The following is a 114020-nucleotide window of genomic DNA, read 5'->3' as shown; positions in this document are numbered from 1 at the left end:
CCCTTCCGTTACGCGCGATCCGCGACACGTTCGCCCAGCAGGCCCGACGGACGGAACACGAGAACGACGATCAGCACGATGAATGCGAACACGTCCTGGTAGTTACTGCCGAATACGCCGCCCGTGAGGTTGCCGATGTAGCCCGCGCCGAGCTGCTCGATCAGGCCGAGCACCACGCCGCCGACCATCGCGCCGCCGAGGTTGCCGATCCCGCCGAGCACCGCCGCCGTGAACGCCTTCATGCCGGGGATGAAGCCCATGTAGAAGTGCACGTTGCCGTATTCGGACGCGATCATCACGCCGGCCAGCGCGGCGAGCGCGGAGCCGATCATGAACGTCGCGGAGATCACGAAGTTCGGGTTCACGCCCATCAGGCTTGCAGTGTTCGGGCTTTCGGCAATCGCACGCATCGCGCGACCGAGCTTGGTCTTGTGCACGAGCAGCAAGAGGCCTGCCATCACGATGAACGCCACCGCGATGATCACGATCTCGGTCAGGGAGATCACGGCGCCCGGCGTCGTGTCGGTCGGCTTGATCACGTTGATCGGATCGGTCGGCAGCAATTGCGGGAACGGCAGCGGGTTGCGCGACCAGATGATCATCGCAGCCGTCTGCAGCAGGATCGACACGCCGATCGCGGTGATCAGCGGCGCGAGACGCGGTGCGCGGCGCAGCGGCCGGTACGCGACCCGCTCGATCGTGTAGCCCACGCAGGCGCAGACGACCGCAGCAATGCCAAGGCCAATCGTCAGCGTCGCGACGTTGCCGAGTCCGGGGAAGTGGTTCTGCAGCACGGTGATCGCCGAGAGGGCGACCATCGCGCCGATCATCAGCACGTCGCCGTGCGCGAAGTTGATGATGCCGAGAATGCCGTACACCATCGTGTAGCCCAACGCGATGATGGCGTACACACTGCCGAGCACCAGCCCGTTGAGGATCTGCTGGATGAAAATATCCATTTAAAGCTCCTTGGCCCATGCTGCCGGAGGACGTTGCGCCCCGCGGGTAAGCGAGGAATCGCGCCTTCTCGGCGACACTGCGGGTACTAGTCGATACCGGTAAGGGTGGATCGTCCCGGCGCGCGCTGCCCGGCCTGTACGGCCGGACTTGCCGCCGGAGCGGATACAGAAACGGCACCGCACTGTTCCGGTGCCATCACGAGTCCTGTCGCTAAATCGTCACGACGTCGAGGACGGTGTGCTTGGCCTCCTTGAAGTCGTAGGGCAGCGTGCCGAAACGGCCGGCATCCGGTTTCCCGAAGTCCGTGCCTTTTTCCGTCCGGGCCGGGGCGAACCCCGCATCCGGACAGATCAGGTTCCGCACCGCGTCACCCGCGGGCTCGACCACCTTGACGGCGCACATGCCGTTGTCGCCAAGGGTTTGCGCTCCGATGCCGGACGCCGGCGCCTGCTTCGCAAGCGGGCCGTCCGCCGCCGCACGCGCGGCGCCGGAACCGGCATCGCGAAAGCGGCACCCGACTTTCGTCAGGACTGCGTCGGAATTCGTCGAACGAAGCAGACGGCCCGCCGCGACGCGACGGGTCGCGGCGACACGCTGTTTCGTCAAATCGAAATGAAAGGGGATCAGTGACATCTGCACGTTGCCTGCGTTGCCCCGAAACCCGGGCGCCCGTTGCTCGACGCGCCCCGCTGCTGCCGCCTCGCGGTCGGCGACTCGTTGTCGGGCCACCCGCGCGCCCGTCGCCAGACGGGCCGCAGCGCCGCCGGTGATCGATACCCGCCGTGCCGAATGCACGCCGCTCGTCGGGTCCTGCGCGTTGATTTCCTCGATCGCCAAACGTGCCCCGTTGTCCTTGTCTCTGTCCGATTGCGCAATGCGGCACGTAGACGGCGCCGCACGACCGGTTGTGGCAGCGCGCACGTCGCTGGCCGCCGGTACTGCGAATGCCGCAGCCTCCCTGCCCGCCCTGTCGTCGCTCTTTTTGCTGCAACCGGAAAGCATTGCAACCGGTGCGGCGACAGACATGGCGTAAGCCAACTTCACATGCATCGAGTAGGTCTCCCGCGCCTTGCCAAAACCCGATTTCAAAGCCATTCCGGCTTGAAAACGGGCGCATTGTAACTCCATTTATAGGACGCCAATAATCCTGATTCGATGGGGTTTTCCTGCATTGCAACCAATTTTGAGAGGCGCTTAAGCACGGGCGTAGCAACCCGGTTGCACCATTAATGTGAATAATGGTTGCGATTTCATTTTCGCAGCGCAAAAAAAAGCGCGCCGGGAGGCGCGCTTCGCGGGTACCGCGGATGCGATTCGACGGTCAGGCAGCGGGCGGCAGGTTCAGCCCGCGCGGCAGCGGAAACGACACGTTTTCCTCGATGCCGTCCAGCGCGCGGACATTGCGCACGCCGAGTTCACGCAGCCGCGCGATCACGGCCTGGGCGAGCACCTCGGGCGCCGATGCGCCGGCCGTCACGCCGATGCGGCGCTTGCCGGCAACCCATGCCGGATCGATCTGGTCGGGCGCGTCGACCATGTACGCGTCCACGCCGCGCTTCTCGGCCACTTCGCGCAGACGGCTCGAATTCGAGCTGTTCGGGCTGCCGACGACGATCACGACGTCGCACTGCGGCGCCATGAACTTCACCGCGTCCTGACGGTTCTGCGTTGCGTAGCAGATGTCCTGCTTCTTCGGCTCGCGGATCTTCGGGTACTTCGCCTTCAGCGCGCCGATGATCTCGGCCGCGTCGTCGACGGACAGGGTCGTCTGCGTGACGAGCGCGATGCGCTCCGGGTCAGCCAGCTGGAGCTTCTGCACGTCCTCGACGCTTTCGACGAGGTGCATCCCGCGCTCGACCTGCCCCATCGTGCCTTCGACTTCCGGGTGACCCTTGTGGCCGATCATCACGATGTCGACGCCGTCCTGGCGCATCTTCGCGACTTCGACGTGCACCTTCGTGACGAGCGGACAGGTTGCGTCGTAAATGCGCAGCCCGCGCACGTCGGCCTCGTCGCGCACGGCCTTCGACACGCCGTGCGCGCTGAAGATCACGGTGTTGCCGGCCGGCACTTCCTCGAGCTCCTCGACGAAGATCGCGCCTTTCTTCTTCAGATCCTCGACCACGTACTTGTTGTGGACGATTTCGTGGCGGACGTAGATCGGCGCACCGTGCATCGCGATCGCCCGCTCGACGATCTCGATCGCGCGGTCGACACCCGCGCAGAAGCCGCGCGGCTGAGCCAGCAGGATTTCGGCGTCGGACGCGACGGTCAGCCCGGACAGCGTATCGGTGGTGCTCATGATTACAGGATTCCGATGATTTTCACTTCGAACGTGAGCGCTTGGCCCGCGAGCGGATGATTGAAGTCGAACAGCGCCGAGGTTTCGCTGACTTCCTTCAGCACCCCCGCATAGCGGCCGCCGTCCGGCGCGTTGAACTCGATCAGTTCGCCCGGCGTGAAATCGTCGCCGACCATCCCGTTCTCGCGCAGCGTCGACAGCGTCACGCGCTGGAGCATGTCGGGATTGCGGGGACCGAACCCCTGTTCGGGCGTTAGCTGAAAAGTCGAATGGTCGCCGACCCTGAGCCCGATCAGAATCTGTTCCAGCGAGGGCGCCAGTTGCCCCGCGCCGAGCAGCAGCGTGGCGGGCTTGTCGGAAAAGGTGTTGACGATATCGGCGCCGTCGGCCAGTGCAAGCCGGTAATGCAGCGTGACATGGGAACCGGGCTTCACTTCGGAAAGATCGATGAGGCTCATGAATTACTCGTGTTCGTCGGCGCCCGCGATGGCCGAAAGGCCCGGCGCAAAACCAATATTGTAAGTCACCTTAGCGCGCAAGGCTGAAAGTGCGACGACGTCGCGCACTCGGCCGCCGCCATTGGAGTTTCGACCATGCCGCCACCCTGCCTCGCCGTCGCGCCGACCGAATGCCGCGACCCCGCCGATTCCCCTGCCGATCCGGTCCGCCGGACCGCCGCGGCCCGGCCGCGCAAGCGCCGTCCGCGCAACTGGCGGCCCGACCTGCCGCGCGAGCGGCTGCTGGAGCGCGGGCCGGCCGCGCTCACCGACGCCGAATTGATCGCGCTGCTGCTCGGCACCGGCGGCGGCGGTCGCGACGTGTTCGCCAGTGCCCGCGCGCTGCTCGCGCGGTTCGGCGACTCGCTGCGCGACATGCTCGATGCGGATCCCGACGTGTTCGCGACACACCCCGGCATCGGCGCCGCGCGCTCGGCGCTGCTGATCGCCGTGACCGAGATCACGCGGCGCGCGCTGGCCGAAAAGGCGCGCGAGCGGGTGCAGATCGATTCGCCGGGCGCGGTCGAGGACTATCTGCGGCTGAGGATCGGCATGCGTCCGTACGAGGTGTTCGTCACGCTATACCTGGATGCCCGCCACGGCCTCATCGACGTGGAGGAAAGCGCGCGCGGCTCGCTAACGCGGATGGCCGTCTATCCGCGCGAGATCGTGCGCCGCGCGCTCACGCTGAATGCCGCCGCACTGGTCATCGCGCACAACCATCCGTCCGGCGCGGTGCAGCCGAGCGCGGAAGATCGCCGCCTGACGCGCGTGCTGCACGAAGCGCTGACGCTCGTCGACGCCAAGCTGCTCGATCACGTCGTCGTCGGCACCGCCGATACATTTTCGTTCGCACGCGCCGGATGGTTGTAGACTGTGGCCCGGCGACCCGCCCCGGGAGCGCCGCAACGGTGAAGCGAAATTGGGTTTGATTTTTCTGAACTTTTTCTGCTAGAATCGCCGTCTGTCTTTTTTCCAACCAGTTCTAGCCATCGAAGGGCCTTGTCTGTAAGGGCTTCGGCGTTCTGAGTGCAGCCATGGATCACGTGGCGGTGCGATGGAACCTTCATCGGCGATCGAACCCCGAATTTAGCGTATTAGGAGTGCTCTCATGGCACGCGTATGCCAAGTAACTGGGAAAGCGCCGATGAGCGGCAACAACGTTTCCCACGCCAACAACAAGACCAAGCGTCGCTTCCTGCCGAACCTGCAAAACCGCCGGTTCTGGGTTGAGAGCGAAAACCGCTGGGTGCGCCTGCGCGTCTCGAACGCCGGCCTGCGCCTGATCGACAAGAACGGCATCGATTCCGTGCTCGCTGACCTGCGCGCACGCGGCGAAGCCTAAGCCCAAGGAGCACAATCATGGCAAAAGGCGCCCGCGACAAGATCAAGCTTGAGTCGACCGCTGGTACGGGTCACTTCTACACGACCACGAAGAACAAGCGCAACATGCCGGAAAAGATGGCGATCAAGAAGTTCGATCCCGTCGTCCGCAAGCATGTGGAATACAAAGAAACCAAGATCAAATAAATCTCCGGTTTCTGCGAGCCTGACGGCGACCGAAAAGCCCCGCACATGCGGGGCTTTTTGTTTTGCGCGCACGCACGGGCCCGACGCGGTATGCTCTCCCCTTTCCGCGGCCACGGCCGACGGAACGCACAAGATCTAAAGCGTAACGATGGAGATGCAGCATGAAATTCGACGTGGCGATCGTCGGCAGCGGCCTGGCAGGGCTGTCGGTCGCACTCAACCTGGCCAGCACGCGACGTGTTGCGCTGATCGCGAAACGTTCGATGATGGAGGGGGCGAGCGATAACGCGCAAGGCGGCATCGCGGCCGTCCTCGACTCGGCGGACAGTATCGAGAACCACGTCGACGACACGCTGGTCGCCGGCGGCGGGCTGTGCGACGAAGGCGCGACCCGCTACATCGTCGAGCACGGCCGCGAAGCGATCGAATGGCTGATCTCGCAGGGCGTGCCGTTCACGAAGGACGACGCAGCCGAACTCGGCTTCCATCTGACCCGCGAAGGCGGCCACAGTCACCGCCGGATCATCCACGCAGCCGACGCGACCGGCCATGCGGTGCTCGCGACGCTGTCCGAACGTGCGCGCCGGCATCCGAACATCACGTTCTTCGAAAACCACCACGCGATCGACCTGATCACATCGGACCGGCTCGGCCTGCCCGGCCGCCGCTGTCACGGCCTGTACGCGCTCGACGTCGACAACGACCGCACGATCACGATCGAGGCGCCACACACGGTGCTCGCGACCGGTGGCGCCGGCAAGGTCTACCTGTACACGACGAACCCCGACACCGCGACCGGCGACGGCATCGCGATGGCGTGGCGCGCGGGCTGCCGCGTGTCGAACATGGAATTCATCCAGTTCCACCCGACCTGCCTGTTCCATCCGTATGCGAAATCGTTCCTGATTTCGGAAGCCGTGCGCGGCGAAGGCGGCTTGCTGAAGCTGCCCGACGGCACGCGCTTCATGCCCGCGCACGATCCGCGCGCGGAACTCGCGCCGCGCGACATCGTTGCGCGCGCGATCGACTTCGAGATCAAGAAGCGCGGGATCGACTGCGTGTATCTCGACATCAGCCATCAGCCGGAAGCGTTCCTGCGCGAACACTTCCCGACGATCCACGCGCGCTGCCTCGAATTCGGCATCGACATCGCGAAACAGCCGATTCCGGTCGTGCCGGCCGCGCACTACACGTGCGGCGGCGTCGTCACCGACCTTGCGGGGCGCACCGATCTCACGGGCCTGTATGCGGTCGGCGAAACGTCGTACACGGGGCTGCACGGCGCGAACCGGCTCGCGAGCAACTCGCTGCTCGAATGCCTCGTGATCGGCCGCGCGGCGGCCGAGGCGATCGAGGCAGCCGGCTACGATGCGCAAACGCCGGCCAAGCTGCCCGCCTGGGACGAAAGCCGCGTGTCGGATGCGGACGAGGAAGTCGTCGTCGCGCACAACTGGGACGAGCTGCGCCGGCTGATGTGGAACTACGTCGGCATCGTGCGCACCGACAAGCGTCTCGAACGCGCGAAGCACCGGTTGTCGCTGCTGCGCGACGAGATCCACGAGTACTACGCGAACTTCCGCGTAACGCGCGACCTGCTCGAACTGCGCAATCTCGTCGACGTTGCAACGCTGATCGTGAAGAGCGCGTACTCGCGCCGTGAAAGCCGCGGGCTGCACTACAGCCGGGACTGGCCGCACACGCTGCCCAAGGCGCTGCCGAGCGTGCTCACGCCCCGCTCGCGCCGCTGACCGGCACGCACTTCCCGGCGGCTGCCGCCCATGAAAAAAGCCGCTGGCGTTTGCGTGCCAGCGGCTTTTTTTCGTCAGATGGGTAGATCGCGCGATCAGTCGACGATCCGCATCGAGTAGTCGGTCGCGCGCACGTCCTTCGTCAACGCACCGATAGAGATGCGGTCCACGCCCGTCTCCGCGAACGTGCGCACCGTATCGAAATTGACGCCGCCCGACACTTCGAGCACCGCCCGGCCGGCCGCGACGCGCACCGCTTCGCGCATCATGTCGAGCGTGAAGTTGTCGAGCAGCACCGACTGCGCGCCATGCGCGAGCGCCGTGTCGAGCTGCGCGAGCGTCTCGACCTCGACCTGCACGGGCACGCCCGAATCCAGCGCGAACGCCGCGTCGAGGGCCTCACCGACGCCGCCGGCCGCCGCGATATGGTTTTCCTTGATCAGGATGCCGTCGTACAGGGCGAGACGCTGGTTCTCGCCGCCGCCGACCCGCACCGCGTACTTCTGCGCGAGCCGCAGGCCCGGCAGCGTCTTGCGCGTATCGAGAATCCTCGCGCGCGTACCTTCGACGCGGTCGACATAACGGCGCGTCGCGCTGGCGACGCCCGACAGCAGCTGCAGGAAGTTCAGCCCGTTGCGCTCGGCCGTCAGCAACGCACGCGCCGGCCCTTCGAGTTCGCAGACGGTCGAATCCGGCGTCATCCGGTCGCCTTCGCGATAGCGCCACTGCACGACGATCGACGGATCGATCCGCGCGATGACGGCCTCGAACCACGGCACGCCGCACAGCACCGCTTCCTCGCGCACGATGATGCGAGCACGGCGACGCTCGCCGGCCGGCACGAGTCGCCCGGTCTGGTCGCCGGTGCCGACGTCTTCGGCGATCGCATCGGCAACGTTGCGCGCGATCGCATCGTCGAAGGCTGCGCCGTATTGAGCGCGGACGGCTTCGAACAGCGGGGAGACTGCAGTCGTCATGCAGCCCCCACGTTTGCAAACAGTTGCTGATCGCGCTGCAGATCGCCGCTCGCCTGCACGCGCTTCTTGTGCGCGGCCGCGAAATCGAGCATCCGGTCGATCGGCAAACGCGCCCGCTCGCCGATCGCGGGATCGACGAAGATCTCGTTGTGACCGCGCTCGAGCACGTCGGCGAGGTTCGCGAGGCCGTTCATCGCCATCCACGGGCAATGCGCGCAGCTCTTGCAGGTTGCGCTGTTGCCGGCCGTCGGCGCGGCGATGAAGGTCTTGCCGGGCGCCGCGAGCTGCATCTTGTGCAGGATGCCGAGGTCGGTCGCGACGATGAAGTGCGTCGCGTCGAACTTCACGGCCGCGTCGATGAGCTGCGTCGTCGAGCCGACGACGTCCGCCTGCGCGACGACGTTTTCCGGCGACTCGGGGTGCACGAGCACCTTCGCGTCCGGGTATTCGGCGCGCAGCAGGTCGAGCTCGATGCCCTTGAATTCGTCGTGGACGAGGCACGAACCCTGCCACAGCAGCATGTCCGCGCCGGTTTTCTTCTGGATATAGCTGCCGAGATGGCGATCCGGTGCCCAAATGATCTTCTCGCCCCGCGCATGCAGGTCGGCGACGATCTCGAGGCCGATCGACGACGTGACCATCCAGTCCGCGCGCGCCTTCACGGCGGCGCTGGTGTTCGCATAGACGACGACGGTGCGATCCGGGTGCGCATCGCAGAACGCGGAGAATTCGTCGACCGGGCAACCGAGATCGAGCGAGCAGGTCGCATCGAGATCGGGCATCAGCACGCGCTTGGCCGGACTCAGGATCTTCGCGGTTTCGCCCATGAAGCGCACGCCGGCGACGACGAGCGTCTGCGCGTCGTGATCGCGGCCGAAGCGGGCCATTTCGAGTGAATCGGCGACGCAGCCGCCGGTTTCGTCGGCCAGTTCCTGCAGCTCGGCATCCACGTAGTAGTGAGCGACGAGCACGGCCTTTTCACGTACGAGCAGCGCCTTGATGCGCGCCTTCAGTGCGGCGCGTTCTTCGGCGGAAGGTGCATCGGGCACCTTGGCCCATGCTTGCCCGACGCCACAGACGGTCCCTGCCGAGACCGGCCGGTCGTACTCGACGGGTTTGATCGTCGATTGCATCTCCATATCTCCTGTCGACCAGAGTTAGCGCTTTAGCGCTTACTCTGGTCCCATGCTTTGCGGTCGACCAGAGTCAGCGCTTTAACGCTTACTTCAGCCCTGTCCTCTACGCTCGCCCCGGGGACGCCACGCCCGCGTTGCCCCAAAGCCTCATACGAATTCCGGCCATTCCGGCGTCCGTCGAAAACCGGCCGCCCAAATGAAAAAACCCCGCCAACGCGGGGTTTGTGACGTCCTGAGATTCTAATCGATTTCGAATCAGGCGTAGCGGCGCAGGCGCGTCGCGAATTCCTGCAGCGACTTGATGCCGCTTTGTTCTGCGCGATGGCACCAATCCTGCAATTGCGCGAGAAGCTGTTCGCGCGACGCGGTCGAACGATCCCAGATCGCGGCGAGATCCTGGCGGAGCTGGAAGTACGTGTGCAGCTTCTGGCTGTTCGCGAAGATCTCCGGCAGCAGCTTCTTCTGCGGCTCGTCGAGGCCGTCGGCGTCCTTGTGGAACCACTTGCGCGCGCCGCGCATCAGCTGGTACTTCTCGCCGCCGATTTCCTTCAGGTGCGCGAGCTCCTGGCGATATGCGCGCTTCACGGCCTTGCCGTAGCGCGCCATCACTTCGTAGCGGTTCGACAGCACGGCCTGCAGCGTTTCCTGGTCGAGCACCGTCTTCGGCTTGTTCAGGCGCGGCGTCGGCGCAACCTTCTTCACCTTCGCGAGACCGAATGCCGACATGATGCGGATGTACATCCAGCCGATGTCGAACTCGTACCACTTGTTCGACAGCTTCGCCGACGTCGCGAACGTGTGGTGGTTGTTGTGCAGCTCTTCGCCGCCGATCACGATGCCCCACGGGAACAGGTTCGTGCTCGCGTCGGCCGAGTTGAAGTTGCGGTAGCCCCAGAAGTGGCCGAAGCCGTTGACGACGCCAGCCGCCCAGAACGGAATCCAGACCATCTGCACGGCCCACACGGTCAGGCCGAGCACGCCGAACAGCGCGACGTCGATCACCATCATCAGGCTGATGCCGAGAATCGGGTACTTCGAGTACACATTGCGCTCGATCCAGTCATTCGGCGTGCCGTGGCTGAACTTGCGCATCGTTTCTTCGTTCTTCGCTTCCGCGCGATACAGCTCGGCGCCTTCGAGGAACACCTTCCAGATCCCACGCGTCTGCGGGCTGTGCGGATCTTCCTCGGTTTCGCACTTCGCGTGGTGCTTGCGATGGATCGCGGCCCACTGGCCCGTCAGCATGCCGGTCGTCATCCACAGCCAGACGCGGAAGAAGTGGCTCGCGATCGGATGCAGCTCCAGCGCGCGGTGCGCCTGGCAGCGATGCAGGTAGACCGTCACGCCGATGATCGTGACGTGCGTGACGGCCAGCGCGAACAGCGCGACCTGCCACCACGAAAAGCGCAGAAGCCCGTGGGAAAGAAAATCGAGCAGGGAATTCAACAAGGCAGTTACCTGTGGTGAGAGCGACGCAGGCGCAGGCCGACGTCATAAAAATGAAAGCATACCGCGTGTAGACCGGAATTTTACTTCAACCGTTCCAAGTCGTTGTAAAAAATGAATATTTTCTTGTCATGACGCAATCCGGACAGTCCATCGACGGACCCGGCAAGCCCTTCGATCCGGTTCTGGCCGCCCGATCCACCCGAATCGCGTCAGCTCCCGGCCTACGCCGCCGACGCCTGCCCGTCCGCCGTGCCGTTGCCGGCCACCGGCACGCCATCGGCCACCACGCCGGTCGCGGCAAAACCGTCCGGCACGCCGACCACGCGCACTTCGCGCTGCGGGAACGGAATCGAGATGCCGTGCTCGCCGAACAGCCGCCAGATGTTGCGGTTCACCGCCGAACGCACGCCCGACGTGCCCTTCGCCGAATCCTCGATCCAGAAGCCGAGCTCCAGATCGATCCCGTCCGCGCCGAAGCTGACCAGGTATGGGGCCGGCGCCGGTTCCTCGAGCACGCGCGGCACGCCCTTCGCCGCAGCGGCGAGCACCGCGAGCGCCTGCTCGACGTCGCTGGTATAGGCGACCTGCACGGCAACCTTCGCGTAACCGCGCGTCAGGTATGACGACTGGTTCTGCACGACATCGGTGATCAGCTTCTCGTTCGGGATCAGCGTCTCGTTGCCGTCGAGACCGCGCACGACCGTGTAACGGGTGCGAATCTGCGTGACGACGCCCTGCAGCCCGCCGACGCTGATCGCGTCGCCGAGCCGCAGCGAGCGATCGAGCAGGATGATGAAGCCCGATACGTAGTTGCTGGCGATCTTCTGCAGCCCGAAGCCGAGGCCGACGCCGACCGCGCCACCGAACACGCCGAGCACCGTCACGTCGATGCCAACGAGCGACAGCCCGATCAGGATCGCCGCGAACACCAGCAGCGCGCGCCCGACCCGCGACAGCACGACCTTCAGGTTCGCGTCGAGCGTGGTGGCACGCGCGAGGCGCTCCTCGAGCACCGAGCCGAGCCACATCGCGACCATCAGCGTCACGCACACCCACAGTGCGCCGGAGATCACCGACAGCAGCGTGAGGTGCGCGTTCGCGACACGGAACTGCACGCTGTCGAGCCAGGCGACCACGTCGCGCTGGATCCCGAGCACGGTGAGCACCATCGCGGCCCACACGATCACCGACACGATCTTCTCGACGATCGACAGCCAGGCATGTGTGTGCCCGTCGCGCGCGAACACGCGCCGCGCGAAGAAGAACAGCACGTAGATCAGCCCGATGCCGAACAGCGGCACGAGCGCGAGCGACAGCAGCGACGTCGACATGAACGGGTCGAACGCGAGCTGCGCCGCCAGCACGAACAGCCCGCCGAACAGCGGGAACAGCGCGCGCTTCAGGCTCTGCGCGCCGGCGCCGGGCACCCGGCCGGCCGCGCGCCGGCGCGCGTCGATGCGGCCGTGCACGAAGCGCGCGGCCACCCACGCGAAACACAGCGCGCCGACCAGGATCGCCGCCTGCCAGATCATCACCGGCTCGTTGAAGTCGCGGATCACCGACGCGAGCCGGTGCGACAGCAGGCGGTTCTGCATCATCCGTGCGCCCTGCCGTTACTGCGCGCGCCGTTCCAGCACCGCGGCGAAGAAGCCGTCGGTGGCGTGGCGGTGCGGCCACAGCGACAGGTAGTCGCCGGTCTCGAGCTCGATGCGCTGGTCCGCCAGGACCTTCTGCGCGGGCACCAGCACGAACTCGGGATGGTCGACCAGGAATTGTTCGACGATGGCTTCGTTCTCCGCGTGGAGCACGCTGCAGGTCGCGTACACGAGCCGGCCGCCCTTCTTCACGAGACGCGCCGCGCTCGCGAGGATCGACGCCTGCTTCGGCGTGAGCTCCTCGATCGACGTGCGCGTCTGGCGCCATTTGAGGTCGGGATTGCGGCGCAGCGTGCCCAGGCCGCTGCACGGCGCGTCGACCAGCACGCGATCGATCTTGCCGGCGAGCCGCTTGATCTTCGCGTCGTGCTCGCTGTCGATCAGCACCGGGTTCACGTTCGACAGCCCGCTGCGCGCGAGGCGCGGCTTCAGCTTCGTGAGACGCTTTTCCGACACGTCGAACGCGTAGAGGCGCCCGGTCGAGCGCATCATCGCGCCGAGCGCGAGCGTCTTGCCGCCGGCGCCCGCGCAGAAATCGACGACCATCTCGCCGCGGCGCGGCGCGACGAGCGAGCACAGCAGCTGGCTACCCTCGTCCTGCACCTCGATCTGGCCTTCCTCGAACAGCTTCAGGCGCGTGAGCGCCGGCTTGCCGACGACCCGCACGCCTTGCGGTGCGAACGGCGTCGCGCCCGCGTCGATGCCTTCCACGCGCAGCGCGTCGATCACCTGGTCGCGCGTCGCCTTCTGCGCATTGGCGCGCAGATCGAGCGGCGCCGGGTAGTTGAGCGCGGCGGCGAGCTGCGCCAGTTCCTCGGCGTCGAAACGGGCCGACAGCGCCTGGTAGATCCAGTCGGGCAGGTTCGTGCGCACGCGCACCGGCAGGCTCGCCGGATCGATCTTCGACACGTGCTCGAGCCACGCGGCTTCGGTGGCAGAGACGAACGGCTTCAGCGCATTGCGGCCGAGCGTCTGCATCAGGCCCAGCAGCGTGAGGCGCCGCGCGGGGCTGCCGGTGCCGCTCTCGGCGAGGTGTGAAAACTCCATCTTGCGGCGCAGCACCGCGAACACTGCCTCGGCGATCACACCGCGCTCGGCGTGGCCGAGCTTCGGGTGAGCGCGGAAGAACCGGCTCGTCGTCGCGTCGGCCGGGCCGGCGAACTTCAGCACCTCCGCCAGCAAAGTCTCGGTCTGGCCGATCAGGAATCCGTGCAGCTTCATACGCCCTCACTCTTTTCGGTATGCGGTTGATCCGCGAAAATCCAGCGCGCCTCTTCCGGCGCGACCACTGCCCGGCCGTTCTCGAGGCGCAGGCGCCCCTCGACGAACCAGCGCACCGCACGCGGATACAGCACGTGCTCGACCGTCAGCACGCGCTGCGCGAGCGCGGCCGCGTCGTCGCCGGCACGCACCGGCACCGCGCCCTGCGCGACGATCGCGCCGCTGTCCAGTTCGGGAATGACGAAATGCACGCTCGCACCGTGCAGCGCGACGCCGGCATCCAGCGCCTGCTGGTGCGTGTGGATACCCTTGAAGCTCGGCAGCAGCGACGGGTGAATATTCAGCAGCCGGCCTTCGTATCGTCTGACGAATGCGGGCGTGAGGATGCGCATGAAGCCGGCGAGGACGACGAGATCGGGCGCAAAACGATCGATCTCGGCGGCGAGCGCCGCATCGAAGCTGTCGCGGCCGTCGAACGACCGGTGGTCGACCACCGCCGTCGCCACCCCGTGCGACGCGGCAAAAGCCAGCCCGGCCGCATCGGGCCGGTTGGCGATCACGGCGGCAATCTCGGCCGGCCAGCGTTCCTGCGCGCACGCGCGGACGATGGCCTCCATGTTGCTGCCGCGACCGGAAATCAGGATCACGAGTTTTTTCATCCGCGAATTTTACCATTCACCCCCGCGTTTCCCCCCTTCTCGGCCGCCGGGCCGCCCGAACGTTTATAATCTTCTGCTTTGCGGCATCCCACCGCCCATTCCCCGACGCTGCATCCGCTATCGTGAAAGTCTTCCGCGGCCTGCCCAACGCCGAGAGCCGCGCGCCGTGCGCGCTGACGATCGGCAACTTCGACGGTGTCCATCGCGGCCACCAGGCCCTGCTCGCGCGCGTGCGCGCGGCAGCGGACGCGCGCGGCCTGCCCGTGTGCGTGATGACCTTCGAGCCGCACCCGCGCGAATTCTTCAACCCGGCCGGCGCGCCGCCGCGCATCGCGATGCTGCGCGACAAGCTCGAGGCGCTGCGCGACCACGGTGTCGACCGCGTCGTCGTCGAGCACTTCAACCACACGTTCGCGAGCCAGTCGCCGCAGGCGTTCGTCGAACGCACGCTGGTCGGCGGGCTGCACACGCGCTGGATGATGGTCGGCGACGACTTCTGCTACGGCGCGAAGCGCGCGGGCACCTTCGACACGCTGAAGGCCGCCGGCGAGCAATACGGCTTCGAGGTCGAGCAAATGGGCACGGTCGCCGGCAGCGACGGCACGCGCATCTCCAGCTCGGGCGTGCGCACCGCGCTCGCGGCCGGCGATCTCGACGCGGCCGCGCAGGCGCTCGGCCACGGCTACGCGATCAGCGGCCACGTCGCGCACGGGCTGAAGCTCGGCCGCGACCTCGGTTTCCCGACGCTGAACCTGCCGATTGCGCACAAGCGGCCGGCGCTCGCGGGCATCTTCGTCGTGCAGGTGCACGGCCTGGGCCCGTCCCCGTTGCCGGGCGTCGCGAGCCTCGGGCTGCGCCCGACCGTCGACGATTCCGGCCGCGTGCTGCTCGAAGTCCACCTGCTCGACTGGCACGGCGACGCGTACGGCAAGCTCATCCGCGTCGAATTCCTGAAGAAGCTGCGTGACGAAGCGAAGTTCGACGATCTCGAGGCGCTGTCGCGCGCGATCGCGCTGGACGTCGCGAATGCGCGCGCGTACTTCGTCGAGCGCGACCGCGCGCCGGGCAGCCGCACGACCGGCTTCTCGACGTCGGCGACCGACCGAATTAGCTGATCCGGCCGGCGGCGCCCCGCGCCGCCCCCTCTCGCGCCGACACGCGCGCATCCCCGATTCACGACGCACGAGCGTCCCCCGATTTGATAGCGATCCCATCATGAGCAACAAGAAAGCCGATTCGAAACCGCAGGCCAAGTATCCGGTCAACCTGCTCGACACGCCGTTCCCGATGCGCGGCGATCTGCCCAAGCGCGAGCCGCAGTGGGTCAAGGAATGGGAAGAGCGCGGCATCTACGAGAAGATCCGCGCAGCCAGCAAGGGCCGGCCGAAGTTCATCCTGCACGACGGCCCCCCGTATGCGAACGGCGACATCCACCTCGGTCACGCGGTCAACAAGATCCTGAAGGACATCGTCGTCAAGTCGCGCAACATGGCCGGCTTCGATGCGCCGTACGTGCCGGGCTGGGATTGCCACGGGATGCCGATCGAGATCCAGATCGAGAAGCAGTTCGGCAAGTCGCTGCCGGCGGCCGAAGTGATGAGCAAGGCGCGTGCGTACGCGACCGAGCAGATCGAGAAGCAGAAGGTCGGCTTCAAGCGCCTCGGCGTGCTCGGCGACTGGGCGAATCCGTACAAGACGATGAACTTCGTCAACGAGGCGGAAGAGATCCGCGCGCTCGGCAAGATCATCGAGAAGGGCTACGTGTATCGCGGCCTGAAGCCGGTGAACTGGTGCTTCGACTGCGGCTCGGCGCTCGCCGAGGCGGAAGTCGAGTACAAGGACCGCACCGACCCGACGATCGACGTGATGTTCGCGTTCGCGGAACCGGAAAAGACCGCGCAGGCGTTCGGCCTGCCGGCGCTGCCGCGCGCCGAGGGCGGCATCGTGATCTGGACCACCACGCCGTGGACGATCCCCGCCAACCAGGCGCTGAACCTCCATCCGGAAATCATCTACGCGCTGGTCGACACCGAGCGCGGGCTGCTGATCATCGCCGAAGAACGCGTCGAAGCATGCATGGCCGAGTTCAAGCTGACCGGCCGCGTCGTCGCGACCACGCCCGGCGTGAAGCTCGCGAACCTGCGCTTCCACCACCCGCTCGCGTCGGCCCACCCCGGCTACAAGCGCACCGCGCCCGTCTACCTCGGCGACTACGTGACGACCGACACGGGTACCGGCATCGTGCACTCGTCGCCCGCCTACGGCATCGAAGACTTCTTGTCGTGCAAGGCGCACGGGATGACCGATTCGGACTTCATCAACCCCGTGATGGGCGACGGCCGCTACATCGAATCGCTGCCGCTGTTCGGCGGCCTGTCGATCTGGGACGCGAACCCGAAGGTCGTCGAGGCGCTGAACGCGGCCGGCTCGCTGCTGCGCAGCGAGAAGTACACGCACAGCTACATGCACTGCTGGCGCCACAAGACGCCGATCATCTACCGCGCGACGTCGCAGTGGTTCGCCGGCATGGACGTGACGCCGCGCGACGGCAGCAAGACGCTGCGCGAAACGGCGCTCGAAGGCGTCGACGCGACCGCGTTCTACCCGTCGTGGGGCAAGCAGCGCCTGTTCAGCATGATCGCGAACCGTCCTGACTGGACGCTGTCGCGCCAGCGCCAGTGGGGCGTGCCGATGGCGTTCTTCGTGCACAAGGAAACCGGCGAGCTGCACCCGCGCACGCTCGAGCTGCTCGAGGAAGTCGCGAAGCGCGTCGAGCAGTCGGGCATCGAGGCCTGGCAATCGCTCGACCCGCGCGAGCTGCTCGGCGACGACGCGAACCTGTACGAAAAGAACCGCGACACGCTCGACGTGTGGTTCGACTCGGGCACGACGCACTGGCACGTGCTGCGCGGCTCGCACAAGGATCAGCTGCAATTCCCGGCCGACCTGTACCTCGAAGGCTCGGACCAGCACCGCGGCTGGTTCCACTCGTCGCTGCTGACCGCGTCGATGATCGACGGCCGCGCGCCGTACAAGGGCCTGCTCACGCACGGCTTCACGGTCGACGGCGAAGGCCGCAAGATGAGCAAGTCGCTCGGCAACGGCGTCGACCCGCATGAAGTCGCGAACCGCCTCGGCGCGGAAATCATCCGCCTGTGGATCGCGTCGACCGACTACTCGGGCGAGCTCGCGATCTCCGAGGAAATCCTGAAGCGCGTGACGGAAGGCTATCGCCGCATCCGCAACACGCTGCGCTTCCTGCTCGCGAACCTGTCGGACTTCGACTTCGCGCAGCACGCGGTGCCGGTCGACGAATGGCTCGAGATCGACCGCTATGCGGTCGCGTTCTCCGCGCAGCTGCAGACGGAACTGCTCGGCCACTACGAGAAGTACGAATTCCACCCGGTCGTCGCGAAGCTGCAGACGTACTGCTCGGAGGATCTCGGCGGCTTCTACCTCGACGTGCTGAAGGACCGCCTGTACACGAGCGCGCCCGATTCGCGCGCACGCCGCTCCGCGCAGACGGCGCTGTACCACCTGACGCACGGGCTGCTGCGCGTGCTCGCGCCGTTCCTGTCGTTCACCGCGGAAGAAGCGTGGAAGGTGTTCCAGCCGGCCAGCGAGACGGTCTTCACGGAAACGTACTACGCGTATCCGGAAGTCGCCGGCTCGGCCGCGCTGATCGAGAAGTGGGCGCTGCTGCGCGACGTGCGCGGCAACGTGACGAAGGCGCTCGAGGAAGCGCGCACCGCGAACCGCATCGGTTCGTCGCTGCAGGCCGAAGTGGCCGTGCACGCGAGCGGCGCGCGCTACGACGCGCTGACGAGCCTCGGCGAAGACCTGAAGTTCGTGCTGATCACGTCGGCAGCGACGGTCGTGAAGGTCGACGACGAAGCGCAGGAAAGCGTCGACGTGGCCGCGTCGAAGTACCAGAAGTGCGAACGCTGCTGGCACTACCGCGAGGACGTCGGCGCACACGCCGACCACCCGACGCTGTGCGGCCGCTGCTTCTCGAACCTGTTTGAAAACGGCGAAATCCGGAGCGCTGCTTGAATATGGCGAAAACTGTGTCGAAACCGGCCAGCGGCGCACTCGCGCCCTGGCTCGGCATTTCGCTGATCGTGATCCTGTTCGACCAGCTGTCGAAGATTGCGATCCTGAAAACGTTCGCGTACGGCGCGCAGCATGCGTTGACGTCGTTCTTCAACCTCGTGCTGGTGTACAACCGCGGCGCCGCGTTCGGCTTCCTGTCGACCGCGGGCGGCTGGCAGCGCTGGGCGTTCACCGCGCTCGGTATCGGCGCGACGCTCGTGATCTGCTTCCTGCTGCGCCGCCACGGCCAGCAGCGGCTGTTCAGCCTGTCGCTCGCACTGATCCTCGGCGGCGCGCTCGGCAACGTGATCGACCGGCTGGTCTACGGCCACGTGATCGACTTTCTCGATTTCCACCTCGACGCGTGGCACTTCCCGGCGTTCAACCTCGCCGATTCCGCGATCACGGTCGGCGCAGTGCTGCTGATCTACGACGAGCTGCGTCGCGTGCGCGGCACGCGCTGAGCGCGCATACTCGGCGTCGACGGCCGGCTTCGCGCCGGCCGTTCCGTTTGACCCTTGGAGGCCTGAGTTGGCACACGCAGAACTCGCAGGAAAACACCTCGTTCTCGGCCTGACGGGCGGCATCGCCTGCTACAAGATCGCCGAGCTCACGCGGCTGCTCACGAAAGCCGGCGCGACCGTCCAGGTCGTGATGACGGAAGCCGCCACCCAGTTCATCACGCCGGTCACGATGCAGGCACTCTCCGGCCGGCCCGTGTATACGAGCCAGTGGGACGCGCGCATCGACAACAACATGGCGCACATCGACCTGTCGCGCGAAGCCGACGCGATCGTGATCGCCCCCGCGTCGACGGACTTCCTCGCGAAGCTCGCGCACGGGTTCGCGGACGACCTGCTGTCGACGCTGTGCGTCGCGCGCGACTGTCCGCTGCTCGTCGTGCCCGCGATGAACCGCCAGATGTGGCAGAACCCGGCCACGCAACGCAATGCCGCGCAACTGCGCGCCGACGGCGTGTCGGTGCTCGGCCCCGATTCGGGCGCGCAGGCGTGCGGCGAAGTCGGCGACGGCCGCATGCTCGAGCCCGAGGCGATCTATGAAGCGATCGTCGCGCACTTCGCACCCAAGGTGCTCGCGCACCGCCGCGTGCTGATCACGGCCGGCCCGACCTTTGAACCGCTCGATCCGGTGCGCGGCCTCACGAACCGCTCGAGCGGCAAGATGGGCTTCGCGCTCGCGCGCGCCGCGCAGCAGGCCGGCGCCGACGTGCATCTCGTCGCCGGGCCGGTGGCGCTCGACACGCCGTGGGGCGTGTACCGCCAGGACGTGCAGACCGCGCAGCAGATGTACGACGCGGTCATGCATGCGGTGGCCGACGCGGACATCTTCATCGCGGTGGCCGCCGTCGCCGACTGGCGCGTCGAGCAACCGGCCGAGCACAAGATCAAGAAGACTGCCGACCGCAAGACACCGACGCTCGCATTCGTCGAGAACCCCGACATCCTCGCGTCGGTCGCGGCGCTGCCCGATCCGCCGTTCTGCGTCGGTTTCGCGGCCGAAAGCGGCGACCTCGACGTGCACGGCGACGAGAAGCGCAAGCGCAAGAACGTGCCGCTGCTGGTCGGCAACCTCGGCCCGCAGACGTTCGGGCGCGACGATAACGAAGTCGTGCTGTTCGAGGCGGCCGGCCTCACCCGCCTGCCGCGCGCGCCGAAGGACGAACTCGCGCACGCGCTCGTCGCCGAAATCGCGAAGCGCCTGCCCGACAACCGCCTGATCTGATCCCTGGCGCGGCGGCACGCGCCGCCGCGCCCTTCCCGACCGATTCGACGATCGCATGAAACTCGACCTGAAGATTCTCGACGCGCGCATGCGCGACTACCTGCCCGCCTACGCCACGACCGGCAGCGCGGGCCTCGACCTGCGTGCGTGCCTCGATGCGCCGGTGACGCTGCAGCCGGGCGAAACGACGCTCGTGCCGACCGGCCTCGCGATCCATCTCGCGGATCCCGGCTACGCGGCGCTGATCCTGCCGCGCTCGGGCCTCGGCCACAAGCACGGGATCGTGCTCGGCAACCTCGTCGGCCTGATCGATTCCGACTACCAGGGCCAGCTGATGGTGTCGACGTGGAACCGCGGCCAGACCGAGTTCGTGCTGAACCCGTTCGAGCGCCTCGCGCAGCTCGTGATCGTGCCGGTCGTGCAGGCGCAGTTCAACATCGTCGACGACTTCGACACGAGCGAGCGCGGCGCGGGCGGCTTCGGCAGCACCGGCCGTCACTGAGCGGCGCAATGCAAAAGGGGCCTCGCGGCCCCTTTCTTTTTTCCGTTTCCCGTTACCGATCGACCGCCTCGGCGATTCGCGCGGGCACGAGTTCGCCGCGGCGCGCCTGCACGAGGCTCGCGTAGATCACCATCGCGACCAGCACGGCCAGCAGCACCGCCGACGAGCCGACCGTGCCGAGCGCGAGTCCGCCCTTGGCGACCGGTTTCGTGAGCAGGTCGCCGACCGTCGCGCCGAACGGACGCGTGAGCACGAACGCGGCCCAGAACAGCAGCACACCCGAGATGCGCGTGAAATAGTGCGCGAGCACAATCACCGCGAGCAGCCCGCCGATCAGCAGCGCGCCGCCGCCGAAGCCGAGGCCGGAACTGTCCGCGAGGAAATCGCCGAGCGCGGTGCCGAGCGTGTTCGAGAACAGGATCGCGATCCAGTACATCAGCTCGACCTTGCGCGTGCGGATCAGGTCGACCGACAGCGATTCGCCGCTGAGGCGCCACACCGCGAAGATCGCCAGCAGGATCGCGACGAGAATCGACGAGCCGGCCGCGTAGCCGAGACCCAGCGTACGGTCCATGAAATCGGACATCGTCGTGCCCGCGGTACTCGTCGCGACGATCACGGCCCAGTAGATGGCCGGGCGATAGCCGGTCGTCCGGAGCTGCGCGCCGAGCGTGACGAGAAAGAAACCGAACAGCAGGATCGAGCTCACCGCGTAGCCGACGTTCAGCGTCATCGACAGCAGGTCGCCGCCGGTTTCGCCGAGCGTGGTCGCGCAGATCTTCATGATCCAGAACGCGAGCGTGATTTCGGGAAGTTTGTTCATTCGAACCCCTTTTACAGATGGTGACGGGCTGGCGCGCGCCAGCCCGCATCGCGGACAGGTTCGAATGTTATCGCCGCAGGCTTAACGGAACCTTAGCGGCGCCGCATCGCCGCGCAGCCTGCAGCCCGCGGTGTGAAGCCGCGCGTCAACGCGCGTGCTGGTGGCGGTAATGCAGCGCGTACGCGAGCGTCAGCAGCACGACGAACACGACGCCGACCACCATCGTCATCCGGAATTCATGCGTGAACGCGGTCGTCAGCAGGACCGCGCCGACGAGCCCCGCACCGAGCAAGCTGCCGAACGGATGCGCCCACATCCGGAACGCGAGCGCCGGGCCGCGATACTGCACGCGAAAGCGCAGGTGCGTGACGAAGATCATCAGCCACGTGAACAGCGCGCCGAACATCGCGATCGCCATCATCACGGTGAAAGCCGTGTCGGGCGACAGCGCGACCAGCACGGCCGCGACCGCGACGCCGCTCGTCGAGATCCACAGCGCCGCACGCGGCACGCCGTTGGTGCCGAGCCGGCCGAACACCGCCGGCGCGAGCCGCGCGCGCGACAGGCTGAACATCATCCGCGTCGTCACATAGAGCTGGCTGTTCATCGCCGACAGCGCCGCGATCAGCAGCACGAAGTTGATCACGCCGGCCGCATACGGCACATGCGTCGCGGCCATCACCTTCACGAACGGGCTTTCGTCGGTGCCGGCCTGCGTCCAGGGCACGATCGCGAGCATCAGCGACAGCGTCAGCAGGTAGAACAGCACGAGCCGGAACACCGTCGAGCGAAACGCGCGGGTGACTGCGTGCTGCGGATCGCGCGCCTCGCCGGCCGCGATCGCGACCGCCTCGATGCTCATGTAGCTGAAGATCGCGACGATCACCGCGACCCAGGTGCCCCACGGCCCCTTCGGCATGAAGCCGTCGTGCGCGGTGTAGTTCGCGAAGCCGACGCCCGACGCGGCCGGTGCCGACCACACGAGATACGCGCCGAGCACGATGAACACAATGATCGCCGCGATCTTCAGCAGCGAGAACGCGTATTCGACCGTGCCGTACAGCGTGACGCTCGCGAGGTTCACGGCGATCAGCAGCGCGGAGAAGCCGATCACCCAGTACCAGCCGGGCACGCCCGGGAACCAGTACTTCATGAATACGGCGATCGCGCTGATTTCGGTGCCGATCGCGAACACCACCGCGAACCAGTACGCGTAGCGCACGAGGAACCCCGCGAGCGGGCCGACGTAATGTTCGGCGTACGCGCCGAACGAGCCGGCCGTCGGATGCGCGACCGTCATTTCCGCAAGCGCGCCCATCAGCAGCAGCGCGATCAGCGCGCCGATCGCATACGAAACGAGCACGCTCGGACCCGCGAGCCCGATCGCGAACCCGCTGCCGAGGAACAGCCCCGTGCCGATCGCGCCGCCGATCGCGATCATCGCCATCTGCCCCGACGTCAGCGCATGGCGCAACCCTTGTTCGCGCGCGACGATGTTGTCGAACGATCGTTGTTGTTGTGTCACTGCGTTGCCACTCCCCTGCACCACCATCGCGCCGTCGGCGCCAGATAAAACGAAACGGCGCGGAGGACTTCCCGCGCCGTTCGCATGAACAACGAATTATCGCTTACTCGACTTCGACCGTCTCTTCGTTCGGCTTGTGCGGCGGATTCGCCAGCTTGTCGAACGACAACTGCACCTTGTCGTTTTCGTCGACGTCGACCGTCACATGGCCGCCGTTGACCAGCTTGCCGAACAACAGCTCGTCGGCCAGCGCACGACGGATCGTGTCCTGGATCAGCCGCTGCATCGGCCGCGCACCCATCAGCGGGTCGAAGCCGTGCTTCGCGAGATGCTTGCGCAACGCGTCGGTAAAGAGCGCGTCGACCTTCTTCTCGTGCAGCTGCTCCTCGAGCTGGATCAGGAACTTGTCGACCACGCGCATGATGATTTCCTCATCGAGCGAGCGGAAGCTGATGATCGAATCCAGGCGGTTGCGGAACTCCGGCGTGAACAGGCGCTTGATGTCGGTCATCTCGTCGCCCGTTTCGCGGCGCGTCGTGAAACCGATCGTCGCCTTCTGCATCGACTCGGCGCCCGCGTTCGTCGTCATGATGATGATGACGTTGCGGAAATCCGCCTTGCGGCCGTTGTTGTCCGTCAGCGTGCCGTGGTCCATCACCTGCAGCAGCACGTTGAAGATGTCCGGATGCGCCTTCTCGATTTCGTCGAGCAGCAGCACGCAATGCGGCTTCTTCGTGACGGCTTCGGTCAGGAGCCCGCCCTGGTCGAACCCAACATAGCCCGGCGGCGCGCCGATCAGCCGGCTCACCGCGTGACGCTCCATGTATTCCGACATGTCGAAGCGGATCAGCTCGATGCCGAGCGTGAACGCGAGCTGGCGCGCCACTTCGGTCTTGCCGACGCCGGTCGGGCCGGAGAACAGGAACGAGCCGATCGGCTTGTCCATCTTGCCGAGGCCCGCGCGCGCCATCTTGATCGAGGCCGCGAGCGCGTCGATCGCCGGATCCTGGCCGAACACGACGCTCTTCAGGTCGCGATCGAGCGTCTGCAGCTTGCTGCGATCGTCCTGCGACACGCTCTGCGCCGGGACGCGCGCGATCTTCGAGATGATTTCCTCGATCTCGCTCTTGCCGATCGTCTTCTTCTGCTTCGACTTCGGCAGGATGCGCTGCGCGGCGCCCGCTTCGTCGATCACGTCGATCGCCTTGTCCGGCAGGTGACGGTCGGTGATGAAGCGTGCCGACAGTTCGGCCGCGGCCGACAGTGCACCCGACGAATACTTGACGCCGTGATGCTCCTCGAAGCGCGACTTCAGCCCGCGCAGGATCGCAACCGTCTGTTCGACGGTCGGCTCCGTCACGTCGACCTTCTGGAAGCGCCGCGACAGCGCCGCGTCCTTCTCGAAGATGCCGCGATATTCAGTGAACGTGGTCGCGCCGATGCACTTGAGCGTGCCCGACGACAGTGCCGGCTTCAGCAAGTTCGACGCGTCGAGCGTCCCGCCCGAGGCGGCGCCCGCGCCGATCAGCGTATGGATCTCGTCGATGAACAGGATCGCGTGCGGCCGCTCCTTCAACTCCTTCAGCACCGTCTTCAGACGCTGCTCGAAGTCGCCGCGATACTTGGTGCCCGCCAGCAGCGCGCCCATGTCGAGCGAATAGACCTGCGCGTTCGCGAGGATGTCCGGCACTTCGCCGCGCGTGATGCGATAGGCGAGCCCTTCCGCGATCGCGGTCTTGCCGACGCCGGCTTCGCCGACGAGCAGCGGATTGTTCTTGCGCCGGCGGCACAGCACCTGCACGACGCGCTCGACCTCCGGCTCGCGGCCGATCAGCGGATCGATGCGGCCGTCCTTCGCCATCTGGTTCAGGTTCTGCGTGAACTGGGCGAGCGGGGTTTCCTTCTGCGCATTCGCGTCTTCGCTTTCCGCGTTCGCATCGGTCGACTTGGCGGCTTCGCCGCCGTTCGTCTTCGCGATGCCGTGCGAAATGAAGTTCACGACGTCCAGGCGCGTGACGCCCTGCTGCTGCAGGTAATAGACGGCGTGCGAATCCTTCTCGCCGAAGATCGCGACCAGCACGTTCGCGCCGGTGACTTCCTTCTTGCCGTTCGACGTCGACTGGACGTGCATGATCGCGCGCTGGATCACGCGCTGGAACCCGAGCGTCGGCTGGGTATCGACATCGTCGGTGCCCGGGACGGTAGGTGTGTTGTCGTGGATGAAATTGCGCAGGTTCTGACGCAGATCCTCGATGTTTGCCGCGCACGCGCGCAACACCTCGGCTGCCGTCGGATTATCCAGCAGGGCCAGCAGCAGATGCTCGACCGTAATGAACTCATGGCGCGCCTGGCGTGCTTCCATGAACGCCATGTGCAGGCTGACTTCCAATTCCTGGGCAATCATGCTTCCTCCATCACGCACTGCAGCGGATGCCCGGCCTGCCGCGCATGGGTAACGACTTGCTCAACCTTGGTCGACGCGATGTCCCGCGTATAGACCCCACAAACTCCTCGCCCTTCGCGATGGACCTTCAGCATGATCTGCGTGGCCGTCTCGCGATCCTTCTTGAAATACTCCTGTACGACCATCACGACGAACTCCATCGGCGTGAAGTCGTCGTTCAGCAGCACCACCTTGTACATCGAAGGCGGCTTGAGCTTCTGCTGCTTGCGTTCCAGGACGGTACTGTCCTGCTTGTCCGGGATAATCGCCATACACCCATTCTAAACAACTCGGACAGGCCCGCAATCCTGCCATTACCCGACCGACCGGCCGGCGCCCTCCCTGATTCCCGACGACACGCGATCGTCTTCGTGCCATACGAAAGCCGGCTGCGGTGCCGGCTTTCACGCGTGGCGCGGAACACGAACCGTCAGGGGGAAACCGCACCGGACCGTCGCATCCGCATCCAGTATCCCACAAGCCGGGACGACTCGATCGCGTGTCACTCGAGCCTGGTATATGAGCCGATTATGCGACTTTTCAAGTCCGCGCGCTCGGCGGCATGCTGCAAAGCAAAGCCGGAAAAACCCTGAAAATGGGTTCTTTACAACGACCCCCTATACGTCTAAAAATTCCACTTGACACTCAAATAAAGAGCGCCAACAATCAAGCTGGCACTTTTTTCAAATTGCCGGTTGGCGAAATGAAAGAGGCCGAGGTGAGCTTGTGAGGGGGGAACGGCTGCATTTTCCGGTCGTTTAGCTTTTCGAGCGTGCTCGTGGTAAGTAGCAGCGACTGTGTGACAGGGGAAGTAGGAAATGGCAACTGGTATCGTTAAGTGGTTCAACGACGCGAAGGGCTTCGGTTTCATCACTCCCGATGAGGGCGGTGAGGATCTGTTTGCGCACTTCTCGGCTATCACCATGAATGGCTTCAAGACGCTGAAGGAAGGCCAGAAGGTGAGCTTTGACGTCGTTCAAGGACCGAAGGGCAAGCAAGCGTCGAACATCCAGGCCGCATAAGGCATCGGATATCGGACGAAGAAACCCGGCGCAATGCGCCGGGTTTCTTTTTTTGAGGCCGGCCAATCAATAATCGATTGGCCGGCCTTTCCGTTCAATCCCGATAATTCAACCTGTATTGTCTTGTTGCACGCGCAGATTGAATGCCGGTCACACGCGTGAAACATATTCGATGGTGTGTTACACGACCTTCAGCGTGCCCATCATGCCGAGATCCTCGTGTTCGAGAATGTGGCAATGAAACATGCGCTCGCCGGGCATCTCTTGCCTGACGAGGATCGTCACGGTTTCGCCGCTGCGCACGTTCACGGTATCGCGCCACGCACGGAACGGTTCGCTCGTGCGCGTGCCGTCCGATGCGCGCTCGATCACCTGGAATTGCGTGCCGTGCAAATGGAACGGGTGGTCCATGTCGGTGGCGTTGCGGAGCGCCCAGCGCTCGACGTCGCCGCGGCGGCTGGTCAGCGTCGCACGGTGCGGCGCGTAGGTCGCGCCGTTGATCGTGAAGCGCATCCCGGCCGGGCGGCCGTGCGCCGGGCCCTTCATCATCGCGTCCATGTCCATCTCTTCGCCGAACGCGACTTCCTTGTGCGCGACCGGCTCGCCGAGCGGCGCCACCGCGCGCAGCGTCGCCGGCAACGCACGCGCGGCGGCCGGCGCGAACGCGACGTCGGCCAGCGCCAGCGCCGGATCGGGCGGCAGGCTGCCGTGGCCGTCGTCGTGCGACATCGCCATCTTGCGGCGGTCGTATTCGGCCGCCTGCAGCACCGCGTGCGACGCACGGTCGCCGGCGCGCACCAGCAGCTCCGCCCGCTCACCCGGCGCGAGCAGCAGTGACGTGACGCGGCGCGGCGCATCGAACAACCCGCCGTCGGTGCCGGCGTGCTCGAACGCGCGGCCGTCGTCGAACGCGATGCGCAGGTAGCGGGCGCTGCACGCGTTCCACACGCGCCAGCGCTCGTCGCCCGCGACGTCGATCCGCGGCCGGCGCGCGCCGTTGACCAGCACGAACTGGCCCTCGCGTCCGTTCATCCAATCCATCATGTCGTTCGGCGGGATCGTGCCGTCACGCGCGAGCTTCAGGTCCGACACGAACAGGTTGCGCTCGGGCCAGCCCGCGAGCGGATCATCGGCGGCGCGCACGACGAACGGGCCCGCCAGCCCGCGGAACACCTGCTCGGCGGTCATCATGTGCGGATGCGGGTGATACCAGTAGGTCCCGGCGCTCCCCTTCGGCAACGTGAAGCGGTACACGCGCGACGCGCCCGGCGCGACGGGGTCGGACGGGTTGCCGTCCTGGTCGGGCGGCACCGGCACGCCGTGCCAGTGGATCGTCGACGGCTGCGGCAGCTGGTTCACGAAACGGATTTCGACCGTGTCGCCCTCGCGCACGTCGATCAGCGGGCCGACGACCGGCCCCTGCGTACCCGCGCCGAACTGCCAGAACGTCGTCGGACGCGTGCCGTGCAGCATCGGACGCGCAACCGGCTGCGCGACCAGCGTGGCGCGGAACGTGCCGGGCTCGCGACTCTCGTTCGCGAGCGTGCGCAACGCGGCGAGCGGCGCGCCGGCCGGCAGCGCATCGGCAGCCGCGAGCGCAGCGGGCGCCGGCTTGGCGTGCTGCGCATGGCCCGCCATGCCGGGCATGTCGTCCATCTGGTCCATGCCGGCCATGCCCGCGTGACCGGCATGCTGCGCCCACGCAGTACGCGCAAACAGCGATGCGGCCGCGACACCGATGGCGTGCGACAGGAAGGTTCTCCGTATCATCAATCGTTCCTCGTTATTCGTGCTGCGTCGCGCGGCAGCCGCGCCGACCGGCGCTCAAGCGCCCAAGCGCGACGCGCAACCTGATGCCGGCAACATCATAACCGCTGCCCCCGGCCGCCACGCGGCAGCCCCGGCCGAGCGGCGGCGATACGCCGCAGTGCGCGGCCGGGACCGATCAGGCTCCGGTCGAACGACGTCCCCGAACATCGCGCGCCGCCGCTATCCGCGTCGCCGCATTCACGCTGACAGGCGCGGCCAGCGGTCGCCGCCGCCCCGCTACGCAACGCCTCGCCGGGGCAGTCCGCGAGCCTCATTCAACCCGCGATTCCCGCCCCGCATCCGCTCGATACGCAAATCCGCCAATATTTCACGATGCGGAACAAGCCCCTGCGTTGTAAAAATTCGTGGTGCAAGGCACAAATTGGCTGTTTCGCGATGCCAAAAATCGTTCCGCAATACAAAATGATCTTAATAAGACCATGTTTTTAAACATGATTTTTTCTTTCGAGAAAGCGTTCTACGCGCACCATCGGGCGCGGTCGCGGACGTAGACTTTGTTCCATGCACTGACGCTTCGCCACGACGTTCGATACGGAACCCGGCGCAGGCAACCAGTCGGGCCGCAGCCGGACGAGCCGGCGGGTGGCACAACAGAATCGCGTGTGATCAGAAAGGGAGAACGGAAATGAAGGGATTTCGCTTTGGTTCAGCGCTCGGGTCGTTCTACATCCTGCCGGGTAACGGCGGCTGGGAAGCGACGTTCGGCAACGCACTGATCGGCGCGTTCTCGTGCCCGGAAGTGGCAGCCGACCACATCTCCCGCGGCGACTGCGAGCAACTGTCCGAACTGGACACGGCAACGCTCGAAGTGCCGCACGAAATCGCCGAATGGGAAATCGTTCACGTCTGAATGGCACGCCTGCAACGAAAAACGCCCCGGGCGACCGGGGCGTTTTCATGTTCGGCGGGACGGCGAGCCGCCAGGCCCGCCGCATCGGCTGCTGCCGTTGCCGTGGCGCGCGCGAAAGCGCTGCCGGCGTCAGGCGACTGCGTCGACGATGCCGTTCAGCGTTGCGCTCGGGCGCATCGCCTGGCTCGTCAGCTCGACGTTCGGACGGTAGTAGCCGCCGATCGCCTGCGCGCTGCCCTGCGCGGCCGACAGTTCTTCCAGAATCCGCGCTTCGCTGTCGGACAGCGACTTCGCGACGCCTTCGAACTGCGCCTTCAGCGCGGCATCTTCGGTCTGCTCGGCCAGCGCCTGCGCCCAGTACAGGCACAGGTAGAAATGGCTGCCGCGGTTGTCGAGACCGCCGACCTTGCGTGCCGGCGACTTGTTCTCGTCCAGGAACTTGCCGGTTGCCTGGTCGAGCGTCTTCGCGAGCACGAGCGCCTTCGGGTTCTGGTAAGCGCCGCCAAGGTGTTCGAGCGACGCGGCCAGCGCGAGGAATTCGCCGAGCGAATCCCAGCGCAGGAAGCCTTCCTCGACGAACTGCTGCACGTGCTTCGGTGCCGAGCCGCCCGCACCCGTTTCGAACATCCCGCCGCCGGCCATCAGCGGCACGATCGACAGCATCTTCGCGCTGGTGCCGAGTTCCATGATCGGGAACAGGTCGGTCAGGTAGTCGCGCAGCACGTTGCCCGTGACCGAGATCGTGTCCTTGCCCGCACGGATGCGCTCGAGCGAGAAACGCGTTGCGTCGACCGGCGTCATGACGCGGATGTCGAGGCCGTTCGTGTCGTAATCCTTCAGGTAGCGTTCGACCTTCGCGATGATCTGCGCGTCGTGCGCACGTGCCGGATCGAGCCAGAACACGGCCGGCACGCCGGTCGCGCGGGCGCGGTTCACCGCGAGCTTGACCCAGTCCTGCACCGGTGCGTCCTTCGTCTGGCACATGCGCCAGATGTCGCCCGACTCGACCGCGTGCTCGAGCAGCACGTTGCCGGCTTCGTCGGTGACGCGCACGACGCCGTCGGCCGGGATCAGGAACGTCTTGTCATGCGAACCGTATTCTTCAGCCGCCTGCGCCATCAGGCCGACGTTCGGCACGCTGCCCATCGTGACCGGGTCGAACGCGCCGTGCTGCTTGCAGTCCTCGATCACGGCCTGGTAGACGCCCGCGTAGCAGCGGTCCGGAATCACGGCCTTCGCGTCGTACAGTTCGCCGTCCGGGCCCCACATGCAGCCCGACTCGCGGATCATCGCCGGCATCGATGCGTCGACGATCACGTCGCTCGGCACGTGCAGGTTCGTGATGCCCTTGTCCGAATTGACCATCGCGAGGCTCGGACGCACCGCGTATTCAGCCTTGATGTCGGCTTCGATCGCTGCGCGCGTGTCGGCCGGCAGGTCCTTCAGGCGCGCGTACAGGTCGCCGATCCCGTTGTTCGGGTTGAAGCCGGCCTGCGCCAGCACGTCCGCGTGCTTCGTGAGCGCGTCGCGGTAGAACACCGACACGAAGTGACCGAACAGGATCGGATCGGAGACCTTCATCATGGTCGCCTTCAGGTGCACCGAGAACAGCACGTCCTGCGCCTTCGCGTCGGCGATCTGCGCGTCGATGAAGCTGCGCAGCGCCTTGCGGCTCATCACCGATGCGTCGATGACTTCACCGGCCTTCACGGCCGTCTTTTCCTTCAGCACCTTCTTCACGCCGTCGGCGGCCGTGAGTTCGATCTTCACGCTGCCGGCATCGGCGATCAGCGCCGACTTCTCGCTGCCGTAGAAGTCGCCTTCGCTCATGTGCGCGACGTGCGCCTTGGACGTGGCCTTCCACGCGCCCATCTTGTGCGGATGCTTGCGTGCGTAGTTCTTGACCGACAGCGGCGCGCGGCGGTCGGAGTTGCCTTCGCGCAGCACCGGGTTCACCGCGCTGCCCTTGATCTTGTCGTAGCGGGCCTTGACGGCCTTCTCTTCGTCGGTCGACGGCTCTTCCGGGTACGCCGGCAGCTTGTAGCCCTGCGCCTGGAGTTCGGCGATCGCCGCCTTGAGCTGCGGCACCGATGCGCTGATGTTCGGCAGCTTGATGATGTTCGCTTCCGGCTTCAGCGTGAGCTGGCCCAGTTCGGCCAGATCGTCGGAACCCTTCTGCTCCGGCGGCAGGACGTCGGCGAATGCCGCGATGATGCGGCCGGCGAGCGAGATGTCGCGCGTTTCGACGGCGACGCCCGACGAGCGCGTGAAGGCCTTGACGATCGGCAGCAGCGAATAGGTCGCGAGCGCGGGCGCTTCGTCAGTGAGGGTGTAGATGATCTTGGGCGAAGTGGACATGGTCGATGCGTTGCTACGTGAAAATTTGGGACTGAGGAGCGCCGGCGGTAACCGGCGGGAAGCGACCAGGTCGGTCGCGAAAGGAGCGCGCCGGCTAGCCGGGCGGTGGTGTTGCGAGGGCCGTCATGTTCTACCTTGCAGGGCATCCGGGCCGCATTGCGGCGCCGCGGCCCGCATGCCGGACCGCCCTGCCAACAAACCTGCCATCCACGAAACGTCCCGGCGCCGGCAGTAGGCGCCGGGGCGGCCGGCTACCCGCCGGCCCACCCCGGAAGGGGTCTTACATGTTCTCGATCAGCACTTCGCCGAAACCGGAGCACGATACCTGCGTCGCGCCTTCCATCAGGCGCGCGAAGTCGTACGTGACGCGCTTCTGCAGGATCGACTTCTCCATCGCGGCGATGATCGTGTCGGCCGCTTCCGTCCAGCCGAGGTGGCGCAGCATCATTTCCGCCGACAGGATCTCGGAACCGGGGTTCACGTAATCCTTGCCCGCGTACTTCGGCGCCGTGCCGTGCGTCGCCTCGAACATCGCGACCGAATCCGACAGGTTCGCACCCGGCGCGATCCCGATGCCGCCGACCTGCGCGGCCAGTGCGTCGGAGATGTAGTCGCCGTTCAGGTTCAACGTCGCGATCACGTCGTATTCGGCCGGACGCAGCAGGATCTGCTGCAGGAACGCGTCGGCGATCGAATCCTTGATGACGATCTCGTTGCCCGTCTTCGGGTTCTTCACGCGCATCCACGGGCCGCCGTCGATCAGCTCGCCGCCGAATTCCTTCTGCGCGAGCGCGTAGCCGGCGTCACGGAACAGGCCTTCCGTGAACTTCATGATGTTGCCCTTGTGCACCAGCGTGACCGACTTGCGATCGTTGTCGATCGCGTACTGGATCGCCTTGCGCACGAGACGCTCGGTGCCTTCGGTCGACACGGGCTTGACGCCGATCCCCGAGGTTTCCGGGAAGCGGATCTTCTTCACGCCCATCTCGTCCTGCAGGAACTTGATGACCTTCTTCGCCTGCTCGGAGCCCGCGGCCCATTCGATGCCCGCGTAGATGTCTTCCGAGTTCTCGCGGAAGATCACCATGTCGATCTTTTGCGGCTCGCGCACCGGCGACGGCACGCCCTTGAAGTACTGGACCGGGCGCAGGCACACGTACAGGTCGAGCTCCTGGCGCAGCGCGACGTTCAGCGAACGGATGCCGCCGCCGACCGGGGTCGTGAGCGGCCCCTTGATCGACACCACGTATTCCTTCAGCACCTGCAGCGTTTCGTCCGGGAGCCACACGTCCGGACCGTACACCTTCGTCGCCTTCTCGCCCGCGAAGATCTCCATCCAGTGGATCTTGCGCTTGCCCTTGTAGGCCTGCGCGACCGCCGCGTCGACGACCTTGATCATGACCGGCGTGATATCGAAGCCCGTACCGTCGCCTTCGATATAGGGAATGATCGGCTGATCGGAAACGTTGAGCGAGAAGTCCTTGTTGACGGTGATCTTGTCACCGCCTTCCGGAACCTTGATGTGCTGATACGGCATGATCGACTCCAGTGACGTGGCTGAGCAGGTGATGCTGGTCGAAACTGCGCGCGCGGCGAGGTGGCCTTGCCACCCCCGTGACGGCGACAGCGAGCCGCTATTCTAGCGCCCCAACCGGGCCCGGCGGCACGAAGCGCGACGCTGCGTATCAAGTCTTCCCTTATGTCTTATATAAGACAGAGGACTTGCCGTTCCGTATTATGCATTAAGATTCCGCCATTTGCCATAGACCGCCCGCCCCGCCTCTCCGCGGCACGCCGGGCGGACCTCCGCCATGACCCTGATCGCCCTCAACAAGCCGTTCGGCACGATTTGCCAGTTTTCCGCGCACGAGACGCGGCCGTCGCTCGGCGACTGGGTAAAAACGCCCGGTGTCTACGCGGCCGGCCGGCTCGACGCGGACAGCGAGGGCCTGCTGCTGCTCACCGACGACGGCGCGCTCCAGGCGCGCATCGCGGAGCCGCGCCACAAGCTCGTCAAGCGCTACTGGGCGCAGGTCGACGGCGCGCCGGGTCCGGCCGACCTGAAGGCGCTCGCGCGCGGCGTCGATCTCGGCGACTACGTGACGCGCCCGTGCCGCGCCGAATTCATCGAACCGCCCGACGCGCTGTGGCCGCGCAACCCGCCGATCCGCTACCGCGCCGCGATTCCGACCACGTGGATCGAGCTCGCGATCACCGAAGGCAAGAATCGGCAGGTGCGCCGCATGACGGCCGCGATCGGCTTCCCGACGTTGCGCCTCGTGCGCGTCGGCATCGGCGCATTGGACATATTCACGCTCGGCATTGCACCGGGCGAAACAATTGCACTGCCGCCGCGGGCCCCGTGGGACGGTTTCGCACACGGCGCATGACCGTGTCGGCGGCTCCCGAATTTTTCGTCATCTTTTTCGTCAACCACCTGCGAAGATCGCGCGTTAAACCACGCAGATGCCATCCTTAGCTATCCGGCATTGGCAGCCGAACAGGTATTTGCGTGTTTGCGTCACGAAAGCGACTCTTTCTTCGAATACGATTCGGCGCCCGCAGCGCAAAGAGAAATTTCTCGAAGCGTCTGTCAACCGAAAGGTGGATGGCACCGTTAGACGACATGACTCCATATTGCCGGGTCATTTGGTTAATTAACTAAAGCTGAGGAACACAACATGAACAAACTGATCGCTGCTCTGGTCGCTGGTCTCTTCGCAACGGCTGCTTTCGCACAAGCTTCGGCTCCGGAAGCTGCTTCGGCTGCTGCTCCGGCAGCTGCTTCGGCACCGGCAAAGAAGGCCCACGCCAAGAAGCACCACGCAGCTAAGAAGCACCACGCAGCTAAGAAGGCTGCTAGCGAAGCCGAAGCACCGGCAGCTGCATCGAACTAAGCAAGCTGGTTGTAATAACGCAGTCAAGAACACGCAGTCTTGCCGTTCTTACGGCGTTGAAAGGCAGATCACCGCAAGGCGATCTGCCTTTTTCTTTTTGTGCCCGCCGGCGCGCATCGCGTACCATGCGGGTCTCGTTTTCCAGATAGGAGCCTTGCTGTGCAATTCTCCCTGCGCTCGTCGCTCGGCCGCCTTGCGCGCGCCGCCGTGTTTCCCGCCGCGCTCGCCGTCCTCGCGCTCGGCATGCAGACCGCCGGCGCGCAGATGCCGCCCGGCGCCAAGCAGCCCACCGAGTTCCCGCGCGTGAAGCTGCGCGCCGGCATGTACGTGATCGACGCGGCCGTCGCCGCGAACGACGCCGACCGCGAACAAGGGCTGATGTACCGGTCACAGCTCGCGCCGAACGAAGGCATGCTGTTCGTGTTCAACGAGAACGCCGTGCACTGCTTCTGGATGAAGAACACGCTGATTCCGCTGTCGATCGCGTTCATCCGCGCGGACGGCACGATCACCGACATCGACGAGATGCGGGCCGAGACGACCGACAACCACTGCCCGCGCAACAACGGCGTCTATGCGCTCGAAATGAGCAAGGGCTGGTTCGCGGCGAAGGGCATCAAGCCCGGCATGAAGCTCGACGGCCTGCCCAAGCCCCAGTAACGGCGCTTGCCGCGGCACCGCCGCGCGTCGACCGAAGCCGGCCGCCCGTTGCGCGCCGGCTTTTTTTTCGTCTGCCGGCGGCGGCGCGCGCCTTGATTCGGCAAACGCTGCCCGCATCTGCAAAAGCCACGCGCAAGCGCTATCCTTTAAGTCTCGCTTGTTCCAGTCCGGGCCAGCTCAACCGGCCCGCTTACGATCCGAACCACCAGGAGGTTCACGTGCCCCGCAAAACCCCCATCGAGCGCTATCGCAATATCGGGATCAGCGCTCACATCGATGCCGGCAAGACCACCACGACCGAGCGCATCCTGTTTTACACCGGCGTGAGCCACAAGATCGGTGAAGTGCACGACGGCGCGGCCACGATGGACTGGATGGAGCAGGAGCAGGAACGCGGCATCACGATCACGTCGGCCGCGACCACGGCCTTCTGGAAGGGCATGGCCGGCAACTATCCGGAACACCGCATCAACATCATCGACACCCCCGGGCACGTCGACTTCACGATCGAGGTCGAGCGCTCGATGCGCGTGCTCGACGGCGCGTGCATGGTCTACGACTCGGTCGGCGGCGTGCAGCCGCAGTCCGAAACGGTGTGGCGCCAGGCGAACAAGTACAAGGTGCCGCGCATCGCGTTCGTCAACAAGATGGACCGTATCGGCGCGGACTTCTTCCGCGTGCAGCGCCAGATCGGCGAGCGCCTGAAGGGCGTCGCCGTGCCGATCCAGATTCCGATCGGCGCGGAAGATCATTTCCAGGGCGTCGTCGATCTCGTGAAGATGAAGGCGATCGTGTGGGACGACGAAAGCCAGGGCGTGAAGTTCACGTACGAGGACATCCCGGCGAATCTCGTCGAGCTCGCGCACGAATGGCGCGAGAAGATGGTCGAGGCCGCCGCGGAAGCCAGCGAGGAACTGCTCGAGAAGTACCTGCACGACCATGAGTCGCTGACCGAGGACGAGATCAAGGCCGCGCTGCGCAAGCGCACGATCGCGAACGAGATCGTACCGATGCTGTGCGGCAGCGCGTTCAAGAACAAGGGCGTGCAGGCGATGCTCGACGCGGTGATCGACTACCTGCCGTCGCCGGTCGACGTGCCGGCGATTCTCGGCCACGACTTCGCCGATCCGGAAAAACCGGCGGAACGTCATCCGAGCGACGACGAGCCGTTCTCGTCGCTCGCGTTCAAGATCATGACCGACCCGTTCGTCGGCCAGCTGATCTTCTTCCGCGTGTATTCGGGTGTCGTCGAGTCCGGCGACACGGTGCTGAACGCGACGAAGGACAAGAAGGAGCGGCTCGGCCGGATCCTGCAGATGCACGCGAACGAGCGCAAGGAAATCAAGGAAGTGCGCGCGGGCGACATCGCGGCGGCGGTCGGCCTGAAGGAAGCCACGACGGGCGACACGCTGTGCGATCCGGCCAAGCCGATCATCCTCGAGAAGATGGAGTTCCCGGAGCCGGTGATCTCGCAGGCCGTCGAGCCGAAGACGAAGGCCGACCAGGAAAAGATGGGCCTCGCGCTGAACCGCCTAGCGCAGGAGGATCCGTCGTTCCGCGTGCAGACCGACGAGGAATCCGGCCAGACGATCATTTCGGGGATGGGCGAGCTGCACCTCGAAATCCTGGTCGACCGGATGAAGCGCGAGTTCGGCGTCGAGGCGACGGTCGGCAAGCCGCAGGTCGCGTACCGCGAGACGGTGCGCACGAAGGCAACCGACGTCGAAGGCAAGTTCGTCAAGCAGTCGGGCGGGCGTGGCCAGTACGGGCATGCGGTGATCACGCTCGAGCCGAACCCCGGCAAGGGCTACGAGTTCCTCGACGAGATCAAGGGCGGCGTGATTCCGCGCGAATTCATCCCGGCGGTCGACAAAGGCATCACCGAAACGCTGAAGAGCGGCGTGCTCGCGGGCTACCCTGTCGTCGACGTGAAGGTGCACCTGACGTTCGGTTCGTACCACGACGTCGACTCGAACGAAAACGCGTTCCGGATGGCCGGCTCGATGGCGTTCAAGGAGGCGATGCGCAAGGCGAAGCCGGTCCTGCTCGAGCCGATGATGGCCGTCGAGGTCGAGACGCCCGAGGACTTCATGGGCAACGTGATGGGCGACCTGTCGAGCCGGCGCGGCATCGTGCAGGGGATGGAGGACATCGCGGGCGGCGGCGGCAAGCTGGTGCGCGCGGAAGTGCCGCTTGCCGAGATGTTCGGCTACTCGACGTCGCTGCGCTCCGCGACGCAGGGCCGCGCAACCTACACGATGGAGTTCAAGCACTACGCGGAAACGCCGGCGAACGTGTCGGAAGCCGTGATCAACGCCAAGGTGAAGTAAGCGCCAGGCATTGCGCGCTGCCCGGCAAGTCGAAGCCCGTCCGGTCCCGGACGGGCTTTTTTTCGTCCGCCGGACGGATCGATGCGGGCCGCACCCATCCTTTTTGACCGGCATGCCGGGCATTTTTTTGCGTGACACAATCCATCGCGATTCGTCTGATTGAAACGTCCCGATGCCGCCCACCCCTGCACTGCACCGTCTGCTGATGCTGTATGCCGGCCTGATTGCCGCAAACGTCGCCGTCTGGCTAGGGGCGCTCGCGGTGCTGCGCGACCATCCACTGCTGCTCGGCACCGCGGCGATCGCCTACGGGCTCGGGCTGCGCCATGCGGTCGACGCCGATCACATCGCCGCGATCGACGTCGCGACGCGCAAGCTGATGCAGGACGGCCAGCGCCCGGTGACCGTCGGCCTGTTCTTCTCGCTCGGCCACTCGACGATCGTGATCGCCGCGACGCTGGGCATTGCGCTGACCGCATTCGCGCTGTGCGACCGCTTCGACGCGTTCCGCGAGATCGGCGGCACGATCGGCACGGCCGTATCGGCAACCTTCCTGCTGGTGCTCGCGTGCATGAACCTGATGATCCTGCGTGACGTGTGGCGGCGCTATCGCGCCGCACCGGACCATGCCCACGGCGCCGCGCACACGCATCGCGCGGGCGGCCTCGTGTCGCGGCTGCTGCGCCCGCTATTCCGGTTCGTGTCGAAGAGCTGGCACATGTATCCGGTCGGCGTGCTGTTCGGCCTTGGTTTCGATACTGCAACCGAAATCGCGCTGCTCGCGATCGCGGCCGCGCAGGCGAGCCACGCGCTGCCGGTCTATGCGGTCATGCTGTTTCCCGCGCTGTTCGCCGCCGGGATGACGCTGATCGACTCGACCGACAATGTGCTGATGATTCATGCGTATGGATGGGCGATGGACGATCCGCAGCGCAAGCTGCTCTATAACGCGAGCATCACGCTGGTGTCGGCGGCCGTCGCGCTGGCGGTCGGCGGGATCGAGGCCGCCGGCCTACTCGCCGACAAGCTGTCGCTGACAGGCTCCGTACGCGATGCGCTCGATGCGCTCGGCGGGCGCTTCGGCACGATCGGTTACGGCATCGTCGCGCTGTTTCTCGTCGGCTGGATCGCGTCGATCCTGTGCCATCGCTGGTCGCGTGCGGCCGACACAACTGCGCGCCAAGCGTAGTCAGACGTTTCATTTCAGAAACAAAAACCTCACAACGGTGTTTCATGGGCTGTCGCGCGGTATGCGCACGCCTTGCGCCACGGGCATAGCCGACCGGTGGCACGAATCTCGCAGTTGGGGATTCGCACGGCGGGCCCGCGTGCCGATTCGTGTTCGCGGCTGGCCTCCGGCGCCGGTCCGACACGCGTCGGCCGCCGAAACGACAACGCATCGTTGCTGGTCCCCTGCATCACACGTTGATGATCGCGTATGACGAGGCACCGCGCGCATCGGGAGACCATAATGAGCAGAACGAAACAACTGTCCCGCACGGCAGGACGGTGCTATCGCACGACCCTGCTGGCCGCAGCCGCGTTTGCGTGCTGCTGTTCGTATGCCGTCGCGCAGGACATGACAACCGTCGTTCCGGTTACTGCGCTGCCGGGTGACGACACTTCCACTACCCCATCAGTCCAGGTCGAGCAGAATACGGCGCCCGACGGCGTGGCCAATGCGGACGCTGGCGCGGACGCAGTCATGACGTTGGCCGAGAACGCGTCGCCATGTGCTGCCAACCCGACCGCTTGCGCGGTGCACGTGTATGCAAGCGGAGGCATCGGTGGCAACGGTGCCGGCGGGACCACTAGCGGCGGCAGCCCGGGCAGCAGCGGAAACAACGGCAATGGCGCCGTCGGTCCCGCAGGGGCCGGCGGTACGACGGGCGGTACGACGGGCGGTACGACGGGCGGTACGACGGGCGGTACGAGCGGCTCGGGTGGTACAGGCCGCGGCGGCAATGCTTCCGGCAGCGGAGGTTCGGGTGGTGGTGCTTCCGGTGGTGGTGCTTCCGGTGGTGGTGCTTCCGGTGGTGGTGCTTCCGGTGGTGGTGCTTCCGGTGGTGGTGCTTCCGGTGGTGGTGCTTCCGGTGGTGGTGCTTCCGGTGGTGGTGCTTCCGGTGGTGGTGCTTCCGGTGGTGGTGCTTCCGGTGGCGGCCATGGTGGCAGCGGCGATAGTCGATTTCGTCCGCACCGAGTTCGAGCCCGACGATGCGGTCGACGTCGTCCGCACGCGCGGTCAGCATGATCACGGGGATGTCGTCACCGGCCGCGCGCAGCTGGCGCAGCGCGGTCAGGCCATCCACGCCCGGCATCATCAGGTCCAGCACGATCAGGTCGGGCCGCTCGCGCTCGAGGCGCTTCTCGAGCGACGCCGCGTCGTGCAGCACGGACACTTCCATCCCCTGGCGCACGAGATAGTCGCGCAGCAGGTCTCGGAGTTCTTGGTCGTCGTCGACGATGAGGATCTGGGTAGTCATGGCTCGAAGTTTACCGCGCAAGCGCGGAGTCGAAGAACGATACAAAGGGACGAAAGGGTTACTGCGGGTTACGGCGCAAGGGAACTGTAATGCGCCGTAACCCGGTAACCGCCCCGCGTAACACCCGCCGGGGCACGCGCCGCTAACCTGCGTCTTACCGGATGCGGCACACGGGCCACCCCGCGCACCGCATCGCCGGACCCGCTGGATACAACGGCAGTGGTGGCGCCGGCAACGGCGGTGCCAACGGCAACGGCAATGGCAATGGCAGCGGCAGTTCCGGCGGTCATGGAACCGGTGGCCACGGCAGCGGTGGTAGCGGTGGTAGCGGTGGTAGCGGTGGTAGCGGTGGTAGCGGTGGTAGCGGTGGTAGCGGCGGTAGCGGCGGCAGCGCTGGCGGTCATGGCACCGGTGGCCACGGTAATGGCGGCGGCAACGGCAATGGCAATGGCAGTGGCGGCGCCGGCAACGGCGGTGCCAACGGCGTCGGCAATGGCAACGGCAATGGCAGTGCCGGCGGCAACGGCGGCAACGGCGGATCGGCCGGTGGCCATGGCCACTGACCGAAGCGCCGCCTGACCCGGTGCTGTCAGAGCATCTCGAGCGCGCGCTTGCTGCGCGGCGGACGGAAATAGCCGTCGAGCTGCGCGCGCTCGTCATCGCTCAACACGAGATCGAGCGCGGCGCGATTGTCGCGCACGTGCTCGATCCGCGATGCCTTCGGAATCGCGAACACGCACGGCCGCGCAAGCACCCACGCGAGTGCGACACGCGTTACCGACACGCCCCGCTGCCGCGCGATTTCGTCGAGCGGCGAGCGCTTCGGCAGCCGCCCGTGATCGACCGGGCTGTAGGCCATCGCCGGCATCCGGCGGTCGGCAAGCCACGGCAGCAGGTCGAACTCCGGGCCGCGTCGCGCGATGTTGTAGAGAATCTGGTTGGTCGCGCACGCACCGCCGCCCGCTTCGTCGACAAGTTCGGCCATGTCGGCCGTATCGAAATTGCTGACGCCCCAGTGGCGAATCTTGCCCGCACGCCGCAGTGCCTCGAACCCCTCGACCGTCTCCTCGAGCGGCACCGAGCCGCGCCAGTGCAGCAGGTACAGGTCGAGGCGATCGGTGCGCAGGCGCTTGAGGCTCGCGTCGCACGCGGCGACGACGCCGCGCCGGCTCGCATGATGCGGGTACACCTTGCTGACGAGGAACACATCGTCGCGCAAGCCGGCCAATGCGTCGCCAACGAGTTCCTCGGTCGCACCCTCACCATACATCTCGGCGGTGTCGACCAGCGTCATCCCGAGCGCGATGCCCTCTCGCAACGCAGCGATCTCGTCCGCGCGCCGCGCGGGCCGCTCCCCCATTTCCCAGGTCCCCAGGCCAAGCTTCGGGATCGTCTCGCCGTCCGGCAGGACGACCGTGCCGATCGTGTCTGTCATGCGCTCCTCGCTGCGGATAGGTGGCCGCGCGCCGCGGCCGAAGCATGGGCCAGTGTAGTCAATCGGCGCCCTGCCCGCCTGTCGCACGGCAAAAACCGGCTATAACGGCGCCGCATGATGACTTAGAATGGCACGCAACCTGATCGATACCCATTCCATGAAGGCACCCACGGACGACCGCTGGCAGGACCTGCGCCCCGACCCCGACAACGACACAGCGCTCTACCTGCAGCTCGCCCGCAAGCTCGGCGACGCGATCCACGACAATCGCTGGGCGGCCGGCGAGGCGCTGCCGTCCGAACGCGTGCTGTCCGAAGCACTCGGCGTGTCACGCATCACCGCGCGCAAGGCGATCGCGCTGCTCGTCGAACAGGGCTTGATCCGCCGCACGCAGGGCGCCGGCAACTTCATCCAGCCGCGCTACGAGGATCCGCTGTCGCGACTGTCGAGCTTCAGCGAGATGCTCGAGCGCCGCGGCTTCAAGCCGAGCTCGCAATGGCTCGAGCGCGAGATCCAGCCGGCGAACCGCGACGAGGTGATCCAGCTCGGCCTGTCGCCGGCCGCATCGGTCACGCGGCTCAAGCGCCTGCGCCTTGCCGACGGCATCGTGATGGCCGTCGAGAACTCGACGTTTCCTGCGACGCTGATTCCCGATCCGCAAGCGATCGGCGGTTCGCTGTACAGCTATCTCGAAGCACGCGGCACGCCGATCGTGCGCGCGCTGCAGCATTTCCGCGCGGTCAACGCGACCGACGAGATCGCGCAACAGATGGGCATCGCGCCGCACGACGCGCTGCTGCTGATCACGCGGATCGGCTATACGGCCGACCAGCGCGCGATCGAGCTGACCGATACCTACTGCCGCAACGACTATTACGACTTCGTCGTCGAGCTGCGCAAGTAAGGCCGGCGCTCACAGCCAGCGCGCTTGGTCCGTGCCGAGCGGCACGGGCGGCCGCGCGAAGCGCGGCGGTGTCGCCGACAGGCGCTCGGCCGGACGCACCGCGTCGATCGTGCCGAATGGCGATGGCGTTCGGTCGAGCCGGTCGCGCACGTCGTCACGCGTGAAATCCGGCGCGTGCAGACCGTCCGGCACCACCCCGAGCGATTGCAGCCAGCGCCCCGTCTGCGCGAGCGACAGCCGCACGTGCCAGCTTCCCCCTTCCGTCGCGCGGCGTGCGGCGTGCGAGCGCGATCATCGCGCCGAACGCCGCGAGATAACCCGTCGCATGATCAAGCGCCTGGCATGGCAGATGACGCGGGCCGTCCGCCTGCGCGGCATGCTGCTCCTGTGACGCGATACCGCTCGCCGACTGCACGAGGCTGTCGAAGCCGCGCCGCTTCGACCACGGCCCCGCATGCCCGTACGCGGACACCGACACGCAGACGATGCCGGGTCGCAGCTCCGCGAGCGCCTGCGGCGAGAACCCACGCGCGGCGAGCGCGTCCGGGCGATATGCCTGCAGGAATACGTCGGCGTTGCGTGTGAGGTCGCGCAGCGCAGCGACGCCCGCCGCCTCGCGCAGGTCGATCCACGTCGAGCGCTTGCCGCGCCCGTTGTCGATCACGAGCGACGCGATGTTCGGCAGATGCGGGCCGTTGACGAGCAGCGTCTGCGCGCCGTGCGATGCCAGCGTGCGGCCCGCGACCGGCCCCGCGATGATGCGCGTGAGATCGAGCACGCGCACGCCCGCGAGCGGCTGGTCCGGCTCGCCGCGGCCGATCGCCTCGACGGGCGCCTCGCCGATCCGCTCGATCTCGAACAGCGGCAGCGACGCGAGCGCGCGCGCCTGGTCGTGCGCGGCCCATTCGTCAGGGGTTCTGATCAATGCCGCGCACAGGCCGGCCTCCGCCAGCGCGGTATCGAGTGTCGCACCATCCCACGTCCGGATCGCCGCCGCGACTTCGTCGCGCCCCGCGCCGCAGCCGAGCACGTCGAGAATCCCGTGCAGGTGATGCGGAAAGTTCGCGTGCAGCTGGACCCAGCGCCCGTCGCGCGTGGCGTAGAAGCCCGTCACCGGATGGCGCAGCTCCGGCGGCGGGCCGTCGTCCACGCGCAGGTAGCGTTCGCTGCGGAACGCGACGAGCGCGTCGCGCACCGACACGTCGACGCGCTGCGCGACGCCCGTGCGCAGCCGGTGGCATTCGGCCGCCGCGAGCCCGGCTGCCGCGATCGTCGCAGCGGCCAGCGTGCCGACATGGAACGTCGACGGCAATGTCGGGTCCTGCCCCGTCACGGCCACGCGGGCGAGCGCGCCGGGATCGCCGTGCGCGAGTTGCCACAGTCGGGTCAATGCGAGTTCGGGTGTCATGGTGGATGCGAACCGTTGAGAACACGCAATCGAGTCTAGAATTCGCGACGCGCACGATCAATCTTGATTGCGCGAATCAAGGCATAACGAATAGTTGTAGCCGGGCCGCGCTTCATGCGCCCCGACAGGAGCGATCGGCATGACGTCCCTCAGCGCGCCGGAAGCCGCCGGCATCCTCGGTGTCAGCGTGAGCACCCTTTATGCGTATGTCAGCCGCGGCTTGCTGCGCTCGCTGCCCGACGGCGCAAGCAAGCGCCGCCGCTACGACGCGGACGAGGTGCGCCTGCTCGCGCGCCGCCGCGCCGATGCGAAACGCGCGGGCGGCGTCGCCGAACGGTCGCTCGACTGGGGCGTGCCCGTGCTCGAATCGCGGATCACCCAGATCGCCGACGGCCGCCTGCGCTACCGCGGCGCCGATGCAATCGCGCTCGCCGGCGACGCGACGCTCGAGGAGACAGCCGCACGGCTGTGGGATTGCCCGCCCGCACGGCTCGCCGCCGCTTCGCTCGCGGCGGCCTGTTTCGACGCCGCGCAGTGGGACGACTGGGCACGCCGCTGGGCGCACCTCGCGCCGCTCGAGCGCACGCTGGTGCTGCTGCCCGCCGCGGCCGCAGCGCTGCCACGCCGGTGGGCACAGGGGCGCGACGCGCAGATTGAAACGGCCACGCTGCTGCTGCGCGTCGCGACGGCCGCGCTCGCCGGCATCGCGCCGAGCGACGCGCCCGTGCATCGGCAGCTCGCCGCCGCGTGGCGGATCCGACGGCGCGACGATGCCGACCTGCTGCGCCGCGCGCTCGTGCTGTGCGCCGATCACGAACTGAATCCATCGACCTTCGCGGTGCGCTGCATCGCGTCGACCGGCACGCACCTGTTCGGCGCGATCGCGGGCGGTCTCGCGGCGCTGTCGGGTCCGCGTCACGGCGGCGAGACGTTCCGCGCGGGCGCCCTGCTCGACGAAGCGGCGCGCGCGGCCGACCTCGACCGCTACCTCGCGCTGCGACTCGCGCACGACGAGCGCGCTGACGGCGCGCGCACGGCGCTGTCCGGTTTCGCGCACCCGCTCTATCCCGACGGCGATCCGCGCGCGCGGGCATTGCTCGACGCGCTCCATGCCGCGCTGCCCGACCAGGCGCCGCTACGCGCGGCGCGTACGCTGGCCACGCGCGTCGAAGCGGCGACCGGCCTGCGACCGGCGATCGATTTCGCGCTCGCGGTGCTGGAGCGCACGCTCGCACTGCCCGACGGCGCCGCGTTCACGCTGTTCGCCGCCGGCCGCACCGCGGGCTGGATCGCGCACGCGCTCGAACAATATGCGGACGGCAAGCTGATCCGGCCCCGCGCGCGCTACGTCGGCAGCGACGCGGCCGCCTGACCGCGACCGCCGCGCCGGGGAGCAAACAGTCGCCACCACGCCTGCGCGGCCAGTACGGCCGGCGCCGCCTGCGGGCCGAACGAGAACACCGCGCCGCCGGCCGCCGCGCTGATCCACACGCGTACGCCCGGCAGCAGCGTCAGTGACTCGCCGGCACGCAGCCAGTGATCGTCGGGCCGGCCTTCGACCGTCACCCACAGATCACCGTCCGCCACCTGCAGCACGGTACGATCGACGATCCGCCACCGACCGGCCGGCTCGTTGCCGTCCATCTCGTAGAGTCGCAGTTCGCGCATGGCCGCCTCCGGGTCGCGTGGGTTCGATGGCACCAGTATTTCGGACAGTGGCAGCACGCGGACAGATACGCCTGCAGACAGTTTCGGCTGAACTGTACCGGTCGATCGGCGGACGGGCATCCGCCCGCTGCCGCGTGCCGGCCGTCGCCCCGACGGGCCCGACCCTGCGCGGCGCAGCGGCTTTCCCTACAATGACGGCTGTCTTGCGCCACCGGCCCGCCTTCATGTTCCAACCCCCGCCCGCCGCCGCGCCCGGCGAAAAGAACCTCACCGTGATGCTCTGGCTCGTTGCGACGGGCTTCTTCATGCAGACGCTCGATGCGACGATCGTCAACACGGCGCTGCCGTCGATGGCGGTGAGTCTCGGCGAATCGCCACTGCGGATGCAGTCGGTCGTGATCGCGTACTCGCTGACGATGGCGGTCATGATTCCCGTCTCGGGCTGGCTCGCGGACACGTTCGGCACGCGACGCGTGTTCTTCAGCGCGATCCTGGTGTTCTCGCTCGGCTCGCTGCTGTGCGCGAACGCGCATACGCTGCAGCAGCTGGTCGTATTCCGCGTCGTACAGGGGGTGGGCGGCGCGATGCTGCTGCCGGTCGGACGGCTCGCGGTGCTGCGCACGTTCCCGGCCGAACGCTACCTGCCCGCGCTGTCGTTCGTCGCGATTCCGGGGCTGATCGGCCCGCTGATCGGCCCGACGCTCGGCGGCTGGCTCGTGAAGATCGCGTCGTGGCACTGGATCTTCCTGATCAACGTGCCGGTCGGCATCGCCGGCTGCGTCGCGACGTTCTACTCGATGCCCGATTCGCGCAACCCGGCCGTCGGCCGTTTCGACCTGAAGGGCTATCTGCTGCTGACGATCGGGATGGTCGCGATCTCACTGTCGCTCGACGGGCTCGCCGATCTCGGCATGCAGCACGCGGCCGTGCTGGTGCTGCTGATCCTGAGCCTCGCATGCTTCGTCGCGTACGGGCTGTACGCGGTGCGCGCGCCGCAGCCGATCTTCTCGCTCGAACTGTTCAAGATCCATACGTTCAGCGTCGGCCTGCTCGGCAACCTGTTCGCGCGGATCGGCAGCGGCGCGATGCCGTACCTGATCCCGCTGCTGCTGCAGGTGAGCCTCGGCTATTCGGCGTTCGAGGCGGGGCTGATGATGCTGCCGGTCGCGGCGGCCGGGATGTTCTCGAAGCGAATCATCACGCGCCTGATCACGCAGCACGGCTACCGCAAGGTACTGCTCGCGAACACGATCATGGTCGGCGTGATGATGGCGAGTTTCGCGTTGATGCGCGACACGGTGCCGGTGTGGGTGAAGGTCGTCCATCTCGCGCTGTTCGGCGGCTTCAACTCGATGCAGTTCACCGCGATGAATACGCTGACGCTGAAGGATCTCGGCACCGGCGGCGCGAGCAGCGGCAACAGCCTGTTCTCGCTGGTGCAGATGCTGTCGATGAGTCTCGGCGTCACGGTCGCCGGCGCGCTGCTGGCGACCTTCACCGGGATGCTGCGCACGGTGACGCCGAGCAACACGCTGCCTGCGTTCCATGCGACCTTCATTTGCGTCGGGATCATCACGGCCGCGTCCGCGTGGATCTTCGCGCAGCTCGCGCCGGAAATCCGCGGCCGCTCGCACAAGACCGACCCGTCCGAGCGCGCGTGACGCGCGCCGCTGCAATCGCCACGCCGGCGCAGCGCGCACCATGGCGGTGCAGCGCGGCTGCACCACGCGGCAGCCATGGGCCGCGACGGGCCGCCGCATGGGGCACGATGCCGTGCATGCTTCTTGCTCGCCTATTCTGTAGGTAAACTGGCAGTCTTCCTTCGGCCGACATCATGAGCATGATCGACATCGATCCACCCGGCTTCCAGCCGCCCCGCCCCGTCGCCGGCGACGACGGCAAGCGGCGCACCGTGCTGTACGGCGCGTACACCGTGTTCAGCGTGTTCCAGCCCGTCTTCTCGGTGTCGCACCGCCGCGCGATCGGCTATCACGCGTCGCTGCGCGCACACGACGAGGACAGCCGCCAGGTCGCGTCGCACGAGGTGTTCACGCAGGCGGCGCGGCGCGGCGACCTGCTCGAGCTCGGCCGGCTCGCCGAATCGCTGCACCTCGGCAACTTCCACGCGTTCGACAGCCACGACGAATGGCTCTTCCTGAGCCTGCACCCGGCCGCGCTGATGGACACCATCTACGGCGACGCGCTGCTCGCGAACCTGAAGGCGCTCGGCTTGCCGCCGCATCGCGTGGTGCTCGAGGTGCCCGAACAGGCGGGCGGCGAGACGCCGCGCTATGCGGCGATCGTCGACGGGCTGCGCAAGGCCGGCTTCCTGATCGCGCTCGGCGGCTTCGGCGCGAAGCATTCGAACATCGACCGCGTGTGGCACCTGCACCCCGACATCGTCTCGCTCGACCGCGGGATCCTCGCGCAGGCGAGCGAACACTCGCATCTAGAGCGCGTGCTGCCGGGGCTCGTGTCGCTGCTGCACGAATCCGGGCAACTCGTGCTGATGGGCGGGCTCTCGACCGAGCGCGACGCGCTGATCGCGCTCGAATGCGACGTCGATTTCGTGCAGGGACAGTACTTCGCCGGACCGAGCGTCGACCCGGTCCAGCCACAGGCCGCCGCGGGCTGCATGGATACGTTGTCGGCCGCGCTGCGGCTGCGCGTCGCGCAACGCGAGCGCACGCAGGCCGAGCGCCTCGCGCCGTACGTCGCCGCGCTGGAGGAAGCGAGCCAGAAGCTCGCCGCTGGCGAGTCGCTGCTGGACGCCGCCGGCGCCGTGCTCGGGCTGCCCGAGACCGCGCGCTGCTTCCTGCTGGATGCGTCCGGCCGCCAGATCGGCGACAACGTGCTCGCGCGCGGCAGCGTGTCGCAGCGTGCGAAACGCTTCCGGCCGCTGCTGCATTCGGAAGGGGCGAGCTGGGAGCGCCGTCCTTACTTCATCCACGCGATGCGCGCGCCGGGTCGCGTGCACCTGACACCGCCGTACCTGTCGATCAACGAGGCGCACCTGTGCGTGACCGCGTCGGTCGCCGCGCCGGCCGCGTCCGGCATGCAGGTGCTGTGCGTCGACATCAACTGGGAAGCGGCACTCAACCGCGAATGAACGCGCGCGCCGCGCTCACGCGGCGCCATCGATGTCATCGGCACGGCGCACGATCAGCCGGTGCACGCGCTTGCCGGACGACGCGCTGACCACCTCGTGCTCGTCGATCACGTGCATGGCGCTACCGAGCGCCGCGTGCATGCGCGCTGAATCGAGCGGCGTGTACAGGCGGCCGCGCTCATCGCGCAGGGCGCCGTTTCCGGCCACCCGCCAACTGAGATACAGCGTGCCACCGGGCATCAGCAGCGCGGCCAGCCGCGCGGCAGCCGCAGCCGCATCCGCCTGTTCGAGGTGCATGACGACCGTCTCGCACAGCACGTTGCGAAACGCGCCGGACGGTACGCCGGCAAGCGCCGGCAACGTGGCCAGCTCGAACGTCAGCGCCGGGTGGCGCCGGCGCGCCTCGTCGAGCAGCGCGGCGCTCGCGTCGTAGCCGCGCACGTCGAATCCTTGCGAAGCGAGCCACGCGGTGTCGCGCCCCGCGCCGCAGCCGACATCGGCAGTCGGCCCCGGCGAGAAATATTGCTCGAGCAGCGCATACATGTCGTCGGGGGCGGCCTGGTCGAGCCAGTCCTGCGCGTATTGCGCGGCATGGGCTTCGTAGGCATCGAGAGTCGGGCGATCCACCATGGCGATTGCTCCGCGTAGCCGTCTGTCTGGTCGTGTGACGCTCCTCGCATCTTAGCCGTTGCGCATCGCGTGTGGTGTGGCGCGCCGCGTCCGCGACGCAAGCCGGCCATCCACGGACCTACACCGCCCGCACGTCGCCCGCGCGCGACGCCTGCGCGGTCAGCTCGGCCCACAGCGCATCGCCGTGCCAGGCCGGCCGCGCTGCCGCCGTTTCCGCGTCGTGAACGAGCGCGCAGAGTCGCGCGTTGACCGGCGCCCGCGCACCGAAGCGCGCGGCCAGCCGGACGATCTCGCCGTTGATCCAGTCGACTTCGGTCGCACGGCGCGCGGCCAGATCGTCGGACATCGACGAACGCGCGAGCGGATCGATCGCGAGCATCCGGCCACCGAGCGCACGAAACGCGGTATCGGGCAGCGCCAGCACGGCGGGGATCCACGCGGCCGGCAACGGCGTCAGCCGCGCGGGCCGGATCGCGGCGCGCGCCAGCCAGTGCAGCGCTTCGCGCTGCGCAAGCGCGACGCAGCGCCGGTACGCGCGCTGCGAGAGTTCGTCGCGCAGCGGCAGGTTCGCGAGCGCATTGACCGCGTTGTTCAGGTTCAGCAGCAGCTTCGCCCATTGCACGGCGCGCATGTCGTGGTGCAGCGCGAGCGGCAGCCCGGCGCGCGCGAACGCGCCGGCGAACGGCCGCAGCACGGGCGACGCGTCGGCCGCGAGCGTGCCGGCCGAACCCTGGTGAAATGCGCCGGGCCCGCGCTCGATCACGTTGAACGGCACCATCCCGGCCAGCACGGCCGCTTGCGGCAGCGCATCGCGCAGTACGTCGGCGTTGTGCAAACCGTTCTGGAAAGAGATCACGACCGTGCCGGGCCGCAGCACGCCGGCCAGCTGCAGCGCGGCGTCATGCGTCGCGGCCGACTTCACCGCGACCAGCACGAGCCGCGCGGCGGCCGCGGCGGCCGGCTCGGTCGAGAACGCGACCTCCGCCGGCGCGAGCGTCGCGCGATAGCCGCGCTGGTCGGTCACAGTCAGCCCGTGCACACGAATCGCGGCGCCGATCCGCGCGCGGCCGACGAACGTCACGTGCGTGCCCGCTGCCGCCAGCCGGCCGCCGAGATAGCAGCCGACCGCGCCCGCGCCGAACACGCAGACCGGCCCGGCCGCCGCATCAGACATGCGAGTGCGCGCCGCCGTGCACCGGCCCGGCGCGCCGCTCGACTTCGCGGCGCACGTCGCCGCGCAGGCCCGCGAAGAATGCGACCTCGGCGACGACAAACAGCGGCCCGACCATCAGACCGACCAGATCGTCGACGAACGCCGGCTTGCGCCCCTCGAACCAGTGTCCGACGAACTGCACGATCCAGCCGACCACGAACGCGCCGATGCCGATCCCGAGCCATTGCGCGGTCGGCAGTAGCGCAAGCGTCTGCGCGGCCCACAGGCCGAGCGCGAACAGCACGGTCATCACCACGCCGAAGCGCAGATCGAGGCGCAGGTAGAACACCGCGAACGCCACGGCTAGCAGCAGCGCCGGCGACAGCGCGACGCCGGCCAGCATGCCGATGGCCGGCCGCGACAGCAGCACCTCGACTGCGAACACGATCATCGGAATGCCGACCAGGTGCGTCGCGATGTTGCGCGCGTCGCGATGGTAGGCCGCATACTGGGAAAGGTGGTCTTCAAGCGTCTTCATGGCGTCTCCTGAACGATCGTTGAGCGCTATGATGCGCGTCACGCCCGAGAACCTCTGTCAGCTACCCGACATCGCGTGCCCATGCTCTCGTCACTCGCCACCTATCTGCCGCAGATCGAAGCGAATCCGTGGTTCGCCGCGCTGCCGCCCGCCTTGCGCGCGGACCTGCTCGCCCGCGCCGCGTTGCGGCGCCTGCCGGCCAGCCATGCGCTGTTCCGGCGCGGCGACCCGCCGTGCGGGCTGTATGCGGTCCTCGCCGGTTCCCTCACCATAGGTGCGGTCGATCAGCAGGGCAAGGAAGCGCTGCTGACGGTCGCCGAACCCGTCACCTGGTTCGGCGAAATCGCGCTGTTCGACGGCCAGCCGCGCACCCACGACGCGATCGCGCTCGACGACACGCTGCTGCTGCACGTCCCGCAGGCCGCGCTGCTTGCGATTCTCGACACGACGCCGCAATACTGGCGGCAGTTCGCCCTCTTGATGGCGCAAAAGCTCCGGCTGAGCTTCCTGACCGTCGAATCGATGAGCGTGATGCCGGCCGCGCAGCGGCTCGCCGTGCGGCTGCTGATGATCGCCAGCGGCTACGGCGGGATCAGCGCCGGCCGCATGCACATCCGGCTGTCGCAGGAAAAGCTCGCATCGATGCTGTCGCTGACGCGGCAGACCACCAACCAGTTGCTGAAGGCGCTGCAGGCCGACGGCGTCGTGCGGCTGCATGTCGGCGAGATCGAACTCGTCGACGTCGACGCGCTGCGCCGCGCGAGCGGGCTGCCCGACGGCACGTACTGACGCCGCCGCGCAAGCGCCGCAATACCGTAATACCGCATGTGCGCCGTCATCGCGTTGCGCTATCGTGGCGGCTCGCCCTCTTCCCGCCCCCGCTCTTGAACACGTCGACCGTCACCGCCCCTCCCCGTCATGCATGGCCCGTGTTCGTCGCCTTCCTGCGGCTCGGCCTCACGTCGTTCGGCGGCCCCGTCGCGCATCTCGGCTACTTCCGCGACGCATTCGTTACGCGGCGCGGCTGGCTGACCGAGCGCGCGTATGCGGATCTCGTCGGGCTGTGCCAGTTCCTGCCCGGGCCGGCCAGCAGCCAAGTCGGAATGGCGATCGGTCTTTCGCGTGCCGGCTATGCGGGGATGTTCGCCGCTTGGCTCGGCTTCACGCTGCCGTCGGCGCTGCTGATGATGCTGTTCGCGCTTGGCATGCACGCGACGGGCATGCCGATCGCGGCCGGCGCGCTGCACGGGTTGCGCATCGTGTCGGTCGCGGTGATCGCGCAGGCGGTGTGGGGCATGGCGCGCACGCTGTGCCCGGATGCGCGCCGCGCCACGCTGATGGCGGTCGCAGCCTGCATCGCGCTGCTCGTGCCGGCCGCATGGCTGCAGGTTGGGGTGATCGTCACGGCGGGGGCAGCCGGTCTCGTGCTGTTGCCGCAGCCCGCGCGCGGCGCCCACGATCCGTTGCCGCTGCACGTGTCGCACCGCGCAGGCGTGCTGTGGCTCGTGCTGTTCGCCGCGCTGCTCGTCGCGTTGCCGTTCGCGGCGGGCGCGCTCCATTCGCGCACGCTCGCCGTCGTCGACGCATTCTTCCGTACCGGTGCGCTGGTGTTCGGCGGCGGGCACGTGGTGCTGCCGCTGCTGCAGGCCACCGTGGTCGCGCCGGGCTGGGTCGGCGATTCGGCGTTCCTCGCCGGCTACGGTGTCGCACAGGCCGTGCCGGGGCCGCTCTTCACGTTCTCGGCCTTCCTCGGCGCTTCGCTGCGCGACGCGCCGAACGGCTGGCTCGGCGGGACGATCGCGCTCGTGTCGATCTTCGCGCCATCGTTCCTGCTCGTCGCGGGCACCGCGCCGTTCTGGGAACGCCTGCGCCGCAGCACGCGCATGCAGGCCGCGCTCGCGGGCGTGAATGCGGCCGTCGTCGGGCTGCTGCTAGCCGCGCTCTACCACCCGGTCTGGACCGACACGATCGGGTCGCCGCGCGATTTCGCGGCCGCGCTCGTCGCGTTCGTCGCGCTCGCGTTCTGGCGCGTGCCGCCATGGGCCGTCGTGATCGCCAGCGCGGCGCTTGGCTGGTTGTCGGGGACGATCGCCTGATCCGACGAATGGCGCGCAGTCGCGCGCGCCCGGCAAAAACAAAAAAGCCCTCGAGACGAGGGCTTTTTTTCGCGGTACCGCGCGCCGCGACGGCGCGCAGGACGCCGGGACTTACGCGAAGTTCTTCGCTGCGAAGTCCCAGTTCACGATGTTCCAGAACGCTTCGACGAACTTCGGACGTGCGTTGCGGTAGTCGATGTAGTACGCGTGTTCCCACACGTCGATCGTCAGCAGTGCCTTGTCGGCCGTCGTCAGCGGCGTAGCGGCGTTGCTCGTCGACACGATGTCGAGCGAACCGTCGGCCTTCTTCACGAGCCATGCCCAGCCCGAACCGAACGTGCCGACCGCGGCCTTCGAGAACGCTTCCTTGAACGCGTCGTACGAACCCCACTTCGCGTTGATCGCGTCGCCCAGCGCGCCCGACGGTGCGCCGCCGCCGTTCGGCGACAGGCTGTTCCAGAAGAACGTGTGGTTCCAGATTTGCGCGGCGTTGTTGAAGATGCCGCCCGACGACTTCTTCACGATCTCTTCCAGCGACAGGTTTTCGAATTCCGTGCCCGGGATCAGATTGTTCAGGTTCGTCACATAAGCCTGGTGATGCTTGCCGTAGTGGTACTCGATCGTCTCTTTCGAGATGGTCGGCGCGAGTGCGTCTTCAGCGTACGGGAGCGGCGGGAGCGTATGAGCCATGGCGATTCCTTCGTTGAGTATGTAGGGAGGCTGTGTTGAATGCTGCCGAGCGTCCGATTGTAGGCGAGTCCGAATATCCCCGCAAACTCACCGGGCATTTATCCGCGGTATGCGGAAAATCGGCGTTGACGCTTCGTCCGGCAGGATGAGACGACGCTGCGCGCAGCATCCGTTCCCGGGTTCGGTACGTCCGGCGCGCGACCTTCGTTTCGCTTACGCCGGCGCCGTCAGATCGTGTCGGTCAGCCGCGGCTGCACGTCGGCCAGCGTCACGTCGGCCGAGCCCTCGGCGAGATGCACGGTCAGGCGCCGCTGCGGCTTCAGCGCGTTCGGTGCGCGCACCGCGCGGCCGGTCTGCGCGTCGATCAGCGCCGCATAGCCGCGCTCGAGCGTGCGTTGCGGGCTCAGCACCTCGAGCCGCGCCGCGCATGCGAAGACCCGCGCGGTATCGCGTTCGTGACGGCGCTGCAGCGCCACCGCGAGCCGTTGCGACAGCACCGCGAGCGCCTGGCGCGCCTGCGCCGGGTCGGGGCGCACGCGCTGCCAGCGCAGTTGCGCCAGCGCGAACCGCGCTCGCGCATCGCGCACCGGCCGCGACGCGGCCGACGCGAGCCGCACCGCGAGCTGCTCGACATGGGTGCGCTGCCGCCGCAGCCGTTCGGCCGGGCTGACGAGCCGGCGCGCGAGCCAGTCGAGCTGCTGCGCACGCTGCTCGAGCCCGCGCTCGAGGCTGCGCACAAGCGCGCGTTGGCGGTCAGCGACCTCGCGCAGCAGCAATGCGCGCTGCGGACTCGCGAGCTCGGCCGCGCCGGTCGGCGTCGGCGCGCGCAGGTCGGCTGCGAAGTCCGCGATCGTGAAATCGGTTTCGTGGCCGACACCGCTGACGACGGGCAGCTCGCTCGCCGCGATCGCCCGCGCGAGCGCTTCGTCGTTGAACGACCACAGATCCTCGATCGAGCCGCCGCCGCGGCACACGAGCAGCACGTCGACCTCGCGCCGCGCGTTCGCGGCCTGCACGGCCGCGACGAGTTTCTCGGCCGCGCCCGCGCCCTGCACCGGCGCCGGATAGACGATCACCGGGACGTGCGGCGCGCGCCGCGCAAGGGTGGTCAGCACGTCACGCAGCGCGGCGGCCTGCAGCGACGTGACGATGCCGATCGCGCGCGGATGGGCGGGCAGCGGCCGCTTGCGCTCGGGCGCGAACAGCCCTTCGGCCTCGAGCTGCGCCTTCAGGCGCAGGAATGCCTCATACAGGCGCCCCTGCCCGGTGCGCCGCACAGCCTCGACGTTGAGCTGCACTTCGCCGCGCGGCTCGTACATCGTGACGACCGCGCGCACCTCGATCCGGTCGCCTTCGCGCGGCGTGAATTCGGCGTACTGTGCGCGGCCACGGAACATCACGCAGCGCATCTGCGCCTGCTGGTCCTTGATCGAGAAATACCAGTGGCCGCTCGCCGCGCGCGTGAAATTCGATACTTCGCCCGAAATCCACAGCAGCGGAAACGAGCGCTCGAGCATCGTCGAAATCGCGCGATTGAGCGCCGAAACGGGAATCACTTCGTCGCCGCCACGGGTGGCGCCGGGAGCGGAAAAAGGAGAGTCGGAAAGCATGTGCGATCGGATGAATGCTGGCGGCGACACGATAGTCCGACAAGCGCGCGACGTCCAGCGTCGGCCGTCTGCACCGCGACGCGCGGAAGGTGTCCACACTCTGGCAAGCGTCCGCCAAAAACGCTTAAAAACGGCGAAAAAATCCAGACAAATCCATACAACGCATTGATTTTTATAGATTTTTAAACCTTACGGTTTTGTTCGCCTCCGATTCAACGTCCACCCGGCGGGCGTTTGATGCGACCGGGTCGGGAGTTTTTCACAGAGTTATCCACAGGCCGATTCGATCCGGCCCCATCGGGCGGGTTGCCCGGCCGCGCTTGCCGCGCCCGCGTGCGGCGCGCTAGAGTGCCGCCTTCCGAAGACCTTGCGGCATGTGCCGCCCAACGGAGAATCCGTCTTGACGAATCCGTCCCACGCCGCGGCGCACGACGCGCCGCGCCCGGCCCGATGAGCGCGCCCGGCGGCCCGCTCGCGCGACTCGAAGCGCGCCTGACCCGCGAATGGCAGCGACGCGGCGCGCTCGCCTGGGCGCTCACGCCGTTCGCATGCGTGTTCGGCCTGTGCGCGGCGCTGCGGCGCACCGCCTATGCGCAGGGCTGGAAGCAACCGCTCGACGTCGGCGTGCCCGTCGTCGTGGTCGGCAACGTGACCGTCGGCGGGACCGGCAAGACGCCGACCGTGATCGCGCTCGTCGATGCGCTGCGCGCGGCCGGCTACAAACCGGGCGTCGTGTCGCGCGGCTACGGCGCGAACGTGAAGGCGCCGACCGCGGTCACGCCCGCATCGCGCGCGAGCGCGGCCGGCGACGAACCGCTGCTGATCGCGCGCCGCACCGGCGCGCCCGTCTGGGTATGTCCGGACCGCGTCGCGGCCGCGCAGGCGCTGCGCGCCGCGCATCCGGAGGTCGACGTGATCGTCAGCGACGACGGCCTCCAGCATTACCGCCTCGCGCGCACGGTCGAGCTCGTCGTGTTCGACCACCGGCTCGGCGGCAACGGCTTCCTGCTGCCGGCCGGGCCGCTGCGCGAGCCGCTGTCGCGCCACCGCGACGCGACGCTCGTCAACGATCCGTACAGCGGCGCGCTGCCGCCGTGGCCCGACACCTATTCGCTCGCGCTCACACCGGGCGCCGCGTGGCACCTCGACCAACCGGCGCTGCGCCGCCCGCTGTCGCAATTCGCGAACGAACGCGTGCTCGCCGCGGCCGGCATCGGCGCGCCGGAACGCTTCTTCGCGACGCTGCGCGCGGCCGGCCTCGCGCCGGCGACGCGCGCGCTGCCCGACCATTACGCGTTCGCCGACAATCCGTTCGTCGACGACGCGGTCGACGCGATCCTGATCACGGAGAAGGATGCAGTAAAATTGGGCGCTTCCTGGCGCGACGCTCGGCTGTGGGTCGTCCCCGTCGAAGCCGCGCTCGATCCTCGCCTCATTGCCCTCGTTGTGGAGAAACTCCGTGGACGCTCGCCTGCTTGAAATCATTGTGTGCCCTATCTGCAAAGGCCCGCTCCACTATGACCGCGCCGCGCAGGAGCTGATCTGCAACGCGGACAAGCTCGCCTACCCGATCCGCGACGGCATCCCCGTGATGCTCGTCGACGAAGCGCGCCAGACCGTCGAAGGCACGCCGGTCGACCCGGCGGGCCCGGCCGGCAGCTAAACGCCGCACCGGCGCACCGGCCGCGCTTCGCCGCGGCCGGGTGCCGAACCTGCCGGGCGGCCTGCCTTCGACGCGCCGCCCGCCCCGCTCTTCTCACCGCCCAGCCCCGATGACTCATCCGCAGCCTTTCATCGCCGTCATTCCTGCCCGGCTCGCGTCGACGCGCCTGCCGAACAAGCCGCTCGCCGACCTCGGCGGCAAGCCGATGGTCGTGCGCGTCGCCGAACGCGCGCGTGAAGCGGGCGCGCAGCAGGTGCTCGTCGCTTCCGACGCGCAGAGCGTGCTCGACGCGGCGCGCGATCACGGCTTCGAAGCGGTGCTGACGCGCGCCGACCATCCGTCCGGCACCGACCGGCTCGCGGAAGTCGCCGCGACGTTCGGGTGGAGCGACGAGACCGTCGTCGTCAACGTGCAGGGCGACGAGCCGCTGATCGACCCGGTGCTCGTGCGCGACGTAGCGTCGCACCTCGCCGCGCATCCGGACTGCGCGATCGCGACCGCCGCGCACCCGATCCACGACGCGGCCGACGTATTCAACCCGAACATCGTGAAGGTCGCGCTCGACGCGCGGCGCGTCGCGATGTACTTCTCACGCGCGCCGATTCCGTGGAGCCGCGACGCGTACCTGCCGCACTGGCCCGACGTCGCGTCGATGCCTGCGCCTGCCTTTCCGGTCTATCGTCACATCGGCCTCTACGCGTATCGCGCGCGTTTCCTGCGCACCTATCCGTCGCTCGCGCAGGCGCCGATCGAGCAGGCCGAGCAGCTCGAACAGCTGCGCGCGATGTGGCACGGCGAGCGCATCGCGGTGCTGATCACCGAGCACGCACCCGAAGCCGGCATCGACACGCCGGCCGATCTCGCACGCGTGCAGGCCCTTTTTCGGCCGGGTTCAAAATAACCCGTGGCATAATCAGGTGATTGTGCGAGCCGTCCGCGACCTGCGCGTCCTCGCTTGACCCCGCCGCGGCCCTTCCGGCAGCCGCGCGTCGCTCACCCCGGCGCGCCGCATCAGACCGGTCCGCCGCGCGCCAGGCAAGTCCCGCGCACGCTGTCGCCGACGCATTTGCGTCTCGCCATACGAATCTACATACCGGAGATATCACCATGCGTTTGATCCTGTTGGGCGCGCCCGGCGCGGGAAAGGGCACCCAGGCAAACTTCATCAAGGAAAAGTTCGGGATCCCGCAGATCTCGACGGGCGACATGCTGCGTGCAGCCGTCAAGGCCGGCTCGCCGCTCGGCGTCGAGGCGAAGGGCTACATGGACGCCGGCAAGCTCGTGCCGGACGCGCTGATCATCGGCCTCGTGAAGGAGCGCCTGAAAGAGACCGATTGCGCGAACGGCTACCTGTTCGACGGCTTCCCGCGCACGATCGCGCAGGCTGACGCGATGAAGGAAGCCGGCGTCGCAATCGACTACGTGCTCGAGATCGACGTCCCGTTCTCGGAAATCGTCGAGCGCATGAGCGGCCGCCGCACGCACCCGGCATCGGGGCGCACGTATCACGTGAAGTTCAACCCGCCGAAGGTCGAGGGCAAGGACGACGTGACGGGCGAACCGCTGATCCAGCGCGACGACGACAAGGAAGAAACCGTCCTGAAACGTCTCGAAGTGTACGAAGCGCAAACCAAGCCGCTGATCACGTACTACGGCGACTGGGCAGAGCGCGGCGAGGAAAACGGCCTGAAGGCACCGCAGTATCGCAAGATCTCGGGCCTCGGCAGCGTCGACGAAATCCGCGAGCGCGCATTCGACGCACTGAAGTAAGCACTGCGTCGCGCACCGCAAGCCGCCCTGTCCGGGCGGCTTTTTTTTGCCCGTCCGGGATTCGCACGACCGTGCTTGTCCAGCCGCCGCGCAACGGCGCCCCGTACAATCGATCGAACGCGTGCGCCCTCCCGGTGAGCCGGCGCACCTGCCCTTCAACCGATCGACCGGCATCGGACCCAACCAAGGAGACAGTCATGGAGATTCGCGGCAACGTCTTTCTGATCACCGGCGGCGCATCGGGCCTCGGCGCGGGAACGGCCCGGATGCTCGCGCAGGCAGGTGGCAAGGTCGTGCTCGCCGACCTGAACGAGGCGGGCGGCGCGGCGCTCGCGAGCGAGCTCGGCGGCGTATTCGTGCGCTGCGACGTGTCGAGCGAGGCCGACGCGCAGGCTGCCGTCGACGCCGCGACGCGCGCGGGCACGCTGCGCGGCCTCGTGAACTGCGCGGGCATCGCGCCCGCCGCGAAAACCGTCGGCAAGGACGGCGCGCATCCGCTCGACGTGTTCGCGAAGACGATCAACGTGAACCTGGTCGGCACCTTCAACATGATCCGGCTGGCGGCGGCCGCGATGGCCGCGACCGCACCGAACGAAGGCGGCGAGCGCGGCGTGATCGTCAGCACCGCTTCGGTCGCCGCCTACGACGGGCAGATCGGCCAGGCCGCATACGCGGCATCGAAGGCCGGCGTCGCGGGCATGACGCTGCCGATCGCGCGCGACCTGTCGCGCAGCGGCATCCGCGTGATGACGATCGCGCCCGGGCTGTTCGAGACGCCGATGCTGCTCGGCATGCCGAAGGACGTGCAGGACGCGCTCGGCGCGATGGTGCCGTTCCCGTCGCGGCTCGGCAAGCCTGACGAATACGCGATGCTGGTGCGCCAGATCGTCGAGAATCCGATGCTTAACGGCGAAGTGATCCGTCTCGACGGCGCGATCCGGATGCAACCGAAGTAATACAAACGACTGCAAACAAAAAACGCCCGCGATGCGGGCGTTTTTTTGTTCCAGGCTCCGGCGATACCGCGACGGCTCAGTCCTCGCCGTCGCGCTGCATCCGCTGTCGCAATTCGGTCACCTGCGATTCGACGACGGTCGCATCGTCCGCATCCGGCCGTTCGCCGAGATACTGCTCGAGATCCTCGAGCGCCGGGCGCAGGTAATCGAGCCGCGCATAGGCGAAGCCGCGATCGCGCACCTCGTCGAGATGCTCGGGCAACAGGATCACGAGCCGCTGCTGCACCGCGAGCAGCCGCTGCCAGCGTTCCGTCTGCAGATAGATCGTCTTCAGGTTGCGCAGCATCCGCGCGATGATCTCGCGGCTCGTGGCCGGCTGCAGCAGCGCGCGCAACGCGCTGTCGACCGCGCCGGCCGCACGCGCGACGTACGGCTCGAGCATCTCGACCATCTCGGCTTCGGACAGCGAATGGCCGTTGGTCGGATCGATGATCAGGTCGCCGTCGGGCAGCGTCACGCGCAACAGGAAATGGCCGGGGAACGATACGCCGCGCGCCGGCACGCCGATCTGCTCGGCAAGCTCCAGATACAGCACCGACAGCGAGATCGGAATCCCGCGCCGCCGCTTCAGCACCGCGTTCAGGTGGCTGTTATCGGGGTCGTAGTAATCGTTGTGATTGCACGCGAAGCCGAGTTCGCGGAAGAAGAACTCGTTCAGCGCGGCGACGCGGCCCTTCAGGTCCGCGTCGTCGGCAAGCCGGCGGCGCAGCCGCGCGGCCAGCACGTCGAGTTCGGCCAGCGTGCCCTGCAGGTCGAGGTCGGGATACGCGTCCTGTGCGAGCGACAGCGCGGTTTCCGTGACGGGCAGACTGTCGTCGTCCGCCACGAGCGTGCTGAAGTAGTCGAGGACGCGGGTCATTGCGGTCGTCACTTGGCGCGCCTTCTGAAGTAAGCGTATTTGAAGCCCATCACCCACAACATACCGAAATATAGTGCAGCGAACAGCACGAGGCACGCAGCCATCAGTGCGATGCGATCGAGCGGCTGCGCACGCATGCCGGTCCAGTCGAAGCTGATCGCGCTCCAGTGCATCAGCCCCGCGAGCACGAGCGCCGCGCCGACGAGCTGCACGAAAAAGCGCGGCCAGCCCGGCGACGGCTGGTAGATGCCGCGCTTGCGCAGCCCGAGGAACAGCAGCAGCGAGTTCAGGCACGCGCCGACGCCGATGCTCAGCGTCAGGCCCGCGTGGCCGATCAGCGGCACGAACACGTAGTTCGAGATCTGCGTGACGATCAGCACGCCGATCGCGATCTTCACGGGCGTCTTGATGTCCTGCTTCGCGTAGAAGCCCGGCGCGAGGATCTTGATCAGGATGATGCCGACGAGACCGATCCCGTAGGTCGCAAGCGCGCGCGCGACCATCGTGACGGTGTGCGCGTCGAACTTGCCGTAGTTGAACAGCGTGGCGGTGAGCGGCGTCGCGAAGAAGAACAGCGCGAGCGCGCTGGGCGCCGCGAGCAGGAACGTGACGCGCAGCCCCCAGTCGAGCAGCGCCGAATACTCTTGCGTATCGGCGTCGACGTGCGCCTTCGACAGGCTCGGCAGCAGGATCGTGCCGAGCGCGACGCCGAGCAGCGCCGTCGGGAATTCCATCAGGCGGTCGGCGTAGTTGATCCACGACACCGCGCCCTGCCCGAGCCGCGACGCGATATTGGTGTTGATGATCAGCGACAGTTGCGCGACCGACACCGCGAACGTCGCGGGCACCATCTTCGCGAGCACGCGCTTCACGCCGGGGTGACGTAGCGCGCGCACCGGGTTGAGGCCGATCAGCGGCACCATGTCGATCTTCTTCAGGCCCGGCAGCTGCACGAGGAACTGCAGCACGCCACCCACGATCACGGCCCACGCGAGCGCGAACACCGGCACCTTCAGGTGCGGCGCGACGAACACGGCCGCGGCGATGAACGCCACGTTGAGCAGCACCGGCGCGAAAGCCGGCAGCGAGAAGCTCTTGTAGGTGTTCAGCACGCCGGACGCGAGCGTCGTCAGCGAGATGAACACGATGTACGGGAACATGATCTGCGTCATCGTGACCGCGAGCGGGAACGCCTGCCCGTCGGTATGCAGACCGGAGGCGACCGCGAACACGACCCACGACGCGCCGGCGATCCCGAGGACCGACAGCCCGGCGAGCGCCCAGGCGAGCACGGTCGACATCGCGTCGACGAGCGCCTTGGTCGCATCGTGCCCCTGCTGGTTCTTGAACTCGGCCAGGATCGGCACGAACGCCTGCGAGAACGCGCCTTCGGCGGACAGGCGGCGCAGCAGGTTCGGAATGCGGAAGGCGACGTAGAACGCGTCGGTGTATTGACTGGCGCCGAACGCACGGGCGATCAGCGTCTCGCGGGCCAGTCCGGTCACGCGCGACAGCAACGTGAAGCCGCTGACCGTCAGCAGGGCTCGGAATAGATTCATGGGGCGCTTATTATACGGACGTTGCGTGTCCCGGCACGGACGGATGCCGAAAAGCACGTGCGCCGCCGGTGCCTCGCCGGCGAATCTCACGTTGAACTTGCCACACGCTTGATTTTGTTGCTATAATCGCCGGTTTCTGAGCCTGTTACATGCACGGCGCCTGTCGTTTTCATGTCTCGGCCTCGGTTAAACTCACCGTTTTTTTATGCGCCCCTGGGCAATCGTTCTCAGGGGACGGATCGAAAAGCAGCGCTTGGCCGTCAGGCTCCAAGCTCTGGAAACAGGACAGGATAAGGAACCGTCATGGCTAACTCCGCACAAGCACGCAAGCGCGCCCGCCAAGCCGCGAAGGCAAATTCGCACAACTCGGCACTGCGCTCGAAATTCCGTACCGCGATCAAGTCGGTTCGCAAGGCTGTTGAAGCCGGCGACCAGGCAAAGGCTGCCGAGCTGTTCAAGGCTGCCGTGAAGACGATCGACACGATCGCCGACAAGAAGATCGTTCACAAGAACAAGGCCGCTCGCAGCAAGAGCCGCCTCGCCGCAGCCGTCAAGGGCCTGCAGGCAGCAGCGTAAATCCGGTGCGACCGGCGAGGGTGCCCGCTTCGGCGGGCGCTCCTGTTTCCTGCGATCGCAAAAAAGCCCGCCTAGGCGGGCTTTTTTTGCTGTGCGTCGCCCGCGCCTCACGCGCAGCGATCGCCAGCACGGGCGCGGCATGCGCCGCCGCCCGTCGAACTCACTTCTTCTCGTTGTAGTCCGGCAGCTCGCACGCCTCGGTGACGACGAGGTGGTTGTCCTTCGCGAAGTTCAGCACGAAATCGAACGCCATCGGCTCAATGTCGCGCAGCCGGGAATCGAGGATCACGCATTTCAGGTCGCCGAGCATCGTCGGGCGCACGTACAGCGAATACTTCAGGCGCGCGTTCGGCCCGCTCGCGCCCGGCCCGAAGCAAGCCATCACGCCGGCCAGACGCTCCGACCAGTCGCTCGGGCGAAACTTTTTCCCGTCTTTCGTAATGCCCTGGATGAAGAATTCGGTCGGAGGGGTTTCAGCCATGTGGTTACCCAAGTGACGGCCCGGCGATGTCCAGGCGACGGCGCCTGGATACGCGAACACAAAGCTGGAGTCGACGGCAGCACAAGCGCTTCGATATCCCGAAAACAGGCCGTCGATGCGTGCCGCCGGCGCGCCGCACCGGATTTGTGCAGCGCATGGCTTGTGTCCGGCAGAGCGCGAAAAGGCTTGCCTGCCGGGCTGGAGAAAACTTTTGAATTATACCGCAGCGCGCCATCGCGCGTCGTCCCGAGCCCCCTCTTCCGACGCCCTCGCTCGCCCGAGTCGATCGCTCCCCGCTTTTCGTCGCGGCTCGTCAAAGCACAGAAAATCCTTTATGCTGCTTTGAGTTATCCACACCCGACGGCGGCGCCGTCCGGCCCCGCTGCCGGGCGAGATCCGTCGTATTTCGCTTCATGACCGCCAAAACCATTCGTCACTACCTGCAGTTCAAGGATTTCTCGCTGGAAGACTACGAGTACGTGCTCGAACGCACGGGTATCCTGAAGCGCAAGTTCAAGAACTACGAGACCTATCACCCGCTGCACGACCGCACGCTCGCGATGATCTTCGAGAAGAGCTCGACGCGCACGCGGCTGTCGTTCGAAGCCGGCATCTTCCAGCTCGGCGGCCACGCGGTGTTCATGAGCACGCGCGACACGCAGCTCGGCCGCGGCGAGCCGGTCGAGGATTCCGCACAGGTCATCTCGCGGATGGTCGACATCATCATGATCCGCACGTTCGAGCAGGACGTGATCACGCGCTTCGCCGAGAATTCGCGCGTGCCGGTGATCAACGGCCTGACCAACGAATACCACCCGTGCCAGGTGCTCGCCGACATCTTCACGTACTACGAGCACCGCGGCCCGATCGCCGGCAAGACCGTCGCATGGGTCGGCGACGCGAACAACATGCTCTACACGTGGATCGAAGCTGCGCAGATCCTCGGCTTCAAGCTGCGCCTGTCCACCCCGCCCGGCTATGCGCTCGACATGAAGCTCGTGTCGCCGGACAGCGCGCCGTTCTACGAGGTGTTCGACGATCCGAACGAAGCGTGCAAGGGCGCCGATCTCGTGACGACCGACGTGTGGACGAGCATGGGTTTCGAAGCCGAGAACGAAGCACGCAAGCAGGCGTTTGCCGACTGGTGCGTCGACGAGGAAATGATGGGCCACGCGAACCCGGACGCACTCTTCATGCACTGCCTGCCCGCGCACCGCGGCGAGGAAGTGACGGCCGGCGTGATCGACGGCCCGCAGAGCGTCGTGTGGGACGAGGCGGAAAACCGCCTGCACGTGCAGAAGGCGCTGATGGAGTTCCTGCTGCTCGGCCGCCTCAAGCACTGACCGCACGTCCCGTACTCACGCGCCGCCGGAACCCGGCCGCGGGTGAAAAAAAGCGCCGATCGTCGATCGGCGTTTTTTGTTTGCCCGGGCGCAGGCGGTGCGGAAAGCCGCGTTACAGGCAGACCGGCTCGGCTTCGAGTTCGACGCCGAACCGCGTACGGACATCGTCCTGGATCGCGCGCGCCAGTGCGAGCACGTCGGCGCCCGTCGCGCCACCGCGATTCACCAGCACGAGGGCCTGCCGGTCGTGCACGGCCGCCGCGCCGAGCGCGCGCCCTTTCCAGCCGCAGCGGTCGATCAGCCAGCCGGCCGCGAGCTTCACCTGCCCGTCCGGCTGCGGATACGACACGAGCTCCGGCACGCGCGCGCGCAGCGCATCGAACTGCGCGGCATCGATCACCGGATTCTTGAAGAAACTGCCCGCGTTACCGAGCATGAGCGGATCGGGCAACTTCGCGCGGCGGATCGCGACGACCGCGTCGAACACGTCGCGCGGCGTTGCCGCATCGGGCGCGATGCCGCGCGCGTCGAGCTCGCGCGTGACGTCCGCGTAGCCGAGCCGCGGCGTCCAGCGCTTGGGCAGCCGGAACGTCACCGACACGATCGCGAAGCGGCCTCGCCCTTCCCGCTTGAAGAAACTGTCCCGATAGCCGAACGCGCAGCGCGCGGCGTCGAAGCGCTCGTTGCGCCCCGTCGCCAGTTCGACGGCGACCAGCGAGTCGAAGTACGTCTTCATCTCGAGGCCGTACGCGCCGATGTTCTGGATCGGCGCGGCGCCGACCGTGCCCGGAATCAGCGCGAGATTCTCGAGGCCCGGCATCCCGTGCTCGAGCGTCCACGCGACGAACGCGTGCCAGGTCTCGCCGCCGCCGGCCTCGACGTACCACGCGTCGTCGTCTTCGCGCACGACGCGGCGGCCGGCGATCTCGTCGAGCAGCACAACGCCGTCGAAATCGCGCGTGAACACGACGTTGCTGCCGCCGCCGAGCACGAGCTGCGGCAGGTGCGCGACGCGCGGGTCGCGATGCAGCGCCGCGAACTGCGCCGCATGCGTGATGCGCGCGGCAAACCGCGCGGTCGCGGCGATGCCGAACGTGTTGTGCGTGGCGAGCGGATGGTCGGGGAGCAGCGACAGGGCGGAATCGTCAGGAGGCATCGGCATTCGCGGTCACGTCCGCCCGGCGGGCGCACGGCCGGCCTTGGGCAAACGGAGGGGCATCGGTAAAATGGCAAACAGTCCGCAATTATAGCGAGTGCCCGCGCGCGAGCCGGGTGCCCGCATCTCAAGGGAGAATGCCATGCCATCGTTCGACGTCGTTTCCGAAGCGAACATGATCGAAGTGAAGAACGCCATCGAGCAGTCGAACAAGGAAATTTCGACGCGCTTCGACTTCAAGGGCTCCGACGCGCGCGTCGAGCAGAAGGAACGCGAGCTGACGCTGTTCGCCGACGACGATTTCAAGCTCGGGCAGGTCAAGGACGTGCTGATCAACAAGCTGGCGAAGCGCAACGTCGACGTGCGCTTCCTTGACTACGGCAAGGTCGAGAAGATCGGCGGCGACAAGGTCAAGCAGGTCGTCACCGTGAAGAAAGGCGTGACGGGCGACCTCGCGAAGAAGATCGTCAGGCTCGTGAAAGACAGCAAGATCAAGGTGCAGGCGAGCATCCAGGGCGACGCGGTGCGCGTGGCCGGCACCAAGCGCGACGACCTGCAGAGCGTGATCGCGATGCTGCGCAAGGACGTGACCGACACGCCGCTCGACTTCAACAACTTCCGCGACTGACCGGCCCGTTCGACCGGTCGTGCCGCGCCGCCGGGCCCCGCATGCGGGGCGCCCCGGCGGGCGGCCGGCAGCAGCAGCCCTCCGTCCTCTTCCTTCAGACCTTCCCGCCGTCCTGCGCGCCGCCGTCGGCCGCTGCCTTCTTCTTGTCGCCGATCCGGCTTTCCTGCCCCGCCAGCAGCTTCGAGATGTTGCCGCGGTGACGCCACACCAGCAGCACGCTCATCGCGAGCACGGCCCAGGCGCCCGGGTTGTGGCCCGTACCGAACAGGAACACGTCGAACACCGGCGCGAACACGGCCGCCACCAGCGCCGCGAGCGACGAATAGCGAAAGAAGAACGCGACGATCAGCCAGGTCAGCGCGGTCGCGAGCCCGAGCACCGGGTGCACGGCAAGCAGCACGCCGGCCGCGGTCGCGACGCCCTTGCCGCCCTGGAAGCGGAAGAACACCGGATACAGGTGGCCGAGGAACACGGCGATCGCGACCCACGCGACCGCGACGTCGGGCAGCCCGAAGTGCCGCGCGAGCCAGACGGCGAGCCAGCCCTTGAACGCATCGCCGACGAGCGTCAGGATCGCGGCCTTCTTGTTGCCGCTGCGCAGCACGTTGGTCGCACCGGGATTCTTCGACCCGTATGAACGGGGATCGGCCAGGCCCATCGCGGCGCTGACGACGACGGCGAACGACACCGAACCGATCAGGTAGGCAACAAGTGCGGCGAGCAGGATCTGCATGCGGAAAACTCTTCTTTCAACGTATCGGTGAAGGGACGGCCGGGCGCGGCATGCCGGCCGGTTGCGGCAGGCGCCGGTGCGACGAACCGCCGGCAGGCTGTGGCGGCCGGCCGTGCGGGCCGGGGCCGCGCATCAGCGCGACCGGCCGAAACGGCGCCCATTCTACCGAACGAGCACGGCCTGCCACGAAGGTGAAACCCTCAGTCGACGCTCGCGCACTGCACGGGCGTCGCGCCGAGGAGCGTCGTGAGCACCACGGGCGCGAGGCTGACCAGATAGCCGCGGCGGCCGCCGTTCAGGTAGATCGTCGGCAAGTCGAGGATCGTCGACTCGACGTACACGGGCATCGTCTTGCGCGTGCCGAACGGCGACGTGCCGCCGACCAGATAGCCGGAATGGCGGTTCGCGACGTCGGGCTTGCACGGCTCGACGCGCTTCGCGCCGATCTGCCGCGCGAGGTTCTTGGTCGACACCGTGCGGTCGCCGTGCATCAGCACGATCAGCGGCTTCGCATGCTCGTCCTCCATCACGAGCGTCTTCACGACGCTGTGTTCGTCGACGCCGAGCTGGCGCGCCGACTCACCGGTGCCGCCGTGCTCGACGTATTCGTACGGATGCTCGCCGAATGCGACGCCGTGGCGGCGCAGCAGCTGGGTCGCGGGTGTCTCGGACACGTGTCTGGATTTGCTCATGGCGGCATTTTAATGGCGAACGACCGCCAGGCGCGCGCCATCGCACCATCGCACCATCGCACCGTCGCACCGTCGCACCGTCGCGCCGTCGCGCCGTCGCGCAGTCGCGCAGTCGCGCGTTCCCGGCGGTGCGGCGCGCGCCGGCGGTATACTCGCGGCCCTTTTGCCCCCGGCGTCCGCCCTGCCTTGCCGCGACACGCCGCCCGTCATCATTGCGGACTTCGCGTGACGCTATTGCCCGATTGGCCGATTGTGGCGCGCGCGCCGTCATGGCACGATCGTTCGCAAAACTCGCCGCGCTGCCGCCCGGCCCTTCTCCTGGAGACGCCATGACCTCGCCTGTCCGCTCATCCGCGCCGCTCGACGTCGCGGCACTGCTCGCCGCGTTGCCCGGCCGCATCGCCGACGTGCCTGCCCGCTGGGCCGCGCACACGCCCGCGCATCCGGCACTGATCGAGGACGCGCGCCGCCTGTCGTACGGCGAGCTGTCGCGGGCCGTCGACGCGACCGCCGAGCGGCTCGCCAGCCTCGGCGTGCGCGGCGGCGACCGCGTGATGATCGTCGCCGAAAACAGCGTCGCGCAGATCGTGCTGCTGTTCGCGGTCGCGCGCGTCGACGCATGGGCGCTCATGTCGAACGCGCGGCTGTCGGCCGGCGAACTCGATGCGATCGCCGCGCATGCGCGCCCCAAATTGATCGCCTTCGCGACCGAAGCATCGCCCGATGCACGCGCGCACGCGGCGCGCTACGACGCGTCGCCCGCCGACGCGCTGCCGGTCGACATCGGCGCGTGGTCGCACCGCGTCGACGCGAGCGCGCCCGACGAACCGGTGGCAGCCGACGGCGCCGCGCAATGCGCGGCGCTGATCTACACGACCGGCACGACGGGCGCGCCGAAAGGCGTGATGCTGTCGCATCGCAACCTGCTGTTCATCGCGGCGACGTCGAGCGCGCTGCGCCGCGTGTCGCCCGACGACGTCGTCTACGCGGTGCTGCCGGTGTCGCACGTGTACGGCCTCGCGTCGGTCTGCCTCGGCAGCCTGTACGCGGGCGCAACGCTGCGGCTCGCGCCGCGCTTTTCACCGGAAGCCGTACGGGTCGCGCTCGCCGACGAAGGCGTGACGATCTTCCAGGGCGTGCCCGCGATGCACGCGAAGCTGCTCGAACACCTGCACACGCACGCTCACGCGTGGCGCGCGCCGCGGCTGCGCTTCGCGTATTCGGGCGGCTCGCCGCTCGACGCCGATCTGAAGGCGCGCGTCGAGCGCCTGTACGGCGTGCCGCTGCACAACGGCTACGGGATGACCGAGAGCAGCCCGACGATCACGCAGACGCCGCTCGACGCGCCGCGCGCCGACTGCTCGGTCGGCGTGCCGATCCCGGGTGTGGAGATGCGGATCGTCGCACCGGACGGCACCGACGTGCCGCCAGGCGAAGTGGGCGAAATCCGCGTGCGGGGCCCCAATGTCATGCTCGGCTACTACCGCAACGCGGATGCGACGCGCGCGGCCGTGTCGCCGGACGGCTGGCTGAGCACCGGCGATCTCGCACGGCAAGGCGCGGACGGCGCGGTGACGATCGCGGGCCGCAGCAAGGAATTGATCATCTGCTCGGGCTTCAACGTGTACCCGGTCGAAGTCGAGCAGGTGCTGAACGCGCACCCGGACGTCGTGCAGGCAGCGGTCGTCGGCCGCGCGGTCGAAGGCAACGAGGAAGTGCTCGCGTTCGTCGAGCTGATGCCGGGCGCGACGGCGACCGAGGCCGCGCTGCAGGCATGGTGCGCGGAACGGCTCGCGCCTTACAAGCGCCCTGCGCAGATCCGCGTGCTCGATGCGCTGCCGGCCGCATCGACTGGCAAGGTGCTGAAGCACAAGCTGCGCGAACTCGTGTAACGCTCGGCGCCGGCCGCATCCCCACGCGTGGCGCCGACGCACGCGCCGCCCTAGCCGCGCGGATGGTGCTGCGCGTGCAGCGTTCTCAGCCGCTCGCGCGCGACGTGCGTGTAGATCTGCGTGGTCGAGATGTCGCTGTGGCCGAGCAGCAGCTGCACGACGCGCAGGTCGGCGCCGTGGTTCAGCAGGTGCGTCGCGAACGCGTGCCGCAGCGTATGCGGCGACAGGTGCGCACGCACGTCGGCCTGCTGCGCGTGGCGCTTGATGATGTTCCAGAACTGCTGGCGCGTCATTCCGTCGCCGCGCGCGGTCACGAACAGCGCGTCGGCCGCGCGCGCGCCGAGCAGCGCCGGCCGCGCGTCGCGCAGGTAGCGCTCGATCCAGCCGTGCGCGACTTCGCCGAACGGCACGAGCCGCTCCTTCGAGCCCTTGCCCATCACGCGCACGACCCCCTCGTTGAGCCCGACCTCGACGGTCTTCAGCGTGACGAGCTCGCTCACGCGCAGCCCGCTCGCGTACATCAGCTCGAGCATCGTGCGATCGCGCAGGCCGAGCGGCGTGCCGACGTCCGGTGCGCCGAGCAGCGCCTCGACCTGCGCCTCGGACAGCGTCGACGGAAACCGGGCGGCCTGTTTCGCCGACGTGATGCGCAGCGTCGGGTCCGCGCTCGCGTGATGCTCGCGCACGGCCCAGCCGTAATAGCGACGGAACACCGACAACCGCCGGTTCGACGACGTCGCCTTGCCGTCGCTGCGCGCGGTGATGTAGCCGGTCAGCATCCCTTCGTCGACCGAATCGAGCGGCGCATCGTGCGTCGCGGCCAGCCATTGGGAAAACAGCACCAGATCGCGCCGGTACGCATCGAGCGTGTTGCGCGCGAGCCCGTGCTCGAGCCACAGCGCATCGCAGAACACGTCGATCGACGCACGGCTCGCGAGCAGCGCGGGCGAGGCCGCGGCCGCATCGCCGTCGGTATCGGAGTCGGAATCGGGGGAAAGCAGCGGTTCGCTCATCAGTACGGCACGCCCTCGTGCGCCAGCAGCCAGCGCTTCACTTTCTGGTAATAGCCGTTGTCGTCGTGATTCGCGAAGCCGCCGAGGCCGCCGGCCGCGACGACGCGATGGCATGGAATCACGAGCGGGAAATAGTTCGCGCCGCACGCCTGGCCGACCGCGCGCGGCGCGCTGCCGATCCGCTTCGCGACCTGTCCGTAGGTCAGCACCGTGCCCGGCGGGATGTCGCTGATCACGTCCCACACGCGATGCTGGAACGCGCTGCCGACGTCGGCGAGCGGCAGATCGAAGCGTGCGGACGCGCGCTCGAAATAACGTTCGATCTGCTCGACCGCGCGCGTCGCGAGCGGCGAGTCCGGATCGACCGTCTGGATCGACTCGGGCAGATAGACGATCTCGCGCACCACCGCGGCATCGGTGCGGATGCCGACCTTGCCGAACGGTGCGTCGATTACTGCGTTGAACATGACCTTCTCCTCACCGGTGAAACGCGCAGCGCCGCCGCGCGCCGACGACACTTTACGCCGCCTTCACGCGGCACGCAGCGCCCATTCGACATGCTCGCGCACGACCGGCGACGGATCGTCGGCCCGCGCGCGCAATGCGGCGACGATCGCGTCGCGCGCAGCGGGTGCGAGCCGATCCGCCGGCGCGCGCAGCGCGTTGCCGAGCCCGACCGCGAGATTGCGCAGCCAGCTTTCATAACCGATGCGCCGGATCGCGCTGCCCTGCATCCGTGTATCGAAAGCGTCCGCGTCCCAGCCGAACAGCTCGACGAGCGTCGCGCGGTCGAGGCCGTGCCGCACGTCGAAATCGGCAACGGGCGCGGCCTGCGCAAACTTGTTCCACGGGCACACGAGCTGGCAGTCGTCGCAGCCGTACACGCGATTGCCGATCATCGGCCGCAACGGCTCCGGAATGCTGCCTTTCAGTTCAATCGTCAGGTACGAGATGCAGCGGCGCGCGTCGACGCGATACGGTTCGACGATCGCACCGGTCGGGCACGCGCCGATGCAGCGCGTGCAGCTGCCGCAGTGCGCGCCGGGCGTCTCGGGCGCGGTGTCGGGCGCCGTTTGCGCGTCGGTCGGCAGCGGAATGTCGACATAGATTTCGCCGAGGAAGAACAGCGAACCCGCGTCGCGCTGCAGCAACAGCGTGTGCTTGCCGCGCCAGCCGACACCGGCCTTCTGCGCGAGCTCGACCTCGAGCACCGGCGCCGAATCGGTGAACACGCGGTAGCCGAATGCGCCGATCTCGCGCTCGATGCGCTCCGCGAGCGTCTGCAGCCGGTTGCGCAGCACCTTGTGATAGTCGCGGCCGCGCGCATAGATCGACACGACGGCCGCTTGCGGATCGTCGAGCCGCGCGCGCTCGCGTGCGCGCCAGTCGTGCGGCGCAAGCGCGCCGGATGATGCATCGGGCGCATCGGCGGCGAGCGTTTCGGCCGGCAGATAGGCGAGCCGCGCGGAAATCACGCGTCGCGTACCGGCCACAAGTTCGGCCGGCCGCGCGCGTTTCATTCCGTGTTTCGCCATATAATCCATTTCGCCGTGACAACCGGCTTCCAGCCAGGCGGCGAGGCCTGCTTCGGCATCCGAGAGATCGGTATCGCTGATGCCGATCGCCCCGAAACCCAATTCGCGCCCCCACGCCCTGATGCGAGCGGCGAGCGCAGTCAACGTCGCATCATCGAGCGCGCACGGCGCCGCGCCTTCGGCACGAGTCGAAGGCCTGTCGGATGCGGCGAGTTCCGGTAATCGGTTCATCGCACTATTTTACGAGAATGTCAGCCACGTCCCATACGCCTCATGCCGTCACGCTGCCTGCCCCGCTCGCGGAGCGCGTGATCGCACTCGCCGACGAAGCGGCGACCGAGGCCTTCGGCACCCGCTTCGCACACGCGCTCGACGCGGCACGCAACGAGCTCGCCCGCGCCCACGCGTTCGACGGGCTGCAGATCCAGCTGATCGGCGACCTCGGCGCGGGCAAGACGACCCTCGTGCGCGCGATCCTGCGCGGCCTCGGCCACCCTGGACGCGTGCGCAGCCCGACCTACACGCTCGTCGAGCCATACGCATTCGCCCGCGACGATGGGGAACTTGAGGTCTATCACTTCGATCTGTATCGATTCAACGATCCGGCCGAATGGTCCGACGCGGGCTTTCGCGAATATTTCAATTCCAGCGCGATCTGCCTCGTCGAATGGCCGCAACAGGCGGGCACCCTGCTCGGCGTGCCCGATCTGGTTTTCTCGCTCGACGTGGATGGCGACGGCCGCGCCCTCACCGTCCGGGCGTTCAGCGCTTCAGGAAAGGCATGTCTCGAAAGATGTTGATCAAACCGTTCCGCTCGATCGAATCGGCGGCCACCGCGACGCACAACTGGCGGCGCCGCCAGGTCCTGTGCGCGGGGGCGTCGACGCTGGTGCTCGGTCTCGTCGCGCCGCGGCTCGCACACGCGTCGTCGGTGCTCGGCGTGCGCGTGTGGCCCGCGCGCGATTACACGCGCGTCACGATCGAATCCGACCAGCCGCTGCAGAATAGCCAACAGCTGCTGCAGGGTCCCGACCGGCTCGTCGTCGACCTGAGCGGGCTCGATCTCGACCAGGCGCTGCGCGACCTCGTGTCGAAGATCGCGCCGAACGATCCGCAGATCCAGTCGGTGCGCGTCGGCCAGTACCAGCCGCACGTCGTGCGGATGGTGTTCGACCTGAAGGGTTCGGTGAAGCCGCAGGTGTTCACGCTGCCGCCGGTGGGCACCTACAAGTACCGGCTCGTGTTCGACCTGTATCCGGCCGTCGCGCCCGATCCGCTGACCGACCTGATCGCGCAGACGGAACGCAAGGAACAGGCGCTCAACGACACCGCGCGCGCGCAGCAGATGCAGCCGCCTACCGCGCTCACGGGCCCGGCCGTGCCGCCGCCGCCCGCCGCGGGCGACAACAGCGACGCGTTCTTCCAGCGCTTCGCTCAGAACACGCCGGCCACGCCGCGCACGCCATCGGCCGCCACGCCGTCGACGCCCGCGAAGCCGGCTGTCAAGCCGCCGCCCGTCATCGCGCGCCGCGACGACAGCGACGACGACGGCGACACCTACAAGTTCACCGCGCCGAAATCCGGCAAGGGCGGCACCGTGCGCCTCCTGACGGTCGCGATCGATCCGGGCCACGGTGGCGAGGATCCCGGCGCGATCGGCGGCAACGGCACCTACGAGAAGCACGTCGCGCTCGACATCGCGAAGAAGCTGCGCGCGAAGATCGACGGCGCGCCGAACATGCGCGCGATGATGACGCGCGACGCCGACTTCTTCGTGCCGCTGAACGTGCGCGTGCAGAAGGCGCGCCGCGTCGGCGCCGATCTGTTCGTGTCGATCCACGCGGACGCGTTCACGACGCCGTCCGCACGCGGCTCGTCGGTGTTCGCGCTGTCCGACCACGGCGCGACGAGCGCCGCGGCGCGCTGGATGGCGAACAAGGAAAACTCGTCGGACCTGATCGGCGGCATCAACATCAAGACGCAGGACGCGGCCGTGAACCGCGCGCTGTTCGACATGTCGACGACCGCGCAGATCCGCGACTCGCTGCGCTACGGCAACTACGTGCTGAAGGAAGTCGGCGGCATCAACAAGCTGCACAAGGGCTCGGTCGAGCAGGCCGGGTTCGCGGTGCTGAAAGCGCCCGACATCCCGTCGATCCTGGTCGAGACCGCGTTCATCAGCAACCCCGACGAAGAGCGCAGGCTCAACGACGACAGCTATCGCGACGAGATGGCCGACGCGATCTTCCGCGGCATCAAGCGCTACTTCGCCGCGAATCCGCCGCTCGCGAAGAGCCGGATGACCTGACGCACAGCCGCCCCTCCCCCGTCGCCGGCACGCGCTGCGTGCCGGCGCGTCACGACGCCGCGAAGCGGCGCGCCAGCTTCCCGCCGAACACGTTCACCGCGAGCCCGCCCATCACGAGCGCGGCGCCGATCAGCTGCGCCTGGGTCAGGTGCTCGTCGAGCAGCAGCGTCGACGACGCCAGCCCCACGATCGGCACCAGCAGCGAGAACTGCGCGACCTGCGCGGCCGGATACCGCGACATCAGGCGGCTCCACAAGCCGTAGCCGACGAGCGTCGCGACGAACGCGAGATAGACGACCGCGAAGATCGATGCGCCGTTCAGGCCGGCCAGCGCGGCCTCGATCCGCTGCGGCCCTTCGAACCACAGCGACAGCAGGAAGAACGGCACGGGCGGCACGAGGCTCGCCCACACGACGAGCGACACCAGGTTCGCACGGCCGACCTTCTTCGTGACGATGTTGCCGACCGCCCACATCGCGGCCGAGCAGATCGTGAGCAGGAAGCCTGCGAGCGTCATCGCGCGGCTGCCCTGCGCCGCGATCACGGCGAGCCCGGCCGCGGCGATCGCGAGCCCGACCAGGTTCTGCGCGCGCAGCCGCTCGCCGAGGAACAGCATCGCGAACACGAGCGTGAAGAACGCCTGCGACTGCAGCACGAGCGACGCGAGGCCGGCCGGCATGCCGACGTACATGCCGGTAAACAGGAACACGAACTGGCCGAGCTGGATCGTCGCGCCGTACAGGATCAGCATGCGCCACGGAATCTGCGGCCGGCGCACGAAGAACACCGCGGGCACCGCCGCGAGCGTGAAGCGCAGCGCGCCGAGCAGCATTGGCGGCATCCCGTGCAGGCCGACCTTGATCACGACGAAATTCACGCCCCACGCCAGGATCACGACCAGCGCGAGCAGCAAGTCCTTCGGGGCCATCATCGGCGTCTCCTCGATTGTCGGATGATTGTTCTGAAGCCGGGCAGTCTACCGAATTTCGCCGCGCGGCCCGATACCCGCGCGACGCGCATGGAATCGGCGGCGTGCGCGGCAACAACCTGCAAGCCGAACCGCACCGCGCACGCTGCGGTGCACACCGCCGGCCGACCATTTCGCCGCCTCCGCAGCGCGCGCCGTTGCCGTGCGGCCAGTACAATGACCGGCATTCCAGCCGTTCCCACGAGGCCCGCCATGACCGATCCGATCAAAGCCCTGCTGAAGCCGCACATCCGCGACATCGGCAACCTGCAGGTGCGCCGCACGCTGCCCGCGCTCGCCGCGCGCCTCGTCGGCCCGTTCATCTTCTTCGATCACATGGGGCCCGCGACGCTGCCGGCCGGCACCGGGCTCGACGTGCGCCCGCATCCGCATATCGGGCTCGCCACCGTCACCTACCTGTTCGACGGCGCGATCATGCATCGAGACAGCCTCGGCTCGCTGCAGGAAATCGTGCCGGGCGACGTGAACTGGATGACGGCCGGCCGCGGCATCGTGCACTCGGAGCGCACGCCCGACGCGCAGCGCGCGAGCGGCCATACCGTGCACGGGATCCAGACCTGGGTCGCGCTGCCCGTCGGCGACGAGACCACCGAGCCGTCGTTCGAGCACCATGCGGCCGACGTGCTCCCGAAGCGCAACGAGAACGGCGTGTCGCTGACGGTGATCGCCGGCGACGCATTCGGCCTGCGCTCGCCCGTCACGACGTTCTCGCGCACGCTGTACGTCGCCGCCGAATTCGCGGCCGGCGGCCGGATCGAACTCGACGCATCGCACGAGGAACGCGCGGTCTACGTGGTCAACGGCGACCTGACGATCGACGGCACACCGGTGCCGGCCGAGCAGATGGCCGTGCTCGCGCCGGGCGCAACCGTCACGCTCGCGAGCGGCAGCGGCGCACGCGCGATGCTGCTGGGCGGCGACAAGATCGACGGCGAGCGCTTCATCGAATGGAATTTCGTCGCCAGCAGCCGCGACGCGATCGAGCGCGCGAAAGTCGCGTGGACGAACCAGGAAATGGGCAAGGTGCCCGGCGAAACCGAGTGGATTCCGCTGCCCGAATCGACGCCGCGTTGAAAAAGGGGCACGCCGCCCCCATCCTGACGACATTCGAACGGAAGAGAACGACATGGACACCACGCTTGCCACATTCGAGAAAGACGTGATCGAGGCGTCGCTGGACGCGCCCGTGCTGGTCGACTTCTGGGCGCCGTGGTGCGGCCCCTGCAAGACGCTCGGTCCGCTGCTGGAAAAGCTCGAAGCCGACTACGAAGGCCGCTGGAAGCTCGTCAAGGTGAACGTCGACGAGAACCAGGAACTCGCCGCGCACTTCCAGACGCGCAGCATTCCGCACGTGATCGCGTTCGCCGACGGGCGCCCCGTCGACCAGTTCATCGGCGTGCTGCCGGAAGGCCAGTTGCGCGCATTCCTCGACGGGCTGCTGCCGGCGCCCGACGAAGCCGAGCGCCGCGCCGCACAATACGCGATCGCCGAGTCGCGCTACGACGACGCGATCACGCACCTCGAAGCGGCGCTCGCGCTGAACCCCGGCTTCGACGACGCACGGCTCGACCTGATCGAACTGCTGCTCGCGAACAACCAGGTGGAGATTGCGCGCGCCGAGGCCGAACGCCTGTCGCCGCAGACCGTGCAGGGCAACGATCCGCGCTACCAGGCGATCAAGACCCGTTTCGACGCGCTCGACGCGACGGCCGACCTGCCGCCAACCGACGCGCTCGAAGCACGCATCGCGGCGAACCCCGGCGATCTCGAAGCACGCTTCGATCTCGCGCAGTGCCTGATCGCGCGACGGGCGTACGAAGGCGCGCTCGAGCAGTTGCTGGAAATCGTGTTGCGCGACCGCACGTACGGCGACGACCTCGGCCGCCGCACGATGATTTCGGTGTTCGAGCTGGCGGGCGATCACCCCGAGCTCGTCGCCGCATGGCGGCGCAAGCTGAGCATGGCGCTCAACTGATGAAACGGCCGGCCGGGCCGCGCTGGCCCGGCTGAATCGCCATCGCGCGCGGCTGGCCTGCCGCGCCGCAACATTCCGCTACGCGTCGATCGATTCCCCGATCAACCCGCGGCCCGCGCCGCGATCGCCCGCAGCGCATGCGCTGCGGCCGCGAAGCCGAAGCTCGCCGTCACGCACACGCTCGAACCGAACCCCGCGCAGTTGAGCCCCGCGACGTGCGCGGCCGTGGACGGCTCCGCGCCGTCCTCGAGGTCGCACGCGGCCGCTTCCGGATAGATCAGCGGCTCGTCCGAATACACGGCGCTGACCTTGAAGCGCGCCTTCGGCCCGCGCGGAAAACCGTGCTGCTTGCGCAGCTGCGCGCGTACCTTCGACAGCAGCGGATCCTGAATCGTCAGCGCGAGATCGTCGATGCGGATGCGCGTCGGGTCGAGCTGGCCGCCCGCGCCGCCGACCGTGACGAGCGGCTGCCCTTTCGCAACGCACCATGCGATCAGCGCGACCTTCGTGCGCACGCTGTCGATCGCGTCGATCACGTAGTCGAAACCGCCGCCGAGCAGTGCATCGAAGTTGTCGGGTTCCACGAAATCCTCGATCCGGTTCACGCGGCATGCGGGATCGATCAGCGCGATCCGCTCGGCCATCGCGTCGACCTTTGGCTTGCCGTAGTTGCCGTCGAGCGCGTGGATCTGCCGGTTCGTGTTGCTCTCCGCGACGTTGTCGAGATCGATCAGCGTCAGCGTGCCGATCGCACTGCGCGCGAGCGCCTCGGCCGTCCACGAGCCGACGCCGCCGATGCCGATCACGGCGACGCGTGCGCGCTCGAACGCGGCGAGCGCGGGCGCACCGTACAGCCGCGCGATGCCGCCGAAACGGCGTTCGCGATCCACGTCAAGCTGGATTGTCGGGCTCGGGGTAAGATCAGAGGAACTGGACGGGGCAGTATCGGCAGCAGGCATGGCAGCAAGGAAAACGTAAGTCGTGCAGCCCTCTATTTTGCCTGAACTCCCCGCCGACACGCGCCACTGTGCACGCACGATTCACCGGCGTTCGCTATACTGGCCCCAGATTGAAGCGTTTGCATAACATGACGACTCTCGCCGATCTCCGCATCAACTATTCGCGTGCTTCGCTCGACGAAGCCGATGCCGCCCCCGACCCCTTCGCCCAGTTCGACCGCTGGTTCAAGGAGGCGCTCGCCGCCAAGCTCCCCGAGCCCAACACGATGACACTCGCCACCGTCGGTGACGACGGCCGACCGTCGGCCCGAATCGTGCTTATCAAGGGTGTCGACGAACGCGGGTTTGTCTTTTTTACCAACTACGAAAGCCGCAAGGGCCGCGATCTCGCCGCCCATCCGCACGCGGCGCTGCTGTTCTACTGGATCGAGCTCGAGCGCCAGGTGCGCATCGAAGGCCGGATCGAGAAAACCAGCGCCGACGAAAGCGACCGCTATTTCGCGTCGCGCCCGCTTGGCTCGCGCATCGGTGCGTGGGCCTCCGAGCAGAGCGCCGTGATCGACAGCCGCGCGACGCTCGAAGCGCGCGAGAAGGACGTGGTCGAACGCTACGGCGAGAACCCGCCGCGCCCGCCGCACTGGGGTGGCTATCGCGTCGTGCCCGACGCGATCGAGTTCTGGCAGGGCCGTCCGTCGCGCCTGCACGACCGCATCCTCTATACGCGCGACGCCGCAGCGGCGCCGGGCTGGACGATCTCGCGCCTGTCGCCGTAAGCGCTGCTGCTGCGGTGCCGGCGCGGGCCGGTCGTGTCTCGTGTTGCATCCGGGCGCCCGCCTCGCAAGAGGCGAGCGCCGGTCAAGATACTTGGCTGTATTCGATTCAACGAACAAACGGAGAATCCAAATGTTCTGGGAAAAGAAGCTGGCACAGTGGGCGGACGAAGTACGGGCGAAAGCGAACATACCGGCGCGCCTCGTGCTGTGGAACGGCGATCAACTCGATTTCGGCACCTTCAGCGCGCCGCAGGTCACGCTGAAGGTCAACACCGCGTCGGCGTTGCCGCTGTTGCTCGAACCGAGCCTCGACAATCTCGGCGAGGCGTACATAAAGGGCAAGATCGACATCGAAGGCAGGCTGTCGGACATCATCAACATCAGCTATTCGCTCGCGCGCAGCACGGTCACCAGCGCGAGCAAGCTCGCGCGCGTGAAGCGCTACTTCAATCACACGAAGAACACCGACAAGAAGGCGATCCAGTATCACTACGACGTCTCGAACGAGTTCTACCAGCTGTGGCTCGACGAGAACATGGTGTACTCGTGCGCGTACTTCGAGAACGGCGACGAAGATCTTGCCACCGCGCAGATCAAGAAGATCGACCACATCCTGACCAAGATCCAGCTCGAGCCCGGCCAGCGCCTGCTCGACATCGGCTGCGGCTGGGGCGCACTGGTGCTGCGCGCCGCGCAGAAGTTCGGCGCGACCTGCCTGGGCGTCACGCTGTCGCAGAACCAGTTCGATCTCGCGACCGCGCGCGTGAAGGCCGCCGGGCTCGAGGACAAGATCGAGATCCGCCTGCAGGACTATCGCGAGATCGACGGCCAGTTCGACCGCATCACGAGCGTCGGGATGTTCGAGCACGTCGGCCGCAAGAACCTGCCGCTCTATTTCTCGCGCGTACGCGAGCTGCTGACCGATGAAGGCATCGCGATGAACCACGGGATCACGTCGACCGACGCGGAAAGCGGCGAAACGGCGCTCGGCGGCGGCGAATTCATCGACCGCTACGTGTTCCCGGACGGCGAGCTGCCGCACATCAGCCTCGCACTCGAAGCGGCGCAGCGCGGCGGACTCGAGGCGATTGACGTCGAAAGCCTGCGGCGGCACTATGCGCGCACGCTCGAGATCTGGACCGAGAATTTCGAACTGAAGGCGGAACGGGCGCGCGCGCTCGTCGACGACGAAAAATTCCGCATCTGGCGCGTGTACCTCGCCGGTTGCGCGTATGCATTCGAGCACGACGACGTGTCGATCTTCCAGATCGTGTGCCGCAAGGCCGGACGCAGCGCGAAAACGCTGCCGTGGTCGCGGCGCTATATGTACGAACACGCGCTGCCGCGCTAGGCGGCGCTTCACGCTGGGCATGCATGGGTGACGGCAGGACACGGCGCACGACGCCGCCGCAACGACGGCAGCACGACGACACGGACGGGCCGCACGCCGACGGGCAGTTCGACCTGTTCGGCGCGTCGCCCGACGACGCACGCGCGGCTGCGCCCGCGGACGACGACCGCCATGCAGGTGCCGGCGTACGCGTGACGCCGGACGAGACCGACGATGCGCGACCGGTGCAGGCGCCCGCCCGCACCGGCCGGCCAGCGCCCCACCCGTCCGCCCAGGACCACGAACCGCCGCCCTCCTCCGGCCTGCTGTGGGACGAACCGTCCCCGCCCGCCGCGCCGCCGAAGCAAGGCCGGCGCCGGCGCAGCGTCGCGCCCGCGCCGATTTCCGCCGAAGTCGCCGACGCGGCGGCGACCCTGCCGCCGAACGTGCGGCTCGGCACGTCGTCGTGGTTTTTCCCCGGCTGGGACGGCATCGTCTACGACGGCGACTTCGCGCAAACAAAGCTGTCGCGCGAAGGGCTCGAGGCGTACGGCGCGCATCCGCTGCTGAAGAGCGTGAGCCTCGACCGGTCGTTCTACGGCCCGCTGTCGGTGGCCGACTACCTGCGCTATGCGCAACAGGTGCCGGACGACTTCCGCTTCGTCGTGAAGGCGCCGGCCTCCGTGACCGACGCGGTCGTGCGCGGACGGCGCGGCGAGCCGTCGGGGCTCAACCCGACCTTTCTCGACGCGCAGCTTGCCACCCGGGAATTCGTGCAGCCGTGCCTCGAAGGACTCGGCAGGAAGGCCGGCGTGCTGGTGTTCCAGTTTTCGCCGCTGCCCGATCAACTGCTCGCCGACCCAGCGGCGCTGATCGACCGGCTGTCGACGTTCTTCGCGGCGCTGCCGCCACTGCCGCTCGATGCCGACGGCACGCGCTACGCGATCGAGATCCGCGACGCGAGCCTGCTCACGCCGCGCTTCATCCGCGCGCTCGCGACGCTCGGCGTGCGCTACTGCGTCGGCCTGCATGCGCGGATGCCCGACCCGCTGCGGCAGGCGGCCGCGCTCGCGCTGCTCGACGGCGATGCGCCGGGCCCGCTGATCGTGCGCTGGAGCCTGCATGGCGGGTTCAAGTACGAACAGGCAAAGGCAAAGTACGAGCCATTCGACCGGCTCGTCGACGAGGATCCGGCCACGCGCTCGGCGCTCGCCGAACTGGCCGCGCGCTACGCGCTGGCCGGACAGCCGGTGATCATCACGATCAACAACAAGGCGGAAGGCTCCGCGCCGCTGTCGTGCATCGCGCTCGCGCGCGAGATCGCCGCCGCATGCGCGCGCTGGCGCAGCGAGGCGGCGGCGTAGAGCGCCGGGCGACCGAGGTGCCGCGGCGCCGCGGCGCCGCTTGACAGCCGATCATGCGCCGCGCAGCGACTTCAGCCGGTGCGAGAACTTCTGGCGGAATTTCGCGAGCTTCGGCCCGATCACGACCGAGCAGTAGCCCTGCCCCGGATTGCGTGCGTAATAGTTCTGGTGATAATCCTCGGCCGGCCAGTAGTTGTCGTCGAGCGGCACGACCTGCGTGACGATCGGCTGCCCGAACACCTGCTCACGCTCCAGTTCGCGGATCACGTCGAGCGCAGTGTCGCGCTGCTCATCAGAATGCGTGAACACGACCGACCGGTATTGCGTGCCGACGTCGTTGCCCTGCCGGTTCAGCTGGGTCGGATCGTGCGTCGCGAAGAAGATCTCGAGGACCTCGCGATAACCGATGCGTGCCGGATCGAACGTCACGTTCACGACCTCCGCATGCCCGGTGTCGCCGTCGCATACGTCGCGATAGCCGGGGTTGCGCGTATGGCCGCCCGCATAGCCCGACTGGACGGCCGTCACGCCGTCGACGTCGAGAAATACGGCCTCCGTGCACCAGAAGCACCCGCCGCCCACGGTCGCGGTTTCAAGCATCTCGTTCACCATGAAATCTATACCTCGTTGATGGCCGCGGCCGGCACGCGCGCGCGCCGGCGCCGCCGGTCCGGATCGCCGCTGCCCGGTTGCCCGGGGCGAAGCGGCACTCTTTCAAGTATCTCACTCGCGCGCGAATCCGGCAGAAGCGCACGCGGGTCGCGCATGACCCGCGACGTGTTTCTCGTCTAAACTTAGTTACGCTTGGCCGCGACGGCACACCGTCCGGCTGCACGCAGCGTCCGATGCATGCCCGCCCCTGATGCCAACATCATCCGCCGGAACATCGATATGCATGCCTTGGCAGATACCATCCGCATGGCAGGCCCGACCGCCGGCGTCGCGCGCGCCGACGCTTGCACTGCACCATCACGCTGCCATGAACCCGTTGTGCCCGCTGTGCCCGCTGCGCGGCATGGCCGGCGATCCGGCGCATCGCGCTTCCCCGCGTTCCCCCGCTTTCCCGATCCGATGTGATGCACGGCATGGCACGTCGTGCACACGCGTGCGGCTGCCGGCCGCCCCCAGCCCCGGCGCAGTCACGCCGCGCGACAACCTCGACCCGCACGGCTGCAGCGAACGGCCGTGCGCGAGTGACCCGATACCACCGAGAGAGGCACCACGATGAGCATGCGGCCTGACCCGACCTTTCACGCTTCGCCGGCGCTTGCGATGCTGGCACCGGCGGAGACGTTCGCGTATACGTTGTTGCTGAGCCCCGATTTTTCCAGACCCGATGCACTCGCCGTGATCGACGTGAAGCCCGGCTCCGCGACCTACGGCAAGATCGTGCATACGGTGACGATGCCGAATACCGGCGACGAGTTCCACCACTTCGGCTGGAATGCGTGTTCGTCGTCGCTGTCGCCGCTGACGGGCCATGCGTTCCTCGAGCGCCGCTTCCTGATCATCCCCGGCCTGCGCTCGTCGCGCATCTACGTGATCGACACGAAGCCGCACCCGACGCAGGCGCGCATCCACAAGATCATCGAACCCGACGAGATCTTCGCGAAGACCGGCTATTCGCGGCCGCATACGGTCCACTGCGGCCCCGAGGGCATCTACGTGAGCACGCTCGGCGGCGCGGGCAAGGACGGCACCGACGGCGCGCCGGGCATCTTCATCATGGACTGCGAGACCTTCGACGTGCTCGGCCGCTGGGAAATCGATCGCGGCCCGCAGGACAAGCACTACGACTTCTGGTGGAACCTGCCGCGCGACTACATGGTATCGAGCGAATGGGCGCTGCCGCCGCAGTTCGAGAACGGCATCGTGCCGGAAGACCTGCTCGCGAACCGGTACGGCCACCGGCTGCATTTCTGGGACCTGCGTGCGCGGCGCAACACGCAGACGATCGATCTCGGCGCGCAACACCAGATGGCGCTCGAGGTGCGGCCCGCGCACGATCCGGTGCGCGAATACGGGTTCGTCGGCGTGGTGGTCGACACGACCAATCTCGAAGGGTCGATCTGGACCTGGTGGCGCGAGGACGGCCAGTTCCATGTGAAGAAGACCGCGACGATTCCGCCCGAGCCGGCCGCCGCCGACGAGTTGCCGCCGCTGCTGAAGGGGTTCGGCGCGGTGCCGCCGCTCGTGACCGATATCGACCTGTCGCTCGACGACCGTTTCCTGTACGTGTCGTGCTGGGGCACCGGCGAAATGCGCCAGTACGACGTGTCGGATCCGCACCATCCGGTGCTCGCGGGATCGGTACGCATCGGCGGGATCGTGCGCCGCGCGCCGCACACGAACGGTCGCGCGTTCGCCGGCGGCCCGCAGATGGTCGAGATCAGCCGCGACGGCCGGCGCGTGTACTGGACCAACTCGCTGTATTCGACGTGGGACGACCAGTTCTATCCGGACGGCGTGCCGGCCGCGCAGGTGCTCGCGCATGCGGGGCCGGACGGCGGGCTGACGCTCGCCGACGACTACTGGGTCGAATTCCCCGACGGCTATCGCGCGCACCAGATCCGGCTCGAAGGCGGTGACTGCTCGACCGACTCGTTCTGCTATCCGTCGGTCAAGCGTTGAGCACCGTCCTCCCCGCGCCGCTCGCGCTGTGGGCGGCCGTGCTCGCGAGCGGCGTCTATCACGGGCTCAATCCGGCGATGGGCTGGCCGCTGGCCGTGTCGAACGCGCTGATGACGCGCCGCGGCGGCGCGCTCGTCGCCGCGCTCGGCTATCTCGCGCTCGGCCATGCGCTCGCGGTATTCATGGTGATGCTGCCGTTCGGGCTGCTCGCCGCACTGCTCGCGTGGCAGTCGGCGATCCGGATCGGCGCGAGCGCGCTCGTGATCGGCTTCGGCGCCGTGCTGCTGATCCGGCGGCGCCACCCGCGTGCGCTCGCGCGGATTCCGCCGGCGCGGCTCGGGCTGTGGTCGTTCGCGGTCGCGCTCGCGCATGGTGCGGGGCTGATGCTGGTGCCGATCTACCTCGGGCTCTGCGGGCTCGACCTGGACGCTGGCCATCGCGCGGCGGCCACGCTCGTCAACGCGCATCTCGGGATGGCGCTCGTCGTCGCGGCCGTGCATGCGACCGCGATGATCGCTGCCGGCGGCGCGCTCGCGTGGCTCGTGTACCGCTACCTCGGCTTGAAGTTCGTCGCGCGGAGCTGGTTCAACCTCGATGCGGTCTGGGCGTCGAGCCTGATCGTGACCGGCGCGCTGTCGCTCGGGCTGGCCGCGGCGCGCTAGCGCACGCCTGGTGGCCGCTCGGGTCGCGCGTGATTGCGCGTGATTGCGGGCGGGCCCGCCGACGGCGCGCATTAAAACGCACCAGAATCGCCGGACCGGTGCGATTTCGGCAGCGTGCGACAGTGTTCGCTACCGCACGCTCGCCCCGCAATGCACCGTCCGTACCGGCCCGGCGGTCGCGATTCCGCTAAAATCGCGCCATGCGCACCACTTCCCAACCGACCGCCTTGTCGCCTTTCGTCCGCCGCGCCCCCCGCACCCGCCGTGCGCCGCGCCCGTCCGCTTCGATCCGGATGGCCACCCGATGAAGCACGCCACTCCGCCGGATTTCGACTCGGCCGCATTTCGCCAGGCCCTCGGCCAGTTCGCGACCGGCGTCACGGTCATCACGACGCGCGCGCCGTCCGGACAGCTGATCGGCATCACCGCGAGCTCGTTCAACTCGGTGTCGCTCGATCCGCCGCTCGTGCTGTGGAGCCTCGCGCACCGATCGGCGTCGACACCGGTGTTCCGCAGCAACAGCCATTACGTGGTGAACGTGCTCGCGGCGTCGCAGATCGACCTGTGCAAGCGTTTCTCGACCTACAAGGGCGACCGCTTCGAAGGGATTGCGCATGCGGCCGGCAACTCCGGCATGCCGGTGCTCGACGGCGCGCTCGCGTGGTTCGAATGCCACAACCGCAGCCGCTACGACGAAGGCGATCACGTGATCTTCGTCGGCGAAGTCGAACGCTGCGGCGTGCGTGCCGCAGCGGACGGCGCGCCACCGCTGGTGTTCCACGGCGGCGGCTTCCACGGCCTCACACCGCTTTGATCGCCCCCAGGCGCGCCAATCCGACCGGCGCGCCCGCTTCGTCCTTCAGCGTCTGCAGCACGATGTTGGAACGGATGTCCATCACGCCCGGCGCCTTGTAGAGCCGGTTCAGCACGAAATCCGAATAGTGCTTGAGGTTGTGCGCGAGCACGCGCAGCAGGTAGTGGCTCTCGCCGGTCACGACGAACGCGCCGACCACCTCCGGCCATTCACGCAGCGCTTCCGCGAAGCGCTCGTGCCACTGGTTTTCCTCGTTGCGCATCGACACCTGCACGAACGCCTCGAGCTCGAAGCCGAGCTTTTCGCGGCTCAGGCACGCCCGATAGTGCTCGATCACCCCCTGATCCTCGAGCAGGCGCATCCGGCGCAGACAGGCGGACGGCGACAGCGAGATGCGCTCCGCCAGGTCGAGATTGCTGATTCGGCCCTCCTCCTGCAATACCGCCAGAATCCGGCAGTCGGTGGCATCGAGCGTGATCGCATGCATTTTTGGTCCCCGTTTTCCCTCTGGTTCGAATTATCTGCCAATCCGGCGGTTTGTCCATGTTTATTTCGCAAGCACTTTCTGCGAGCGTCCACCTATCATTCGAAGGATCGATTCACCGATTCGCCATGCCATGGACACACTCTGGGACATCTCACCGCCGGTCAGCCCTGCCACACCCGTCTGGCCGGGCGATACGCCGGTTTCCGTCGAACGCGTGTGGCGGATGGAGGCCGGCTCGCCGGTCAACGTCGCGCGCCTGACGCTGTCGCCGCACACGGGCGCGCACTGCGACGCGCCGCTCCACTACGACGCCGACGGCGCGCCGATCGGCGCGGTGCCGCTTGAGACCTATCTCGGCCCGTGCCGGGTGATCCACTGCATCGGCGCGTCGCCGGTCGTGCGACCGGCCGACCTCGAGGCCGCGCTCGCCGGCGTGCCGCCGCGCGTGCTGCTGCGCACCTATGCGCGCGCCAGCGTCGAGCAATGGGACAGCGGCTTTTGCGCAGTCGCGCCCGACACCGTCGACCTGCTCGCCGCGCACGGCGTGAAGCTGATCGGCATCGACACGCCGTCGCTGGACCCGCAGGAATCGAAGACGATGGATGCGCATCACCGCGTGCGCGCGCACCGGATGGCGATCCTCGAAGGGATCGTGCTCGACGACGTGCCGCCCGGCGACTACGAGCTGATCGCGCTGCCGCTGAAGTTCGCGACGCTCGACGCGAGCCCCGTGCGCGCGGTGCTGCGCGCGCTGCCCGGCCAATCCTCCTGATTAATCGACCCACTACCTGACATCATGATCAAGACCCGTGAAGACGCGCTCGCCCTCGACCACGACGACCCGCTCGCCCCGCTGCGCGACCAGTTCGCGCTGCCCGACGGCGTGATCTACCTCGACGGCAACTCGCTCGGCGCGCAGCCGCGCGCGTCGGCCGCCCGCGCGCAGCAGGTGATCGGCGCAGAATGGGGTGAAGGCCTGATCCGCAGCTGGAACACCGCCGGCTGGTTCGCGCTGCCGCGCCGCCTCGGCGACAAGCTCGCGACGCTGATCGGCGGCACGCCCGGCGAAACCGTCGTGACCGACACCATTTCGATCAACCTGTTCAAGCTGCTGTCGGCGATGCTGCGCCACCAGGCCGAGCGCGCGCCGGAGCGCCGCGTGATCGTGTCGGAGCGCTCGAACTTCCCGACCGACCTGTACATCGCGCAAGGGCTGATCGAGCAGCTCGGCGGCGGCTACGAGCTGCGCCTGATCGACGATCCGGCGGACCTGCCCGACGCGCTCGGCGAAGACACGGCCGTCGCGATGATCACGCACGTGAACTACCGCACCGGCTACATGCACGACATGCCGGCCGTCACGCAGCTCGTGCACGATGCGGGCGCGCTGATGCTGTGGGATCTCGCGCACTCGGCCGGCGCGGTACCGGTCGACCTGAACGGCGCGCATGCGGACGGCGCGGTCGGCTGCACCTACAAGTACCTGAACGGCGGCCCCGGTTCGCCGGCGTTTGTATGGGTGCCGCACCGCCATCACGCGCACTTCTCGCAGCCGCTGTCGGGCTGGTGGGGCCACCGCGCACCGTTCGCGATGCAGCCGGGCTTCGCGCCCGATCCGGGCATCGCGCGCTTCCTGTGCGGCACGCAGCCGATCGTGTCGATGTCGATGGTCGAATGCGGGCTCGACGTGTTCCTGCAGACCGACATGCACGCGATCCGCCGCAAGTCGCTCGCGCTGACCGACGCGTTCATCGCGCTCGTCGAAGCTCGCTGCGCGGGCCTGTCGCTGAAGCTCGTAACGCCGCGCGCCCATCATCAGCGCGGCTCGCAGGCGAGCTTCGAGCATCCGCACGGCTACGAAGTGATGCAGGCGCTGATCGCGCGCGGCGTGATCGGCGACTACCGCGAGCCGCACGTGCTGCGCTTCGGCTTCACGCCGCTCTATACGCGCTTCGCCGACGTGTGGGATGCCGTCGAGACGCTGCGCGACATTCTGGCCACCGATGCGTGGAAGGCGCCCGAGTTTGCCGAGCGCGGCGCGGTGACCTGACCGGCGTCGCCCGGCGCGCGCAGGCCGCGCGCCGCGCCCCCGTCATTCAAATCTGGAGATAGTCGTGAATTCTGGTCATATGCAGCCACCCGGCGACGATGCGCCGGCGGGCTGCCCGTTCTCGGGCGCACGCGCCGCACAATCGACGCACCCGGCCCAGGCGGCCCACGAAGCACCGCACGTGCCGGGCGATGCCCCCGCGCAAACCGGCTGGCACGACGCGCAGCTCGATTTCTCGAAGTCGATGAGCTACGGCGACTACCTGTCGCTGAATGCGATCCTCGACGCGCAGCATCCGCTGTCGCCCGATCACAACGAGATGCTGTTCATCATCCAGCATCAGACGAGCGAGCTGTGGATGAAGCTCGCGCTGTTCGAACTGCGCGGCGCACTCGACGCGGTGCGCACCGATGCGCTGCCGCCCGCATTCAAGATGCTCGCGCGCGTGTCGCGGATCCTCGAGCAGCTCGTGCAGGCGTGGAACGTGCTGTCGACGATGACGCCGTCCGAGTATTCGGCGATGCGGCCGTATCTCGGCCAGTCGTCGGGCTTCCAGTCGTACCAGTACCGTCAGCTCGAATTCCTGCTCGGCAACAAGAACGTGCAGATGCTGCAGCCGCATGCGCACCGCCCCGACATCCTCGAGCAGGTACGCACGACGCTCGAGGCGCCGTCGTTCTACGACGAAGTCGTGCGCCTGCTCGCGCGGCGCGGTTTTCCGATCGCGCCCGAGCGGCTCGAGCGCGACTGGACGCAGCCGACGCGCCACGACGAGACGGTCGAAGCCGCGTGGCTCGAGGTGTATCGCCACCCGCAGCAGCACTGGGAACTGTACGAGATGGCCGAGGAGCTCGTCGACCTCGAAGACGCATTCCGCCAGTGGCGCTTCCGTCACGTGACGACGGTCGAGCGCATCATCGGCTTCAAGCAGGGCACCGGCGGCACGAGCGGTGCGCCGTATCTGCGCAAGATGCTCGACGTCGTGCTGTTCCCCGAGCTCTGGCACGTGCGCACCACGCTGTAACGCACGCCATGCGCCCGCGCGTCACGATGACGTGCGGGCCAGCTCCTCCCCTTCGCGCGGCCCAGCCTGCACGGGCGACAGCCGCGGAATGTGCCGCCGCACCGCGAGCAGTGCGACGCACACGACACCCATCGCGACGGCCAGCATCGTCAGGTACGCGCCCGCGCCGCCCGTCGTGATCACGATTGCGCCCGCGAACGCGCTGAGGATCGCGCCGAGCCGGCCGAACGCGAGCGCGCTCGCGGTACCCGTCGCGCGCACGGCGGTCGGATAGATGTACGCGCAGAGCGCATACATCGTCGACTGCACCGCGTTGACGAACAGCCCGTGCAGGCCGAGCCCGACGATCAGCCAGCTCGTATGGCGGCTGGCATCGACTCCCATCAGCCACACCGCACTCGCCGCGCCGCCGATGCTGCACAGCGCGAGCGGCCAGCGCGACCCCGCATGCGCGATCGCCCATGCGCACAGCAGCGCGCCGATCACGCCACCGAGGTTGTACGCGGTCAGCCCGGCCCCCGCGACCGACACGCTCAACCCGCTCGCCGCGAGCATCGTCGGCAGCCAGCTGAACGCCGCGTACACGGCGAGCAGGCACATGAAGAACGCGCACCACAGCGCGATCGTGTCACGCGCCTGACCGCGCTCGAACAGCGCGCCGAAGCCGCCGCGGCCGCCGGCCGCGCGTGCGTCCTTCATGTCGGTAAATTCCGTGCCCGGAGCGACGGGCCGCTCCATCCGCGCGAGCAGCGCGCCGAGTTCCGGCCAGCGCGCGGGGCGCCGCGCGAGATAACGCGGCGATTCCGGCAGCGCACGCACGAGCACGAAGCCGAGCACGAGCGGCAGCGCTCCGCCCGCGAAGAACAGCCCGCGCCAGCCGTAACGCGGCAGCACCTCGTGCGCGAACAGGCCGGCCAGCATCCCGCCGAGCGGCACGCAGACGATCGTCGCCGTCACCATCATCGTGCGGCGCCGCGCCGGCGTGTATTCGGCCGTCATCGTCGTGGCCGTCGGCAGCGCGCCGCCGATCCCGAGCCCCGCGAAGAAACGCAAGATCGCGATCGCCGCGACGTCGGGCGCGAAGCCGATCGCGCAGGTCGCGATACCGAACAGGAACACGCTGCCGATCACGGCCTGGCGGCGGCCGAAGCGGTCCGCGACGATCCCCGCGCACGCGCTGCCGATGCCCATCCCGATCAGCCCGGCAGCCACTGCCGGCGCGAACGCGCCGCGCGTGATGCCCCATTCGCGGATCAGCACCGGAATCGCGAAACCGATCAACTGGCCGTCGAAGCCGTCGAGCACGATCGCGAGCGCGGCGAGCAGCACCACGCAGCGCTGCATCGTCGTGAACGGCCCGTCGTCCAGCGTCGTGCCGATGTCGACCGACGGCGGCGGCACTCCGTCGCGCGTGCTCATGCGGCCTCCCGTGCGCCGCCCATCGGCGGCAACGTGCGCGAGCGGCGCGCGGCAAGACAACGGCATTCGATGGCTTTCATGGCGTCTCCAGTTGTCCGGGCTGGCGCATCGGCGCGTGCCCGGATCTCGTGCCGCGCGGTCGGCCGGCGTCGCCGTGGCGGCGCCGGCATCCTGCCCGGTTCGTCTCGATCCTGCGCCTGTGCGCGGCGCTTTTCGTGTCGTGATGCGGCGCAAGCCGGCCGCCGGCCTGATGCTCAGTCCGTGCGCGCGTCGATCAGCCGGACGAGCGCGAGCATCGTCTCGGTATGCGGCACCGCGACGCCCGTTTCGCGCGCGGCCGCCACGACCTTGCCGGCGATCGCGTCGATTTCCGTGCGGCGGCCCGCCAGCACGTCCTGCAGCATCGACGGACGATGGCCGCGATGTTCGCTGATCGCATGCTCGACGTTGCGCGCAATGCGCTCTCCATCGACGGCGATGCTGTTCGCTCGGGCGACGGCGGCCGTCTCGGCAGCAATCGCGAGCGCGAGACGCGGCCCATCTTGATGATGGCCGAGCTGGTCGACCGAGCAGCCGGTCGCCGCGCACACCGTGTTGAGCGCCGCGTTGAATGCGACTTTTTCCCAGATCGCGGCCCAGACGTCGGTGTCCAGCGTACACGCAAGCCCTGCGCGCGACAGCGCATCGGCCACGGTCGTCGCGAACGGACACGCCGCGCCGTCAGCCGTCATCATGCGGATCGTGCCCGCGCCGTGCGAGCGCACGTGTGCAGGGCCGGCCGCATCGGCCGGCCATGTCGTCACGCCGACCAGGATGCGCTCGAGCGGCACGAACGCATTCAGCGTCTCGACGTTGCCGAGTCCGTTCTGCAGCGTCAGCACGATCGTGTTCGGCGACAGCAGCGCACGCACACCGTCGAGCGCGGTACGCGTATGCAGCGACTTCGTGAAAACGATCAGCAGGTCGAACGGTGTGTCGGGCGATGCCAGCGCATCCGCATTGGCCGCTTCCGGCCGTACGGCCTGCAGTGTGCGAATGCGCCGCTCGCCGCGGTCGTCGTCGATGCGCAGCCCGTCGCGGCGGATCGCGTCGAGATGGGCGTCGTTCACGTCGATCAGCGTGACGGTTTCGCCGCGCTCGGCGAGCAACCCGCCGAATAGCGAGCCCATCGCGCCCGCGCCCAGAATCGCAATCTTCATCGTCGTCGGCCTCGTCAGAACGGGTAGTGGCGCGGTGCGGTCTGCACGGTGATCCAGCGCAGGTCCGTGAACGCGGCGATGCCGGCTTTTCCGCCGAAGTGGCCGAAGCCGCTGTCCTTCACGCCGCCGAACGGCATCTGCGCCTCGTCGTGCACGGTCGGGCAGTTCACGTGGCAGATACCCGATTCGATGCGTGCCGCGACGCGCAGCGCACGCGCGACGTCGCGGCTGAACACGGCCGACGACAACCCGAATGCGTTGTCGTTCGCGCAGCGGATCGCGGCTTCTTCGCCATCGACGCGCACGATGCCCTTCACCGGGCCGAACGATTCTTCCGCATAAATGCGCATCGCTGGCGTCACATGGTCGAGCAGCGTCGCCGGAAACAGCGTGCTGTCGGCCTTGCCGCCGCACAGCAGCGTCGCGCCGTGCGCGAGTGCATCGTCGATCAGCGCGTTGCAGCGCTCGACGGCTTTCATGTCGATCAGCGAACCGAGCACGACGGGCCCGTTGCGCGGATCGCCGAGCGGCAGCGATGCGGCCTTGTCGGCAAGCTTCGCGGCGAACGCATCGGCGATCGACGCGTCGACGACGATGCGCTCGGTCGACATGCAGATCTGCCCGGAATTCGCGAACGCGCCGAACGCGGCGGCCGCAACCGCGGCGTCGAGATCGGCATCGTCGAGCACGACGAACGGCGCCTTGCCGCCGAGCTCCAGCACCGACGGCTTCAGGTAGCGTGCGCAGGCCTCCGCGACGATCCGGCCGACCCGCGTCGAGCCCGTGAAATTCACGCGGCGCACGGCCGGATGCGCGATCAGCGCATCGACGACGGCGCCCGCATCCTCCGGCGCGTTCGTCACGAAGTTGACGACGCCCGGCGGCAGCCCGGCCTCCTGCAGCGCCTCGACGATCAGCCCGTGCGTGACCGGGCACAGCTCCGAGCCCTTCAGCACGACCGTGTTGCCGCACGCGAGCGGCAGCGCGAGCGCGCGCGTCGCGAGAATCACCGGGGCATTCCACGGCGCGATGCCGAGCACGACGCCGGCCGGCTGCCGCACGCCCATCGCGAGCGAACCAGGCACGTCGGACGGAATCAGTTCGCCGCCGACCTGCGTGGTCAGCGACGCGGCCTCGACGAGCCCGCTCGCGGCGAGATGCACGTTGAAGCCGGCCCACAACGCGGACGCGCCCGTCTCGGCCGCCATCGCCGCGACGAACTGCTCGTGCTTCGCTTCGAGCGCGGCGGCCGCCTTCAGCAGCAACGCACGACGCGCGCCGGGGCCGAGCGCGGCCCACTCGGGAAACGCGCGGGCGGCCGCGTCGGCCGCCGCACGCGCATCGTCGACGGTGCACGCGGGCGCGGTGGACGCGACTTCGCCGTCGAGCGGGTTACGGCGCACGAAGGTCGCGCCGCTGGACGAGTGGCGGCGTTCGCCGCCGATCAGCATCGATACGGTTTGCATGGATTCTCCGGAAAGACGCGCACCGCGCGTCAGGCAATCTCGACTTCGACGACGACCGGCGTCGCCGCACGCAGCGCGTCGGTCAACGTATCGCGCAGCTGCGCCGCATCGGCCACGCGCACGCCGCGGCAGCCCATCCCTTGCGCGAGCGCGACGAAATCCAGGTCCGGCAGATCGGTGCCCTGCACGGGATCGTCCGGACCGAAGCCGAACACCGGCGCGAAATCCTGCAGCGCCGCGTAACGGCGATTGTTCAGGATCACGAACGTGATCGGCAGCTTCAGCTGCGCGGCGCTCCACAGCGCCTGGATCGAATACAGGCTCGAGCCGTCGCCGATCAGCCCGATCACGCGCCGCCCGGGGTGCGCAAGCGCGACGCCGACGGCGGCCGGCATCCCGTAGCCGAGCCCGCCGCTGTCCATCGTGTAGAACGTGCCGCTGCGCGTGAACGGCAGGTGTTCCTGCATCACCGGCCGCGCACTCGGCGCCTCCTCGACGACGATGTCGTGCGCGTCGCGCACGTCGGCGAGCGTCTGCAGCGCGAATGCGACCGACATGCGCTCACCGACGGCCGGCGCGTCGACGCGCGCACGCGGTGCGCGCGGCGCGGGCATCGGCCGCTCGGGCGGCGCCGGACGCGCCAGCAGGTCGCGCGCGGCAAGCCGCAGGTTGCCGACGACCGCGTCGCCCGACGGCGTCCACGCGGCGATGCCCGGATCGTCGACGAGCTGCACGAGCGCGGCGCCCGGCGGCACGTGCGGGCCGAAGCCTTCGATGTGATAGGTGAACGCGGGCGCGCCGAACGCGAACACGAGGTCGTGCCCGTCGAGCCGCGCGACGATCTTCTCGCGGATCGCGGGCAGGAAGCCGGCGAACAGCGGATGATCCTCGGGGAAGCTGCAGCGCCCCGACATCGGCGCGACGTACACTCGCGCACGGTGCCGCTCGGCGAGCCGCACGACGTCGTCCCACGCACCCGCGCGATCGACGGCCGCGCCGACCACGAGCGCGGGACGCCGCGCGGCGTCGAGCGCGTCGCCGAGCCGCGCGAGCGCGTCGGGATCGGGCCGCACGACGCTGCTGACCTCGCGGCGCGGCAGCAGCTCGGCCGGCTGGTCCCAGTCGTCGACGGGGATCGACACGAACACGGGGCCGCGCGGTTCCTGCATCGCGATGCGGTACGCCCGTGCGATCGCGGCCGGCACGTCCTGCGCGCGCGCCGGCTCGATGCTCCACTTCACGTACGGCTTCGGCAGCTCGGTGGCCTGCGTCGCGCCGAGGAACGGATCGAACGGCAGGATCGCGCGCGCCTGCTGGCCCGCGGTGACGATCAGCGGCGTGCGGTTCTTGAATGCGGTGAAAAGATTGCCCATCGCATTGCCGACACCCGCCGCCGAATGCAGATTGACGACCGCCGCGTTGCCGGTCGCCTGCGCATGACCGTCGGCCATCCCGACCACGACGGCCTCCTGCAGGCCGAGCACGTAATGAAAATCGTCCGGGAAATCGCGGAACATCGGCAGCTCGGTCGAGCCGGGATTGGCGAACACGCGGTCGATGCCGAACTGGCGGAACAGGTCGATCACCGCATCACGAACGGTGACCGGTGCGGCGGATGGGGGCGGATGGCCGGACATGCTCGGTTGTCTCCTCGATGGCTTGGCGGTTTCCACAGTATCGAAGTGCAAGCCATTCTCGGATACTGTATTTTTTGCGATAAGCCATTACATTCCGGCATGACTTTCGATCTCCGACAATTGCGCGCCTTCACGACGATCGTCGCGTGCGGCAGCCTCGGCCGCGCGGCCGACGCGCTGCACGTGACGCAACCGGCGCTGAGCCGGATCCTGAAGCGGCTCGAGGACCAGGTCGGCGCGCCGCTGTTCGAGCGCCACTCGAAGGGCGTGCAGCTCACCGCGTTCGGCGAAGCGCTGCTGCCGCACGCGACGCTGCTGCAGCACGAGGCCGAGCACGCGCGCGAGGAACTCGACGCGATGCGCGGGCTGGCGAAGGGCACGATCAAGGTCGGTGCGGTGGGCAGCATCGCGAGCCTCGTACTGCCGGTCGCGGTCGGCCGCGTGCTCGACCGCTGGCCGAACCTGCGCGTCGAGATCCTCGAAGGCGTGTGGGACCGGCTCGCCGAAGGGTTGCACAAGCACGAGATCGATCTCGCGTTGTCCGCGCACGGGCCCGACACCGACGAGATCGTCGCGATTCCCGAGTGCCGCTGGGAAGATCGCAGCCATATCGTTGCGGCGCCGCAGCATCCGCTGCGCGCGCTCGGCCGCGCGCCGACGCTCGCCGATACGCTGCACGCGCGCTGGGCGATCCCGCCGCGCGGCACCGCGCCGTTCGACCACATGCGCGCGACCTTCGACGCGCACGGGCTCGCGCTGCCCGACATCGCGGTCGAGACCCGCTCGGTCACGACGCTGAAGAGCCTCGTCGCGCATGCCGGCTTCCTGAGCTGGATGGCCGAGCCGATGTACGGCGCCGAGCAGCGCGCCGGCACGATCGACACGCTGCCCGTGCGCGAGGTCGTCGCGGTGCGCACGCTCACCGCGTTCCGGCGCCGCCACGGGATCCTGCCGGGGCCGGCCGGCAAGCTGCTCGAAGAACTCGTCGCGTTGACGCGCGAGGGGCGCTGACGGCGACAAGGCCGGCGGCCCTTCGCGCCCTTCGCGCCCTCCCTGGCCTCCCTTCCCACCGCAGCGCACCATCGAAATGCCGTTTCCCCGCCTTGACTTTCGCTCGCCCGAATACGATCATTCGCTCACACAAAGAGCAAATGATCGTATTCGATTGAAAAGACTGGCACGAACAGGAGACACCGGATGAGCGAATCGCCCTCCGCCCGCGCGCCCGTGCTGCTGCACATCGGCGCCGGCTCGTTTCACCGCGCGCACCAGGCGTGGTATCTGCATCGCGTGAACGCGGCCGTGCCGGCCGACGAACGCTGGTCGCTGACCGTCGGCAACATCCGCGACGACATGCGCGCGACGATGGACGCGCTCGCCGCGCAGCACGGCGCCTACACGCTCGAAACCGTCACGCCGCAAGGCGAGCGCGCGTACGAGACGATCCGCGCGATCACCCACGTGCTGCCGTGGTCGATCGACCTCGCCGCGCTGATCGATGCCGGCGCCGATCCGGCGTGCCGGATCGTGTCGTTCACCGTCACCGAAGGCGGCTACTACCTCGACGAACACAACCGGCTCGACATCGCGAACACCGATCTCGCCGCCGACCTGCAGGGCACGCGCACGACGCTGTACGGCGCGCTCGCGGCGCTGCTCGCCGAACGCGTGAAGCGCGGCGCGGGCCCGCTCACGCTGCAGAGCTGCGACAACCTGCGCAACAACGGCGCGCGCTTTCGCGCGGGGATGCGCGAATTCCTCGAGCGGCGCGGTGAAACCGCCCTCCTCGCGTGGTTCGACGCGAACGTCGCGACGCCGAGCGCGATGGTCGACCGCATCACGCCGCGCCCCACCGCCGACGTGCGCGAGCGCGTGCGCGCGGCCACCGGCGTCGACGACGCGTGCCCGGTGATGGGCGAATCGTTCATCCAGTGGGTGATCGAGGACCGCTTCGCGGCCGGCCGGCCGCGCTGGGAGCTGGCCGGCGCGGAACTGGTCGACGACGTGCATCCGTACGAGGAAGCGAAGATCCGCATCCTCAACGCGACGCACAGCTGCATCGCGTGGGCCGGCACGCTCGCGGGCTACACGTATATCCACGAAGGCACGCGCGACGCGGCGATCCGCCGCTTCGCGCACGACTACGTGACGCAAAACGTGATCCCGTGCCTCAGCCCGAGCCCGCTCGATCTCGAACGCTACCGCGACGTCGTGCTCGAACGCTTCGGCAACCCGTACGTGCTCGACACGAACCAGCGCGTCGCGGCCGACGGCTTCTCGAAGATTCCCGGCTTCATTGCACCGACGCTCGTCGAATCGTTCGCGCGCGGCGTGACGCCGGCCGCCACCGCCGTGTTGCCGGCGCTGTTCCTGCGCTTTCTCGAACGCTGGGCGCGCGGCTTGCTGCCGTATGCATATCAGGACGGCGTGATGGACGAAAACACCGCTCGGGCGATCGTCGAGGCCGACGACCCAGTCGTCGCGCTATGCGCGAGCCGCGCGCTGTGGGGCTCGCTCGCCGGCAACGCGGCGCTGTTCGAAGCGCTGCGCGCCGGGCTCGCACGGGTCGACGCATGGCTCGCGCAGCGCTGATGCGCGGCCCCGGCGCCCGGCAGCCGGCCGCCCGCGAGCGGCTGCGCATCCGGGCGAACCTGCGTTGGCTGCGCGCCTGCGCGCGGCTAAAGTAGCGGCTCCTCACTGACGGAACGGAACGCTCATGTATCTCGGCATCGACCTCGGCACCTCGGAAGTGAAGGTGCTGCTGCTTGCCCCGGACGGCACGGTGGTCGGCACCGCGGGCACGCCGTTCAGCGTGTCGCGGCCGCACCCGCGCTGGGCGGAACAGCATCCGGACGACTGGTGGCAAGGCACGCTCGCCGCGCTCGCGGCGCTGCGCGAGCGGCATCCGCAGGCATTCGCGCAAGTGCGCGGAATCGGCCTGTCGGGCCAGATGCACGGCGCGGTGCTGCTCAGCCGCGACGACCGCGTGCTGCGCCCCGCGATCCTGTGGAACGACATGCGCTGCGCCGACGAGTGCGCGCTGCTCACCGAACGCGCGCCCGATCTCCACGCGCTGGCCGGCAATCTCGCGATGCCCGGCTTCACCGCGCCGAAGCTGCTGTGGGTCGCGAAGCACGAACCCGACGTGTTCGCCGCGACCGCATGCGTGCTGATGCCGAAGGACTACCTGCGCTTCCGGCTCACCGGGGCGAAGGTGTCCGATCCGTCCGACGCGGCCGGCACGCTGTGGCTCGACGTCGCGCGCCGCGACTGGTCCGACGCACTGCTTGCCGCGTGCAACATGACGCGCGACCAGATGCCCCGCATCGTCGAAGGCAACGCGCCGTCCGGCACGCTGCGTGCGGACGTCGCGCGCGAGCTCGGGCTGTCGGAGGCCGTCGTGGTGGCGGGCGGCGGCGGCGACAATGCGACGAGCGCGCTCGGCATCGGCGCGATCCACGCCGGCGACGGCTTCGTGTCGCTCGGCACGTCGGGCGTGCTGAGCGTGGTCGGCGACCGATTCATGCCGAACTCCGCATCGGCCGTGCATGCGTTCTGCCACGCGATTCCCGATCGCTGGCAACTGATGAGCGTCGTGCTGTCGGCCGCGAGCTGCCTGCGCTGGGTCTGCAAGCTGACCGGCACCGACGAGCCGGCGCTGCTCGCCGAAATCGAGGCGCTCGACGCGAACGCGCTCGCGACGGCGCCGCTGTTCCTGCCCTACCTGTCCGGCGAACGCACGCCGCACAACGATCCGTACGCGCAGGGCGTGTTCTTCGGGATGACGCATGCGACCGAACGCGCGCATCTCGGCTACGCGGTGCTCGAAGGCGTGACGCTCGGCCTCGCGGACGGCCTCGACGCACTGCACGCGGCCGGCGTCGAAACCGACCGGCTGTCGCTGATCGGCGGCGGCGCGCGCAGCGCGTTCTGGGCGCAACTGATCGCAGACGCGCTGAACGTGCGCACGCGCCAGCACGGCGGCGGCGAAACGGGCGCGGCGCTCGGCGCGGCGCGGCTGGGCTGGCTCGCCGTAGGCGGCGATCCGCATACGGTACTGACCAAGCCGCCGGTGCGCGCCGAATACGCACCCGACGCCGCCCGTCATGCACTGCTGCGCGAGCGCCTCGACGCATTCCGCGCGCTGTATCACCACGTGCGCCCGCTTTACGAACCGTCGCGCGCGCGGCTCGCGTAAGCGCCGCCGCGGCCATCGGCCGCGCCCGGCATGCGTTACAGTGGATGCCGTTGCGCGGCCCGATGGCCGGCCCAGATCCGAACCGAACCGCTATCGTGTCCAAGTCCTCAGAAAAACTCGATCTCGCCACGCGTGCCGCGTGGCTCTACTACGTCGCGGGCGACACGCAGAACGAAATCGCCGAGAAGCTGCAGGTGTCGCGCCCGGTCGCGCAGCGCCTGGTCGCGTTCGCGGTCGAGAAGAACCTGATCCGCGTGCGCGTCGATCACCAGCTCGCCGACTGCCTCGATCTCGGCGCGCAACTGTCGAAACGCTACGGGCTCGCGATGTGCGAAGTCGTGCCCGTCGATGCCGATGCGGCCGACGCGATCGACCGCAAGCTCGCGGTCGCCGGCGCGCAGGTGATGGAGCGCTACCTGAACGAAACGCGGCCGATGGTGATCGCCGTCAGCAGCGGCCGCACGCTGAAGGCAGCGGTCGCGCAGATCGCGCAGATCGAGCGGCCGCAGCATCGCCTCGTGTCGATGGTCGGCGCGATCGCGGCCGACGGCTCGTCGAACCGCTACGACGTCGCGCAGTACATTTCCGAGAAGACGGGCGGCAAGCACTTCCTGCTGCCCGCGCCGCTGTTCGCCGACAGCGACGGCGAGCGTGCGCAATGGTGCAATCACCGGCTGTACCGGATCGTCGACGCGCTGTCGGCGCAGGCCGACGTCGCGTTCGTCGGGATCGGCAACATCGGCCCGCACTGCCCGCTCTACGAGGACGGCTTCATCACCGAACAGGAGCGCGACGAGATGACCGCGCTCGGCGCGGTGGCCGAACTGCTCGGCGTGCCGATCGATGCGCAGGGCAAGCTGATCGACGTGTCGACCAGTGCGCGCGTGACGAGCGTCGCGCTCGACACGCCGCCGAAGCGCCCGACGATCGCGTTCGCGGGCGGCCCGAAAAAGCACGACGCGGTGATCGCCGCGCTGCGCGGCGGCTGGCTGTCGGGGCTCGTCACCGACGAGACCTGCGCGCGCGCGGCGCTCGACGCGAAGGCGGCCTGACGCCGCCGCACGCTCACCCTCCCCTCACCTTCATGCGGCCGCGGCCGCGCGCGACTCCGGAAACGCCGACCGGCCGGCGCGTGCCGCGGCGCGCGGCAGGCGCGACGAGCGCGCTGCCGCATGCTCGTGCATCAAGCCGCCTTCGCGTGCGCGCTCAGCCGGCGCAGCGCCTGCCCGTGCTCGTCGAACAGGTGGCAGTGCCCGGCCTGCGCATGCACGTGCAGTGCCTCACCGGTGCGGTACGTGTCGAGCGGCGGGATCCGCGCGATCAGTCCGTCCGGTGCGACCGCCGACTCCGCATACAGATACGCGGCATCGCCGAGCGACTCGACGGCCATCGTCCGCGCGTCGACGCCGGTCGCCGTCGCCCCCACCAGCAGATGCTCGGGCCGCACGCCGACGGTCACGGCCGCGCCGCGCTGCAACCCGGCCGAGTCGACCGCGACGCGCTGCGTCTCGCCGCTGCCGAAGCGCACCAGCACGCCGGTCGCATCGACCGACTCGACCGTGCCCTTCAGGAAGTTCATCTTCGGCGAGCCGATGAAGCCCGCGACGAACTGGTTCGCCGGCGCGTGGTACAACTCGTTCGGCGTGCCGACCTGCTGCACCGCGCCGCCCGACAGCACGACGATCTTGTCGGCGAGCGTCATCGCCTCGACCTGGTCGTGCGTCACGTAGATCATCGTCGTCTTCAGCTCGTCGTGCAGCCGCGCGAACTCCAGCCGCATCTTCACGCGCAGTGCGGCATCGAGGTTCGACAACGGCTCGTCGAACAGAAACACCTTCGGCTTGCGCGTGATCGCGCGGCCGATCGCCACGCGCTGCCGCTGGCCGCCCGACAGCTGCTTCGGCTTGCGGTCGAGCAGGTGATCGATGTGCAGGATCTTCGCGGCCTGCTTCACCGCCTGGTCGATCTCGGGCTTCTTCGCGCCGGCGAGCTTCAGGCCGAACGCCATGTTGTCGTACAGCGTCATGTGCGGGTACAGCGCATACGACTGGAACACCATCGCGATGCCGCGCTTCGCGCTCGGCACCTCGTTGACCTTCGCGCCGTCGATCAGCAGGTCGCCGCTCGAGATGTCCTCGAGCCCGGCGATCATCCGCATCAGCGTGGATTTGCCGCAGCCGCTCGGCCCGACGAACACGACGAATTCGCCGTCGGCGATGTCGAGGTTCACGTTGCGCAGCACTTCGGTGTCGTCGTAGCGCTTCGCGATGTTGCGCAAGAGCACGCTTGCCATGATCTGTCTCCGTTCGTTCGTGATGCGCCGCCTTGCACGCGGCGCGCAATCGTTCGTGGTTGCTAGCTCGGCAGCACGGCGCCGGTCGCCTGCCAGCGCGCGACGTAGCCGGGCAGCTCGTGCATGTCGTCGAATACGTGACGCGCGCCGATCCCGCGCAGCGCGTCGATCTGCGCGGCCGACGCATGCCCGCCGCCGACGAAGCCGAGCACGGTCATGCCGGCCGCGGCGGCCGCGGTGATGCCGGTCACGCTGTCCTCGACGACAAGGCATTGCGCGGGCGCCGCGCCGAGCGCGTGCGCGGCCGCGAGATACACGTCGGGCGCCGGCTTCGGCCTGGCGACCGCATCCGCGCAGAACAGCCGATCGCTGAAGAAGCGCGCGAGGCCCGTGCGCGCAAGCGCCGCCTCGACATATGCGCGGTAGCTGTTGCTCGCGCATGCCGTCGTCAGCCTGATCGCCGCGAGTGCCGTATCGATGCCGTCGACCATCGGCGCGTTGACCGCCGCCGCCTCGACCGCGCGGCGAATCGCGTCGACGTCGTCGGCCGACAGCGGGCGGCCGACCGCATCGGCGGCACCGGCCAGCACGCGCTCGATGCGCAGCCCGAGCAGCGGCATCACGGCCGGCCGCGCATCGACGCCCGGCCAGCGCGCGTCGAGCTCGCGCACGATCACGTCGGCGGCGACGGCCTCGCTGTCGATCAGCACGCCGTCGCAATCGCAGATCAGCACGTTCACACCTGCACCTGCCGCGCCTTTGCCGGCCGCGCTCATTTGACCGCTCCGAACGTGAGCCCGCGCACGAGCTGCTTCTGCGACAGCCAGCCGACGATCAGGATCGGCGCGACCGCGAGCAGGGACGCGGCGGACAGCTTCGCCCAGAACAAGCCTTCGGGGCTCGAGTACGACGCGATGAACACGGTCAGCGGCGCGGCGTTCGAGCTCGACAGGTTGATGCTCCAGAACGCCTCGTTCCACGACAGGATCACGAGCAGGAGCGCGGTGGAGGCAAGCCCCGGCAGCGCCATCGGCATCAGCAGGTAGACGATCTCCTGCCACGTCGACGCGCCGTCGATGCGCCCGGCTTCGAGGATGTCCTTCGGGATCTCGTTGAAGTACGTGAAGGTCATCCACACCGCGATCGGCAGGTTGATCAGCGTGTAGACGATCACGAGGCCCGACACCGTGTCGAGCAGCCCCGCGTTCTTCCACAGCAGGTAGATCGGCACGAGCACGCCGACCGACGGCATCATCTTGGTCGACAGCATCCACAGCAGCACCTTCTGCGTGCGGTGGTTCGGGAAGAACGCCATCGCGTACGCGGCTGGCACCGCGAGCAGCAGCGAGATCACCGTGACGCCCGCCGAGATCAGCACCGAGTTCCATGCGAACGCAAAGTAGTTGCTGCGCGCGAACACCTCGCGGAAGCTGTCGAGCGTCGGCATGAAGAACAGCGTCGACGCATACGCCTGCTGCTCGGTCTTGAACGCGGTGATCGCCATCCAGAAGATCGGGAAGAACAGCAGCAGCGCGATCAGCCATGCCAGCGCGCCGGGCAGCGCGCGCCGCACGCGGTCGAACGGAGCCGGCGCGCGCCGGCCTTCGAAAGTCAGGTCGCTCATTTCTCGTACTCTCCCTTCAGGTTGCGCGCGAGCATCCGCACCAGGAAGAACGACACGACGTTCGCGACCACCACGGCGATGATCCCGCCCGCGGACGCGAGGCCGACGTCGAACTGCTGCAGGCCGAGCGCGTAGATCAGGTACGACAGGTTGGTCGTCGCATCGCCCGGGCCGCCGCCGGTGGTCGTGTAGATCTCCGCGAAGATCGACAGCAGGAAGATCGTCTCCATCATCACGACCACGGCGATCGCGCGCTTCAGGTGCGGCAGCGTGATGTAGAAGAACATCGCGATCGGGCCCGCGCCGTCGATGCGCGCGGCTTCCTTCTGCTCCTGGTCGAGCGACTGGATCGCGGTGAACAGGATCAGGAACGCGAACGGCAGCCACTGCCACGCGACGATCATGATCACGGCGGTGAGCGGGTAATCGGCGAACCAGTCGATCGGCGTCATCCCGAGCGCGCGCATCGCGTTCGCGACGAGCCCGTACACCGGGTGCAGGATCATGTTCTTCCAGATCAGCGACGCGACCGTCGGCATCACGAAGAACGGCGCGATCGCGAGCAGCCGCGCGATGCCCTGCCCGTAGAACTTGCGGTCGAACAGCACGGCCATCAGCACGCCGCCGACCACCGTGATCGCGAGCACCGCGCCGATCAGCACGAGCGTGTGCCAGATCGCGGGCAGGAACGACGGATCGGTCGCGAGGAAGCGGTAGTTGTCGAGGCCCGCGAAACCCTTCACGTCCGGGTTCAGCAGGTTGTAGCGCGAGAACGAATACCAGATCGTCATCGCGAGCGGAATCGACATCCACAGCAGCAGCACCGCGACGGACGGCGAGACGAGCCAGCTCGCGCCGCCGCGCGCGCGGCGCGGCGCGCCCGGCGGCGACGACGCGTCGCCAACCGACGGCGCGTGGCTCAGGGGAAGACGTAAATGACGCATGATCGGAGTCCCTCCGGTTGAGACGCGGGCGCGAACGGCCGGCCCGCCTTTCTGCTTCGGCGATGTGCACCGTGCGCATGCATGCGCACGGTGCGGGCCGCGTTACTTCTTGTAGCCGGCCTGCCGGGCCGCGCGGTCGGCGGCGGCCTGCCCGGCGGCGAGCGCCTGGTCGACCGTCATCTGGCCGGCGACCGCGCCCGCGATCGACTGGCCCACCACCGTGCCGAACGACTGGAATTCAGGAATCCCGACGTACTGCACGCCCGTGTACGGCACCTTCTTCAGCGACGGATCGTTCGGGTCGGCCGTCTCGATCGCCTTCAGCACGAAGTCCGAGAACGGCGCGGCGGCCTTGTATTCGGGGCGCTGGTAGGTCGACGTGCGCGTGCCCGGCGGCACCGACGCCCAGCCCTCGTCCTTGCCGGCCATCTCGATGTACTGCTTGGACGTCGCCCACGCGATGAACTTGCGCGCGGCGTCCTGCTGCTTCGACGTCTTCGGTACGGCCAGCGCCCACGCCCACAGCCAGTGCGAGCCCTTCGGCGTGGCGGCGACCGGCGCGGCCGCGAAGCCGATCTTGTCGGCGACCTGCGACTGCTGTTTGTTATAGAGCATCCCGGCCGCGACCGTCGCGTCGATCCACATCGCGCACTTGCCCGACGCGGTCAGGGTCAGGTTCTCGTTGAAGCCGTTCGAGCTCGCTCCCGGCGGGCCGTCCTTCTTCAGCAGGTTCACGTAGAAACCGATCGCCTTCTTCCATTCGGGCGACGTCAGCTGCGCGTTCCAGTTCTCGTCGAACCAGCGCCCGCCGAACGTGTTCACGACGGTCGACACGTACGCCATGTTCTCGCCCCAGCCGGCCTTGCCGCGCAGGCAGATCCCGTAGGTGCCCTTCGCCTTGTCGGTGAGCTTGTCCGCGAACTCGGCGATCTGGTCGTAGGTCGGCTGGTCGGGCATCTTGAGCCCCTTCGCCGCGAACAGGTCCTTGCGGTAGAACGTCATCGAGCTTTCGACGTAGAACGGCAGCGCATACAGCTGGCCGTTGTACGACAGGCTGTCGCGCGCGGTCTTCACGATGTCGTTCAGGTCGTAGTCGGCCGGCAGGCCCGTCATCGGCGCGAGCCAGCCGCGCTTGCCCCACTGCGGCGTCTCGTAGGTGCCGATCGCCATCACGTCGAACTGGCCGCTGCCGGTCGTGATGTCGGTGGTCGCGCGCTGGCGCAGCACGTTCTCCTCGAGGATCACCCAGTTCAGCTTGATGTCCGGGTTTGCCTTCTCGAACGCCGGCGACAGCTTCTTCAACTCGATCATGTCCGGGTTGTTCAGCGTCGCGATCGTCAGCGTGCCGGCGGACGCCGCGCACGCGGCCGTCGCGAGCGCGGCTCCGGCGAAGCAGCGTGCGGCGGCGTAGCGCATCTTTCGTTGCATGGCATGTCTCCTGTGATTGTTCGAACTGTCGTCGGTGTTGCGTGTCTCGTGTCTCGTATTGCTGCGCTTCCTTCGCGGCCCGTCACGCCGGCCGCTGCATGCCGCACGCGCGCGCATAGTGCGCGATCACGTCGCGTATCCGGTGGCGCACCCAAGCACGCGGCTCCTTCGCGAGGCCGCCCGCGCGGCACGCCGCGTACACGTCCGGCAGCCACTGCGCGACGAGCGTTTCGGGCACCGGCTGGCGCGCGAGGTTTGCGAACAGCTGCTCGACCGCCGCCGCGACCGCCGGCTGCAGCCAGTAGTAGCGGATCCGGTCGCTGTAGCTGAACTGCCGCGCGAGCCGCTGCTCGGTCTCGTCGCCGCGGTAATACGGCGCCCAGTGCTCGGGTTGCGCGCGCATCGCCGCATCGACCACGTCGCGCAGCCGCGAGCGCATCGCGACGTCGTCGATCAGCGCGTCCTCGATGAAGGTGAGCGCGAACAGCGCCTCGCGCAGCGCGAAGGTCAGCGCGGGGCCGACCTTCAACACCGCGAAGTGGTCGCGCACGAGCGCGGCGAGCGCGCCTTCGGTCTGGTAATCGGTCGAATGCGCTTCGAACACGAGGCGCGGCGTGTGCAGGATGCTCGCGCCGAGCGACGCGGCCTTCGTGCTGTCGTAGTCGAGCACGTGACGATCATCGAAGTCGACGCCCGGCTGCGCGACGATGGCGACCACGCGGGCCCATGCTTCGTCGAGCCCGGCCGCCGCGAATGCGTCGCGGTGCGCGTCGAGCGTCGCGGCGATGCTGTCGCTGCGCGTGACCGCGATCCGCGCGATCGCGGCGCCGCCCGCGTCGCCTGCCACCTCGCCGCCCGGCGTCGGCACCTCGGTGCCGATCACGTAGACGGGTGCGACACCGGCGCGTGCCGCCGCGTCCTCCGCCGCGCGGCACAGCCCGGCCGCGCGCGCGGCGATCGTACGATCGTCGAGCCGCACCGGATCGTCCGCGCAGGCCATGCTCGCGTCGAGGTGGATCTTCTCGAAACCGGCTTCGACATAAGCCGCGACCATCGCGGCCGCTTCGCGCATCGCATCGGCCGCGCGGCGGTGCCGCCACGGATTCGGTCCGAGATGGTCGCCGCCGAGCACGAGCGCCGACGGTGCGAGCCCGCAACGCAGCGCGATCGCGTCGACGTCGCGCCGGAAATCGGCGGGCGTCATGCCCGTATAGCCGCCGAGATGATTCACCTGGTTGCAGGTCGCCTCGATCAGCAGCGGCGAGCCGTCCGCGCGCGCGGCTTCGCACGCGGCCTCGAGCACGAGCCGGTGCGCGCTGCAGATCGAATAGATGCCGCGCTGCGCATCCGCGCGGTTCGCGTCGAAGATCATCCGCAGCACGGCGTCGGCGTGCGCGGAGCGCGAGCGTTCAGCGGTGGGGGTCAGGCCGGACATGCGATACCTCGCTCGGTCAGGAAGCGGTCGATTTCAGTCGCACTGCTGTTGCCTTCCATCGGGCCGCGCCGCGTGACGGCGATCGCGCCGGCCGCGTTCGCACGGCGCAGCGCGACGTCGATCGGCATGCCGGCGACGAGACTCGCGACCAGCGTGCCGCCGAAGCAGTCGCCCGCACCGGTCGGATCGCGTTCGTCGACCGGCCAGGCCGGTGCCTCGACGCGGCTCGTGCGCTCGAACGCGACGCTGCCGGCCGCGCCGCGCTTGAGCACGACCCGCTCGAGCAGCGGATGCGTCGCGAGCAGCCCCGCGATCGCGCGCTCGGCCGGCTGCGGCCCGCAGAAGAACGGCAGGTCGGCCTCGCTCGGCAGGAACAGGTGACACGCGGCGAGCATCGCATCGAGCGCCGCGCGCATCGGGCGGAAGCTCAGCATCTCGGGCCGCACGTTCGGGTCGAACGACACCTTCGCGCCGGCGCGCGCCGCCTCGATCACGCCGCGCTGCACCGCGGCGATCGCCGCTTCGCTCGTCAACGACGAGCCCATCACGTGGAAGTAACGGCAGCCATCGAACATCGCCGTCGCGACATCGGATGCGTCGATGCACGCGGCCGCGCTGGTAGACAGATTGAAGACGAAGCTGCGCGAGCCGTCGTCGCGATACGCGACGAACGCGGTGCCGGTCGGGCGGGCGACGCGGCGGATGCGTGCAACGTCGACACCGTCACGCTCGAGCCGCGCGACGATCGCGTCGCCGAACGCGTCGCGGCCGACACAACCCGCATACGCGACGCGCACGCCGAGCCGCGCGGCCTGGTCGGCGAAGATCGCCGGCGCGCCGCTCGGGAACGGGCCGGTGAACAGGCCCGGCGTGTCGAAACCCTGGCCGCGCTCGGCGGCGACGAATTCGGCCAGCAGTTCGCCGGCGATCACGATCTCGGCCATCATGCGAGCCCTCGTGCGGCGGCGGCCGCGCGCAGCGGATCCGCCTGGGTTGCGCGTGCGAGCGGCGCCACGTCAGCTCATCCAGTTGCCGCCGTCGACGTTCAGCGTCTGGGCGGTGATGTAATCGGCGTCGGCCGACGCGAGGAACAGCGCGGCGCCCGTCAGGTCGCCGGGCACGCCCATCCGGCCGAGCGGCACGGCTTCACCGACAAGCCGCTTCTTCTCGCCGAGCGGCCGGTTCTCGTAGCGCGCGAACAGCGCATCGACCTGCTCCCACATCGGCGTGTCGACCACGCCCGGCGCGATGCCGTTCACGTTGATCCGGTGCGGCGCGAGCGCGAGCGCGGCCGACTGCGTGTAGCTGATCACCGCGGCCTTGGTCGCGCAGTAGTGCGAAACGAGTGCCTCGCCACGACGCCCTGCCTGCGACGACATGTTGACGATCTTGCCGCCGCGCCCCTGCTCGACCATCCGCTGCGCAACCGCCTGCATCAGGAAGAACAACCCTTTCACGTTGACCGCGAACAACCGGTCGAACACGTCCCAGGATTCGTCGAGGAGCGGGCGCATGTCGAACAGCGCCGCGTTGTTGAACAGGATATCGACGCCACCGAAGCGCTCGACGGCGGTGGCGACGATCCGCTCGATGTCGTCACGGCGCGTGACGTCCGCGGTGACGGCCACCGCGCGGCCGGGATTCGCCTCGATCAGCTGCGCGAGCGAACCGCTCGCCGGCTTCACGTCGACCAGCACGCAGCGCGCGCCCTCGTCCAGATAGCGTTGCGCGACCGCTTCGCCGATGCCGCTTGCCGCGCCCGTCAGGATCGCGACCTTGTGTTCCAGTCTCACTGGTTGTCTCCGGTTCGTTCTGCTGCACGAAGGCCGCGAGATGAGCGAACGCTCGCTGGCCGATCAATTGCTCTGTTGTTGGTCGAATGATCGGATACGCGATTCACGCTGTCAAGGCGACATGGCGGCTTTCGATGATGCGCTGCGGCACGGCCGCCCCGGGCGTCGGCCGGCGACCCACGCCTGGCAAGGCGCGGCGCGCTGGGTGCAGCGCGGCTGAAACGGCGATGAAGGGGACGGAGCGGGTGCAGGGGCAGGAATTCGGGCTGCACGCCATGGAGATACGTTATATCATCGCCATACTTCGTTTCATTGCCTGCTTCACGCCATGGCTACCTCATCGCCCATTGACGCCCGGCTGTCCCGGGCCGACGCATTCGCCGCCGAGCACGGGCTCGCGTGGACGCCGCTGCGCCGCCAGGTCTACGAACGCGTGCTGGCCGCGCAGCGCCCGATCGGCGCGTACGACCTGCTCGCCGAGCTCGAGCCGCAGCGCGGCCGCGTGCCGCCGACGACCGTCTATCGCGCGCTGGATTTCCTCGTCGAACACGGCTTCATCCACCGGATCGAATCGAAGAACGCGTTCTTCGCGTGCTGCGAGATCGGCGTGCCGCACGAAGGCCAGTTCCTGATCTGCGATTCGTGCGGCGAGACCGTCGAGATTCCGGGCAGCGACCTCGCGAAGCAGCTGTCCGCGAGCGAGCCCGCGCACGGGTTCGAAGTCCACCACCAGGTCGTCGAGCTGAACGGTCTGTGCGGGCACTGCAAGGGCAAGCCCGCGCAACGCTGACACCGCATCGCGCGGCGCCCCGCCGCCCCTTCCTACGAGGAGTTTCATGTCCATTGCCCTGAAGCGCGCGCCGCGGCGAGCCCTGTCGCTTGCCCGCCTGGTCGCCGCCGCTGCCGCCGCGCTGTCGTTCGCGGCGCCCGCCTTCACGCAGGCCGCGACCGTCAACGTCGTCGCCGCCGAGAACTTCTATGGCGACGTCGCATCGCAGATCGGCGGCCGCCATGTCGCGGTGACCAGCATCCTCAGCAGTCCCGACCAGGATCCGCACCTGTTCGAAGCGAGCCCGAAGACCGCGCGCGCGCTGCAGCACGCGCAGGTCGTGATCTACAACGGCGCGGACTACGATCCGTGGATGGGCAAGCTGCTCGGCGCATCGAAGCAGGCGCAGCGCGCGACGATCGTCGTCGCCGATCTGGTCGGCAAGAAGGCCGGCGACAACCCGCACCTGTGGTACGACCCGGCGACGATGCCGGCCGCCGCGCGCGCGATCGCGGCCGAGCTCGGCCGCGCCGACCCGGCGAACAAGGCCGACTACGACGCGAACCTGCAGAAGTTCGTCGCGTCGCTGAAGCCGATCGACGACAAGGTCGCCGCGCTGCGCGCGCAGTACAAGGGCGTGCCGGTGACGGCCACCGAGCCGGTGTTCGGCTACATGTCCGACGCGATCGGCCTCGACATGCGCAACCAGCGCTTCCAGCTCGCGACGATGAACGACACCGAAGCCAGCGCGCAGGATGTCGCTGCGTTCGAGAACGACCTGCGCAAGAAGCAGGTGCGTGTGCTGATCTACAACAGCCAGGCCGAAGCGCCAATGACCAAGCGCATGCTGAAGGTCGCGCGCGACGGCGGCGTGCCGAGCATGAGCGTCACCGAGACGCAGCCGGCCGGCAAGACCTTCCAGCAGTGGATGGCCGGCCAGCTCGACGCGCTCGCGGCCGCGCTTTCCGCCAGCAAGAAATGACCCACGCAACGAAATGACCGCCACTCCCCACGCACTCGCACTCGATCACGTCACGCTCGAACTGGCCGGACGCACGATCCTGCGCGACGTGAGCTTCTCGATCGAACCCGGCGAATTCGTCGGCGTGCTCGGGCCGAACGGCGCGGGCAAGACGACGCTGATGCGCGCCGTGCTCGGCCTCGTGCCCGTCACGGGCGGCACGCTGTCGGTCGGCGGCGTGCCGGTCCTGCGCGGCAACGCGTCGATCGGCTACATGCCGCAGATCCGCAGCGGCCTCGCGAATCGCCGGATGCGCGGCTACGACTTCGTCGCGATGGCCGCCGACGGCCATCGCTGGGGGCTGCCGCACACGAACGCCGCGACGCGGTGCGACGTCGACCGCGTGCTCGACCTCGTCGGCGGCCCGACGCTCGCGCGCCGGCCGCTGTCGGAGCTGTCGGGCGGCGAGCGGCAGCGCCTGCTGCTCGCGCAGTGCCTGCTCGGCAGCCCGAAGCTGCTGCTGCTCGACGAGCCGCTGATCAGCCTCGACCCGAACCACCAGCGCGGCGTCGTCGAACTCGTGCGCAACGTGCAGCGCGAGCTCGGCATCACCGTGCTGTTTTCCGCGCACGAACTGAACCCGCTCCTGAACGCGCTCGACCGCGTGCTGTATCTCGGCAACGGCGTCGCGGCGCTCGGCACCGTCGACGAGGTGATCACGAAGCCGGTGCTGTCGCGGCTCTACGGCTCGCCAATCGACGTGATGCGCGTGAACGGCAAGATCTTCGTGATGTCGGGCGACGTCGAAATCGAAAAGCACGATCACGAGCACGAGGACGACGACGGCCACTCGCACGGCGGTGGCAGCGGCGGCGGCCACGGCCATCACCACCACGGACACGCTCATCCCGGGCATTCGCACGATGTTTGAATACGACTTCATGATCAACGCGTTCGCCGCGTCGGGGATCGTCGCGGTGCTCGCAGGCATCGTCGGCTACTTCCTGGTGCTGCGCGGACAAACCTTCGCCGGCCACGCGCTGTCGCACGTCGGCTTCACCGGCGCGACGGGCGCAGTACTGCTCGGCATCTCGCCGATCTGGGGGATGGTCGGCTTCACGCTCGCGGCCGGGATCGGCATGGGCGCGCTCGGCGAACGGCTCGCGGGCCGCGACGTCGCGATCGGCGTGATCCTGTCGGGCGCGCTCGGCTTCGGCCTGCTGTTCCTGCATTTCTACACGTCGTTCGCGACGCAGGTCACCGCGCTGCTGTTCGGCAACGTGCTCGCGGTCAGCCACGACACGCTCGCGGTGCTCGCGGGCATCGGCGCGGTGAGCCTCGTCGCGCTCGCGCTGATCGCGCGGCCGCTGCTGTTCGCGTCGCTGCAGCCCGAACTGGCGGAAGCCAAGGGCGTGTCGCTGCGCGCCGTGTCGATGCTGTTCCTCGCGGTGTGCGCGCTCGCGGTGGCCGCGGCGACGCAGATCGTCGGCGTGCTGCTGGTGTTCACGCTGCTGGTCGGGCCGGCCGCCGCCGCGCAGAACGTGTCGACGCGGCTGTCGACGGGCGTGCTGCTCGCCGCGCTGTTCGCGCTGTTCGAAGCGTGGTGCGGGATCGCGCTCGCATATCACACCGACTGGCCGACGAGCTTCTGGATTACCGCGCTGTCGGCGCTCGTGTACGGCGCAAGCCTGTTGCGGCGCCACTGATCGTCGCGCGGCGCAAATGAAAACGCCGGCGTGCCCGAGGGCATGGCCGGCGTTTTTTCATGCGCACGCGCTATGCAGCGCGCCGTATGCATGACCTGCGTGCCGCGCTTACCGTGCGAGCACCCGCGCGTGATGCGCAATGTGATCGGCGATGAACGTCGAGATGAAGTAGTACCCGTGGTCGTAGCCCGGATGGCGGCGCAGCGTCAGCGGCTGGCCGGCCGCCGCGCACGCGGCTTCGAACACGTCGGGGTTCAGCTGGTTCGCGAGGAACTGGTCGGCGAGGCCCTGGTCGACCAGGATGCCGGCCGCGAATTTCGGCGCATCCGCGCGCGCGACGAGCTCGCTCGCGTCGTGCTGCTTCCATGCTTCGCGATCGGCGCCCAGGTAGCCCGAGAACGCCTTCTCGCCCCACGGGCAGCGCGTCGGTGCGGCGATCGGCGCGAACGCCGACACCGAACGGTACAGGTCGGGATGGCGCAGCGCGAGCGTCAGCGCACCGTGCCCGCCCATCGAGTGACCGAAGATCCCGAGCCGCGCGCCGTCGATCGGCAGCTCGGCCGCGACGAGCTCGCGCAGCTCGCCCGTCACGTACGACTCCATCCGGTAATGCGTGGACCACGGCGCCTGGGTCGCATCGACGTAGAAGCCCGCGCCGACGCCGAAATCCCATGCGTCGGTCTCGCCCGGCACGCCCGCGCCGCGCGGGCTGGTGTCGGGCATCACGAGCGCGAGGCCGTGCTGCGCCGCGTATTGCTGCGCGCCGGCCTTGATCGCGAACGTCTCGTCGGTGCACGTGAGCCCCGCGAGGTAGAACAGCGCCGGCACGCGGCCGTGTGCCGCCTGCGGCGGCAGGTACACCGAGAATTTCATCGGCAGGCCGATCGCCGTCGAATCGTGGCGATAGAAGCGTTGCTCGCCGCCGTGGCAAGCATGCGAAGAAACGAGTTCGAGCATGGGGTTCCCTTCCGTTCAATACAGCACGATCGGGCGAAGCGATTCGCCCTTCTTCATCGGGTCGACGCCGTCGTCGAGCTTCTCGAGCGGCAGCGCGTGCGTGATCAGTTCAAGCCGTGCCGCGCGACACGGCGAAACCGTATCGTGCCCGGCATGATCCCCGATCCCGCCGCCCATCGCGTGCGGGAAACGGTCGCCGGCTTGCCGCGATGCGTCACCGCTGTCGCGACAGGACAAGTCAGGACAAGTGCCCGAGTTTAAACGCCGATCGTGAACCACGCATCCGTGCGCGCATACAGATCGATGAAGCGCGCGTGACGTGTGGCCAGCGCGCGAGCGTCGCGCGGCACGGCGACCGGCGACGCGGCCGGCGCCAGCGTGCGCAGCACGTCTTCGCGCCAGTGCCCGAGCGCAACACCGGCGAGCAGCGCGGCGCCGCGCGTCGCGGCGTTCGGACAATCGACCGCATCGAGCGACGCGCCGAGTGCGTCCGCGAGCAACTGGCGCCAGCGCGGATCGACCGAGCCGCCGCCCGCGAGACGCAGTGTCGTCACCGGATCGGCACGGTTCGCGTCGCGGATCGCGTCGAGCCCTGCGCGCAACGCGAACGCGACACCTTCGAATGCGGCACGCATCATCGCGCCGCGCGTGTCGCCGAGCCCGAGGCCGAGCCAGCCGCCGCGCGCATCGGGATTCATCCACGGCGAACGCTCGCCGGTCAGGTACGGCAGGAAGCAGAGCCGCTCCGACGCCGGCTGCGCGAACGCGTCGTCGTACGCATCCGCCCAGCCCGGGTAGCCGAGCCAGCCGCGCACGGCTTCGAGCGCGAGCCCGACGTTCTGCATCGCTGCCATCGTGTAATAACCGCCGCCGGCCGCCGTGCGATAGCGATGCAGCCCGCGCCGCGCAGGCGACAAGGTATCCGCGAGCACGACGATCTGACCGCCGCTGCCGGTCGTCAGCAGCGCATCGCCGGC

105 protein-coding genes and 2 pseudogenes (1 of these 107 only partly in view) are annotated in these 114020 nt (G+C 68.1%); 52 read left to right on the top strand and 55 right to left on the bottom strand.

Going from position 1 to position 114020, the window contains the following annotated elements; translation table 11 throughout:
- Positions 1 to 8: 8 nt before the first annotated feature.
- From GEM_RS04635 to GEM_RS04620, 4 genes are all read right to left on the bottom strand, one after another.
- Complete coding sequence (locus GEM_RS04635) at positions 9 to 959, bottom strand: branched-chain amino acid ABC transporter permease (protein WP_014896288.1); 951 nt, start codon at positions 957 to 959, stop codon at positions 9 to 11.
- Between the two features lie 211 nt (positions 960 to 1170).
- On the bottom strand, positions 1171 to 2010 hold the full coding sequence (locus GEM_RS04630; RefSeq protein ID WP_014896287.1) for a hypothetical protein: 840 nt from the start codon (positions 2008 to 2010) through the stop codon (positions 1171 to 1173).
- A gap of 271 nt (positions 2011 to 2281) precedes the next feature.
- The gene (ispH, locus tag GEM_RS04625) at positions 2282 to 3262 is read right to left on the bottom strand and encodes a 4-hydroxy-3-methylbut-2-enyl diphosphate reductase (protein WP_014896286.1); all 981 of its coding nucleotides are present in this window, start codon (positions 3260 to 3262) and stop codon (positions 2282 to 2284) included.
- A gap of 2 nt (positions 3263 to 3264) precedes the next feature.
- Complete coding sequence (locus tag GEM_RS04620) at positions 3265 to 3720, bottom strand: FKBP-type peptidyl-prolyl cis-trans isomerase (RefSeq protein WP_014896285.1); 456 nt, start codon at positions 3718 to 3720, stop codon at positions 3265 to 3267.
- Positions 3721 to 3855: 135 nt separating this feature from the next.
- Here GEM_RS04620 and radC point away from each other — a divergent pair, with 135 nt between their 5' ends.
- The 4 genes from radC (at position 3856) to nadB (ending at position 7037) form a co-directional block, all read left to right on the top strand.
- Positions 3856 to 4632 carry a RadC family protein gene (radC, locus tag GEM_RS04615; RefSeq protein ID WP_014896284.1) on the top strand — a complete coding sequence of 259 codons (777 nt, stop codon included), beginning with the start codon at positions 3856 to 3858 and terminating at the stop codon, positions 4630 to 4632.
- Positions 4633 to 4870: 238 nt separating this feature from the next.
- Positions 4871 to 5104, top strand: coding sequence for a 50S ribosomal protein L28 (rpmB, locus tag GEM_RS04610; RefSeq protein WP_004186391.1), 234 nt, complete (start codon positions 4871 to 4873; stop codon positions 5102 to 5104).
- Between the two features lie 17 nt (positions 5105 to 5121).
- The gene (gene rpmG / locus GEM_RS04605; protein ID WP_006478046.1) at positions 5122 to 5289 is read left to right on the top strand and encodes a 50S ribosomal protein L33; all 168 of its coding nucleotides are present in this window, start codon (positions 5122 to 5124) and stop codon (positions 5287 to 5289) included.
- 161 nt (positions 5290 to 5450) lie between these two features.
- Positions 5451 to 7037, top strand: coding sequence for an L-aspartate oxidase (gene nadB, locus GEM_RS04600; protein ID WP_014896283.1), 1587 nt, complete (start codon positions 5451 to 5453; stop codon positions 7035 to 7037).
- A gap of 95 nt (positions 7038 to 7132) precedes the next feature.
- Here the strand turns inward: nadB and nadC are convergent, their stop codons facing one another.
- From nadC to purN, 6 genes are all read right to left on the bottom strand, one after another.
- Positions 7133 to 8014, bottom strand: a complete 882-nt coding sequence (gene nadC / locus GEM_RS04595; RefSeq protein ID WP_014896282.1) for a carboxylating nicotinate-nucleotide diphosphorylase — start codon at positions 8012 to 8014, stop codon at positions 7133 to 7135.
- A complete protein-coding gene (gene nadA / locus GEM_RS04590) occupies positions 8011 to 9147 on the bottom strand; it encodes a quinolinate synthase NadA (protein WP_014896281.1) in 1137 nt (378 codons plus the stop codon). Before nadA ends, nadC begins: the two co-directional genes overlap by 4 nt.
- Positions 9148 to 9405: 258 nt before the next feature.
- Positions 9406 to 10599, bottom strand: coding sequence for an acyl-CoA desaturase (locus GEM_RS04585; RefSeq protein ID WP_014896280.1), 1194 nt, complete (start codon positions 10597 to 10599; stop codon positions 9406 to 9408).
- 221 nt (positions 10600 to 10820) lie between these two features.
- Complete coding sequence (locus GEM_RS04580) at positions 10821 to 12197, bottom strand: mechanosensitive ion channel family protein (protein ID WP_014896279.1); 1377 nt, start codon at positions 12195 to 12197, stop codon at positions 10821 to 10823.
- 15 nt (positions 12198 to 12212) lie between these two features.
- Entirely contained in the window at positions 12213 to 13475 is a 1263-nt protein-coding gene (locus GEM_RS04575; protein WP_014896278.1) for an RsmB/NOP family class I SAM-dependent RNA methyltransferase, read from the bottom strand.
- Positions 13472 to 14134, bottom strand: a complete 663-nt coding sequence (purN, locus tag GEM_RS04570) for a phosphoribosylglycinamide formyltransferase (RefSeq protein WP_014896277.1) — start codon at positions 14132 to 14134, stop codon at positions 13472 to 13474. Before purN ends, GEM_RS04575 begins: the two co-directional genes overlap by 4 nt.
- A gap of 122 nt (positions 14135 to 14256) precedes the next feature.
- On the opposite strand from purN, the gene GEM_RS04565 reads away from it, so the two are divergent.
- The 5 genes from GEM_RS04565 to dut all read left to right on the top strand — a co-directional run bounded on the left by GEM_RS04565 (position 14257) and on the right by dut (position 20471).
- Entirely contained in the window at positions 14257 to 15249 is a 993-nt protein-coding gene (locus GEM_RS04565; RefSeq protein WP_014896276.1) for a bifunctional riboflavin kinase/FAD synthetase, read from the top strand.
- Between the two features lie 100 nt (positions 15250 to 15349).
- Entirely contained in the window at positions 15350 to 18187 is a 2838-nt protein-coding gene (ileS, locus tag GEM_RS04560) for an isoleucine--tRNA ligase (RefSeq protein WP_014896275.1), read from the top strand.
- Positions 18188 to 18189: 2 nt separating this feature from the next.
- Positions 18190 to 18690, top strand: a complete 501-nt coding sequence (gene lspA, locus GEM_RS04555) for a signal peptidase II (protein ID WP_014896274.1) — start codon at positions 18190 to 18192, stop codon at positions 18688 to 18690.
- A gap of 67 nt (positions 18691 to 18757) precedes the next feature.
- On the top strand, positions 18758 to 19969 hold the full coding sequence (gene coaBC / locus GEM_RS04550) for a bifunctional phosphopantothenoylcysteine decarboxylase/phosphopantothenate--cysteine ligase CoaBC (RefSeq protein ID WP_014896273.1): 1212 nt from the start codon (positions 18758 to 18760) through the stop codon (positions 19967 to 19969).
- Positions 19970 to 20024: 55 nt separating this feature from the next.
- Positions 20025 to 20471 (top strand): dUTP diphosphatase, encoded by a 447-nt coding sequence (dut, locus tag GEM_RS04545; protein ID WP_014896272.1) that lies wholly within the window; start codon positions 20025 to 20027, stop codon positions 20469 to 20471.
- Between the two features lie 52 nt (positions 20472 to 20523).
- On the opposite strand, the gene GEM_RS04540 is transcribed toward dut, so the two are convergent.
- The 4 genes from GEM_RS04540 to clpS all read right to left on the bottom strand — a co-directional run bounded on the left by GEM_RS04540 (position 20524) and on the right by clpS (position 25534).
- Positions 20524 to 21294 carry a membrane protein gene (locus tag GEM_RS04540; protein ID WP_014896271.1) on the bottom strand — a complete coding sequence of 257 codons (771 nt, stop codon included), beginning with the start codon at positions 21292 to 21294 and terminating at the stop codon, positions 20524 to 20526.
- A 145-nt stretch (positions 21295 to 21439) separates the two neighbouring features.
- Positions 21440 to 22819: an amino acid permease gene (locus GEM_RS04535; protein WP_041490606.1), complete on the bottom strand. Its 1380-nt coding sequence runs from the start codon at positions 22817 to 22819 to the stop codon at positions 21440 to 21442.
- A gap of 103 nt (positions 22820 to 22922) precedes the next feature.
- Positions 22923 to 25223, bottom strand: coding sequence for an ATP-dependent Clp protease ATP-binding subunit ClpA (clpA, locus tag GEM_RS04530; protein WP_011657720.1), 2301 nt, complete (start codon positions 25221 to 25223; stop codon positions 22923 to 22925).
- The gene (gene clpS, locus GEM_RS04525; RefSeq protein ID WP_006398529.1) at positions 25220 to 25534 is read right to left on the bottom strand and encodes an ATP-dependent Clp protease adapter ClpS; all 315 of its coding nucleotides are present in this window, start codon (positions 25532 to 25534) and stop codon (positions 25220 to 25222) included. The genes clpA and clpS overlap by 4 nt, the downstream gene beginning before the upstream one ends.
- A gap of 546 nt (positions 25535 to 26080) precedes the next feature.
- On the opposite strand from clpS, the gene GEM_RS04520 reads away from it, so the two are divergent.
- Positions 26081 to 26284 (top strand): cold-shock protein, encoded by a 204-nt coding sequence (locus tag GEM_RS04520; protein ID WP_006478030.1) that lies wholly within the window; start codon positions 26081 to 26083, stop codon positions 26282 to 26284.
- Between the two features lie 180 nt (positions 26285 to 26464).
- On the opposite strand, the gene GEM_RS04515 is transcribed toward GEM_RS04520, so the two are convergent.
- On the bottom strand, positions 26465 to 28054 hold the full coding sequence (locus GEM_RS04515) for a multicopper oxidase family protein (protein WP_014896269.1): 1590 nt from the start codon (positions 28052 to 28054) through the stop codon (positions 26465 to 26467).
- Positions 28055 to 28739: 685 nt separating this feature from the next.
- Here GEM_RS04515 and GEM_RS04510 point away from each other — a divergent pair.
- A complete protein-coding gene (locus tag GEM_RS04510) occupies positions 28740 to 28964 on the top strand; it encodes a hypothetical protein (protein WP_014896268.1) in 225 nt (74 codons plus the stop codon).
- A 129-nt stretch (positions 28965 to 29093) separates the two neighbouring features.
- Here GEM_RS04510 and GEM_RS04505 read toward each other — a convergent pair whose 3' ends face one another.
- Together GEM_RS04505 and icd are read right to left on the bottom strand one after the other, a co-directional pair.
- Positions 29094 to 31322 carry an NADP-dependent isocitrate dehydrogenase gene (locus tag GEM_RS04505; protein WP_014896267.1) on the bottom strand — a complete coding sequence of 743 codons (2229 nt, stop codon included), beginning with the start codon at positions 31320 to 31322 and terminating at the stop codon, positions 29094 to 29096.
- A 280-nt stretch (positions 31323 to 31602) separates the two neighbouring features.
- Positions 31603 to 32859, bottom strand: a complete 1257-nt coding sequence (gene icd / locus GEM_RS04500; protein ID WP_014896266.1) for an NADP-dependent isocitrate dehydrogenase — start codon at positions 32857 to 32859, stop codon at positions 31603 to 31605.
- Positions 32860 to 33133: 274 nt separating this feature from the next.
- Here icd and GEM_RS04495 point away from each other — a divergent pair, with 274 nt between their 5' ends.
- The 5 genes from GEM_RS04495 to GEM_RS04480 all read left to right on the top strand — a co-directional run bounded on the left by GEM_RS04495 (position 33134) and on the right by GEM_RS04480 (position 38398).
- The gene (locus GEM_RS04495; RefSeq protein ID WP_014896265.1) at positions 33134 to 33712 is read left to right on the top strand and encodes a pseudouridine synthase; all 579 of its coding nucleotides are present in this window, start codon (positions 33134 to 33136) and stop codon (positions 33710 to 33712) included.
- Positions 33713 to 34003: 291 nt separating this feature from the next.
- Positions 34004 to 34219 carry a hypothetical protein gene (locus GEM_RS29490; RefSeq protein ID WP_080599357.1) on the top strand — a complete coding sequence of 72 codons (216 nt, stop codon included), beginning with the start codon at positions 34004 to 34006 and terminating at the stop codon, positions 34217 to 34219.
- A gap of 159 nt (positions 34220 to 34378) precedes the next feature.
- Positions 34379 to 34879 carry a DUF192 domain-containing protein gene (locus GEM_RS04490; protein ID WP_014896264.1) on the top strand — a complete coding sequence of 167 codons (501 nt, stop codon included), beginning with the start codon at positions 34379 to 34381 and terminating at the stop codon, positions 34877 to 34879.
- Between the two features lie 218 nt (positions 34880 to 35097).
- Positions 35098 to 37209: an elongation factor G gene (gene fusA / locus GEM_RS04485; RefSeq protein ID WP_014896263.1), complete on the top strand. Its 2112-nt coding sequence runs from the start codon at positions 35098 to 35100 to the stop codon at positions 37207 to 37209.
- Between the two features lie 172 nt (positions 37210 to 37381).
- A complete protein-coding gene (locus GEM_RS04480) occupies positions 37382 to 38398 on the top strand; it encodes a HoxN/HupN/NixA family nickel/cobalt transporter (protein WP_014896262.1) in 1017 nt (338 codons plus the stop codon).
- A gap of 997 nt (positions 38399 to 39395) precedes the next feature.
- Here the strand turns inward: GEM_RS04480 and GEM_RS29165 are convergent.
- From GEM_RS29165 to GEM_RS04460, 3 genes and pseudogenes are all read right to left on the bottom strand, one after another.
- Positions 39396 to 39692: pseudogene (locus GEM_RS29165) on the bottom strand (response regulator); the annotation flags it as partial.
- Between the two features lie 68 nt (positions 39693 to 39760).
- Positions 39761 to 40246, bottom strand: coding sequence for a hypothetical protein (locus GEM_RS32425; protein WP_051137962.1), 486 nt, complete (start codon positions 40244 to 40246; stop codon positions 39761 to 39763).
- Between the two features lie 35 nt (positions 40247 to 40281).
- Positions 40282 to 41127: an aldo/keto reductase gene (locus tag GEM_RS04460; RefSeq protein WP_014896259.1), complete on the bottom strand. Its 846-nt coding sequence runs from the start codon at positions 41125 to 41127 to the stop codon at positions 40282 to 40284.
- 157 nt (positions 41128 to 41284) lie between these two features.
- Between GEM_RS04460 and GEM_RS04455 the strand changes: the two genes are divergently transcribed.
- A complete protein-coding gene (locus GEM_RS04455; protein WP_041490450.1) occupies positions 41285 to 42031 on the top strand; it encodes a GntR family transcriptional regulator in 747 nt (248 codons plus the stop codon).
- Between the two features lie 9 nt (positions 42032 to 42040).
- Here GEM_RS04455 and GEM_RS04450 read toward each other — a convergent pair.
- Positions 42041 to 43439, bottom strand: a pseudogene (locus GEM_RS04450) (CoA transferase).
- Positions 43440 to 43578: 139 nt separating this feature from the next.
- Between GEM_RS04450 and GEM_RS04445 the strand changes: the two are divergent.
- The gene (locus GEM_RS04445; protein ID WP_014896256.1) at positions 43579 to 44811 is read left to right on the top strand and encodes a citrate/2-methylcitrate synthase; all 1233 of its coding nucleotides are present in this window, start codon (positions 43579 to 43581) and stop codon (positions 44809 to 44811) included.
- On the opposite strand, the gene GEM_RS04440 is transcribed toward GEM_RS04445, so the two are convergent.
- Positions 44784 to 45107: a DUF2917 domain-containing protein gene (locus GEM_RS04440; protein WP_014896255.1), complete on the bottom strand. Its 324-nt coding sequence runs from the start codon at positions 45105 to 45107 to the stop codon at positions 44784 to 44786. The genes GEM_RS04445 and GEM_RS04440 overlap by 28 nt on opposite strands.
- A 224-nt stretch (positions 45108 to 45331) precedes the next feature.
- On the opposite strand from GEM_RS04440, the gene mdtD reads away from it, so the two are divergent.
- On the top strand, positions 45332 to 46768 hold the full coding sequence (gene mdtD / locus GEM_RS04435; RefSeq protein ID WP_014896254.1) for a multidrug transporter subunit MdtD: 1437 nt from the start codon (positions 45332 to 45334) through the stop codon (positions 46766 to 46768).
- 173 nt (positions 46769 to 46941) lie between these two features.
- On the top strand, positions 46942 to 48216 hold the full coding sequence (locus GEM_RS04430; protein WP_014896253.1) for an EAL domain-containing protein: 1275 nt from the start codon (positions 46942 to 46944) through the stop codon (positions 48214 to 48216).
- Positions 48217 to 48231: 15 nt separating this feature from the next.
- On the opposite strand, the gene GEM_RS04425 is transcribed toward GEM_RS04430, so the two are convergent.
- The 3 genes from GEM_RS04425 to GEM_RS04415 all read right to left on the bottom strand — a co-directional run bounded on the left by GEM_RS04425 (position 48232) and on the right by GEM_RS04415 (position 50537).
- The gene (locus GEM_RS04425) at positions 48232 to 48846 is read right to left on the bottom strand and encodes a class I SAM-dependent methyltransferase (RefSeq protein ID WP_014896252.1); all 615 of its coding nucleotides are present in this window, start codon (positions 48844 to 48846) and stop codon (positions 48232 to 48234) included.
- Between the two features lie 118 nt (positions 48847 to 48964).
- Positions 48965 to 50020: a 2-dehydropantoate 2-reductase gene (locus tag GEM_RS04420; protein WP_014896251.1), complete on the bottom strand. Its 1056-nt coding sequence runs from the start codon at positions 50018 to 50020 to the stop codon at positions 48965 to 48967.
- Positions 50013 to 50537: a DUF962 domain-containing protein gene (locus GEM_RS04415; RefSeq protein ID WP_014896250.1), complete on the bottom strand. Its 525-nt coding sequence runs from the start codon at positions 50535 to 50537 to the stop codon at positions 50013 to 50015. Before GEM_RS04415 ends, GEM_RS04420 begins: the two co-directional genes overlap by 8 nt.
- Before the next feature lie 81 nt (positions 50538 to 50618).
- On the opposite strand from GEM_RS04415, the gene GEM_RS04410 reads away from it, so the two are divergent.
- A complete protein-coding gene (locus GEM_RS04410; RefSeq protein WP_014896249.1) occupies positions 50619 to 51326 on the top strand; it encodes a Crp/Fnr family transcriptional regulator in 708 nt (235 codons plus the stop codon).
- A gap of 95 nt (positions 51327 to 51421) precedes the next feature.
- A complete protein-coding gene (gene chrA, locus GEM_RS04405; RefSeq protein WP_041490449.1) occupies positions 51422 to 52633 on the top strand; it encodes a chromate efflux transporter in 1212 nt (403 codons plus the stop codon).
- A gap of 111 nt (positions 52634 to 52744) precedes the next feature.
- Here chrA and sodB read toward each other — a convergent pair whose 3' ends face one another.
- Positions 52745 to 53323 carry a superoxide dismutase [Fe] gene (gene sodB, locus GEM_RS04400; protein ID WP_014896247.1) on the bottom strand — a complete coding sequence of 193 codons (579 nt, stop codon included), beginning with the start codon at positions 53321 to 53323 and terminating at the stop codon, positions 52745 to 52747.
- Between the two features lie 227 nt (positions 53324 to 53550).
- Complete coding sequence (xseA, locus tag GEM_RS04395; protein ID WP_014896246.1) at positions 53551 to 54933, bottom strand: exodeoxyribonuclease VII large subunit; 1383 nt, start codon at positions 54931 to 54933, stop codon at positions 53551 to 53553.
- 450 nt (positions 54934 to 55383) lie between these two features.
- Here xseA and lpxK point away from each other — a divergent pair, with 450 nt between their 5' ends.
- The 5 genes from lpxK to GEM_RS04370 all read left to right on the top strand — a co-directional run bounded on the left by lpxK (position 55384) and on the right by GEM_RS04370 (position 59322).
- Entirely contained in the window at positions 55384 to 56412 is a 1029-nt protein-coding gene (lpxK, locus tag GEM_RS04390; RefSeq protein WP_014896245.1) for a tetraacyldisaccharide 4'-kinase, read from the top strand.
- On the top strand, positions 56393 to 56596 hold the full coding sequence (locus GEM_RS04385; RefSeq protein WP_014896244.1) for a Trm112 family protein: 204 nt from the start codon (positions 56393 to 56395) through the stop codon (positions 56594 to 56596). The genes lpxK and GEM_RS04385 overlap by 20 nt, the downstream gene beginning before the upstream one ends.
- A gap of 109 nt (positions 56597 to 56705) precedes the next feature.
- Complete coding sequence (gene kdsB, locus GEM_RS04380) at positions 56706 to 57497, top strand: 3-deoxy-manno-octulosonate cytidylyltransferase (RefSeq protein WP_014896243.1); 792 nt, start codon at positions 56706 to 56708, stop codon at positions 57495 to 57497.
- Positions 57498 to 57703: 206 nt separating this feature from the next.
- Positions 57704 to 58366 carry an adenylate kinase gene (gene adk / locus GEM_RS04375; RefSeq protein WP_014896242.1) on the top strand — a complete coding sequence of 221 codons (663 nt, stop codon included), beginning with the start codon at positions 57704 to 57706 and terminating at the stop codon, positions 58364 to 58366.
- Positions 58367 to 58563: 197 nt separating this feature from the next.
- Positions 58564 to 59322 carry an SDR family NAD(P)-dependent oxidoreductase gene (locus GEM_RS04370; RefSeq protein WP_014896241.1) on the top strand — a complete coding sequence of 253 codons (759 nt, stop codon included), beginning with the start codon at positions 58564 to 58566 and terminating at the stop codon, positions 59320 to 59322.
- A gap of 76 nt (positions 59323 to 59398) precedes the next feature.
- Here GEM_RS04370 and GEM_RS04365 read toward each other — a convergent pair whose 3' ends face one another.
- Both GEM_RS04365 and murJ read right to left on the bottom strand, forming a co-directional pair.
- A complete protein-coding gene (locus GEM_RS04365) occupies positions 59399 to 60241 on the bottom strand; it encodes a SirB1 family protein (protein WP_014896240.1) in 843 nt (280 codons plus the stop codon).
- An 8-nt stretch (positions 60242 to 60249) separates the two neighbouring features.
- Entirely contained in the window at positions 60250 to 61800 is a 1551-nt protein-coding gene (gene murJ, locus GEM_RS04360; RefSeq protein ID WP_014896239.1) for a murein biosynthesis integral membrane protein MurJ, read from the bottom strand.
- Positions 61801 to 62103: 303 nt separating this feature from the next.
- Between murJ and rpsT the strand changes: the two genes are divergently transcribed.
- Entirely contained in the window at positions 62104 to 62376 is a 273-nt protein-coding gene (gene rpsT, locus GEM_RS04355) for a 30S ribosomal protein S20 (protein ID WP_006482211.1), read from the top strand.
- Positions 62377 to 62536: 160 nt separating this feature from the next.
- Here the strand turns inward: rpsT and GEM_RS04350 are convergent, their stop codons facing one another.
- Positions 62537 to 62857, bottom strand: a complete 321-nt coding sequence (locus GEM_RS04350) for a DUF3579 domain-containing protein (RefSeq protein ID WP_014896238.1) — start codon at positions 62855 to 62857, stop codon at positions 62537 to 62539.
- 413 nt (positions 62858 to 63270) lie between these two features.
- Between GEM_RS04350 and argF the strand changes: the two genes are divergently transcribed.
- Positions 63271 to 64200 carry an ornithine carbamoyltransferase gene (argF, locus tag GEM_RS04345; RefSeq protein ID WP_014896237.1) on the top strand — a complete coding sequence of 310 codons (930 nt, stop codon included), beginning with the start codon at positions 63271 to 63273 and terminating at the stop codon, positions 64198 to 64200.
- Between the two features lie 112 nt (positions 64201 to 64312).
- On the opposite strand, the gene murB is transcribed toward argF, so the two are convergent.
- Positions 64313 to 65362 (bottom strand): UDP-N-acetylmuramate dehydrogenase, encoded by a 1050-nt coding sequence (gene murB, locus GEM_RS04340; RefSeq protein WP_014896236.1) that lies wholly within the window; start codon positions 65360 to 65362, stop codon positions 64313 to 64315.
- Between the two features lie 136 nt (positions 65363 to 65498).
- Between murB and GEM_RS04335 the strand changes: the two genes are divergently transcribed.
- Positions 65499 to 65984: a YajQ family cyclic di-GMP-binding protein gene (locus tag GEM_RS04335; protein ID WP_014896235.1), complete on the top strand. Its 486-nt coding sequence runs from the start codon at positions 65499 to 65501 to the stop codon at positions 65982 to 65984.
- Between the two features lie 94 nt (positions 65985 to 66078).
- On the opposite strand, the gene plsY is transcribed toward GEM_RS04335, so the two are convergent.
- Positions 66079 to 66717, bottom strand: a complete 639-nt coding sequence (gene plsY, locus GEM_RS04330) for a glycerol-3-phosphate 1-O-acyltransferase PlsY (protein WP_014896234.1) — start codon at positions 66715 to 66717, stop codon at positions 66079 to 66081.
- Positions 66718 to 66917: 200 nt separating this feature from the next.
- Complete coding sequence (ybaK, locus tag GEM_RS04325) at positions 66918 to 67409, bottom strand: Cys-tRNA(Pro) deacylase (RefSeq protein WP_014896233.1); 492 nt, start codon at positions 67407 to 67409, stop codon at positions 66918 to 66920.
- A gap of 329 nt (positions 67410 to 67738) precedes the next feature.
- Here ybaK and GEM_RS04320 point away from each other — a divergent pair, with 329 nt between their 5' ends.
- The gene (locus GEM_RS04320) at positions 67739 to 69301 is read left to right on the top strand and encodes a class I adenylate-forming enzyme family protein (RefSeq protein WP_014896232.1); all 1563 of its coding nucleotides are present in this window, start codon (positions 67739 to 67741) and stop codon (positions 69299 to 69301) included.
- Positions 69302 to 69351: 50 nt separating this feature from the next.
- On the opposite strand, the gene xerD is transcribed toward GEM_RS04320, so the two are convergent.
- The 3 genes from xerD to queG all read right to left on the bottom strand — a co-directional run bounded on the left by xerD (position 69352) and on the right by queG (position 72080).
- Entirely contained in the window at positions 69352 to 70314 is a 963-nt protein-coding gene (gene xerD / locus GEM_RS04315) for a site-specific tyrosine recombinase XerD (protein WP_014896231.1), read from the bottom strand.
- Positions 70314 to 70781 (bottom strand): methylated-DNA--[protein]-cysteine S-methyltransferase, encoded by a 468-nt coding sequence (locus GEM_RS04310; protein WP_014896230.1) that lies wholly within the window; start codon positions 70779 to 70781, stop codon positions 70314 to 70316. The genes xerD and GEM_RS04310 overlap by 1 nt, the downstream gene beginning before the upstream one ends.
- Positions 70782 to 70844: 63 nt before the next feature.
- A complete protein-coding gene (gene queG, locus GEM_RS04305) occupies positions 70845 to 72080 on the bottom strand; it encodes a tRNA epoxyqueuosine(34) reductase QueG (RefSeq protein ID WP_014896229.1) in 1236 nt (411 codons plus the stop codon).
- A gap of 17 nt (positions 72081 to 72097) precedes the next feature.
- On the opposite strand from queG, the gene GEM_RS04300 reads away from it, so the two are divergent.
- Together GEM_RS04300 and GEM_RS04295 are read left to right on the top strand one after the other, a co-directional pair.
- The gene (locus tag GEM_RS04300) at positions 72098 to 72649 is read left to right on the top strand and encodes a bifunctional tRNA (adenosine(37)-N6)-threonylcarbamoyltransferase complex ATPase subunit type 1 TsaE/phosphotransferase (protein ID WP_014896228.1); all 552 of its coding nucleotides are present in this window, start codon (positions 72098 to 72100) and stop codon (positions 72647 to 72649) included.
- Entirely contained in the window at positions 72631 to 74157 is a 1527-nt protein-coding gene (locus GEM_RS04295; protein ID WP_014896227.1) for an N-acetylmuramoyl-L-alanine amidase, read from the top strand. The genes GEM_RS04300 and GEM_RS04295 overlap by 19 nt, the downstream gene beginning before the upstream one ends.
- Before the next feature lie 49 nt (positions 74158 to 74206).
- Here the strand turns inward: GEM_RS04295 and GEM_RS04290 are convergent, their stop codons facing one another.
- Entirely contained in the window at positions 74207 to 75085 is an 879-nt protein-coding gene (locus GEM_RS04290) for an EamA family transporter (protein ID WP_187293243.1), read from the bottom strand.
- 252 nt (positions 75086 to 75337) lie between these two features.
- Between GEM_RS04290 and GEM_RS04285 the strand changes: the two genes are divergently transcribed.
- The gene (locus GEM_RS04285) at positions 75338 to 76219 is read left to right on the top strand and encodes a pirin family protein (protein WP_014896225.1); all 882 of its coding nucleotides are present in this window, start codon (positions 75338 to 75340) and stop codon (positions 76217 to 76219) included.
- A 52-nt stretch (positions 76220 to 76271) separates the two neighbouring features.
- Positions 76272 to 77120: a thioredoxin gene (gene trxA, locus GEM_RS04280; protein ID WP_014896224.1), complete on the top strand. Its 849-nt coding sequence runs from the start codon at positions 76272 to 76274 to the stop codon at positions 77118 to 77120.
- A 101-nt stretch (positions 77121 to 77221) separates the two neighbouring features.
- Here the strand turns inward: trxA and tcdA are convergent, their stop codons facing one another.
- On the bottom strand, positions 77222 to 78079 hold the full coding sequence (gene tcdA / locus GEM_RS04275; RefSeq protein WP_014896223.1) for a tRNA cyclic N6-threonylcarbamoyladenosine(37) synthase TcdA: 858 nt from the start codon (positions 78077 to 78079) through the stop codon (positions 77222 to 77224).
- Positions 78080 to 78207: 128 nt separating this feature from the next.
- Between tcdA and pdxH the strand changes: the two genes are divergently transcribed.
- The 3 genes from pdxH (at position 78208) to GEM_RS04260 (ending at position 81546) form a co-directional block, all read left to right on the top strand.
- The gene (gene pdxH / locus GEM_RS04270; protein ID WP_014896222.1) at positions 78208 to 78852 is read left to right on the top strand and encodes a pyridoxamine 5'-phosphate oxidase; all 645 of its coding nucleotides are present in this window, start codon (positions 78208 to 78210) and stop codon (positions 78850 to 78852) included.
- 130 nt (positions 78853 to 78982) lie between these two features.
- On the top strand, positions 78983 to 80203 hold the full coding sequence (locus tag GEM_RS04265; RefSeq protein WP_014896221.1) for an SAM-dependent methyltransferase: 1221 nt from the start codon (positions 78983 to 78985) through the stop codon (positions 80201 to 80203).
- Between the two features lie 23 nt (positions 80204 to 80226).
- Complete coding sequence (locus GEM_RS04260) at positions 80227 to 81546, top strand: DUF72 domain-containing protein (protein ID WP_014896220.1); 1320 nt, start codon at positions 80227 to 80229, stop codon at positions 81544 to 81546.
- 51 nt (positions 81547 to 81597) lie between these two features.
- Here the strand turns inward: GEM_RS04260 and msrA are convergent, their stop codons facing one another.
- A complete protein-coding gene (gene msrA, locus GEM_RS04255) occupies positions 81598 to 82158 on the bottom strand; it encodes a peptide-methionine (S)-S-oxide reductase MsrA (RefSeq protein ID WP_014896219.1) in 561 nt (186 codons plus the stop codon).
- A gap of 612 nt (positions 82159 to 82770) precedes the next feature.
- Here msrA and GEM_RS04250 point away from each other — a divergent pair.
- From GEM_RS04250 to GEM_RS04240, 3 genes are all read left to right on the top strand, one after another.
- The gene (locus tag GEM_RS04250) at positions 82771 to 84177 is read left to right on the top strand and encodes a selenium-binding protein SBP56-related protein (protein WP_014896218.1); all 1407 of its coding nucleotides are present in this window, start codon (positions 82771 to 82773) and stop codon (positions 84175 to 84177) included.
- Positions 84174 to 84839 carry a hypothetical protein gene (locus GEM_RS04245; protein WP_014896217.1) on the top strand — a complete coding sequence of 222 codons (666 nt, stop codon included), beginning with the start codon at positions 84174 to 84176 and terminating at the stop codon, positions 84837 to 84839. The genes GEM_RS04250 and GEM_RS04245 overlap by 4 nt, the downstream gene beginning before the upstream one ends.
- A 304-nt stretch (positions 84840 to 85143) precedes the next feature.
- Positions 85144 to 85653 carry a flavin reductase family protein gene (locus GEM_RS04240; protein WP_014896216.1) on the top strand — a complete coding sequence of 170 codons (510 nt, stop codon included), beginning with the start codon at positions 85144 to 85146 and terminating at the stop codon, positions 85651 to 85653.
- Here GEM_RS04240 and GEM_RS04235 read toward each other — a convergent pair.
- Positions 85640 to 86140, bottom strand: a complete 501-nt coding sequence (locus GEM_RS04235) for an Lrp/AsnC family transcriptional regulator (RefSeq protein WP_014896215.1) — start codon at positions 86138 to 86140, stop codon at positions 85640 to 85642. The genes GEM_RS04240 and GEM_RS04235 overlap by 14 nt on opposite strands.
- A gap of 130 nt (positions 86141 to 86270) precedes the next feature.
- On the opposite strand from GEM_RS04235, the gene kynB reads away from it, so the two are divergent.
- The 3 genes from kynB (at position 86271) to kynA (ending at position 89214) form a co-directional block, all read left to right on the top strand.
- Positions 86271 to 86912, top strand: coding sequence for an arylformamidase (gene kynB, locus GEM_RS04230; RefSeq protein WP_014896214.1), 642 nt, complete (start codon positions 86271 to 86273; stop codon positions 86910 to 86912).
- 24 nt (positions 86913 to 86936) lie between these two features.
- Positions 86937 to 88190 carry a kynureninase gene (gene kynU, locus GEM_RS04225; RefSeq protein WP_014896213.1) on the top strand — a complete coding sequence of 418 codons (1254 nt, stop codon included), beginning with the start codon at positions 86937 to 86939 and terminating at the stop codon, positions 88188 to 88190.
- 79 nt (positions 88191 to 88269) lie between these two features.
- The gene (gene kynA, locus GEM_RS04220; RefSeq protein WP_014896212.1) at positions 88270 to 89214 is read left to right on the top strand and encodes a tryptophan 2,3-dioxygenase; all 945 of its coding nucleotides are present in this window, start codon (positions 88270 to 88272) and stop codon (positions 89212 to 89214) included.
- A 21-nt stretch (positions 89215 to 89235) separates the two neighbouring features.
- Here kynA and GEM_RS04215 read toward each other — a convergent pair whose 3' ends face one another.
- The 4 genes from GEM_RS04215 to mdlC all read right to left on the bottom strand — a co-directional run bounded on the left by GEM_RS04215 (position 89236) and on the right by mdlC (position 94935).
- Entirely contained in the window at positions 89236 to 90633 is a 1398-nt protein-coding gene (locus GEM_RS04215; RefSeq protein ID WP_014896211.1) for an MFS transporter, read from the bottom strand.
- A 254-nt stretch (positions 90634 to 90887) separates the two neighbouring features.
- Positions 90888 to 91832 carry a ketopantoate reductase family protein gene (locus GEM_RS04210; protein ID WP_014896210.1) on the bottom strand — a complete coding sequence of 315 codons (945 nt, stop codon included), beginning with the start codon at positions 91830 to 91832 and terminating at the stop codon, positions 90888 to 90890.
- Positions 91833 to 91846: 14 nt separating this feature from the next.
- Positions 91847 to 93298, bottom strand: a complete 1452-nt coding sequence (locus GEM_RS04205; RefSeq protein ID WP_014896209.1) for an aldehyde dehydrogenase — start codon at positions 93296 to 93298, stop codon at positions 91847 to 91849.
- Between the two features lie 29 nt (positions 93299 to 93327).
- Positions 93328 to 94935 (bottom strand): benzoylformate decarboxylase, encoded by a 1608-nt coding sequence (gene mdlC, locus GEM_RS04200; RefSeq protein ID WP_014896208.1) that lies wholly within the window; start codon positions 94933 to 94935, stop codon positions 93328 to 93330.
- Positions 94936 to 95034: 99 nt separating this feature from the next.
- Here mdlC and GEM_RS04195 point away from each other — a divergent pair, with 99 nt between their 5' ends.
- The 4 genes from GEM_RS04195 (at position 95035) to GEM_RS04180 (ending at position 100185) form a co-directional block, all read left to right on the top strand.
- Entirely contained in the window at positions 95035 to 95946 is a 912-nt protein-coding gene (locus GEM_RS04195) for a LysR family transcriptional regulator (RefSeq protein WP_014896207.1), read from the top strand.
- A 186-nt stretch (positions 95947 to 96132) separates the two neighbouring features.
- On the top strand, positions 96133 to 97527 hold the full coding sequence (gene dalD / locus GEM_RS04190; RefSeq protein WP_014896206.1) for a D-arabinitol 4-dehydrogenase: 1395 nt from the start codon (positions 96133 to 96135) through the stop codon (positions 97525 to 97527).
- Positions 97528 to 97651: 124 nt separating this feature from the next.
- The gene (gene xylB, locus GEM_RS04185) at positions 97652 to 99133 is read left to right on the top strand and encodes a xylulokinase (RefSeq protein WP_014896205.1); all 1482 of its coding nucleotides are present in this window, start codon (positions 97652 to 97654) and stop codon (positions 99131 to 99133) included.
- A 44-nt stretch (positions 99134 to 99177) separates the two neighbouring features.
- Positions 99178 to 100185 (top strand): sugar-binding transcriptional regulator, encoded by a 1008-nt coding sequence (locus GEM_RS04180; protein WP_014896204.1) that lies wholly within the window; start codon positions 99178 to 99180, stop codon positions 100183 to 100185.
- 131 nt (positions 100186 to 100316) lie between these two features.
- Here GEM_RS04180 and GEM_RS04175 read toward each other — a convergent pair whose 3' ends face one another.
- The 8 genes from GEM_RS04175 to GEM_RS04140 all read right to left on the bottom strand — a co-directional run bounded on the left by GEM_RS04175 (position 100317) and on the right by GEM_RS04140 (position 108650).
- Positions 100317 to 101426, bottom strand: coding sequence for an ABC transporter ATP-binding protein (locus GEM_RS04175; RefSeq protein ID WP_014896203.1), 1110 nt, complete (start codon positions 101424 to 101426; stop codon positions 100317 to 100319).
- A 62-nt stretch (positions 101427 to 101488) separates the two neighbouring features.
- Positions 101489 to 102202 carry an HAD family hydrolase gene (locus GEM_RS04170; protein ID WP_014896202.1) on the bottom strand — a complete coding sequence of 238 codons (714 nt, stop codon included), beginning with the start codon at positions 102200 to 102202 and terminating at the stop codon, positions 101489 to 101491.
- Positions 102199 to 103050: a carbohydrate ABC transporter permease gene (locus GEM_RS04165; protein WP_014896201.1), complete on the bottom strand. Its 852-nt coding sequence runs from the start codon at positions 103048 to 103050 to the stop codon at positions 102199 to 102201. The genes GEM_RS04170 and GEM_RS04165 overlap by 4 nt, the downstream gene beginning before the upstream one ends.
- Positions 103047 to 103994: a carbohydrate ABC transporter permease gene (locus GEM_RS04160; protein WP_014896200.1), complete on the bottom strand. Its 948-nt coding sequence runs from the start codon at positions 103992 to 103994 to the stop codon at positions 103047 to 103049. The genes GEM_RS04165 and GEM_RS04160 overlap by 4 nt, the downstream gene beginning before the upstream one ends.
- Positions 103995 to 104096: 102 nt before the next feature.
- Positions 104097 to 105422, bottom strand: a complete 1326-nt coding sequence (locus tag GEM_RS04155) for an ABC transporter substrate-binding protein (protein WP_014896199.1) — start codon at positions 105420 to 105422, stop codon at positions 104097 to 104099.
- An 82-nt stretch (positions 105423 to 105504) separates the two neighbouring features.
- Positions 105505 to 106857, bottom strand: coding sequence for a D-tagatose-bisphosphate aldolase, class II, non-catalytic subunit (locus GEM_RS04150; RefSeq protein WP_014896198.1), 1353 nt, complete (start codon positions 106855 to 106857; stop codon positions 105505 to 105507).
- Entirely contained in the window at positions 106845 to 107801 is a 957-nt protein-coding gene (locus GEM_RS04145) for a sugar kinase (protein WP_014896197.1), read from the bottom strand. The genes GEM_RS04150 and GEM_RS04145 overlap by 13 nt, the downstream gene beginning before the upstream one ends.
- Positions 107802 to 107873: 72 nt before the next feature.
- Positions 107874 to 108650, bottom strand: coding sequence for an L-iditol 2-dehydrogenase (locus GEM_RS04140; protein WP_014896196.1), 777 nt, complete (start codon positions 108648 to 108650; stop codon positions 107874 to 107876).
- A 328-nt stretch (positions 108651 to 108978) separates the two neighbouring features.
- On the opposite strand from GEM_RS04140, the gene GEM_RS04135 reads away from it, so the two are divergent.
- Genes GEM_RS04135 through GEM_RS04120 form a run of 4 tightly spaced genes read left to right on the top strand, consistent with a single transcriptional unit; the run spans position 108979 to position 112086 of the window.
- Entirely contained in the window at positions 108979 to 109440 is a 462-nt protein-coding gene (locus GEM_RS04135) for a Fur family transcriptional regulator (protein ID WP_014896195.1), read from the top strand.
- A gap of 46 nt (positions 109441 to 109486) precedes the next feature.
- Positions 109487 to 110401: a metal ABC transporter solute-binding protein, Zn/Mn family gene (locus GEM_RS04130; protein ID WP_014896194.1), complete on the top strand. Its 915-nt coding sequence runs from the start codon at positions 109487 to 109489 to the stop codon at positions 110399 to 110401.
- Positions 110402 to 110414: 13 nt separating this feature from the next.
- Complete coding sequence (locus tag GEM_RS04125; RefSeq protein ID WP_014896193.1) at positions 110415 to 111311, top strand: ABC transporter ATP-binding protein; 897 nt, start codon at positions 110415 to 110417, stop codon at positions 111309 to 111311.
- Positions 111304 to 112086, top strand: coding sequence for a metal ABC transporter permease (locus tag GEM_RS04120; RefSeq protein ID WP_014896192.1), 783 nt, complete (start codon positions 111304 to 111306; stop codon positions 112084 to 112086). Before GEM_RS04125 ends, GEM_RS04120 begins: the two co-directional genes overlap by 8 nt.
- Positions 112087 to 112194: 108 nt before the next feature.
- Here the strand turns inward: GEM_RS04120 and fghA are convergent, their stop codons facing one another.
- The 3 genes in view from fghA to GEM_RS04110 are tightly spaced (at most 20 nt apart) and all read right to left on the bottom strand, a layout consistent with a single transcriptional unit that may run on beyond the window.
- A complete protein-coding gene (gene fghA, locus GEM_RS04115; RefSeq protein WP_014896191.1) occupies positions 112195 to 113043 on the bottom strand; it encodes an S-formylglutathione hydrolase in 849 nt (282 codons plus the stop codon).
- Between the two features lie 15 nt (positions 113044 to 113058).
- Entirely contained in the window at positions 113059 to 113280 is a 222-nt protein-coding gene (locus tag GEM_RS31755) for a hypothetical protein (protein ID WP_187293239.1), read from the bottom strand.
- A 20-nt stretch (positions 113281 to 113300) separates the two neighbouring features.
- Positions 113301 to 114020: the 3' portion of a xylulokinase gene (locus GEM_RS04110; protein WP_014896189.1), read on the bottom strand. 717 nt of this gene lie beyond the right edge of the window; the window shows 720 of its 1437 coding nt (coding positions 718-1437); its start codon lies beyond the right edge, outside the window — the gene reads right to left on this strand; its stop codon occupies positions 113301 to 113303.

It is taken from the genome of Burkholderia cepacia GG4 (assembly GCF_000292915.1).
Taxonomy (GTDB): domain Bacteria; phylum Pseudomonadota; class Gammaproteobacteria; order Burkholderiales; family Burkholderiaceae; genus Burkholderia; species Burkholderia cepacia_D.
The sequence above is the reverse complement of the archived record's forward strand: the minus strand, read 5'-3'. Positions and strand labels throughout refer to the sequence as shown.

Coding starts and splice junctions, on each gene's coding strand:
- clpA (WP_011657720.1), bottom strand. CDS start 25,223: ATGATTGCCCAGGAATTGGAAGTCAGCCTGCACATGGCGTTCATGGAA.
- GEM_RS04425 (WP_014896252.1), bottom strand. CDS start 48,846: ATGGTGGATCGCCCGACTCTCGATGCCTACGAAGCCCATGCCGCGCAA.
- rpsT (WP_006482211.1), top strand. CDS start 62,104: ATGGCTAACTCCGCACAAGCACGCAAGCGCGCCCGCCAAGCCGCGAAG.
- GEM_RS04365 (WP_014896240.1), bottom strand. CDS start 60,241: ATGACCCGCGTCCTCGACTACTTCAGCACGCTCGTGGCGGACGACGAC.
- dut (WP_014896272.1), top strand. CDS start 20,025: ATGAAACTCGACCTGAAGATTCTCGACGCGCGCATGCGCGACTACCTG.
- GEM_RS04410 (WP_014896249.1), top strand. CDS start 50,619: ATGCTCTCGTCACTCGCCACCTATCTGCCGCAGATCGAAGCGAATCCG.
- murB (WP_014896236.1), bottom strand. CDS start 65,362: ATGCCGATGCCTCCTGACGATTCCGCCCTGTCGCTGCTCCCCGACCAT.
- GEM_RS04300 (WP_014896228.1), top strand. CDS start 72,098: ATGTCAGCCACGTCCCATACGCCTCATGCCGTCACGCTGCCTGCCCCG.
- nadA (WP_014896281.1), bottom strand. CDS start 9,147: ATGCAATCGACGATCAAACCCGTCGAGTACGACCGGCCGGTCTCGGCA.
- GEM_RS04510 (WP_014896268.1), top strand. CDS start 28,740: ATGAAGGGATTTCGCTTTGGTTCAGCGCTCGGGTCGTTCTACATCCTG.
- GEM_RS04260 (WP_014896220.1), top strand. CDS start 80,227: ATGGGTGACGGCAGGACACGGCGCACGACGCCGCCGCAACGACGGCAG.
- GEM_RS04215 (WP_014896211.1), bottom strand. CDS start 90,633: ATGAGCACGCGCGACGGAGTGCCGCCGCCGTCGGTCGACATCGGCACG.
- GEM_RS04160 (WP_014896200.1), bottom strand. CDS start 103,994: ATGCGTCATTTACGTCTTCCCCTGAGCCACGCGCCGTCGGTTGGCGAC.
- trxA (WP_014896224.1), top strand. CDS start 76,272: ATGGACACCACGCTTGCCACATTCGAGAAAGACGTGATCGAGGCGTCG.
- radC (WP_014896284.1), top strand. CDS start 3,856: ATGCCGCCACCCTGCCTCGCCGTCGCGCCGACCGAATGCCGCGACCCC.
- queG (WP_014896229.1), bottom strand. CDS start 72,080: ATGAACCGATTACCGGAACTCGCCGCATCCGACAGGCCTTCGACTCGT.
- fghA (WP_014896191.1), bottom strand. CDS start 113,043: ATGCTCGAACTCGTTTCTTCGCATGCTTGCCACGGCGGCGAGCAACGC.
- GEM_RS04580 (WP_014896279.1), bottom strand. CDS start 12,197: ATGATGCAGAACCGCCTGCTGTCGCACCGGCTCGCGTCGGTGATCCGC.
- GEM_RS04195 (WP_014896207.1), top strand. CDS start 95,035: ATGACTTTCGATCTCCGACAATTGCGCGCCTTCACGACGATCGTCGCG.
- xerD (WP_014896231.1), bottom strand. CDS start 70,314: ATGAGCGAACCGCTGCTTTCCCCCGATTCCGACTCCGATACCGACGGC.
- GEM_RS04150 (WP_014896198.1), bottom strand. CDS start 106,857: ATGTCCGGCCTGACCCCCACCGCTGAACGCTCGCGCTCCGCGCACGCC.
- icd (WP_014896266.1), bottom strand. CDS start 32,859: ATGCCGTATCAGCACATCAAGGTTCCGGAAGGCGGTGACAAGATCACC.
- xylB (WP_014896205.1), top strand. CDS start 97,652: ATGTATCTCGGCATCGACCTCGGCACCTCGGAAGTGAAGGTGCTGCTG.
- kynA (WP_014896212.1), top strand. CDS start 88,270: ATGCAGCCACCCGGCGACGATGCGCCGGCGGGCTGCCCGTTCTCGGGC.
- sodB (WP_014896247.1), bottom strand. CDS start 53,323: ATGGCTCATACGCTCCCGCCGCTCCCGTACGCTGAAGACGCACTCGCG.
- GEM_RS04350 (WP_014896238.1), bottom strand. CDS start 62,857: ATGGCTGAAACCCCTCCGACCGAATTCTTCATCCAGGGCATTACGAAA.
- murJ (WP_014896239.1), bottom strand. CDS start 61,800: ATGAATCTATTCCGAGCCCTGCTGACGGTCAGCGGCTTCACGTTGCTG.
- xseA (WP_014896246.1), bottom strand. CDS start 54,933: ATGCTTTCCGACTCTCCTTTTTCCGCTCCCGGCGCCACCCGTGGCGGC.
- rpmG (WP_006478046.1), top strand. CDS start 5,122: ATGGCAAAAGGCGCCCGCGACAAGATCAAGCTTGAGTCGACCGCTGGT.
- GEM_RS04130 (WP_014896194.1), top strand. CDS start 109,487: ATGTCCATTGCCCTGAAGCGCGCGCCGCGGCGAGCCCTGTCGCTTGCC.
- GEM_RS04515 (WP_014896269.1), bottom strand. CDS start 28,054: ATGATACGGAGAACCTTCCTGTCGCACGCCATCGGTGTCGCGGCCGCA.
- GEM_RS04540 (WP_014896271.1), bottom strand. CDS start 21,294: ATGAACAAACTTCCCGAAATCACGCTCGCGTTCTGGATCATGAAGATC.
- GEM_RS04520 (WP_006478030.1), top strand. CDS start 26,081: ATGGCAACTGGTATCGTTAAGTGGTTCAACGACGCGAAGGGCTTCGGT.
- mdtD (WP_014896254.1), top strand. CDS start 45,332: ATGTTCCAACCCCCGCCCGCCGCCGCGCCCGGCGAAAAGAACCTCACC.
- GEM_RS04285 (WP_014896225.1), top strand. CDS start 75,338: ATGACCGATCCGATCAAAGCCCTGCTGAAGCCGCACATCCGCGACATC.
- nadC (WP_014896282.1), bottom strand. CDS start 8,014: ATGACGACTGCAGTCTCCCCGCTGTTCGAAGCCGTCCGCGCTCAATAC.
- GEM_RS04440 (WP_014896255.1), bottom strand. CDS start 45,107: ATGCGCGAACTGCGACTCTACGAGATGGACGGCAACGAGCCGGCCGGT.
- mdlC (WP_014896208.1), bottom strand. CDS start 94,935: ATGTCCGGCCATCCGCCCCCATCCGCCGCACCGGTCACCGTTCGTGAT.
- GEM_RS04290 (WP_187293243.1), bottom strand. CDS start 75,085: ATGGCCCCGAAGGACTTGCTGCTCGCGCTGGTCGTGATCCTGGCGTGG.
- ileS (WP_014896275.1), top strand. CDS start 15,350: ATGAGCAACAAGAAAGCCGATTCGAAACCGCAGGCCAAGTATCCGGTC.
- GEM_RS04480 (WP_014896262.1), top strand. CDS start 37,382: ATGCCGCCCACCCCTGCACTGCACCGTCTGCTGATGCTGTATGCCGGC.
- GEM_RS04335 (WP_014896235.1), top strand. CDS start 65,499: ATGCCATCGTTCGACGTCGTTTCCGAAGCGAACATGATCGAAGTGAAG.
- GEM_RS04165 (WP_014896201.1), bottom strand. CDS start 103,050: ATGAGCGACCTGACTTTCGAAGGCCGGCGCGCGCCGGCTCCGTTCGAC.
- msrA (WP_014896219.1), bottom strand. CDS start 82,158: ATGGTGAACGAGATGCTTGAAACCGCGACCGTGGGCGGCGGGTGCTTC.
- dalD (WP_014896206.1), top strand. CDS start 96,133: ATGAGCGAATCGCCCTCCGCCCGCGCGCCCGTGCTGCTGCACATCGGC.
- lspA (WP_014896274.1), top strand. CDS start 18,190: ATGGCGAAAACTGTGTCGAAACCGGCCAGCGGCGCACTCGCGCCCTGG.
- GEM_RS04430 (WP_014896253.1), top strand. CDS start 46,942: ATGAGCATGATCGACATCGATCCACCCGGCTTCCAGCCGCCCCGCCCC.
- GEM_RS29490 (WP_080599357.1), top strand. CDS start 34,004: ATGAACAAACTGATCGCTGCTCTGGTCGCTGGTCTCTTCGCAACGGCT.
- adk (WP_014896242.1), top strand. CDS start 57,704: ATGCGTTTGATCCTGTTGGGCGCGCCCGGCGCGGGAAAGGGCACCCAG.
- GEM_RS04240 (WP_014896216.1), top strand. CDS start 85,144: ATGAAGCACGCCACTCCGCCGGATTTCGACTCGGCCGCATTTCGCCAG.
- GEM_RS04370 (WP_014896241.1), top strand. CDS start 58,564: ATGGAGATTCGCGGCAACGTCTTTCTGATCACCGGCGGCGCATCGGGC.
- kynB (WP_014896214.1), top strand. CDS start 86,271: ATGGACACACTCTGGGACATCTCACCGCCGGTCAGCCCTGCCACACCC.
- nadB (WP_014896283.1), top strand. CDS start 5,451: ATGAAATTCGACGTGGCGATCGTCGGCAGCGGCCTGGCAGGGCTGTCG.
- GEM_RS04235 (WP_014896215.1), bottom strand. CDS start 86,140: ATGCATGCGATCACGCTCGATGCCACCGACTGCCGGATTCTGGCGGTA.
- clpS (WP_006398529.1), bottom strand. CDS start 25,534: ATGGCGATTATCCCGGACAAGCAGGACAGTACCGTCCTGGAACGCAAG.
- GEM_RS04170 (WP_014896202.1), bottom strand. CDS start 102,202: ATGAGCGCGGCCGGCAAAGGCGCGGCAGGTGCAGGTGTGAACGTGCTG.
- GEM_RS04455 (WP_041490450.1), top strand. CDS start 41,285: ATGAAGGCACCCACGGACGACCGCTGGCAGGACCTGCGCCCCGACCCC.
- argF (WP_014896237.1), top strand. CDS start 63,271: ATGACCGCCAAAACCATTCGTCACTACCTGCAGTTCAAGGATTTCTCG.
- GEM_RS04505 (WP_014896267.1), bottom strand. CDS start 31,322: ATGTCCACTTCGCCCAAGATCATCTACACCCTCACTGACGAAGCGCCC.
- rpmB (WP_004186391.1), top strand. CDS start 4,871: ATGGCACGCGTATGCCAAGTAACTGGGAAAGCGCCGATGAGCGGCAAC.
- GEM_RS04620 (WP_014896285.1), bottom strand. CDS start 3,720: ATGAGCCTCATCGATCTTTCCGAAGTGAAGCCCGGTTCCCATGTCACG.
- ybaK (WP_014896233.1), bottom strand. CDS start 67,409: ATGAGCAAATCCAGACACGTGTCCGAGACACCCGCGACCCAGCTGCTG.
- GEM_RS04575 (WP_014896278.1), bottom strand. CDS start 13,475: ATGAAGCTGCACGGATTCCTGATCGGCCAGACCGAGACTTTGCTGGCG.
- tcdA (WP_014896223.1), bottom strand. CDS start 78,079: ATGCCTGCTGCCGATACTGCCCCGTCCAGTTCCTCTGATCTTACCCCG.
- GEM_RS04295 (WP_014896227.1), top strand. CDS start 72,631: ATGTCTCGAAAGATGTTGATCAAACCGTTCCGCTCGATCGAATCGGCG.
- GEM_RS04145 (WP_014896197.1), bottom strand. CDS start 107,801: ATGGCCGAGATCGTGATCGCCGGCGAACTGCTGGCCGAATTCGTCGCC.
- purN (WP_014896277.1), bottom strand. CDS start 14,134: ATGAAAAAACTCGTGATCCTGATTTCCGGTCGCGGCAGCAACATGGAG.
- GEM_RS04630 (WP_014896287.1), bottom strand. CDS start 2,010: ATGCATGTGAAGTTGGCTTACGCCATGTCTGTCGCCGCACCGGTTGCA.
- GEM_RS04420 (WP_014896251.1), bottom strand. CDS start 50,020: ATGTCTGATGCGGCGGCCGGGCCGGTCTGCGTGTTCGGCGCGGGCGCG.
- GEM_RS04205 (WP_014896209.1), bottom strand. CDS start 93,298: ATGCAAACCGTATCGATGCTGATCGGCGGCGAACGCCGCCACTCGTCC.
- GEM_RS04120 (WP_014896192.1), top strand. CDS start 111,304: ATGTTTGAATACGACTTCATGATCAACGCGTTCGCCGCGTCGGGGATC.
- GEM_RS04175 (WP_014896203.1), bottom strand. CDS start 101,426: ATGGCAAGCGTGCTCTTGCGCAACATCGCGAAGCGCTACGACGACACC.
- GEM_RS04310 (WP_014896230.1), bottom strand. CDS start 70,781: ATGTTCAACGCAGTAATCGACGCACCGTTCGGCAAGGTCGGCATCCGC.
- plsY (WP_014896234.1), bottom strand. CDS start 66,717: ATGCAGATCCTGCTCGCCGCACTTGTTGCCTACCTGATCGGTTCGGTG.
- GEM_RS04180 (WP_014896204.1), top strand. CDS start 99,178: ATGCCGTTGCGCGGCCCGATGGCCGGCCCAGATCCGAACCGAACCGCT.
- GEM_RS04135 (WP_014896195.1), top strand. CDS start 108,979: ATGGCTACCTCATCGCCCATTGACGCCCGGCTGTCCCGGGCCGACGCA.
- GEM_RS04125 (WP_014896193.1), top strand. CDS start 110,415: ATGACCGCCACTCCCCACGCACTCGCACTCGATCACGTCACGCTCGAA.
- kynU (WP_014896213.1), top strand. CDS start 86,937: ATGATCAAGACCCGTGAAGACGCGCTCGCCCTCGACCACGACGACCCG.
- ispH (WP_014896286.1), bottom strand. CDS start 3,262: ATGAGCACCACCGATACGCTGTCCGGGCTGACCGTCGCGTCCGACGCC.
- pdxH (WP_014896222.1), top strand. CDS start 78,208: ATGACGACTCTCGCCGATCTCCGCATCAACTATTCGCGTGCTTCGCTC.
- lpxK (WP_014896245.1), top strand. CDS start 55,384: ATGAGCGCGCCCGGCGGCCCGCTCGCGCGACTCGAAGCGCGCCTGACC.
- GEM_RS04635 (WP_014896288.1), bottom strand. CDS start 959: ATGGATATTTTCATCCAGCAGATCCTCAACGGGCTGGTGCTCGGCAGT.
- GEM_RS04460 (WP_014896259.1), bottom strand. CDS start 41,127: ATGACAGACACGATCGGCACGGTCGTCCTGCCGGACGGCGAGACGATC.
- GEM_RS04320 (WP_014896232.1), top strand. CDS start 67,739: ATGACCTCGCCTGTCCGCTCATCCGCGCCGCTCGACGTCGCGGCACTG.
- GEM_RS04210 (WP_014896210.1), bottom strand. CDS start 91,832: ATGAAGATTGCGATTCTGGGCGCGGGCGCGATGGGCTCGCTATTCGGC.
- GEM_RS04415 (WP_014896250.1), bottom strand. CDS start 50,537: ATGAAGACGCTTGAAGACCACCTTTCCCAGTATGCGGCCTACCATCGC.
- GEM_RS04445 (WP_014896256.1), top strand. CDS start 43,579: ATGACGTCCCTCAGCGCGCCGGAAGCCGCCGGCATCCTCGGTGTCAGC.
- GEM_RS04495 (WP_014896265.1), top strand. CDS start 33,134: ATGACCCTGATCGCCCTCAACAAGCCGTTCGGCACGATTTGCCAGTTT.
- GEM_RS04250 (WP_014896218.1), top strand. CDS start 82,771: ATGAGCATGCGGCCTGACCCGACCTTTCACGCTTCGCCGGCGCTTGCG.
- GEM_RS04265 (WP_014896221.1), top strand. CDS start 78,983: ATGTTCTGGGAAAAGAAGCTGGCACAGTGGGCGGACGAAGTACGGGCG.
- GEM_RS32425 (WP_051137962.1), bottom strand. CDS start 40,246: ATGGCCACCGGCCGATCCGCCGTTGCCGCCGTTGCCGCCGGCACTGCC.
- GEM_RS04155 (WP_014896199.1), bottom strand. CDS start 105,422: ATGCAACGAAAGATGCGCTACGCCGCCGCACGCTGCTTCGCCGGAGCC.
- kdsB (WP_014896243.1), top strand. CDS start 56,706: ATGACTCATCCGCAGCCTTTCATCGCCGTCATTCCTGCCCGGCTCGCG.